Annotated in this window: 112 protein-coding genes, 16 tRNA genes, 1 rRNA gene and 1 pseudogene (2 of these 130 only partly in view); 37 read left to right on the top strand and 93 right to left on the bottom strand. The window is 55.1% G+C overall.

All coding sequences use genetic code 11. From position 1 onward, the window contains the following. The 3 genes from tsaE to ABIE48_RS01285 all read right to left on the bottom strand — a co-directional run. Window positions 1-74, bottom strand: the start of a protein-coding gene (gene tsaE, locus ABIE48_RS01295; RefSeq protein WP_374954603.1) for a tRNA (adenosine(37)-N6)-threonylcarbamoyltransferase complex ATPase subunit type 1 TsaE. 421 nt of this gene lie to the left of the window's left edge; 74 of the gene's 495 nt are visible here — the first part of the coding sequence; its start codon is at window positions 72-74; its stop codon lies off the left edge, out of view. A 114-nt stretch (window positions 75-188) separates the two neighbouring features. Beyond that, a complete protein-coding gene (locus ABIE48_RS01290) occupies window positions 189-740 on the bottom strand; it encodes a nucleotidyltransferase family protein (RefSeq protein WP_145026054.1) in 552 nt (183 codons plus the stop codon). A gap of 191 nt (window positions 741-931) precedes the next feature. Next, a complete protein-coding gene (locus tag ABIE48_RS01285; RefSeq protein WP_260869440.1) occupies window positions 932-1,420 on the bottom strand; it encodes a DUF2269 family protein in 489 nt (162 codons plus the stop codon). Window positions 1,421-1,775: 355 nt separating this feature from the next. Here ABIE48_RS01285 and ABIE48_RS01280 point away from each other — a divergent pair, with 355 nt between their 5' ends. After that, a complete protein-coding gene (locus ABIE48_RS01280) occupies window positions 1,776-2,513 on the top strand; it encodes an alpha/beta fold hydrolase (RefSeq protein WP_192716612.1) in 738 nt (245 codons plus the stop codon). Between the two features lie 64 nt (window positions 2,514-2,577). Here the strand turns inward: ABIE48_RS01280 and ABIE48_RS01275 are convergent, their stop codons facing one another. From ABIE48_RS01275 to ABIE48_RS01180, 20 genes are all read right to left on the bottom strand, one after another. Continuing rightward, complete coding sequence (locus ABIE48_RS01275; protein ID WP_354518146.1) at window positions 2,578-2,973, bottom strand: DUF1801 domain-containing protein; 396 nt, start codon at window positions 2,971-2,973, stop codon at window positions 2,578-2,580. 180 nt (window positions 2,974-3,153) lie between these two features. Then, window positions 3,154-4,236 (bottom strand): LLM class flavin-dependent oxidoreductase, encoded by a 1,083-nt coding sequence (locus tag ABIE48_RS01270; protein WP_192716262.1) that lies wholly within the window; start codon window positions 4,234-4,236, stop codon window positions 3,154-3,156. Between the two features lie 29 nt (window positions 4,237-4,265). Further along, on the bottom strand, window positions 4,266-5,765 hold the full coding sequence (locus tag ABIE48_RS01265; protein ID WP_354518143.1) for a DHA2 family efflux MFS transporter permease subunit: 1,500 nt from the start codon (window positions 5,763-5,765) through the stop codon (window positions 4,266-4,268). Between the two features lie 34 nt (window positions 5,766-5,799). Then, complete coding sequence (locus ABIE48_RS01260; protein ID WP_192716261.1) at window positions 5,800-7,989, bottom strand: ABC transporter ATP-binding protein; 2,190 nt, start codon at window positions 7,987-7,989, stop codon at window positions 5,800-5,802. A gap of 15 nt (window positions 7,990-8,004) precedes the next feature. Then, the gene (locus tag ABIE48_RS01255; protein WP_089549939.1) at window positions 8,005-8,901 is read right to left on the bottom strand and encodes an ABC transporter permease; all 897 of its coding nucleotides are present in this window, start codon (window positions 8,899-8,901) and stop codon (window positions 8,005-8,007) included. Window positions 8,902-8,920: 19 nt separating this feature from the next. Further along, window positions 8,921-9,847, bottom strand: a complete 927-nt coding sequence (locus ABIE48_RS01250) for an ABC transporter permease (RefSeq protein WP_076174964.1) — start codon at window positions 9,845-9,847, stop codon at window positions 8,921-8,923. 19 nt (window positions 9,848-9,866) lie between these two features. Further along, complete coding sequence (locus tag ABIE48_RS01245) at window positions 9,867-11,522, bottom strand: ABC transporter substrate-binding protein (protein ID WP_192716260.1); 1,656 nt, start codon at window positions 11,520-11,522, stop codon at window positions 9,867-9,869. A gap of 83 nt (window positions 11,523-11,605) precedes the next feature. Then, complete coding sequence (locus ABIE48_RS01240; RefSeq protein WP_145026070.1) at window positions 11,606-12,934, bottom strand: LLM class flavin-dependent oxidoreductase; 1,329 nt, start codon at window positions 12,932-12,934, stop codon at window positions 11,606-11,608. Between the two features lie 316 nt (window positions 12,935-13,250). Further along, on the bottom strand, window positions 13,251-13,817 hold the full coding sequence (gene ssuE / locus ABIE48_RS01235) for an NADPH-dependent FMN reductase (RefSeq protein WP_076174972.1): 567 nt from the start codon (window positions 13,815-13,817) through the stop codon (window positions 13,251-13,253). 2 nt (window positions 13,818-13,819) lie between these two features. After that, entirely contained in the window at window positions 13,820-15,058 is a 1,239-nt protein-coding gene (locus ABIE48_RS01230; protein ID WP_192716259.1) for a M20 metallopeptidase family protein, read from the bottom strand. 11 nt (window positions 15,059-15,069) lie between these two features. After that, the gene (locus tag ABIE48_RS01225; protein ID WP_145026076.1) at window positions 15,070-16,407 is read right to left on the bottom strand and encodes an LLM class flavin-dependent oxidoreductase; all 1,338 of its coding nucleotides are present in this window, start codon (window positions 16,405-16,407) and stop codon (window positions 15,070-15,072) included. Window positions 16,408-16,479: 72 nt separating this feature from the next. Then, window positions 16,480-16,947, bottom strand: a complete 468-nt coding sequence (locus ABIE48_RS01220; protein WP_192716258.1) for a DinB family protein — start codon at window positions 16,945-16,947, stop codon at window positions 16,480-16,482. A 21-nt stretch (window positions 16,948-16,968) separates the two neighbouring features. Continuing rightward, window positions 16,969-18,135: an N-methyl-L-tryptophan oxidase gene (gene solA, locus ABIE48_RS01215; protein ID WP_192716257.1), complete on the bottom strand. Its 1,167-nt coding sequence runs from the start codon at window positions 18,133-18,135 to the stop codon at window positions 16,969-16,971. A gap of 2 nt (window positions 18,136-18,137) precedes the next feature. Then, window positions 18,138-19,316, bottom strand: a complete 1,179-nt coding sequence (locus ABIE48_RS01210; RefSeq protein WP_192716256.1) for a M20 peptidase aminoacylase family protein — start codon at window positions 19,314-19,316, stop codon at window positions 18,138-18,140. A 74-nt stretch (window positions 19,317-19,390) separates the two neighbouring features. Beyond that, a complete protein-coding gene (locus ABIE48_RS01205; protein WP_192716255.1) occupies window positions 19,391-20,407 on the bottom strand; it encodes an LLM class flavin-dependent oxidoreductase in 1,017 nt (338 codons plus the stop codon). Between the two features lie 12 nt (window positions 20,408-20,419). Continuing rightward, window positions 20,420-21,172 carry an amino acid ABC transporter ATP-binding protein gene (locus tag ABIE48_RS01200; RefSeq protein ID WP_116231873.1) on the bottom strand — a complete coding sequence of 251 codons (753 nt, stop codon included), beginning with the start codon at window positions 21,170-21,172 and terminating at the stop codon, window positions 20,420-20,422. Next, window positions 21,169-21,879 (bottom strand): amino acid ABC transporter permease, encoded by a 711-nt coding sequence (locus ABIE48_RS01195; RefSeq protein WP_192716254.1) that lies wholly within the window; start codon window positions 21,877-21,879, stop codon window positions 21,169-21,171. The genes ABIE48_RS01200 and ABIE48_RS01195 overlap by 4 nt, the downstream gene beginning before the upstream one ends. Then, window positions 21,876-22,661, bottom strand: a complete 786-nt coding sequence (locus ABIE48_RS01190) for an amino acid ABC transporter permease (protein WP_163882444.1) — start codon at window positions 22,659-22,661, stop codon at window positions 21,876-21,878. Before ABIE48_RS01190 ends, ABIE48_RS01195 begins: the two co-directional genes overlap by 4 nt. A gap of 34 nt (window positions 22,662-22,695) precedes the next feature. Further along, a complete protein-coding gene (locus tag ABIE48_RS01185) occupies window positions 22,696-23,547 on the bottom strand; it encodes a transporter substrate-binding domain-containing protein (protein WP_483312640.1) in 852 nt (283 codons plus the stop codon). Window positions 23,548-23,650: 103 nt separating this feature from the next. Next, a complete protein-coding gene (locus ABIE48_RS01180; RefSeq protein ID WP_192716252.1) occupies window positions 23,651-24,550 on the bottom strand; it encodes a LysR family transcriptional regulator in 900 nt (299 codons plus the stop codon). Between the two features lie 352 nt (window positions 24,551-24,902). Here ABIE48_RS01180 and ABIE48_RS01175 point away from each other — a divergent pair, with 352 nt between their 5' ends. Further along, window positions 24,903-25,442: a GNAT family N-acetyltransferase gene (locus ABIE48_RS01175; protein WP_105442066.1), complete on the top strand. Its 540-nt coding sequence runs from the start codon at window positions 24,903-24,905 to the stop codon at window positions 25,440-25,442. A gap of 99 nt (window positions 25,443-25,541) precedes the next feature. On the opposite strand, the gene ABIE48_RS01170 is transcribed toward ABIE48_RS01175, so the two are convergent. From ABIE48_RS01170 to ABIE48_RS01160, 3 genes are all read right to left on the bottom strand, one after another. After that, complete coding sequence (locus tag ABIE48_RS01170; protein WP_192716251.1) at window positions 25,542-26,561, bottom strand: phosphotransferase family protein; 1,020 nt, start codon at window positions 26,559-26,561, stop codon at window positions 25,542-25,544. A 38-nt stretch (window positions 26,562-26,599) separates the two neighbouring features. Continuing rightward, entirely contained in the window at window positions 26,600-26,779 is a 180-nt protein-coding gene (locus tag ABIE48_RS01165) for an H-type small acid-soluble spore protein (protein WP_192716250.1), read from the bottom strand. A gap of 143 nt (window positions 26,780-26,922) precedes the next feature. Beyond that, window positions 26,923-27,246: a hypothetical protein gene (locus tag ABIE48_RS01160; RefSeq protein ID WP_354518136.1), complete on the bottom strand. Its 324-nt coding sequence runs from the start codon at window positions 27,244-27,246 to the stop codon at window positions 26,923-26,925. A 163-nt stretch (window positions 27,247-27,409) separates the two neighbouring features. Between ABIE48_RS01160 and ku the strand changes: the two are divergent. The 3 genes and pseudogenes from ku (at window position 27,410) to ligD (ending at window position 30,284) form a co-directional block, all read left to right on the top strand. After that, a pseudogene (gene ku / locus ABIE48_RS01155) lies at window positions 27,410-28,319 on the top strand (non-homologous end joining protein Ku). 22 nt (window positions 28,320-28,341) lie between these two features. Beyond that, window positions 28,342-29,283, top strand: a complete 942-nt coding sequence (locus ABIE48_RS01150) for an ATP-dependent DNA ligase (protein WP_192716248.1) — start codon at window positions 28,342-28,344, stop codon at window positions 29,281-29,283. A 98-nt stretch (window positions 29,284-29,381) separates the two neighbouring features. Next, window positions 29,382-30,284 carry a non-homologous end-joining DNA ligase gene (ligD, locus tag ABIE48_RS01145; protein WP_192716247.1) on the top strand — a complete coding sequence of 301 codons (903 nt, stop codon included), beginning with the start codon at window positions 29,382-29,384 and terminating at the stop codon, window positions 30,282-30,284. 50 nt (window positions 30,285-30,334) lie between these two features. Here ligD and ABIE48_RS01140 read toward each other — a convergent pair whose 3' ends face one another. Continuing rightward, on the bottom strand, window positions 30,335-31,159 hold the full coding sequence (locus ABIE48_RS01140) for a YitT family protein (RefSeq protein ID WP_234489791.1): 825 nt from the start codon (window positions 31,157-31,159) through the stop codon (window positions 30,335-30,337). A gap of 257 nt (window positions 31,160-31,416) precedes the next feature. Between ABIE48_RS01140 and ABIE48_RS01135 the strand changes: the two genes are divergently transcribed. After that, the gene (locus ABIE48_RS01135; RefSeq protein WP_145026107.1) at window positions 31,417-31,740 is read left to right on the top strand and encodes a YnfA family protein; all 324 of its coding nucleotides are present in this window, start codon (window positions 31,417-31,419) and stop codon (window positions 31,738-31,740) included. Window positions 31,741-31,771: 31 nt separating this feature from the next. Here ABIE48_RS01135 and cls read toward each other — a convergent pair whose 3' ends face one another. Continuing rightward, on the bottom strand, window positions 31,772-33,208 hold the full coding sequence (cls, locus tag ABIE48_RS01130; RefSeq protein ID WP_192716246.1) for a cardiolipin synthase: 1,437 nt from the start codon (window positions 33,206-33,208) through the stop codon (window positions 31,772-31,774). Window positions 33,209-33,406: 198 nt separating this feature from the next. Here cls and ABIE48_RS01125 point away from each other — a divergent pair, with 198 nt between their 5' ends. Next, window positions 33,407-34,402 carry a M23 family metallopeptidase gene (locus ABIE48_RS01125; protein WP_145026113.1) on the top strand — a complete coding sequence of 332 codons (996 nt, stop codon included), beginning with the start codon at window positions 33,407-33,409 and terminating at the stop codon, window positions 34,400-34,402. 149 nt (window positions 34,403-34,551) lie between these two features. Further along, entirely contained in the window at window positions 34,552-34,971 is a 420-nt protein-coding gene (locus ABIE48_RS01120; RefSeq protein WP_089549924.1) for a bactofilin family protein, read from the top strand. 106 nt (window positions 34,972-35,077) lie between these two features. Here ABIE48_RS01120 and ABIE48_RS01115 read toward each other — a convergent pair whose 3' ends face one another. The 5 genes from ABIE48_RS01115 to ABIE48_RS01095 form a co-directional block, all read right to left on the bottom strand. Beyond that, window positions 35,078-35,857 (bottom strand): ABC transporter permease, encoded by a 780-nt coding sequence (locus ABIE48_RS01115; protein WP_192716609.1) that lies wholly within the window; start codon window positions 35,855-35,857, stop codon window positions 35,078-35,080. Next, the gene (locus tag ABIE48_RS01110) at window positions 35,850-36,761 is read right to left on the bottom strand and encodes an ABC transporter ATP-binding protein (protein WP_145160849.1); all 912 of its coding nucleotides are present in this window, start codon (window positions 36,759-36,761) and stop codon (window positions 35,850-35,852) included. Before ABIE48_RS01110 ends, ABIE48_RS01115 begins: the two co-directional genes overlap by 8 nt. 477 nt (window positions 36,762-37,238) lie before the next feature. After that, window positions 37,239-38,195 (bottom strand): LCP family glycopolymer transferase, encoded by a 957-nt coding sequence (locus ABIE48_RS01105; RefSeq protein ID WP_192716245.1) that lies wholly within the window; start codon window positions 38,193-38,195, stop codon window positions 37,239-37,241. Window positions 38,196-38,256: 61 nt separating this feature from the next. Further along, window positions 38,257-38,928 carry a sugar transferase gene (locus tag ABIE48_RS01100; protein WP_192716608.1) on the bottom strand — a complete coding sequence of 224 codons (672 nt, stop codon included), beginning with the start codon at window positions 38,926-38,928 and terminating at the stop codon, window positions 38,257-38,259. Between the two features lie 223 nt (window positions 38,929-39,151). Further along, window positions 39,152-39,583 (bottom strand): hypothetical protein, encoded by a 432-nt coding sequence (locus ABIE48_RS01095; protein ID WP_076175032.1) that lies wholly within the window; start codon window positions 39,581-39,583, stop codon window positions 39,152-39,154. A 224-nt stretch (window positions 39,584-39,807) separates the two neighbouring features. Between ABIE48_RS01095 and ABIE48_RS01090 the strand changes: the two genes are divergently transcribed. After that, window positions 39,808-40,176, top strand: a complete 369-nt coding sequence (locus tag ABIE48_RS01090; RefSeq protein ID WP_076175034.1) for a helix-turn-helix domain-containing protein — start codon at window positions 39,808-39,810, stop codon at window positions 40,174-40,176. 168 nt (window positions 40,177-40,344) lie between these two features. On the opposite strand, the gene ABIE48_RS01085 is transcribed toward ABIE48_RS01090, so the two are convergent. From ABIE48_RS01085 to thpR, 6 genes are all read right to left on the bottom strand, one after another. Continuing rightward, window positions 40,345-40,539, bottom strand: a complete 195-nt coding sequence (locus ABIE48_RS01085) for a hypothetical protein (RefSeq protein ID WP_354518131.1) — start codon at window positions 40,537-40,539, stop codon at window positions 40,345-40,347. A gap of 337 nt (window positions 40,540-40,876) precedes the next feature. Further along, window positions 40,877-45,475 carry a glutamate synthase large subunit gene (gene gltB, locus ABIE48_RS01080; RefSeq protein ID WP_145026128.1) on the bottom strand — a complete coding sequence of 1,533 codons (4,599 nt, stop codon included), beginning with the start codon at window positions 45,473-45,475 and terminating at the stop codon, window positions 40,877-40,879. Window positions 45,476-45,861: 386 nt separating this feature from the next. Next, window positions 45,862-46,347 carry a ferritin-like domain-containing protein gene (locus ABIE48_RS01075; RefSeq protein WP_145026131.1) on the bottom strand — a complete coding sequence of 162 codons (486 nt, stop codon included), beginning with the start codon at window positions 46,345-46,347 and terminating at the stop codon, window positions 45,862-45,864. Window positions 46,348-46,442: 95 nt separating this feature from the next. Next, window positions 46,443-47,126 carry a metal-dependent hydrolase gene (locus tag ABIE48_RS01070; protein WP_076175040.1) on the bottom strand — a complete coding sequence of 228 codons (684 nt, stop codon included), beginning with the start codon at window positions 47,124-47,126 and terminating at the stop codon, window positions 46,443-46,445. A 55-nt stretch (window positions 47,127-47,181) separates the two neighbouring features. Further along, entirely contained in the window at window positions 47,182-48,039 is an 858-nt protein-coding gene (locus ABIE48_RS01065; protein ID WP_145026137.1) for a cell wall hydrolase, read from the bottom strand. A 256-nt stretch (window positions 48,040-48,295) separates the two neighbouring features. Next, a complete protein-coding gene (gene thpR / locus ABIE48_RS01060) occupies window positions 48,296-48,913 on the bottom strand; it encodes an RNA 2',3'-cyclic phosphodiesterase (RefSeq protein ID WP_354518127.1) in 618 nt (205 codons plus the stop codon). A 394-nt stretch (window positions 48,914-49,307) separates the two neighbouring features. On the opposite strand from thpR, the gene ABIE48_RS01055 reads away from it, so the two are divergent. After that, complete coding sequence (locus ABIE48_RS01055; protein WP_192716243.1) at window positions 49,308-50,279, top strand: D-2-hydroxyacid dehydrogenase; 972 nt, start codon at window positions 49,308-49,310, stop codon at window positions 50,277-50,279. Window positions 50,280-50,623: 344 nt separating this feature from the next. Here ABIE48_RS01055 and ABIE48_RS01050 read toward each other — a convergent pair whose 3' ends face one another. From ABIE48_RS01050 to glpK, 5 genes are all read right to left on the bottom strand, one after another. After that, a complete protein-coding gene (locus tag ABIE48_RS01050; RefSeq protein WP_192716242.1) occupies window positions 50,624-51,574 on the bottom strand; it encodes a TRM11 family SAM-dependent methyltransferase in 951 nt (316 codons plus the stop codon). A 142-nt stretch (window positions 51,575-51,716) separates the two neighbouring features. Next, window positions 51,717-52,655: an LLM class flavin-dependent oxidoreductase gene (locus ABIE48_RS01045; RefSeq protein WP_192716241.1), complete on the bottom strand. Its 939-nt coding sequence runs from the start codon at window positions 52,653-52,655 to the stop codon at window positions 51,717-51,719. Window positions 52,656-52,683: 28 nt separating this feature from the next. Then, a complete protein-coding gene (locus ABIE48_RS01040; protein WP_089549916.1) occupies window positions 52,684-54,093 on the bottom strand; it encodes a deoxyguanosinetriphosphate triphosphohydrolase family protein in 1,410 nt (469 codons plus the stop codon). Window positions 54,094-54,402: 309 nt separating this feature from the next. Continuing rightward, a complete protein-coding gene (locus ABIE48_RS01035; protein ID WP_145026152.1) occupies window positions 54,403-56,067 on the bottom strand; it encodes a glycerol-3-phosphate dehydrogenase/oxidase in 1,665 nt (554 codons plus the stop codon). Between the two features lie 56 nt (window positions 56,068-56,123). Further along, a complete protein-coding gene (glpK, locus tag ABIE48_RS01030) occupies window positions 56,124-57,614 on the bottom strand; it encodes a glycerol kinase GlpK (RefSeq protein WP_145026155.1) in 1,491 nt (496 codons plus the stop codon). A gap of 614 nt (window positions 57,615-58,228) precedes the next feature. Here glpK and ABIE48_RS01025 point away from each other — a divergent pair. Together ABIE48_RS01025 and ABIE48_RS01020 are read left to right on the top strand one after the other, a co-directional pair. Next, window positions 58,229-58,594, top strand: coding sequence for a hypothetical protein (locus ABIE48_RS01025; protein WP_076175060.1), 366 nt, complete (start codon window positions 58,229-58,231; stop codon window positions 58,592-58,594). A 14-nt stretch (window positions 58,595-58,608) separates the two neighbouring features. Beyond that, window positions 58,609-58,785: a hypothetical protein gene (locus tag ABIE48_RS01020; RefSeq protein ID WP_163882478.1), complete on the top strand. Its 177-nt coding sequence runs from the start codon at window positions 58,609-58,611 to the stop codon at window positions 58,783-58,785. On the opposite strand, the gene ABIE48_RS01015 is transcribed toward ABIE48_RS01020, so the two are convergent. The 6 genes from ABIE48_RS01015 to ABIE48_RS00990 form a co-directional block, all read right to left on the bottom strand. Continuing rightward, window positions 58,769-59,086, bottom strand: coding sequence for a hypothetical protein (locus tag ABIE48_RS01015; RefSeq protein ID WP_192716240.1), 318 nt, complete (start codon window positions 59,084-59,086; stop codon window positions 58,769-58,771). The genes ABIE48_RS01020 and ABIE48_RS01015 overlap by 17 nt on opposite strands. A gap of 89 nt (window positions 59,087-59,175) precedes the next feature. Then, a complete protein-coding gene (locus ABIE48_RS01010; RefSeq protein WP_192716239.1) occupies window positions 59,176-59,919 on the bottom strand; it encodes a glycoside hydrolase family 73 protein in 744 nt (247 codons plus the stop codon). Further along, a complete protein-coding gene (locus tag ABIE48_RS01005) occupies window positions 59,906-60,337 on the bottom strand; it encodes a phage holin family protein (RefSeq protein ID WP_192716238.1) in 432 nt (143 codons plus the stop codon). The genes ABIE48_RS01010 and ABIE48_RS01005 overlap by 14 nt, the downstream gene beginning before the upstream one ends. A 179-nt stretch (window positions 60,338-60,516) precedes the next feature. Then, a complete protein-coding gene (locus ABIE48_RS01000) occupies window positions 60,517-60,942 on the bottom strand; it encodes a hypothetical protein (protein WP_192716237.1) in 426 nt (141 codons plus the stop codon). Between the two features lie 113 nt (window positions 60,943-61,055). Beyond that, entirely contained in the window at window positions 61,056-62,159 is a 1,104-nt protein-coding gene (locus tag ABIE48_RS00995) for a C39 family peptidase (protein ID WP_192716236.1), read from the bottom strand. 447 nt (window positions 62,160-62,606) lie between these two features. Then, window positions 62,607-63,083: an ArpU family phage packaging/lysis transcriptional regulator gene (locus ABIE48_RS00990; protein ID WP_192716235.1), complete on the bottom strand. Its 477-nt coding sequence runs from the start codon at window positions 63,081-63,083 to the stop codon at window positions 62,607-62,609. Window positions 63,084-63,345: 262 nt separating this feature from the next. Here ABIE48_RS00990 and ABIE48_RS00985 point away from each other — a divergent pair, with 262 nt between their 5' ends. The 3 genes from ABIE48_RS00985 to ABIE48_RS00975 all read left to right on the top strand — a co-directional run bounded on the left by ABIE48_RS00985 (window position 63,346) and on the right by ABIE48_RS00975 (window position 66,192). Then, window positions 63,346-63,804: a helix-turn-helix domain-containing protein gene (locus ABIE48_RS00985; protein WP_192716234.1), complete on the top strand. Its 459-nt coding sequence runs from the start codon at window positions 63,346-63,348 to the stop codon at window positions 63,802-63,804. Between the two features lie 39 nt (window positions 63,805-63,843). Continuing rightward, the gene (locus ABIE48_RS00980) at window positions 63,844-64,257 is read left to right on the top strand and encodes an ImmA/IrrE family metallo-endopeptidase (RefSeq protein WP_192716233.1); all 414 of its coding nucleotides are present in this window, start codon (window positions 63,844-63,846) and stop codon (window positions 64,255-64,257) included. Between the two features lie 102 nt (window positions 64,258-64,359). Continuing rightward, on the top strand, window positions 64,360-66,192 hold the full coding sequence (locus tag ABIE48_RS00975; RefSeq protein ID WP_192716232.1) for a 5'-nucleotidase C-terminal domain-containing protein: 1,833 nt from the start codon (window positions 64,360-64,362) through the stop codon (window positions 66,190-66,192). Window positions 66,193-66,345: 153 nt separating this feature from the next. On the opposite strand, the gene ABIE48_RS00970 is transcribed toward ABIE48_RS00975, so the two are convergent. Together ABIE48_RS00970 and ABIE48_RS00965 are read right to left on the bottom strand one after the other, a co-directional pair. Further along, complete coding sequence (locus ABIE48_RS00970) at window positions 66,346-67,497, bottom strand: transglutaminase domain-containing protein (protein ID WP_089549894.1); 1,152 nt, start codon at window positions 67,495-67,497, stop codon at window positions 66,346-66,348. A 39-nt stretch (window positions 67,498-67,536) separates the two neighbouring features. Continuing rightward, window positions 67,537-67,992, bottom strand: a complete 456-nt coding sequence (locus tag ABIE48_RS00965) for a hypothetical protein (RefSeq protein WP_076175110.1) — start codon at window positions 67,990-67,992, stop codon at window positions 67,537-67,539. 326 nt (window positions 67,993-68,318) lie between these two features. Between ABIE48_RS00965 and ABIE48_RS00960 the strand changes: the two genes are divergently transcribed. The 3 genes from ABIE48_RS00960 to ABIE48_RS00950 all read left to right on the top strand — a co-directional run bounded on the left by ABIE48_RS00960 (window position 68,319) and on the right by ABIE48_RS00950 (window position 70,289). Further along, a complete protein-coding gene (locus ABIE48_RS00960; protein ID WP_354518121.1) occupies window positions 68,319-69,503 on the top strand; it encodes an MFS transporter in 1,185 nt (394 codons plus the stop codon). Window positions 69,504-69,584: 81 nt separating this feature from the next. Further along, window positions 69,585-69,755, top strand: a complete 171-nt coding sequence (locus ABIE48_RS00955) for a hypothetical protein (RefSeq protein ID WP_163882325.1) — start codon at window positions 69,585-69,587, stop codon at window positions 69,753-69,755. Between the two features lie 174 nt (window positions 69,756-69,929). Continuing rightward, window positions 69,930-70,289: a toprim domain-containing protein gene (locus ABIE48_RS00950; protein WP_076175114.1), complete on the top strand. Its 360-nt coding sequence runs from the start codon at window positions 69,930-69,932 to the stop codon at window positions 70,287-70,289. A 179-nt stretch (window positions 70,290-70,468) separates the two neighbouring features. Here the strand turns inward: ABIE48_RS00950 and ABIE48_RS00945 are convergent, their stop codons facing one another. Together ABIE48_RS00945 and cyoE are read right to left on the bottom strand one after the other, a co-directional pair. Then, entirely contained in the window at window positions 70,469-71,080 is a 612-nt protein-coding gene (locus ABIE48_RS00945) for an SCO family protein (protein ID WP_076175116.1), read from the bottom strand. Between the two features lie 226 nt (window positions 71,081-71,306). Further along, the gene (cyoE, locus tag ABIE48_RS00940) at window positions 71,307-72,242 is read right to left on the bottom strand and encodes a heme o synthase (RefSeq protein ID WP_116231830.1); all 936 of its coding nucleotides are present in this window, start codon (window positions 72,240-72,242) and stop codon (window positions 71,307-71,309) included. Window positions 72,243-72,522: 280 nt separating this feature from the next. On the opposite strand from cyoE, the gene ABIE48_RS00935 reads away from it, so the two are divergent. After that, window positions 72,523-73,506, top strand: a complete 984-nt coding sequence (locus tag ABIE48_RS00935) for a metal-dependent hydrolase (protein WP_192716231.1) — start codon at window positions 72,523-72,525, stop codon at window positions 73,504-73,506. A 231-nt stretch (window positions 73,507-73,737) separates the two neighbouring features. On the opposite strand, the gene ABIE48_RS00930 is transcribed toward ABIE48_RS00935, so the two are convergent. Then, on the bottom strand, window positions 73,738-73,953 hold the full coding sequence (locus tag ABIE48_RS00930; protein ID WP_076175122.1) for an alpha/beta-type small acid-soluble spore protein: 216 nt from the start codon (window positions 73,951-73,953) through the stop codon (window positions 73,738-73,740). Between the two features lie 119 nt (window positions 73,954-74,072). Between ABIE48_RS00930 and ABIE48_RS00925 the strand changes: the two genes are divergently transcribed. Continuing rightward, window positions 74,073-74,258 (top strand): hypothetical protein, encoded by a 186-nt coding sequence (locus ABIE48_RS00925; RefSeq protein WP_089549890.1) that lies wholly within the window; start codon window positions 74,073-74,075, stop codon window positions 74,256-74,258. Window positions 74,259-74,287: 29 nt separating this feature from the next. On the opposite strand, the gene trpS is transcribed toward ABIE48_RS00925, so the two are convergent. After that, window positions 74,288-75,277, bottom strand: coding sequence for a tryptophan--tRNA ligase (trpS, locus tag ABIE48_RS00920; protein WP_145026224.1), 990 nt, complete (start codon window positions 75,275-75,277; stop codon window positions 74,288-74,290). 454 nt (window positions 75,278-75,731) lie between these two features. Between trpS and ABIE48_RS00915 the strand changes: the two genes are divergently transcribed. After that, a complete protein-coding gene (locus ABIE48_RS00915) occupies window positions 75,732-76,712 on the top strand; it encodes an aldose 1-epimerase (RefSeq protein ID WP_192716230.1) in 981 nt (326 codons plus the stop codon). 199 nt (window positions 76,713-76,911) lie between these two features. Next, window positions 76,912-77,151, top strand: a complete 240-nt coding sequence (locus tag ABIE48_RS00910; RefSeq protein ID WP_076175232.1) for an alpha/beta-type small acid-soluble spore protein — start codon at window positions 76,912-76,914, stop codon at window positions 77,149-77,151. Between the two features lie 270 nt (window positions 77,152-77,421). Here the strand turns inward: ABIE48_RS00910 and ABIE48_RS00905 are convergent, their stop codons facing one another. From ABIE48_RS00905 to ABIE48_RS00895, 3 genes are all read right to left on the bottom strand, one after another. After that, window positions 77,422-77,829, bottom strand: a complete 408-nt coding sequence (locus tag ABIE48_RS00905) for an O-methyltransferase (RefSeq protein WP_076175130.1) — start codon at window positions 77,827-77,829, stop codon at window positions 77,422-77,424. Window positions 77,830-78,195: 366 nt separating this feature from the next. Next, entirely contained in the window at window positions 78,196-79,134 is a 939-nt protein-coding gene (locus ABIE48_RS00900) for an anti-sigma factor (protein ID WP_192716229.1), read from the bottom strand. After that, the gene (locus tag ABIE48_RS00895) at window positions 79,100-79,720 is read right to left on the bottom strand and encodes an RNA polymerase sigma factor (protein ID WP_192716228.1); all 621 of its coding nucleotides are present in this window, start codon (window positions 79,718-79,720) and stop codon (window positions 79,100-79,102) included. Before ABIE48_RS00895 ends, ABIE48_RS00900 begins: the two co-directional genes overlap by 35 nt. Before the next feature lie 258 nt (window positions 79,721-79,978). Between ABIE48_RS00895 and ABIE48_RS00890 the strand changes: the two genes are divergently transcribed. From ABIE48_RS00890 to ABIE48_RS00880, 3 genes are read left to right on the top strand one after another with little or no spacing between them, the layout of a single operon-like run. Further along, on the top strand, window positions 79,979-81,142 hold the full coding sequence (locus ABIE48_RS00890; RefSeq protein WP_192716227.1) for a COG1470 family protein: 1,164 nt from the start codon (window positions 79,979-79,981) through the stop codon (window positions 81,140-81,142). A gap of 2 nt (window positions 81,143-81,144) precedes the next feature. Then, window positions 81,145-82,155: an ABC transporter ATP-binding protein gene (locus ABIE48_RS00885; protein ID WP_192716226.1), complete on the top strand. Its 1,011-nt coding sequence runs from the start codon at window positions 81,145-81,147 to the stop codon at window positions 82,153-82,155. After that, entirely contained in the window at window positions 82,121-83,206 is a 1,086-nt protein-coding gene (locus tag ABIE48_RS00880; protein ID WP_483312639.1) for an ABC transporter permease, read from the top strand. Before ABIE48_RS00885 ends, ABIE48_RS00880 begins: the two co-directional genes overlap by 35 nt. Window positions 83,207-83,447: 241 nt before the next feature. Here the strand turns inward: ABIE48_RS00880 and ABIE48_RS00875 are convergent, their stop codons facing one another. Continuing rightward, complete coding sequence (locus tag ABIE48_RS00875; protein WP_192716224.1) at window positions 83,448-85,247, bottom strand: M3 family oligoendopeptidase; 1,800 nt, start codon at window positions 85,245-85,247, stop codon at window positions 83,448-83,450. Window positions 85,248-85,383: 136 nt separating this feature from the next. Here ABIE48_RS00875 and ABIE48_RS00870 point away from each other — a divergent pair, with 136 nt between their 5' ends. Together ABIE48_RS00870 and ABIE48_RS00865 are read left to right on the top strand one after the other, a co-directional pair. Then, a complete protein-coding gene (locus ABIE48_RS00870) occupies window positions 85,384-85,554 on the top strand; it encodes a YycC family protein (protein WP_076175142.1) in 171 nt (56 codons plus the stop codon). Further along, window positions 85,551-85,781, top strand: a complete 231-nt coding sequence (locus tag ABIE48_RS00865) for a hypothetical protein (protein WP_076175144.1) — start codon at window positions 85,551-85,553, stop codon at window positions 85,779-85,781. Before ABIE48_RS00870 ends, ABIE48_RS00865 begins: the two co-directional genes overlap by 4 nt. Window positions 85,782-85,863: 82 nt before the next feature. On the opposite strand, the gene ABIE48_RS00860 is transcribed toward ABIE48_RS00865, so the two are convergent. Then, window positions 85,864-86,565, bottom strand: coding sequence for a DUF2225 domain-containing protein (locus ABIE48_RS00860; protein ID WP_192716607.1), 702 nt, complete (start codon window positions 86,563-86,565; stop codon window positions 85,864-85,866). Between the two features lie 564 nt (window positions 86,566-87,129). On the opposite strand from ABIE48_RS00860, the gene ylbJ reads away from it, so the two are divergent. Then, window positions 87,130-88,362, top strand: a complete 1,233-nt coding sequence (gene ylbJ / locus ABIE48_RS00855) for a sporulation integral membrane protein YlbJ (RefSeq protein WP_192716223.1) — start codon at window positions 87,130-87,132, stop codon at window positions 88,360-88,362. An 83-nt stretch (window positions 88,363-88,445) separates the two neighbouring features. Next, a complete protein-coding gene (locus ABIE48_RS00850) occupies window positions 88,446-89,249 on the top strand; it encodes an NAD kinase (RefSeq protein WP_076175238.1) in 804 nt (267 codons plus the stop codon). A gap of 164 nt (window positions 89,250-89,413) precedes the next feature. Here the strand turns inward: ABIE48_RS00850 and ABIE48_RS00845 are convergent, their stop codons facing one another. Together ABIE48_RS00845 and lipA are read right to left on the bottom strand one after the other, a co-directional pair. Further along, a complete protein-coding gene (locus tag ABIE48_RS00845; protein WP_076175150.1) occupies window positions 89,414-89,725 on the bottom strand; it encodes a YutD family protein in 312 nt (103 codons plus the stop codon). A 45-nt stretch (window positions 89,726-89,770) separates the two neighbouring features. Then, window positions 89,771-90,652, bottom strand: coding sequence for a lipoyl synthase (gene lipA, locus ABIE48_RS00840; protein WP_234489770.1), 882 nt, complete (start codon window positions 90,650-90,652; stop codon window positions 89,771-89,773). A 187-nt stretch (window positions 90,653-90,839) separates the two neighbouring features. Between lipA and ABIE48_RS00835 the strand changes: the two genes are divergently transcribed. Further along, window positions 90,840-91,931 (top strand): M23 family metallopeptidase, encoded by a 1,092-nt coding sequence (locus ABIE48_RS00835; RefSeq protein WP_192716222.1) that lies wholly within the window; start codon window positions 90,840-90,842, stop codon window positions 91,929-91,931. A 48-nt stretch (window positions 91,932-91,979) separates the two neighbouring features. On the opposite strand, the gene yunB is transcribed toward ABIE48_RS00835, so the two are convergent. Next, a complete protein-coding gene (yunB, locus tag ABIE48_RS00830) occupies window positions 91,980-92,819 on the bottom strand; it encodes a sporulation protein YunB (RefSeq protein WP_192716221.1) in 840 nt (279 codons plus the stop codon). A gap of 247 nt (window positions 92,820-93,066) precedes the next feature. On the opposite strand from yunB, the gene ABIE48_RS00825 reads away from it, so the two are divergent. The 5 genes from ABIE48_RS00825 (at window position 93,067) to ABIE48_RS00805 (ending at window position 97,449) form a co-directional block, all read left to right on the top strand. Further along, on the top strand, window positions 93,067-93,762 hold the full coding sequence (locus tag ABIE48_RS00825; protein ID WP_192716220.1) for a sigma-70 family RNA polymerase sigma factor: 696 nt from the start codon (window positions 93,067-93,069) through the stop codon (window positions 93,760-93,762). A 30-nt stretch (window positions 93,763-93,792) separates the two neighbouring features. After that, window positions 93,793-94,386, top strand: coding sequence for an ATP-dependent Clp endopeptidase proteolytic subunit ClpP (gene clpP / locus ABIE48_RS00820; protein ID WP_260845656.1), 594 nt, complete (start codon window positions 93,793-93,795; stop codon window positions 94,384-94,386). A 328-nt stretch (window positions 94,387-94,714) separates the two neighbouring features. Then, the gene (locus tag ABIE48_RS00815) at window positions 94,715-95,389 is read left to right on the top strand and encodes a GntR family transcriptional regulator (protein WP_116231811.1); all 675 of its coding nucleotides are present in this window, start codon (window positions 94,715-94,717) and stop codon (window positions 95,387-95,389) included. A 121-nt stretch (window positions 95,390-95,510) separates the two neighbouring features. After that, a complete protein-coding gene (gene uxuA / locus ABIE48_RS00810) occupies window positions 95,511-96,611 on the top strand; it encodes a mannonate dehydratase (RefSeq protein WP_192716606.1) in 1,101 nt (366 codons plus the stop codon). Beyond that, window positions 96,595-97,449 (top strand): SDR family oxidoreductase, encoded by an 855-nt coding sequence (locus tag ABIE48_RS00805; RefSeq protein ID WP_089549876.1) that lies wholly within the window; start codon window positions 96,595-96,597, stop codon window positions 97,447-97,449. Before uxuA ends, ABIE48_RS00805 begins: the two co-directional genes overlap by 17 nt. A gap of 78 nt (window positions 97,450-97,527) precedes the next feature. Here ABIE48_RS00805 and ABIE48_RS00800 read toward each other — a convergent pair whose 3' ends face one another. Together ABIE48_RS00800 and ABIE48_RS00795 are read right to left on the bottom strand one after the other, a co-directional pair. Further along, window positions 97,528-98,325, bottom strand: a complete 798-nt coding sequence (locus tag ABIE48_RS00800; protein WP_192716219.1) for a TrmH family RNA methyltransferase — start codon at window positions 98,323-98,325, stop codon at window positions 97,528-97,530. A gap of 80 nt (window positions 98,326-98,405) precedes the next feature. Further along, a complete protein-coding gene (locus ABIE48_RS00795; RefSeq protein ID WP_145026270.1) occupies window positions 98,406-99,068 on the bottom strand; it encodes a potassium channel family protein in 663 nt (220 codons plus the stop codon). A gap of 217 nt (window positions 99,069-99,285) precedes the next feature. On the opposite strand from ABIE48_RS00795, the gene ABIE48_RS00790 reads away from it, so the two are divergent. Beyond that, on the top strand, window positions 99,286-99,519 hold the full coding sequence (locus ABIE48_RS00790; RefSeq protein ID WP_076175171.1) for a small acid-soluble spore protein SspI: 234 nt from the start codon (window positions 99,286-99,288) through the stop codon (window positions 99,517-99,519). A gap of 94 nt (window positions 99,520-99,613) precedes the next feature. Here ABIE48_RS00790 and ABIE48_RS00785 read toward each other — a convergent pair whose 3' ends face one another. The 3 genes from ABIE48_RS00785 to ABIE48_RS00775 all read right to left on the bottom strand — a co-directional run bounded on the left by ABIE48_RS00785 (window position 99,614) and on the right by ABIE48_RS00775 (window position 103,828). After that, window positions 99,614-101,197, bottom strand: coding sequence for a peptide chain release factor 3 (locus ABIE48_RS00785; protein WP_145026272.1), 1,584 nt, complete (start codon window positions 101,195-101,197; stop codon window positions 99,614-99,616). Between the two features lie 147 nt (window positions 101,198-101,344). After that, on the bottom strand, window positions 101,345-102,895 hold the full coding sequence (gene zwf, locus ABIE48_RS00780) for a glucose-6-phosphate dehydrogenase (protein WP_076175175.1): 1,551 nt from the start codon (window positions 102,893-102,895) through the stop codon (window positions 101,345-101,347). Between the two features lie 168 nt (window positions 102,896-103,063). Next, window positions 103,064-103,828 (bottom strand): YwmB family TATA-box binding protein, encoded by a 765-nt coding sequence (locus tag ABIE48_RS00775; protein WP_354518112.1) that lies wholly within the window; start codon window positions 103,826-103,828, stop codon window positions 103,064-103,066. Between the two features lie 175 nt (window positions 103,829-104,003). Here ABIE48_RS00775 and ABIE48_RS00770 point away from each other — a divergent pair, with 175 nt between their 5' ends. Continuing rightward, window positions 104,004-104,336: a hypothetical protein gene (locus tag ABIE48_RS00770; RefSeq protein ID WP_192716217.1), complete on the top strand. Its 333-nt coding sequence runs from the start codon at window positions 104,004-104,006 to the stop codon at window positions 104,334-104,336. Between the two features lie 106 nt (window positions 104,337-104,442). Here the strand turns inward: ABIE48_RS00770 and ABIE48_RS00765 are convergent, their stop codons facing one another. From ABIE48_RS00765 to ABIE48_RS00650, 24 genes are all read right to left on the bottom strand, one after another. Then, window positions 104,443-105,090, bottom strand: coding sequence for a response regulator transcription factor (locus tag ABIE48_RS00765; RefSeq protein WP_076175243.1), 648 nt, complete (start codon window positions 105,088-105,090; stop codon window positions 104,443-104,445). Further along, window positions 105,071-106,153, bottom strand: a complete 1,083-nt coding sequence (locus ABIE48_RS00760; protein WP_145026280.1) for a sensor histidine kinase — start codon at window positions 106,151-106,153, stop codon at window positions 105,071-105,073. Before ABIE48_RS00760 ends, ABIE48_RS00765 begins: the two co-directional genes overlap by 20 nt. Before the next feature lie 15 nt (window positions 106,154-106,168). Further along, window positions 106,169-106,816, bottom strand: coding sequence for a cell wall-active antibiotics response protein LiaF (gene liaF, locus ABIE48_RS00755; RefSeq protein ID WP_076175183.1), 648 nt, complete (start codon window positions 106,814-106,816; stop codon window positions 106,169-106,171). Window positions 106,817-106,990: 174 nt separating this feature from the next. After that, window positions 106,991-107,695, bottom strand: a complete 705-nt coding sequence (locus tag ABIE48_RS00750) for a PspA/IM30 family protein (RefSeq protein ID WP_192716216.1) — start codon at window positions 107,693-107,695, stop codon at window positions 106,991-106,993. Window positions 107,696-107,698: 3 nt separating this feature from the next. Beyond that, window positions 107,699-108,187, bottom strand: a complete 489-nt coding sequence (locus ABIE48_RS00745) for a PspC domain-containing protein (protein WP_089549872.1) — start codon at window positions 108,185-108,187, stop codon at window positions 107,699-107,701. 4 nt (window positions 108,188-108,191) lie between these two features. Beyond that, window positions 108,192-108,866: a PspA/IM30 family protein gene (locus tag ABIE48_RS00740; protein WP_076175189.1), complete on the bottom strand. Its 675-nt coding sequence runs from the start codon at window positions 108,864-108,866 to the stop codon at window positions 108,192-108,194. Between the two features lie 78 nt (window positions 108,867-108,944). Next, window positions 108,945-109,250: a LiaF transmembrane domain-containing protein gene (locus ABIE48_RS00735; protein ID WP_076175192.1), complete on the bottom strand. Its 306-nt coding sequence runs from the start codon at window positions 109,248-109,250 to the stop codon at window positions 108,945-108,947. A gap of 736 nt (window positions 109,251-109,986) precedes the next feature. Further along, window positions 109,987-110,066: transfer RNA gene (locus ABIE48_RS00730), tRNA-Leu, on the bottom strand. An 18-nt stretch (window positions 110,067-110,084) separates the two neighbouring features. Continuing rightward, a tRNA-Arg gene (locus ABIE48_RS00725) sits at window positions 110,085-110,161 on the bottom strand. Between the two features lie 12 nt (window positions 110,162-110,173). Then, window positions 110,174-110,247, bottom strand: a tRNA-Cys gene (locus tag ABIE48_RS00720). 9 nt (window positions 110,248-110,256) lie between these two features. Next, window positions 110,257-110,331 (bottom strand) — tRNA-Gly (locus tag ABIE48_RS00715). Between the two features lie 6 nt (window positions 110,332-110,337). Continuing rightward, a tRNA-Gln gene (locus ABIE48_RS00710) sits at window positions 110,338-110,412 on the bottom strand. A 22-nt stretch (window positions 110,413-110,434) separates the two neighbouring features. Next, a tRNA-His gene (locus tag ABIE48_RS00705) sits at window positions 110,435-110,510 on the bottom strand. 31 nt (window positions 110,511-110,541) lie between these two features. Next, window positions 110,542-110,615 (bottom strand) — tRNA-Trp (locus ABIE48_RS00700). Window positions 110,616-110,625: 10 nt separating this feature from the next. Then, window positions 110,626-110,711 (bottom strand) — tRNA-Tyr (locus ABIE48_RS00695). A gap of 3 nt (window positions 110,712-110,714) precedes the next feature. After that, window positions 110,715-110,790 (bottom strand) — tRNA-Thr (locus ABIE48_RS00690). 23 nt (window positions 110,791-110,813) lie between these two features. Next, a tRNA-Phe gene (locus ABIE48_RS00685) sits at window positions 110,814-110,889 on the bottom strand. A 57-nt stretch (window positions 110,890-110,946) separates the two neighbouring features. Beyond that, window positions 110,947-111,023: transfer RNA gene (locus ABIE48_RS00680), tRNA-Asp, on the bottom strand. 37 nt (window positions 111,024-111,060) lie between these two features. After that, window positions 111,061-111,134: transfer RNA gene (locus tag ABIE48_RS00675), tRNA-Met, on the bottom strand. A gap of 35 nt (window positions 111,135-111,169) precedes the next feature. Beyond that, window positions 111,170-111,245 (bottom strand) — tRNA-Val (locus tag ABIE48_RS00670). 205 nt (window positions 111,246-111,450) lie between these two features. After that, a tRNA-Glu gene (locus tag ABIE48_RS00665) sits at window positions 111,451-111,522 on the bottom strand. 9 nt (window positions 111,523-111,531) lie between these two features. Continuing rightward, a tRNA-Ser gene (locus ABIE48_RS00660) sits at window positions 111,532-111,623 on the bottom strand. 4 nt (window positions 111,624-111,627) lie between these two features. Then, window positions 111,628-111,703 (bottom strand) — tRNA-Asn (locus ABIE48_RS00655). A gap of 67 nt (window positions 111,704-111,770) precedes the next feature. After that, window positions 111,771-112,406, bottom strand: a 23S ribosomal RNA gene (locus tag ABIE48_RS00650) (it continues 2,293 nt past the right edge of the window).

Here is a 112,406-nt window from a genome sequence, read left to right as displayed (position 1 = left end):
GCGGCCAGCGCCTCCGTATCCTCGGGGCTGCGGGAGGAATAGATGAACGGTTTCCCGTTATGATTGCTTTCCACGATGGGATTCCACCTTCTCCTTCCAAATCCTTGAATGCAACTTGCCCTTAATTATATCGGTCAACCCTGACACCCGCAAGGACTGGGGGCCGTGTGTTCCGTTCAGCCTTGTCCCTAATCCTCAAGGATGGTCAGCTGCGGCCACTGCCGCTTCCAGTTTTTCGAACGTACCCGGCTGATATAGTAGGCTCTATCCTCAAACCGGGGACTTCTGCGTACCACGAGGCCGAACAGATCGTCCAGCCCGTAAGGGGCCAAGATCTCCAGCCTGTTCCCGGAATTCAGGCGTGCGCCGACTGCGGTCGCCGTCTCCGGCCACCAGCTGACTGCGTCCTCCGAGGAACGGTAAGGCGGATTGCCGTTGCGGATATGCATGCGCGCCTGATTTTTAACAGACCATTTATCAATCCCGGTTTGTTCGATCAGCCTTTGTTCCAGCAGCCATTCGCGTTCCTCCGACAGATCTCCCGGATCATAGAAAATAACGTCAATATCGGTATGGGCCGCCTGGTTCGTAAATCCGTGCAGCCGGTCCCATACCGTCCCCCTGACGTACCCGGCCGCGATGTAGCACTGCGGAAGCCCCAACTCCCGTACCCGTTCCAGATCTTTCATTAAAAGATCATTTTCCAGGATATACTGCCGTAAACGTTCTTCGTAGGACATACGCATCCTCCAATTCCTTTGGCGGCTCATCCGCTGTGTTCCTTCATTATATCACGGAATCACAGAAGTACCGTTGGGGGAGAACAGCGACCTGCGGACTCCCGCGGCTTCCTGCCAACGAGCAAAGCCCCTGTGCCGGAAGGGACAGGGGTTATGTTTCGCGCGTAAGGCGTGAATGATCGTATCGAAAACTATTTTCGTTTCTTTTTCCACGGCTTGATGACCGAAATGATGAATATAACCAGCGTCAGAATGATCTGGATGAAGACGAACGCATTTCTGAGACCATGGTTGCGGAGAAATCCAGGGTCTTCAAGCACCGCCGGCCCCATCGTCTCCAGCAGATAGAGATTGGCAAGCATCAGCTTATCCACGACGAAAATGCCGATGAACGTCTGCAGCAGAAACAAAATCCATTTCACGGTCAGCCAGCGTTGCCTGAAGAAGCCCCATGGCGTAAAAAAGCCGTACACAAAGGCGACCGCCAGCGTCCCCACGGCCCCCGTCCGGATCACACCGTCGCTGATGAGCACGATGACTTTATAAGATTTCAGCGTATCTTCATAGCTGCCTAACCCCAGTGCAAAGTTGACGGTCACCGAGCTCAGAATGCCGCCAAAAAACAAGGACACCAATACGATATGCACGATCTTCAGCCATTTCATGGCGGGTGCGCTCATTTTCTTCACATTTGTCTTCCTCCCTTCCCCCTGGCCCGCAGTTCCTCCAACTTTCGGATCCGGGCCATAAGTCCTATCCTACCGGCCGGAGATTGCAAACCTGTGACAACGATGTACGCAATCCGTGAAATTTGGCGGCAAGCCCCAGCAACCGCGGAACATGGCGAAACAGGGAAGCCGAGGAATCGACAGTAACTTTAGAAAAACGGCCATTCGACAAATCTCCACTGACCGGAGTTGTCAGTGAAGTGGGGGTATGATGGGGTTGAAGGGTAGACAGCCCGCAAATTTGCCAATGCGCTGACAGCATCGTCTGCCAGCTTTACATTAAAAAATCAACATGGAGGAGATTCAAATGGAAAAAGCGCTCAAGGATCGCAAGCAGATCGGATATGTATTTATTCCCGGGGCGGGACTGGACGCCCAAATATGGGACAGGGTGGCCGGGGAGCTGCAAGCGCCTTGTCTGACGGTAGACTATCCGGGCAGAGGAACGAATAACGGAGGAACCAGCAAGCTGTCCTTAAAGGATTATTGTGCACATGTAAAGGAGCAGATCCGCAGCTGGGATGTGGAAAAATTCATTCTGGTCACTCATTCCCTCGGTGGTGTGCTCGGTCTGAGCATCGCCGACGAAATGGCGGACCGGGTCGCCGGTTTTGCCGCCATCGGAGCGGTGATCCCGGCAAGCGGGGGATCGTTCACGTCCGCCTTCCCTTCAGGGCAGCGGCTCCTGCTGCCCCTGATGATGCGCTTGTTCGGGACCAAGCCTCCGGAACAAGCCATCCGCCGCGGGCTCTGCAGCGATCTCACCGAGGAGCAGGCCGACGAAATCGTCCGCCGGTTTACCCCCGAATCGATCCGGGTCTACACGGACCGGGTAGAGGCTGCTTCCCGGCTTCGGGTCCCTTCCCTGTACATCAAGCTTGGTCAGGATCAGGAGCTGAAGCCAGGCCTGCAGGACAAGATGGCCGGAAATTTGGGCGCCCGCGTCGAACGACTTGAGTCCGGCCATCTGCCCATGCTGAGCCACCCGGATGAGCTGCGTCAGCTGCTCCAAAAGTTTGGTGCCTCGGTGTCCGCGGCAGGGTAACGGGCAGCCGCCCGGGCACCCCTGTCTGCATTATTGGAGGAGCGCCCTCTTCCTCTTTTACTTGTTACCCTGAGGCCTCCAGCCATTTGCGGATGACGGCCTGCAGCATATCCCGCTTGGACTCGACGTCATCCATACCGGTAAATCGGATCGTTGCCCGGTCAGGCGCAGACCATTCCAACAGCTCCTGCGCATGTTCGAAAAACGGCCTAAGGTCGACAGGATCTTTTGACTTCGCCCCGCGATGCAGCACCAGCCTGAAAAATCCCTTTCCATGAAGATTAAAGGTCACCCTATCGTCATTTTGGAAGAGAAAGCTTGGGGCGTTCCACTTGATATGCTCGGAGAGCCCTTCATCCGTGTTCAATATGATTTTCCGAACTTCCTCCATTTCAGGCTTAAGCGGATGATTCAGCTGTTTCAGAAAGTCCTCCACATGCTGGCTGGACGGCTTTGGCACGGTTATCACTCCTGACTTCCGATGATTTTCGTGCACTACATTCGCTGCGTCATACCGTATGTCCTGCCTCCGTCCGATCTTTGTGATAACCAACTGTATAGAAAAATAAAAAAGTGCGTAACCACCTTACGCACTTTTTCTACCTCTTTTCAAGGGTCTAGGGACTGCCTATCAACCCGCTCAAGATTCGGACAAAACTGCTGTCTCTTCCCCGGCCAGCACCGGTCCGCTCTCCCATACCCGACTAGGAATTTCGCGCCTAAGTACCGGCAGCACTTCCTCCGCGAACCGATGCAGCTGCTCTTGCTGCTCCGACTCGGTCAGCCCATCCACGCCGATGCTCAGCACCGTATGTCCAAACGCCTCATGGTAATTCAATATTTTCTCGATGACCTTTTCAGGGCTGCCGATCAGTGCCGGGCCGTTCTCGATCTGATCCTCCAGGCTGTGAAAAGGCGATTGGTTATGCTTTGCCGATTCCGTTGCGCTGAAGGCCGTATAATAAGGCCGGTACCGCCGGATCGCCTCCTCGGTCGTATTTCCCAAGTACAGGCTCCCGGAGCCCGCGCCGACGACCGCTTTGGCGGGATCATGGCCGTAATAGGCAAGACGCTCGCGGTAATGATCGATCAGCGCTTTATACTTGGCCTGCGGATGGAAGGCGTTGGAGGAAAAAATCGGCTCCCCGAACTTGGCCGCCAGCTCGGTCGAGCGCGTACTTGAGGCGCTGCCGTGCCAAACCGGAATGGAGGCCTGATATGGTCGGGGGAACGTCGTCACCTCCTGCAGCGGCGGCCGGTACTTTCCTTCCCAGGTGACGTTTTCCTCAGTCCACAACCGTTTCAGCAGCCTGTACCGCTCCTCCATCGAATCCCACTGCTCTTCCTCCGTAATGCCGAACAGCGGATAATGCCGGGGGTCGTTTCCTTTGCCGATGATCATCTCCAGCCGGCCGCCGGACAAATGGTCCAGTGTGGCATAATCCTCGGCCACCCGCACCGGATCCAGCACGCTCAGCACGGTCACGGTCGTGAGCAGGCGGATGCGGGACGTGCGGGACGCGATGGCGGTCAGCACTACGGGCGGCGCCGAGGACAAGAAGGGAGCTCCGTGCCGTTCTCCCACACCGTAAGCATCGAAGCCAAGCTTCTCGGCGAGGACCGCCTGCGAGATGACGTTGTGGAACTTTTGCTGCGCGGTCAAGGACTCCCCTGTTACTGCATTGGGAAGATTCATCATAAGGCTAAATACAGCCACTTTCATTTGGGATCTGGCCTCCTATCCATTCAAAATCAGTTGAGTTCGGTCGGCTGCTCCAGGCGTGGTCCGGCACCTGCAGCTCCCTTCCGTTTGCGCAGAAGGAGCGCCAGCGGAATGGCCAGCGCCACCAGCGCGCTCGCGAACAAAAACGCATCGTCGATGCTCCGCGTATAGGCCTCGCGGCGTATCCACTCCGTGCCCTGCGCCGCATATTTAGCGTGCAGACGGGACTCGTGCACGCTCATCCGCGCATAAAACACCGATGTGAACATGCCGAGCGCTCCCGCGCTGAATAGCTGCCGCAGCCAGTTGATCAGGGCCGACGCATGGCCCGATTCGGACTGCGGAACCGCCGCCATCGCCGCGCTGGTCGCCGGCGTCAGCGACAACCCCGTACCGACGTTGCGGATCGCCAGCCAGATCATGACGGAGACGAGCGTCGTTTCCGTGCCGAGCCGGCTGAAGCGAAAAGTCGTCACCAGCAGGATCAGGCTGCCCAGGGCAATCAGCGCTGCCGGCCCAAAGGTGCGGTAGCCTTTCCCCGACAGGAACGTGGCCAGGGTCAGACACGCGGCCGCGGGGAGAAAGAGCAGCCCGACCTGAAAAGACGACAGCCCTTGAACTTCTTCCAGGAACAGCGGGACAAAGTATACGCCTGAGTAGAGGGCAAAGGACAGGATCAGCGATACACCGAGGCTCGCGGCAAACGTGAAATTGCCGAACAGCCTGAGGTTCAGCAGCGGTTCCTTCACGCGCAGCTCGAGCCGAATGAAAAGAGCGGAGCATGCGCCGCCGATCAGGAGGCAGCCCCACGTCCAGACCGACCGCATGCCCCAGGCGTGCAGATTGCCGAACAGCAGCAGGATGGCAAGGCTGCCCGCGGTCGCCAGCAGGAGTCCGGCCGCATCCAGACGCTTTTGCGGACCCCGGATATCCTTCGGGAGCAGGATACGGCCAGCCAACCAGGCCAGAATGCCGGCCGGCAGCGTCACGAGAAAAATCAGGTGCCAGTCGTGCTGTTGAAGCCACCCGCTGACCGAGGGGCCCACCGCCGTGCCAAGCACCGTCGAAAACGACCAGACGCTGACCGCTAGAGGCTGTCTTCCTCGCGGCAGCGTCTGATAAATCATAGCAAGGGACACGGGCTGAATCAGTCCGCACCATAAGCCCTGCAAAATGCGGAAAAAAATCAGTGCATGAATATTCCAGGACAGGGAGCACATCACGGAACTCACGGTGATTCCGGCCAGCGACAGCAGAAACATCCGCCTGCCGCCGAAACGGCTGGAGAGATAGCCGCTGACGGGAGCAATCATGCCGAAGGCCAGCGTAAAGCCCGTAATGATCCACTGCACGGTCCCGAGGCCGGTGTGAAAGATGCCGATAAAGCCGGGCAGCGAAACGTTTAAGGAAACCATGGGATACATGCCGACAAAGGAACCGCAGAACAGGGTAAACAGAACCGGCCAAAACGGCAGACTGCCCTGCCCCTCTTCGGCCTTTGCCGCGGCAGCATTCATCGTGACTGACAATTCATAACCTCCCGTTCAGGTGGCGGCCATCCCGTCACAGCGCATAATGGCAGGCCGCATGGTGACCGCTGTCCAATTGGCGCAGCCCCGGCTCCTCCTGCCGGCAGCGGTCTGTGGCAAACGGACACCGGGTATGGAACCGGCAGCCCGATGGCGGATTGGCCGGCGAGGGAATCTCCCCCTCCAGGCTTCCGGCCGGCTGGCCTTGGCGGGGCGTGGTCTGCGGTATGGCCTCGATCAGAGCCTGGGTATACGGGTGGGCCGGGGCGAGAAACAGCGACTCGCTCGGTGCGATCTCCACGAGCTTCCCGAGGTACATCACGCCGATCCGGTCCGACAGATGCCGGACAACCTGCAGGCCATGGGCGATGAACAGGTAGGTCAGCCCCAGCTTTTGCTGCAGGTCCTGCAGCAAATTGATGATCTGGGCCTGAACCGATACGTCCAGCGCGGATACGGCTTCGTCGGCGAGAATGAACCGCGGGTTCAGGGCGATCGCGCGGGCGATGCCGATCCGCTGCCGCTGCCCGCCGGAGAACTCGTGCGGATACCGCTGCGCCCATGACTTGTCGAGCCCCACCAGCTCCAGCAGCTCACTGACGCGGCGGCTGATGTCGGCCGGGGAGCGCTGCCCCTGACCGTGTACCTTAAGCGGCTCGGCGATGCTGTCGCCGATCTTCCAGCGCGGATCCAGCGATCCGTACGGATCCTGGAAGATCGTCTGCATATGCCGGCGGGCGGCGCGCAGTTCACGTCCTCCCAGGTTCGTCAGGTCCTTGCCGTCAAAAAGAACCGTCCCTGCCGTGGCACGCTCCATCTGGAGGAGCACCCGGCCCAGCGTCGACTTTCCGCTGCCGGACTCGCCGACCAGGCCGAAGGTTTCGCGCTTGCGGATCGTAAAGCTGACGTCGTCCACAGCGCGGATCAGCTTCTTCGCTTTGCCGATGCCTCCGCCATGCACCGGGTAATACTTTTTCAGGTGATCTACGGTAAACAAAGCATCCGCTTCTTCCGCTGCCCCGGCTGAGCCGGCTTCGCCGCGTACTTCATTGTTCTCTTCTGCGCCACCTTCCCGTGTAACGCGTAAAGCAGCCGTCTCGGTGGAAGCCGTCGGGTCGCCAGAACCTGCAGCTGCACCGGAAGCAGCCATCGCATTGGATGCCGCCGCCGCACCGAAACCTGCAGCTGTACCCGAACCCTCAACTGCACCGGAGCCCGCCGGCACGGCAGGGGCCATCCAGCCCTCCGACTGAACCAGCTCCTCCGCATGCCAGCAGGCGCTCCGGCGCTCGCCGGATCCGGTTAAGACCGGCGCTTCCTGCGTGCAGCGCTCCGTGGCAAAGGGGCAGCGCGGGTGAAAGCGGCAGCCCTGCGGAAGTGCAGCCAGGCTCGGGATCGACCCTTCGATGGAATGCAGCTTCGTGCCGCGGACCGTGTCGAGCGTCGCGACGGAACGAAGCAGGCCCCGCGTATACGGGTGGCGCGGAAGGCGGAACAGCTCGGAAGCCGGCGCCTCCTCGACGATTTCGCCGGCATACATGACGACCACCCGGTCGGCAATTTCGGCGGCGATTCCGAGATCATGGGTGATCAGCAGGATCGACATGCCGAGCTCGGACTGCAGTTCTTTCAGCAGGCGCAAAATTTGCGCCTGGATCGTGACGTCCAGCGCGGTGGTCGGCTCATCCGCGATGAGCAGGTCCGGCCCGCAGGACAGCGCCATGGCGATCATGGCCCGCTGCAGCATCCCGCCGGACAGCTCGCCCGGATACTGCTTCAGCCGCAGCTCCGGCTCCGGAATGCCGACCCGCTTCAGCAGCCGGACGGCGCGCTCCCGGGCCTCCCGCTTGGAAACTTTCTCATGCTGCAAGATGGTCTCCTGAATTTGCTGCCCGATCGTAAAGACCGGATCGAAGGCCGCCATCGGCTCCTGGAACACCATCGCCATCCGTTTGCCGCGAATCCGGCGCAGTTCGGCCTCCGGCAGGCCTGCCAGGTCCGTCCCGTCCAGAAGAAGGCTTCCTCCGCTGATGCGCCCGTTCTCATGGTCGATCAGACGCATGATCGCTTTGGAGGCCACCGTCTTGCCGCTTCCCGACTCCCCGACGAGGCAGACGGTTTCCCCGGCTTCGATAGACAGCGTCACGTCCCGGATCGCCTGCAGCGTCCCTTTTCGGGTCGTAAAATCGACGGACAGCTCCCGGATATCAAGCAATGTGCTCATTGATGCTTCCCTCCTTTAGCGCTGGGTGACTTTCTTCGGATCGAAATGGTCCCGGAGCCGATCGCCAATAATGTTGACAGACAACACGAAGGCGGTGATGGCCAATCCCGGGAAGGTGCAGATCCACCAAGCCGCGGTCAAATAGCCTCTGCCTTGGGAGAGCAGCGTCCCCCAGTCCGGAACCTCGCGCAGAACCCCGAGGCCCAGAAAGCTCAGGCCCGATCCCGTCAGAATGGACGTCCCGATACCGATAGCTGCCATGACCAGCAGCGGAGACAGACTGTTCGGCAGCACATGCTTCCAGAACACGCGCAGCGGCGAAGCGCCGATGGATACCGACGCTTTGACGAACGTCCGGCTCTTGATGCTCAGCACCTGCGCCCGCATCACCCGGGCATAACCCGGCACGGAGGATACGGCTACCGCCAGCACGATGTTAAACAGGCTCGGGCCGAGCGCGCCGGCGATGGCCAGCGCCAGCAGGATGCCCGGGATCGTCATCAGCACGTCATTGAGACGCATGATCGCCGTGTCAATCCAGCCGCCCGCATAACCGGACAGCGCCCCGATCGTTCCTCCAAGCAGGCCGCCGACGAGGACGGATGCAAAGCCGATAAAGAGCGAATCCCGGCTCCCGTACACGACCACGCTGAAAATATCCCGGCCGAAATAGTCCGTGCCGAACAGATGCGCGCCGCTTGGCGCCTGCATGATGCTGTCCGTCCGCATCTCCGTCGGGGCGTAAGGCGCAATCCACTGCGGCACGATGGCACAGGCCGCCACAAACAGAATGATTAATCCGGCCGCCACCAGGAACAGGTCGCTTGCCGTGAACTTACGGATTTTCGGTGCGGCCGCGGCCGCAAGCTTCCGCTCGCGCCAGACCGTCTTGGCGGATACTGCCTCCCTCATATCTGCTCCCTCCCAAGGTTTAAGTTGAACGTCTCACGCGCGGATCGATCAGCGTATAGGACAGATCCACCAGCAGGTTAACCAGCGTATAGATGATGGCTGAGAACAAAATGACGCCCTGGACCACCGGGAGATCCTTGGCCATGATCGCGTCCGAAATGATCCGGCCGATGCCCTGGCGGGAAAACACCGTCTCGACGACAACCGTGCCGGCCAGCATGTCACCGATCAGCATGCCCGTCATGGTGACGGCCGGTATCAGCGCATTGCGCAGCGCGTGACGGTACATGACCGCCCGCTCCGCCAAGCCCTTGGAACGAAGCGTCACGATGAACTGTTCGCTGATGACCTCCAGCATGCTGTTGCGGACCATCCGGATAATAAAGCCGCTCCCGACCGTGCCAAGCGCCAGTGCGGGCAGAACCAGCGTCCGCCACCCGTCCGATCCCATCGCCGGAAACCAGCCCAGCGTAATGGAGAAAATCAGGATGAGCAGGATGCCCGACCAGAAGGTTGGCATGGAGATGCCGAACAGCCCGATGACGCGGGCGATGATGTCAATCGCCCCGTTCCGGTGAATGGCAGACAGTACGCCCAGCAGCAGACCCACGGTTACGGACACCAGCACGCTGGCTCCGGTCAGGGCCAGGGTGGCGGGGAAGCTCTCGGCGATTTTGGGCAGCACCGGATCGGAGTTCAGCAGGGATTTGCCGAAATCCCCCTGCAGGATGCTCCCGAAATAATGGAGCAGCTGGATGTGAAACGGCTGATCCACACCCAGCTGATGCCTTAAGTTCGCGATGACCTCCGGCGTCGCCATCGAGGGATCGACCATGTTGTCGGTCGGATCCCCGGGAAGAACGTAGAGGATCGTGAACACCAAAACGAGCGAGCCGATAATGACGAGGAGCGACGTTAAAAGGCGCCGGGTTACCATCCACAGCATGCCGCCTCAAGCCTCCTTTCTATTTTTGCAAAGATACGTCGTTGAACAGCGGATACCCGAGGGAATCAAAGGTAAGTCCCTGTACCGATTTGGAAGCGGCCACCGTATACGGGAAGACGTAAATCGGCAGAATGACCGCATTGTCGATGATATAATGCTGAATTTTTTGGTACAGCTCCTCGCGCTTGGCATCGTCCTTCTCGACCCGTCCCTCTTCCAGCCACTTGTCGACTTCCGGACTGGCGAGTCTCGGCAGTGTCGGCCGGCTCTTTGGATCATAGGAATGGTAGAAGGAGTACAGCGCGTTCGGATCGGAGTTAACCTGGCTGTTGCCGTACAAATCATAGTTTCCGTTGGTGTAGACCACAGTGCGGACATCCTTCGTGATCTCGACCTCAACGTCCACGCCGATTTGCTTCAGCTGCTGCTGCACCATGACCGCGATGTCGTTGCGTTTCTCCCGGTTTGGCGTGCCGTCAACGTAGTGCAAGGTCAGTTTCTTCCCGTCCTTGGCCCGGACGCCGTCCGCTCCCTTGACCCATCCCAACTCGTCAAGCAGCTGATTGGCTTTGGCGATATCCGGTTTGACCGAGTTTTCCAGCGACGGGTCATAACCGAAGGTGCCCGGGGTCAGCGGGGACCAGGCCCGCTCGTACGTGCCCAGGTACAGCGTTTTGACGATGGCGTCCACGTCCACGGCCAGCTGCACCGCCTGCCTTGCCTTCAGCTCGTTCCACGGCGCGCGCTCCTGGTTGAAGAACAGTGTGTACGGCAGGCCGAGCGTATTTGCCTGCAGCAGCTGAAAATTCGGATCCTTTTTCAAGGTCAGGATGTTCTGAGGCGGCACCGTCTCGGCGGCCAGCACCTGATTGCTCTGCACGCTGCCGATCCGGGTGGCCTCTTCGGGTACGATTTTAAAATCGATGCCGTCCAGGTAAGGCGCCCCCGTATTGGTCACGATCTCCGGCGCCCAAGCGTAGTCCGGATTGCGCTCGACCTTGATGTCGGCATTCTCATCCCACTTGACGAATTTGAACGGCCCCGTGCCTACCGGATGCTGCCCCAGCTGATCCCCGTATTGCTTGGCTGCAGTCGGTGACACAATGCCAAGCAGCGCCTGGCTCAGGTTGCCCAGAAAAGCACGTGAGGGCGTCGACAAATTCAGCTTGATCGTGTACTCGTCGATGACCTCGGAGGACTTGTAGGGCTGAAGCAGGGCGGCCGCATTCGCCGCCTTGGTGGCGGGGTCCAGAATCCGGTCGAAGTTAAACTTGACCGCCTCGGCGTTAAACGGCGTTCCGTCCTGGAACTTGACGTCCTTCCGCAGCTTAAACGTGTAGCTAAGCCCATCGTCTGAAATGGTCCATTCCGTCGCCAGCCACGGCTTGATCGTATTGTCCGGCAGCTGAACGACCAGACTATCGTAGATGGTGCGGATGACGCGGACCGCGACGGCCAGGCCGCTGCGGTGCGGGTCCAGCGTATCCGGCGACGTCGCCAGAGCGTAGGTGAGCTCCCCTCCCTTGGCGGATGCTCCCTGTACGGCTGGTGCCGCCCCGCTATCCGTCTGCCCTTGGGAGGCCGTCTGCTTGCCTCCGCAAGCGGACAGCAGCATAACCATGACCAGCAGAGCGGCTGCTGCCGATTTACGCCTGTTTTTCGAATAAAACTTCATCTCTCTCAGACTCCCTTCAGATCCAAATATCGTTTGCATGCAGGGTGCAGGGACTCCGCAGATTGGCAGAGACCCCGTCCCGTTTAGGACAGCGCCTTTTGCTTCGAATAGCGGTTCTCCGGCACCGGCAGGCCCAGATTTCCCCGCAGCGTATCTCCCTCGTATTCCGTGCGGAACAGCCCCCGCTCGCGCAGAATCGGCACCACCAGCTCGACAAAATCGTCCAATCCGCCCGGCACGCCCGATCCGATAATAAAGCCGTCGGCGGCCTCTTCCTCAAACCACTGCTGCACCACATCCGCCACCTTCTCCGGCGTCCCGATAAACACCGTCCGCGGCGTCGCTTCCTGCAGCGCTATTTCACGCAGCGTCAAGTTCTCCTCTTTGGCGCGTCTCTTGATACGGTCGGTCGTGCTGCGGAAGCTGTTCGAGCCAAAGTCACCCAGGTCGGGAAACGGCTCATCCAGCGGGTATTGGGAAAAGTCGTGATGCTCGAAGTAGCGTCCAAGGTATTCCAAAGCCTTCTCAATCGTCACCAGCCCGGCGATTTCCTGGTATTTGCGCTCGGCTTCTTCCTCTGTGCGGCCCACGATCGGCCCGATGCCCGGAAAGATCAGAATTTCCTCCGGAGCGCGCCCGAGTGCGGCTGCCCGCTGCTTCACGTCCCGGTAAAAAGCCTTGGCTTCCTCGATCGTCTCCGGGCCGGTGAACACGGCGTCCGCCGTTTTCGCCGCCAGGCTGCGGCCGCTGTCCGAGGAGCCCGCCTGGAACACGACCGGCTGCCCCTGCCGGGAGCGCGCAATGTTCAGCGGCCCCTGCACAGAGAAGAACTCCCCTTCATGGTTCAGCCGGTGCAATTTGTCCGGGTCGAAGAACACCCCGCTCTCCTTATCCCGCACAAAGGCATCATCTTCCCAAGAGTCCCACAGCCCTTTGACCACCTCAAGATACTCTTCCGCGATCCGGTACCGCTCGGAATGGGCCGGATGCGGCCGGCCGCCGAAATTCAGCGCGGTGCCCTCCAGTGGTGAAGTTACCACGTTCCATCCCGCGCGCCCGCCGCTGATGTGGTCGATGGAGGCGAACTGCCTGGCGACCGTAAACGGCTCACTGTAAGAGGTCGACAGCGTGCCGACAAGCCCGATCCGGGAAGTGGCTGCGCCGAGCGCGGACAAGATCGTAATCGGCTCAAACCGGTTCAAAAAGTGCGGAATCGACTTTTCGTTGATATACAGGCCGTCGGCAATGAAAACAAAATCGAACTTGCCCTCTTCCGCCTTCTGTGCCTGCTGTGTATAGAACGAGATGTTTACGCTCGCATCCGAAGGAATTTGCGGATGTCTCCAGGCGGTGTGGCTGCTGCCCACCCCGTGTATGGTGGCCCCCAGTCGAAGCTGTCTGTTTTTGCCCATAGTTCACTCACTCCATCTTTTTTAATTTGGGTTGATGCTTGAAATGACTCCAAAGATGACCCTCGACGGTTTCAATATTATTTTTCCAATGAGTATAGTCGGGATTATTGCTGATACTGTACCATCTATGCCTTTCGGGCTACAATATCGTATTAAAATCTTCTATTCAGGCTTTTCCATTCTCTATAAGGCTTTACACTGCTGGCTTTTCCGGGTATGTGAAAAACCCCGATCCGTGCTTGGCGGACCGCGGTTCTCAGGGTTGTTTCGGGCAGCTCTGTATTATATGTGGAGTACAGGGGGTATGAAATAGAGGTCAGACTGCCTGCTCTTCAGCCGGCGTTAATACTGCGTAACGGGTAAGCTCGCTGCGAAGCTCGGTTAAAGCGGATTCCAGGCGATCTCTCAGTTCTTCCTTGATCTCGAAACCGCCGTTCTCCAGACGCGTGATCCATCCGTCTACGGCGAATACACCGCCAAGAATATGCGTGCCTCCCAGTGCGGCTACCACCGGCTTCAGGGCATAATCCACGGCCAGAAGATGGGCGATCGTGCCCCCGATAAACAGCGGCAGCACCAGTTTGCCCTGCAGGCCTTTTTGCGGAATGACGTCCAGAATCGTCTTCAGCGCCCCCGAGTAGGAAGCTTTATATACCGGGCTCGCGATAATGACTGCGTCCGCTTCTTCCACGGCCGCAATCACCTGCCGGATCACCGGACTGTTGAAATCTGCGCGGAGCAAATCCTCTGCCGGCAAATCCGCCGCCGAGATGAAATCGATCCCGTATCCGGCCAGCGCCAGCCGATCCTCGAAAAACTGGGTCAAAGCGAACAGGCGGGACCCATGCGTCGGGCTCCCCACAATAAATGCTATTTTCGTCATCATCATTCCTCCTCATGGGATGGGGTTGAGACTGCCAATTTCACAAATATCCGGACCCCGTGCACCAGGACGTTCTCGTCGAGGTCAAACCGGGGCTGGTGGATCGCATGCACGATTCCCGCTTCCTTGTTCCCGCAGCCGATAAAGGCAAAAGCACCGGGAACGCGGTCCAGGTACCAGCCGAAATCTTCGCCGGCCAGGCTGGGCGGATCGAGGTAGCTCACATGCTCCTCGCCGAGCACCTGCCGCGCCGCAGCCATGATCCGCCGGACGGCGGCCTCGTCATTCACGACGGCGATGCCCTCGCGCAGCTCCATGGCGTAACTTCCGCCGGACGCTTCCGCGATGGTGGCGGCCAGACGCCGAAGCCCTTCCGTGATCGCCGCAACGGTTTCCTTCCGGAAGGCCCGGAAGGTCCCTCGCAGCTCGCTGTCGGCTGCAATGACGTTCACGGCCGACCCGGCATGCAGCGTGCCGAAGGCGAGAACGGCCGCTTCCGCGGGATTGACCCGGTTCGCCATCAGGCCGTTCACCTCGGTGACGAACCGCGCCGCCATCTGCAGCGCGTCCACCGCTTGGTGCGGGGCGCTGTGATGGCCGGACGCGCCCTGAAACCGGACGGTAAAATGGCTGGAAGCCGCCATCGCCTCGCGCGGATGCACGCCCAGTGTGCCGACGGGCAGCTCCGGCATGACATGCAGCGCGAAGCATTGGTTGACGCCGTCCAGCACACCGTCCTCGATCATGTCGCGTCCGCCCGACAGCAGCCGCCCGTCCAGCGGGCTTCGCAGCGCGCCTTCCTCCGCCGGCTGAAACACGAACCGGATCGTGCCCCGGATCCGGTGCCGGTGCGCTGCCAGCGTTCGTGCCGCGCCGAGCAGCATCGCCGTGTGGGCGTCATGGCCGCAGGCATGCATAACGCCTTCATGGATCGAGCGGTACTCGGCGTCATTCTCCTCTTGGATCGGAAGGGCATCCATGTCGGCGCGAAGCAACAGGGTTGGGCCGCTGCCGCCGGTACCGTGCAGCGTTCCGACGACCCCCATGCCAAAGTGCTTGCCGACGCCGCGCCTGACCTCGATCCCCCAGGATTCCAGCAGGCCGGCCACAATGCCCGAGGTGCGGGCCACATCGTACAGCAGCTCAGGATGGCGGTGCAGGTCCCGGCGAATCCGGACGAGCTCCTCGCGGAGCCCTCCGGCAAATTCCATCAGTTCATCCGCCTGTGTCAGCCCGATCATCGTCCGCTCCTTTAAGAACGTCCGGCCGCGGCCTTGGCTCCGGCATACCGGTTCTCCGGCACCGCCAGCCCGAGATTGCCGCGCAGCGTGTCGCTCTCGTATTCGGTCCGGTAAATACCGCGTTCCTGCAGAATCGGCACCACCTGGTCCACGAATTCCTCCAGCCCTTTCGGCACGGCGGCCGTAATCATGAAGCCGTCGGCCCCTCCTTCCTCGTACCACTCCTGAATTCGGTCCGCAACCTGCTCCGCGGTTCCGATAAAATTGCCGCGAGGTGTGGCCGACTGCAACGCCACCTGCCGGAGCGTCAGGCCTTTTTCCTTGGCATCCTTTTTGATTTTGTCCGTACCGCTCTGGAAGCTGTTCTTGCCGAGATCACCGAGATCCGGGAACGGCTCGTCAAGCGGATACTGGGAAAAGTCGTGATGCTCGAAAAACCGGCCGAGGTAGTTCAGCGCATTTTCGATCGTCACCAGGCTGGCAACCTCCTGATATTTCCGCTCGGCTTCCTCCGGCGTGCTGCCGATAATTGGGCTGATGCCCGGGAAGATCAGCACGTCGTCCGGATTGCGTCCAAAAGAGGCGGCTCGGGTTTTGACATCCTGATAAAAGGCTTTTGCATCCGCCAGCTTTTCGTGCCCCGTAAAGACGGCGTCCGCTTCCTTCGAAGCGTAGTTTTTGCCGACCTCGGACGAGCCCGCCTGAAAGATAACCGGCTGCCCCTGCTTGGAGCGGGCGATGTTCAGCGGTCCTTTGACCGAGAAAAACTCGCCTTCATGGTTCAAGGTGTGCATTTTCTCCGGATCGAAAAATACCCCGGTTTCCTTGTTCCGCACAAACGCGTCGTCCTCCCACGAATCCCACAGCCCCCGGGCCACTTCCAGAAATTCGGTCGCGATCCGGTAACGCTTATCGTGTTCGGGATGCTCCTTCTTGCTGTAGTTCAGTGCCGACCCTTCCAGCGGAGACGTCACGATGTTCCAGCCGGCGCGCCCGCCGCTGATCATATCGAGCGAAGCGAACTGGCGGGATACGGTAAAGGGCTCGCTGTAGGAGGTGGATAACGTGCCGACAAGCCCGATGTTCTTGCTGACGGACGCGAGCGCGCTTAGAATCGTGATCGGCTCAAAACGGTTCAGAAAATGCGGGATCGATTTTTCGTTAATATACAAGCCGTCCGCGATAAAGATGAGGTCCATCTTCCCTTCCTCGGCTTTTTGGACCCACCGTTTGTAAATCTCAAAATTGACGCTTGCGTCGGGCTGGGCATCCGGATGGCGCCACATGGAGGTTCCTCCTCCGACACCGTGCAGTAGCGCGCCGAGTTTCAACTGTCTTTTCTTGGCCATCTCTTCCATCCTCCTTATTTAAAAAGCGACTCTATTATGGATAAAAATTCAGTCCTCCCACCTGAAAAGGGCTTAGACCAATGCTGCCGCCTGCTTAATGCGCTCGATTTGCCCAAGGTGGTTCTCCACGTGCCGGATAAATCCGTTGACCAGATCGGCGACGCTGACGGTTTGACCTCTAGGATTCACGCCGGTTTTCGCCAGGTCTTCGGGCGTAAGCCGCTGGAGCAGCAGCGTGTTATACGTGAGCAGCGCATGGAAAGCATCGAGGATTTCCGGCGTGCCGCCTTGATTGGCATGCTGGCCGCTGACCCAGGCGTCCTGTTCGAACGCCGGCAGCTGCGCTGCCGTGCCCGCAAGAATGTCGCGGATGCGAAACGAGGTCACGATGCTGTGATCGGTCAGGTGCGAGAGGACCTCCTGCACGCTCCATACTTCCGGCGCCCGCTTCCAGGTCAGCTGCTCCTCGCTCAGACCTTCGATGGCTGCGAGCAGTTGACGGTGTGTGCCGCTGAATTTGTCAATTTGAACCTCGCTCATATGAACGCTCCTTCCAACTGATTAGGATACGGGTGATGTTGGCGTGTCGGCGGGCGATGGATGAAACCGGGACAGGGAGAACGGCGCGATATTGTGCGGACTGCGGCCGTCCAAGATCAGGTCCGCCAGCAGGCTGCCGACCGCGCTCGAAAATTTAAAGCCATGCCCCGAAAATCCGCCCGCTGCCCACACTTGCGGGTGCTCTGGATGCCGGTCGATGATAAAGCCCTCGTCGGGCGACATTTCGTATTTACATACCACTCCCCGCTTCAACCGGCCCGAAGCTCCCGGCATGTAGGCATCCAAGGCGCGCCTCAAGTCGCCTTCGTCCTCGGGGAGCGAGCCAAAGGGTGCCAGCTCCTCGCCCGGCTGCCAGGCATGCCCGGTGTCGTGCCGGCCGATTTTGAGTCCGGCCCCGCCGATGCTCGGAAAGCCGTAATAAGAGCCCTCCGGCGCATTCAGCGTAAACCCGGGGAACCGTCCGTTATCGAAAGCAGGGGTGTTCGTCTCGAACCAGCCCACCGTTTTGCGGACGGCTCGAACCGGAAGGTTCACGAACGGGGACAGCGTGCCGAACCAGGCGCCGGCGCTCAGAACCGCAAACGAGGCATGGTAAGTGCCTTCCTTTGTCGACACAGTGACCCCGTCCTGATGCGCTTCGATGCCCCGGACCTTCGCGTAAGTCAGCAGCTCCGCCCCTTTGGAGAGAGCCAGCTTGCGGTAAGCTCCGACGCAGCGCTCGCTGTGCAGATATCCGGCGGCCGGCTCATACATCGCCTCGAACGAATCCGGTACGCTCAGCTCGGGCCAGCGTCTGCGGATCTCCGCCGCGTCCAGCCACTCGGGATGAATCCCGTGCCGCTTGGCCAGCTCGATCCGCTCCCTGTAGGAATACAGGCCGCTGTCGGCGAGGTTCAGCACGCCGGACTGGACGAGCAGCTTCGTCTCGGTCAGGTCCTCGACTTCGTTCCAGAGTCGGTGTGCGCGGATCGCCATCTCCGTATAAACCGGATCGCCGCTGTAAGCGTGCCGGATCAGGCGCGGTTCCCCGTGGTGGCTCCCCTCCTGATGCGGCGGGTCAAACGCATCGATCAGCAGCGTCTTCACTCCGCGGCGGGCCAGGTAATACCCAGCGCTCATGCCGACCGAGCCCGCCCCTACGACAATGACGTCATACCATTTTCCCATGGCTATTTCGACGCACCCCCGTGGCCGAAATGCGCCAGGGCGTCTTCGGCTAACTGCGTAAAAAAGGCGACGCTGACCGGGAGCGCATTCTCATCCAGGTCAAAGGCGGGGTGATGCCATTCCTGCTTGCCGTTCGTCCCCATGAAGACGAACAACCCGGGAACGGCTTGCTGGTAGACGGCAAAATCTTCCCCGGCAGGCGAAGGAACCGGCACGATCGCCCGATATCCCGCCGCCTCGGCTGCGGCTGTGCCAAGCTCGGCCAGAGCAGGGTCGTTGTCCACCGGCGGCGGCCCTTCGATCCAGCGGACCGCGGCCGTGGTGCCGAAGGCTTCCGCCACGCCCCGGACGACCTGCTCGAACCGCGCCAGCACCTGCTCGCGCACCTGCTGGTCAAACGTGCGGATCGTGCCTTCCAGGAGCGCCTGCTCCGGAATGACGTTCCACGCCGTTCCGCTGTGCAGCTTCGTGACGCTGATCACCGCGCTGCTCAGGGAGCTAATGTTTCGGCTCACCACCGACTGCAGCGCGGTAATGATATGCGAAGCCGTCACGATCGGGTCCAGCCCGGCCTCCGGAACGGCCGCATGCGAGCCCTTCCCGGCGACTTCGACGACGAAGCCGTCGGCCGCCGCCATCAGCGGTCCTTCCTTGATGCCGATCGTCCCTACAGGAAGATCGGGCTTGTTGTGCATGCCGAAGATGGCCTGCACTCCTTCCAGCGCGCCGCTCCCGATGACCTGCTTCGCGCCTTTCGCCTTCTCTTCGGCCGGCTGGAAGATCAGCCGGATCGTGCCGCGAAGCCTGTCTTCACGGGCTTTCAGCGCGTACGCCGTCCCGATTAGGGCGGCGGTATGAAAATCATGCCCGCAGGCATGCATTCTGCCTTCAATCTCGGACGCGAACGGCAGTCCCGTCTCTTCCTGAATCGGAAGCGCGTCGATGTCCGCGCGCAGCGCGATGACCGGCCCGGGCTGCAGGCCGCCGACCTCGGCCACCACGCCGGTGGCCAGCGGAAGGTCCAGGACCCGGATGCCTGCTTCGCTCAGCCAGCCCCGGACCCGGCGCGTCGTTTGATGCTCCTCGCCGGACAGCTCCGGGAAGCGGTGCAGCTCCCGGCGGATTTCGATCAAGCGGTCCACCCCCGCGGCGGAGGGGATCCGTACAGCATCGCTTGGCATGTCGCCATCCTCCTTTTACTTGTGTCTATGGGTACTTAGGCGGATTCAACTCGCACCCTTCCCCGCTCATGGCCTCAAGCCTCCGCCGGCACCTCGGCCAGCGCTTCCGCCAACAGTTCAAACGAACGGAGCCGCTTGTCGAAAGGCTGGATGTTAGTCGTGACGACGAACTCATCGATCCCCGACGCCTGTTGAAGCTCAAGCAGCTTCTCTCGGACGGTTTCCTTCGTGCCCTTCAGCACCGAAGGCTCCTGCTCCTCGACCGTATACGGCTCATTGGCCTGGCGGCCGAATTCCTCGGCCTGCTCCAGCGTACCGACCGTCAGCGTACGGCCGCTGGCGAGGTGAATCTTCACCAGCTTGTGGGATCCGGCCAGCTCGGCAGCTTCTTCCACGCTGTCGGCCACGACGACGGACAACGCTACGATGACCTGTGGCCGGGTTCCGTGCGAATCGTCAAATGCGTCCCGGTAGGCGCGGATGGCCGCCAGCGCGGTCGCTTCATCCCCGTTGATGAACAGGGAAAATACATAAGGCAGCCCCAGGCCGGCTGCAATCTCTGCGCTGCCTACGCTGGCGCCCAGCACGTACAGCTCGGGAGCCGTTTCCGGCAGCGGCGTGGCGTGCAGCCCGTGCAGCGGATGGTCCGCTTCCAGCCGGTTGTGGAGGTACTTGCCCAGCTCCACGATTTTATCTGTCAGGGAAGCGGAATCCCCGGCTCCGCGCTGCAGCGCCTGTGTGCTCCGCGGCAGCCCTCCGGGCGCGCGGCCGATGCCGAGGTCGACTCGGCCCGGCGCCAGCGACGCCAGCACGTTGAAGTTCTCCGCCACCTTATACGGGCTGTAATGCTGCAGCATCACGCCGCCCGATCCGATGCGGATCGTTTGGGTTTTGGCCAGCAGGTAAGAAATCAGCACCTCCGGCGAAGAGCCGGCCACATGATCGGAATCGTGATGCTCCGACACCCAGAACCGCCGGAACCCGAGCGCCTCGGATTTCTGGGCCAGCCGTATCGTATGCTCGAACGCCTCCGCTGAAGTCTCTCCGGGATAAACCGGGCTTTGATCCAGAACGCTAATCGTAATGCTCATATGGCTCTCCTCCTAAATGCTGTAGTTCAGTTCCGGCGTAATCCGCTTCAGAAACTGCTTGGTCCGTTCCTCGCGGGGATGGTTGAACAGCTGGGCCGGCGGCCCTTCCTCCACGATGACTCCCCCGTCCATGAACACGACGTGGTTCGCCACATCCCGGGCGAAGCCCATTTCATGCGTCACGACGATCATGGTGATGCCTTCCTTGGCAATTTTGCGGATGACCTCCAGCACTTCGCCGACGAGCTCGGGATCCAGCGCCGATGTCGGCTCGTCGAACAGGATGACCTCCGGTTCCAACGCCAGCGCCCGGGCGATGCCGACGCGCTGCTGCTGCCCGCCCGACAGCTGGCTCGGATAGGCGTCCAGCTTGCCCGCCAGCCCCACCTTCTCCAGGAGCGCCGCGCTGCGCTTGCGCGCTTCGTCCTTCGGTATTTTTTTGACGATGACGAGGCCCTCCATTACGTTCTCGATCGCCGTCTTATGCTTGAACAGATTGTACTGCTGGAATACCATCGCAGTTTTTTGCCGGAGCGCGTGGATGTCCTTCTTTGCCGCATGCTCCGCGTTCATCCGGAAGTCGCCGATGGCGATCTCGCCGCCGCTCGGCTTCTCCAGATAGTTCACGCACCGCAGCAGCGTCGTTTTGCCGGAGCCGCTCGGCCCCAGAATGACGACGACTTCCCCTTTGTTCACGGTCAAATCAATCGATTTCAGCACCGGGTTCCGGCCAAAAGACTTGGATATATTCGTAAGCTTGATCATGCCACTCCCCCCCGATTGTACAGATTGATGCGTTTCTCCAGCAGCGCCGTCAGCCTCTCGATCAGAAGCGTCAGCCCCCAGAAAATAGCCGCAGCCGCCAGGTACGCCTCAAAGAACTTCCAATTGGTCGACGCCACAATTTGCGCTTTGGCGTTAATGTCCACGACGGATACGGTAAAAGCGAGCGTCGAGCCATGCAGCATTCCGATCACCGAATTCGACAGGTTCGGCAGGCTGACGGCCAGCGCTTGAGGCAGCACGATGCGGCGCAGCGCCTGCGGCGTCGTCATGCCGATGGAATAGGCGGCCTCCAGCTGGCCGCGGTTCACGGCGAGCAGGCCGGAGCGAATCACCTCGGACATATAGGCCCCCGCCGTGATGGAGAAAGAGATGAAGGCAAAGCCGATCATTGGAATGGATGAGGATTTGAAGCCTAGGCCAAGAGCGGCGGATACCGCGTCAACGATGACCGGCAGCCCGAAATAGATGAGCAGCAGGTGCGTGAGCATCGGCGTACCGCGGATGAAGGTCACATAAGCGGTGGCGATCTGGCCGAGCACCGGGACTTTGTAGATGCGCACCACGGCTCCGATCAGCCCGATGATAAAACCGACCGTCACAGAGACGGCGGTAATGAGAAGGGTGGTTGGTATGGCGGACAGCAGGTGGACAAAGGCGGTCCAAATAAACGCAACGTCGATTTTCACAGTTCAGCGCCTCCTTTTTCCGTTCCGATCCCTGCGACTACGCGCCGGTAGGACCCTTTCTTTTGGATCCGGAAGCCGGTACGTGCCGGTGTATCCGGAAGCTCATGCCGCAAAAGGCGGACCTCCGCGGCTTTGAGCACCTTTTCCAGCGTAAAGCTCACAACCAGGTAGATGAGCGCCAAAGCGATGTAGGACTCGATAAAATGCTGGGTGACCGAACCGAGTGTCTGCGCTTTTCCCGTCATCTCCATCACGCCGAGCGTGAAGGCCAGCGACGTATCCTTCAGTAGGGCGATCACCAGGTTCGAGAATACCGGGACGGCGATCGCCAGCGCCTGGGGCAGAACGATCCGGGTAAACGCCTGACGGCCTGTCATCCCCACGGCATAAGCCGCCTCAAGCTGCCCTCGGTCCACCGCCATGACCGACGCCCGGATCATCTCCGACATGAAGGCTCCGGTGTGAAGACCGTACGTCAGGATGACAAACACGAGCACAGGCGCTTTTGACATGTCGATTCCGATGAGCTTCAGGATCTCCGGCAGTCCGTAGTAGAACAGGAACAGCTGGATCAGAATCGGTGTACCCCGAAAGAACGAGACGTACACCTGGGAGAACGTGCGCAGCGCCGGTATCCGGTACAGCCGGGGAAGGGCGATCAGAAAACCGACCAGCATCCCCACCACCAGCGAGCCTGCGACGATCAGCAAGGTGATGCCCAGCGTCGATGCCAGCTTCGGAAAAAAGCTGAACACAAATGAGAAATCGAACGGTGCACCCATATTACAACCTGCCCCCTTCCTGGTTTAATCCGGACTATTTATCCGCCGTAAAGTCGCTGCCGAGCCATTCCTTGCTCAGCTTGCCAAGCGTTCCGTCCTGCTTCAGCTCCTTGATCGCCCCGTCGACCGCATCGGCCAGCTTCTGCTCTTCCGGATCGTCCTTGCGGAAGACGAACAGAATGTCATGCTCGGACAGATCGTCGCCAGTGACTTTGAGCTTGCCCTGCGGGTCGATCAGCGGCAGCGAGAAGTCCGCTCCGATTGTCGCGTCCACCCGTCCGGTCGTAATTTGATTCACGGTATCGTTGGCGGCGCCGTTTTGATAGACAATTTGGATTGCATTATCATGTTCCTTGTTGTAGTTCTCGAGAATTTGGGCTTCCGCGCTTGTAGCGCCGGTTAACACTTTTTTGCCCTTCAAGTCGTCCAGCGAGTGGATCGAATCGTTGTCCTTGGCGACGATGATCTTGTTTCTCCAGTGCGCATACGGCTCTTTGTTAAAAAGATATTTTTCCGTCCGCTCCGGGTTTTTCTCCATTTCATGCGCCACAAAATCGATCTTCCTCGTCTCCAGGCTGAGCAGCAGATTGGAAAATTCCTGCGTCTGGATATCGAACTCGTAGTCCGGCAGGCGCTTGTCGATCTCGCGCACCAGTTCTACGTCGAAGCCGGTCAGCTTTCCGTTCTCATCGATAAAGCAAATTTTCGGAAAGGCCGTGCCTGTGCCTACGACGATTTTTTTGACGGCTCCTCCTGCGGCGTTCGCCGCCGTATCCGCGGACGTTTCCCCGCCCTTCGATCCGGATCCGCACCCGGCAATCACCCCTGCCAGCATGATCCCTGCAACGACTGCTAATGTTTTTCTCACGACCTCATCCCCTTTCATATGGCTCCCATTTTTCCTTGATTGATAATTCCTATAGATTTAGTAAGGATTATGTTGTCACTAACTTTACCGCGATTTGCACAACGCGTCTAATAGAGTTTTTCTATCCGATCATGTAATTCATTAATGGGATGGACGATTGCTTCAAATCCAGCAGAAATTCAAGGATATCCGTGTTCTCGCCGGTGAGCGAAATCAGGTTGGTCTGCAGGGAGACGCCCGCCGTTTCGGTGATGTCCACGGGAACGAGGCTGCCCATCTCCTCCTCCTGCCTTGCGCAGAGGCCGGGAAGAAAGCAGATGCCCGCCCGCTCCAGAACGAGCTTCTTCGCCGTCTCGGAGTTGTCGACCTGATAGACGATGTTTGGCGGCTGATCCAGGCTTTCGAACACCCGGTGAATCCGCAGCCAGTCCAGGGAACCGCACTCGAAAAACACCAGCGTTTCGTGACGGATTTCCCGGATCGACGCCCGGCCGGCCGAGGCGAGACGGTGATCGGGGTAGACATACAGGCGAATGGGGTCTTCGTAAAAAGGATAGGACTGGAACGCCGGATTCATCATTTTGCGAACGAAGGCCAGGTCGAGCTCCCCCGCGGACAGCTTGGCGGCCAGCTCGTCGGTCGGCGCCGTGGTCAGCTTGAATTTGATTTCGGGAAAACGCCGGGTCAGTCCCATCAGCAAATGGGGCATCAAATAATTGGATACTGAGACGGTGCTGCCGATCCGCAGTTCGTTGGGCATGGCCCGTTTGGATTGGAGGTGATGCTTGCCCTTCTGGTAGGTCTGGAGAATTTGCTGGGCATAGGGGAGAAACTGCTTGCCTTTTTCCGTCAGATGGATCTGTTTGCCCAGACGGTCGAACAGCCGGCAATCGAGCTCGCGTTCAAGCGATTGAATGCGAGCGGTGACTGTGGGCTGCGACAGGAACAGTACATCCGCCGCCTTGTTGAAGCTGCCGTAATGGTTGATGTACACAAAAGCCTCAATGTTTTCGATGTTCAAGGTAACACCCCCGAAGTTTTATCACTCATTATTCCAATGAATTTAGGTGGTTTTAAACCTGAAACAGGGTATAAATTATCCTTATCTTAGGCAGTTGGCAAATTATTGTCAATCGTTTATTTTCGTAACAGGCTGTTCCTCCAGGGTGGGAAAAGGCCGAAGTGACGCCTATTTTCGGGCCCGAAGGGATGTACTCGGGTCTGCCCTCGCGGCCATGGCGAAGCCTGAAAGCTTATAGATTTTTTTGATATCTGAATTAATTATTTTATTTTCCGATGCGAATAGTAGGTATTACCTGCTATACTTAGCTCACACCAAATTACCTGAATCCCTTCCAAAAGGAGTGAAAGCGATGAATCCAGAAGAATTGATCCTCCGGGACGCCAAGGATTCCGAACGCGAATTGATTGCCGAAGTGATGCTGGAATCCTATCAGCAGTATGCCTTTGATATGCCCCAGGAACGGTGGGAGCAGTACCGGGACTCCATCCGGAATTCAGTGTATGGAAATGCTCCCTATGCCCGAATCGTTGCCGAAATCGACGGCCGGATCGTCGGAAGCGTCCAGATGTTCCTCTCCTCGGAAGCCGCTTACGGCAATCCGGAGATGGGGATTCACTCGCCGATCATCCGCCTCCTGGCCGTTCATCCTTCCGCGAGAGGACGCGGGGTGGCCACCGCGCTCATCCGGGAAGCGGCACGCCGTGCGCTGGAGCTTGGAGCCACGACGCTGAATCTCCACACTTCCGACATGATGGCCTCTGCGGTGAAGCTGTATGAGAAGCTCGGGTTCCAGCGGCACTACGAGACCGATACGACCAATGGGGAGACGCTGGTCAAAGGATACCGGATCGACGTTCCCGGTTCCCTGCTGCTTCAGAACGCGGTGTAGCCCTCATCGCTTCCATACTGCCATAGAAAATACGAAAAGGCGGTCCGGCTGAAGCCGGAACCGCCCTTGCTGCTATATGCCACTTTTGTCCAACTGAATTTATGTCACAGATCCGTCCAATGCCTCGCGCACCAAAGCGAGCAGATTGGCCTTCTCGGCTTCGGGAATCCATTCCGTCAGCCGGGCCGCCGCCACCGGCAGCCGCCAGGCATCCACATCCGCTTGGCTGAGGCTCCCGCTTTCGATGTACTGCCGGGTATACTCCTTGACGAGCTCCTCCCTCATCCGGTCGAACTGTTTCACAGCTTCATTCGGCGTGCCGTCGGGCATGGTGCCCATTTGGAGCAGCACCAAGGTTCGGGCGACGTCTCCGGCCGGATTGCCGCGCATGCCGGTCATCCAGTCAATGACCCATTCCTTCTCTCCGAGAATGATGTTGTCCGGATGAAAATCCCCATGACACAGCTTCGATCCTTCCGGAAGCTGCATCAAATAGTCAACAATCCGCTCCTTCTCCTCTTCCGCCAAGGAAGGTGCATGCTGAATGCGGTTTTTCAGAACCGTCTTCTGCTCCGGCAGATCGTGAATGTCCCGGGCATGCAGCTCCAGATGAAGCCTGGCCATCCGGGCTGCTTCTTCGTGCAGGATGTCCGGATTAACGGAAATGGCCTGGAGCATCGTTATGCCGGACGCCTGCTCGTAGACCACCCCAAAACGGGAGCCTTGCTCCGCAAGCCGAACCGGCCGGGGTGTCGTCACTCCTGTGTTATACACCTTCAAGCTGATTTGATATTCCTCTTCCGCCATACCGCGCGGCATGCCTTCCCGGTACAGCTTCAGCACCTGGCCTGGCTGATAGGACAGAACCTCCGCCGTTCTGCCGGCAGCGACCACCGGACTTCCTCCCATATGTACACAGCTCCTCTCTGCCGCCCTGCTCCCTTTCCCAAAACCGATGAACATGGGCCGCTTGCAGGTCCATTGTACCTTATCCCCTGCAGAGATTGATACGGGGATTTTGCGCTGCGCCGTATTCGTGCTCCCGTCAGCAGCAGACGCCAAAAAGCCGCCAGGGCGGCAGTATGCTCTCCGCAGCCCGAGCGGCTTCCTTACATCCATCTTCTCCTTCATCCCATATGGATGACGGGAAATCAGGTTTATCCTTCCATTAGACGTTCCACATTCACCGTTTGGGTGTTGGTCGGCCGGGATCCGACCTGAACCGTGGCCACCCCGTTGTCCACATCCACCTTTTCTATCCATACCGGTACCCCTTCCAGATTTACGGGAATGGTGTCCTTAGCCTGATAAATATCCAGCGCGCGCTGAGCATCCATGTTGGTTTCAGCCTCCTGTGTAATAGAATCATAAGCTATCATTGTGCGCAGAACCTAGCATTCTTCGCTAGAGACCTGCCGCTCTTCTGCATCTTATACTTTGAAAATCTTTATTGCTTGTACATTTCAGCATGCCCGGGCCATCAGCCTTCCTCGGGATCTCCCTCTTGCGCGGGACCGATCATGCCCGGCTCAACGACGATCGTGTCGGTCGTGCTCGCCCCGATGTAGCCGTTGTCTGCCGTAATGTTGCCACCGCCCAATCCCTCGTTCACCATCCGGTCGATATCGAGCATATGGGTATCCAGCGATATATCCTCATCCGGCGAGGTTACGTTATGCCAGTTGACGTTGTCCGCATCGATATAATCCGAAGATTCGATCGCGTCTCTGGCCGCCTCGTAATTTTCGAGCGCTTCCACCGTCAGCTCCTTGTCGTCGTCCGGGTCCTGTCTTCTGTCCTTCAACCTTGCTCCCTCCTCGCTACAGCATGCATGTGGTCATGGGTTCAATATGCCCTGCAGGCAGCTAAACCATTCATTTTTTCCCTGGCCAAATCGGCGGCGGGCCTTATAGAAACGGGATATTTTCCCCATACTAGTAGGAAAAAGCGTTAAAGGAGCGATAACTATGCATACCGTCTGGAAGGGAGCGATCAGCTTCGGCCTGGTTCACGTCCCGGTGAAAATGTTCTCCGCTACGGAGGACAAAGATATTTCCATGAGGTACGTCCATAAAGAGTGCGGCAGCCCCCTCTCCTACGTCCGCAAATGCCCGGTCTGTGACGAGGAAGTAGGCTGGGAGGAAATCGCAAAGGGTTATGAATACGAGAAGGGAAAGTTCGTTTTGTTTGAAAAAGAGGAGCTCGAGCAGATTACCGAGCAGGCCAACAAGGCGATTGCCATCCTCGACTTTGTCGATCTGTCCGAAATTGATCCGATCTACTTCCAGAAGACGTATTACCTCGCTCCGGATCAGGCCGGGGGTAACGCATACCAGCTGCTGAAAGAGGCAATGCAGCAGAGCGGCAAGATCGGGATCGCCAAAATCTCCATCCGCTCCAAGAGCAGCCTCGCGGCGATCCGCGTGCTGGATGAGTGCCTTGCTATCGAAACGATGTTTTACCCCGGACGAAATCCGCCCGGTCTCCCAGGTGCCGAACCTTCCGGAAAATATCCAGGTCAACGATAAGGAGCTTGGCATGGCGCAAATGCTGATCGAGCAGCTCTCCACGCCGTTTGAGCCGAAAAAATACGGGGACGACTACCGCGAGCGGCTGCTCGATCTGATCGAGCACAAGGTGGCCGGCGAAGAGATCAAAATCGCTCCGGCGAAGCAGGAGACGAATGTGATCGACTTGATGGCCGCCCTGCAGGCCAGCATCGAAGCGGCCAAGCCGGTGGCGACCGACCCGGGTCCGGCCAAGAAGACCGCCAGGGGCAAAGCCAACGCCAAGCCGGCGGAACCTGCCGCCGCTGCCGGCGAAGGGCCCAAGCCAAAACGCCGCAAGACAGCCAAGAAAAACGAAACCGTCTCGTAACGGTTAGATCGGAGGATCATCGATGCCGCTTACCCCGATCGTCCCTTTCGAACCCGTCATGACGGACTTCCTCCCTTCCGGAGAGCAGTGGATCGCACAGATTAAATGGGACGGTGTCCGGATGATCACCTATTACGACGGCGGGGAGGTCCAGCTCGTCAACCGCAAGGGGAACAACCGGACGCGCCAGTATCCAGAGCTGCTGGATATCGCTTCTTATTGCCGTGCCGATTCGGTCATTCTGGACGGCGAAATCATCGCTCTGGTAGACGGGGTGCCTTCCTTTCATCAGGTCATGAAACGGGACAGCCTCCGCGTAGAGCAGCAAATCAAAGCCCGCGTCCAGCAGGTGCCGATCGTCTATATGATCTTCGACATCCTGTATTATAACGGCGAATGGGTAACCGGACGGCCGCTGCGCGAGCGACAGAAGCTCCTGACGGAAACCGTGATCCCGAGCGGGCACGTCCAGCTCGTGCCGAGCTATACGGACATCCCTCTGCTGTATGACGTGTCGGTCCAGCACCGGCTTGAAGGCATCGTCGTCAAAGACGTTAACAGCGTCTATGCCCTGGGCGGCAAGGACAAGCGGTGGCAGAAGCGGAAGAACATCCAGGACGTGAACGCCGTGGTCGGCGGGGTGACGTTCCGGGACGGCATCGTGAATGCGCTGCTGCTCGGCCTGTACGCCGAAGACGGGAGCCTGGTCTATATCGGCCATGCCGGAACGGGCAAGCTGAAGGTGGCCGACTGGCGCAGCATCACCGAGCGGGTCGCGGACATGGCGGTGAAGGACCGTCCCTTCGTCAACCAGCCGGAGCGGCAGAAAGGGGCGGTCTGGATCCGTCCCGAGTGGGTGGTCAAGGTGAATTTCCTGGAATGGACGCCCGGCGGCACCCTGCGCCAGCCCAGTATTCAGGCGTTTGTCGATGTTTCTCCCGCGGACTGCCGGCTGGATCCGTAGCTTCCAAAGGATCACGGCGAGTTCTTATGCCCGTGACGTTCCATCATACAGCTCAGAAATGGCATCCCGCCTAAAATGATTGGAGGTAAGGTATCCGTATGCCGCGAACCGTGAAAGGCACGATTTCGATCGAGGGACAAGACATTCCCATCACCAATCCCGACAAGCCGCTCTGGCCGGAAATGGGCATTACCAAGGCCATTTATTTGCAAAAGCTAGCGGCGCTCGCTCCTTATTTGCTGAAGTACTGCCGGAACCGGCTGCTCACGACGATCCGCTATCCGCATGGGGTGCCTGGCGAATTTTTTTATCAAAAAAATGCGCCGGAGCCGCTCCCTCCCTATGTCCATACGGCCGACAAGGACGGGATCAATTACATCCTGCTGAACGGCCTGCCCGAGCTGCTGTGGCTGGGCAACCTGGCCGCGCTGGAGTTTCACCCGTCCCTCCATTACGCAGGGAGCACGCTGCCCTGCGAATGGATGATTGACCTCGACCCGTCGCGGGAGGTCGAACCGCGGATCATGGAAGCCGCGTCCATCGTCGGCAAGGTGCTGCGCTCGCTCGGACTGCAGTCGGTGCCGAAGACGTCCGGGGCGACGGGTATTCAGATCATCGTGCCGATCAATGAAGGGATCACGTTCGACGAGCTGCGCACCGTCGGACATTTCGTCGGCATGTTCGTGACGGAGAAGCACCCGGAGCTATTCACCCTGGAGCGGCTCAAGAAAAACCGCGGCGATAAAATCTACTTCGATTACCTCCAGCACTATCAGGGAAAAACACTCGCCGCTCCTTACACCCCCCGGGCACGTCCAGGCGCGACGGTGTCAACCCCGCTGCACTGGGAGGAAGTGGACAGCAACGTTGCCCCGACCGATTTTCACCTGCTTAACATCGAGGAGCGGCTTGCCCGCCACGGCGACCTGATCGCCGCGCTCCCCCCGCAGCCGATCGAGCAGGTGATCCGCCATTTAAGCACAGCGAAGCCCGGAAGGTAACCTTCCGGGCTTTGAGGCATTTCACGGGTCAGTCCAGCTTCGCTGCCCCGCTAATGGATATCTTTTTTCTTGAAACGGCCGCCCTTAACGTCATGGATATTACCAACCGCAAGGAAGGCATCCGGATCCCAATCGCCGACGATGGTCTTCAGCTTAGCCTCTTCCAGACGGGTGATGACCACGAAGATCACTTTCTTGCTGTCTCCGGAGTAGGCTCCTTCCCCTTCCAAATACGTGACGCCGCGTCCCAGGCGCTGGGTGAGGGCATCGCCGATGTCCTTGTATTTCTCACTGATGATCCATACCGATTTGGACTGGTCGATCCCTTCGTTGGTGATATCAATCACTTTAAAGGCGATAAAGTAGGCGATCAGCGAATACATCGCGTTATTCCAACCGAATACGAAGCCCGCACTCGTCAGGATAAAGAAGTTGATGAACATGATGATTTCCCCGACAGAGAACGGCGTCTTTTTGTTGATGAGAATCGCGACGATTTCGCTGCCGTCCGTGGAACCCCCTGCCCGGATCACCAGGCCGACGCCCGCACCGAGGATCACGCCTCCGAAGATGGCCGCCAGCAGCGGATCGAACGTAATCGGTTTAACGGGTTCCAGCAGCGCGGTGCCAATCGACATCACCAGGACGGCTGCCAGCGTGGAGAAGGCAAACGTCTTGCCGATTTGCTTGTAACCCAGAAACAAGAAAGGAATGTTGAGAACCGTAAGAAAAATACCGAGCGGCAGATGAAAAAGGTGGGACAGCATAATGGAAATGCCGGTAATCCCGCCGTCAATGATGTTATTGTTTACGAGGAATACTTCCAGTGCAACAGAGACCAATCCGGCTCCGATCAGCATGACCAGGATGCGCATGAACACTCTGGCTTTCGAGGTCGGCGCCTTGAGCGGCTGCAAATCCTGCGGCAGGTTTGGCCTATCCGTGGATTGCGGGTTTGAAGGTACAGCCATCGAATCCCCCCGATTCTATAGATTGTTGTAGCATAAAGGGACATGAAACGCCCGGGTAGCATTGTGTACAGCCTAAGAAATCTGGACTTCCGTGATTATTCCCTTACTTTATTATATCATAGTTTTTAGCTGTATATTATCAGGATGGGAGTTTTTCTGTCATGAAATCCTTATTATTATTTATTGCGGCCGGGCTGGCCGAGATCGGCGGCGGTTACCTGGTATGGCTGTGGATCAAGGACGCGAAGCCCTGGTGGTTCGGCGCGGCGGGCAGCCTGCTTCTGATCGTGTACGGGATTATTCCCACCCTGCAGAATTATCCTTCCTTCGGCCGGGTTTATGCCGCATACGGGGGCATCTTTATCGTCCTAGCCCTGCTGTGGGGCTGGTGGATCGACAAAAACACGCCCGACGTCTACGACTGGATCGGAGCGGCTCTGTGCATGGCCGGCGTATCCGTCATTCTTTGGGCTCCACGGCACTAGGCTTGGCAGCAGCAGATTCAGGACCGCGCAATCATAGCAGCGGTGACAGCATCCGGCACAGCACTTCCGCCAGCTTATGCAGAAACGACCGGGCCTGAAACTCCTCGGTTACGATTTGATGGCTCTGGCTCATATCTTCCTTGAAATCTTTCACCAGCCGGTCGATCGAGGACTGCTCGAACAGCGCTGCCGTCAGCTCAAAGTTGCAGAAAAAGCTCCGCATATCCATATTAGCGGTACCTACCGAGGCCATCAGGTCGTCGACGATCATGACCTTGGCATGAATAAAGCCTTTCTGATATTCATAGAACTTCACTCCGGCCAGCAGCAGGTCTTCAATATAGGAGAGCGAAGCGAGATGCACCAGCCTGGAATCGGCTTTCAACGGAATGATGATCCGCACGTCCACTCCGCTGACCGCAGCGGTTTTGAGTCCTTCATAGATGCCCTGATCGGGAATAAAGTAAGGCGAGGTGATCCAAATCCTTTTTTTCGCGACCGTAATCGCGCCAAAGCACATCTCCTGGATGGCATTCCAATCCTGATCGGGTCCGCTGCTGACGATTTGAACCTGTTCATCGGCTTCGCATTGATGCTTGGGAAACAGCGCAGGGTCCGACAGCCGCTCGCCTGAAGCGAGCTTCCAGTCGCTCAAAAACACATTTTGCAAAAAATAAACGGCATCTCCCTCGATCTCCAGGTGCGTGTCGCGCCAATACCCCATTTTCTGATATTTCCCCAAATAGTCATCGCCGACATTCAACCCGCCGACAAAGCCTTTGGTTCCATCGACGACAATAATTTTGCGGTGGTTGCGGTAGTTGATCCTGCGGTCGATCATTGCCAGAAGCGGCGGCAGGAAGAAGTGGAACTCCACGCCCGCTTCCTTCAGCTCCTGGATGAACCCGCGCCTGCGGCCAAGCCTGTAGCTTCCGAAGCCGTCGCAGAGCAGCCTCACCTTGACCCCGGCTTTCGCCTTCCGGACCATGATGTCCTTGAACCGGTTCCCGATATCGTCGTCCCGGAAAATATAAAATTGAATATGTAAGTGATCTTCTGCTTTATCCATGGCGGCGAGCATCGCGCCAAAGGTATCCTCCCCGTCGGTCAGCACCCTGCTCTTGTTGCAGCCGGTAATCGGGCTCTCGGACAGATGGGACAGCAAATTAAACAAGCGCTCCTGATGCTGAAAATCCTTGCTGTGCATATCCCCTGCACGCTTTACCAAGGACGCCTGACTCCATATCAAGGGACGGATCTCTTGAAACAGGCGCGAACCCTGCGTACGGACCTTCTTCCTCGCTTTATAGTCCTGGGCTACAAAATAATAGACCACAAAGCCGATCAACGGGCAGCAAAACAAAATAAACAGCCAGGCGACCGTCTTGTAAGGATTGCGGAATTCCAGAAGCAGAATCGTTGCCGTTTGAAAAATAAAAACGAGTAGTGCGATAAGCAGCCACAGCATACGTCAGCCTCCTTGCGGGTCAAAAGCAATCTGTATGTTCAGGATTGACCACTTTCAACCTGCTTTATTCAGTATTTACCCGGATCGGCCTGATGCAGACGCAGCCGCGGCAAAGATCACATTTTTGACATGTTTTAAGAGATCAGAGAATACATAGAAGATAAGACAAGTACAATCAAGCCGAGGAAAGGAGCCGCCATGAAAAATGCCAAAGGCAATGGGCGGGTGACGCTCCTGGTCATGCGGGACGCCCAGCATTCCGTCAAACAGCTGCATCTCTCCAAGCCCTTGATGATGGCCGTCCCCGCCGTGGCCGTTCTGTCGCTGTCCGGACTCGTTCTTGCGCTGCAGGCCCACTCGTCCCAGGTGATCTCCCAGCTGGAGCAGAAGGTCACCGCCGAAAGCCTGAAGAACGTCCAGATGCAGCGGACGGTGAACAGCCGGGAGCAGTCCATCGAGCGCCTGCAGAACGAAATCGTCAACCTGTCGAGCCAAGCCAAAGATATGAAGCAGAGGATGGACCGCGTGGATGAACTGGAGAACCAGCTGCAGCAGTTCATTGACAAGCACGGAACCACCAGTATGGCCGAGCCTGCTTCCGGGGCCAAAGCGTCTTCCCTGTCCTGGGATGCCTCGCAGCATGTCGGTGGCGAATATATCGCTGTGCATGAGAACGATATGCTGGACCTGGCCCAGGAGACGAAAGATGACTTTCAGGAAATGCAGACACTGCTGCGGTCCATGGAGAACCAAATCCCTTCGACCTTGAAAAAAGCGGAGGAAACGCAGGATCGGATCTCCGGGCAGCCCGACCTGTGGCCGACCGAGTCCCGGGTGACGACCTCAAGCTTCGGCTACCGGACGGACCCTTTTACCGGAAGGGCGTCCTTCCATGCGGGGATCGATATTGCCGGGGATAACGGAAGCCCCGTATATGCGGCGGGAGCGGGTACGATCGTGACGGCTGAGAACAGCGGCGGTGCGCGGGGACGGTATATCGTCATTGAGCATCCGAACGGCCTGCAAACCTGGTATATGCACCTCAGCAAAATCCAGGCCAATGTCGGCCAAACCGTCGACAAAGGCGAACAGATCGCCGAGCTCGGCTCGACCGGGCGAAGCACCGGCCCCCATCTTCATTTTCAGGTCGTGAAGAAGGATAAGCCCGTTAACCCGCTGCCTTATATTCAGTAGTAGGGTTTGATCGTAAAAAAAACGTCTATCGACGTACCTTCAAAGAAGACAGACCGCGTTTAGCTGAAGTTTTTCTTGCGATTATAGAATGGTTCAGCTTCGCTGAATTTTATAAATTCTATAATCTTAAAAAAGGAGGGATTTCAAACATGAGCAGATCCAAAGCGAGCCGGCACCAGAGCGCAACGGACACTTTGATCGGCAAAGGGACAGAAATCGAAGGGACGCTGGCCTGTGAGGCCAACCTGCGCATCGAAGGCAAATTTAACGGCGTCATTGAGAGCAAAGGCAGCGTCATTGTCGGGGAGCATGCGGTGGCCAGATCGCACATTCATGCCAAAGAGGTCATCATTGCCGGAAAAGTGTACGGCGATGTGACGACGCTCGGCCGGCTGACCATCACGGCGACCGGGCAGATGTTCGGTGACGTGCTGGGAGCAACGTCGCTGGTCATTACCGAGGGCGGCATCCTCCACGGATCCAGCAAAATGGAGCTGAAGGACGCCCCGGAGGAAATGGCGCAGGAGACCGCCTCCACCCCGCGGTATTTGGAATCGGAAGCCGGCTGATGCGGCCCGAAGCTTCTGCTTTCTTATCTCTGCAAAAAACGCAGTCGCAAGTGAACGGATCACGTCCACATGCACTGCGTTTTTTGGCTTTTAATATCGTGACAGGTCAGGCCGCGACGTCCCGTTTGGCGAACACGGTCCAGGCGATGACCAGAAACAAGACGTAGTAGATGGCCAGGATCAAAATCGAGAAGCCGAGCGTCACGCCTCCAGGTCCCACCGAAGAGGCCAGATACTGCGACAGATCCATGTGCATAAACGGCAAAAACTTCGCCCAACTGTAGCGCTCAGGGTTGAACAGCATATTAAAGATGCCCTTCGCGAACATGATGAACAGCGACAGCCCGATGGCGAGCCCGCTTGCCCGGAATACGGCCGAGAGCATGAAGGCCAGCGCCACGGTCATGAACAGGTCTACATAATCGCAAAGCATAATCAGAAAGTAATGACGCGGCCCGATGCGCTCGCCCATAAGGGACCCGCCCGCTCCTCCCGAGAAGAAGATCGCGGAGACTCCGTATGACACGACGATCAACAGCACCGTGCACAGCAGGCTGAACAGCACAACGGCAATATATTTGGAGAGCAGAATCTTCGATCGGCTCCATGGGCGGATCAGCAGCAGCTTGATGGTCCCCCAGGAGAATTCACCTGCAACGGAGTCCGACGCGACCACAACCGAAAATATGGTGCACAGAAAAAACGTAAACGCCCCGGCCTGAAGCACGCTTTCCCATAAGCTGATATTGCCCCCGCCATCCGCCAAATGAAACAGGAGCGGCATCAGAATGTTGACGATGGCCAGGATCGACAGCATGATCCACGTCCGGGCTCTCCGGTATATCTTCATGTTCTCGTTCTGCACGAGATGGATAAAGCTACCCAATCTGATCACTTCCCGTCATTTCCAAGAATTGGTCCTCCAGCGACCGGGTTATCTTCTGAATCCCGTACACCTTGAATCCGCTCTGGACGAGCCGGGCATTCGTGTCGGCAATGCCATTTCGGTCGAGCCGGACGATCAGCAGTCCATCGCGTACCGTACCGCCCCCAAGCAGCTCCTGGGCCTGCTCCGGACGGTCCAGCGCAAATGCCGTTTCCACGGTCGTCTCCTGCGCTCCCTCAACACCGGCCAGTGTGCGTACGTCAATCAACCGTCCGTTCTGGATGATCGCCACGGCGTCGCACATCAGCTCCATCTCGGACAGCAGGTGGCTGGAGACGAATACCGTCGTCCCCTCTTCCCTGCACAGCCGGCGCAGGTAGTCCCTCAGCTCGCGGATTCCCTGCGGGTCCAGCCCGTTGGTAGGCTCGTCCAGGATCAGCAGCTTCGGACGGTGCAAAATCGCCTGAGCTACGCCCAGGCGCTGCCGCATGCCCAGCGAATACGTCCGCACCGGGTCCTGAATCCGGTTGCTCAGCCCTACGAGCTGAACCACTTCCTGAATGCGCTCCTCGGTAATCCCTGACATCATCCGGGCAAAGTGCCGGAGGTTTTCATACCCCGTCAAAAACTTATACATCTCCGGGTTTTCCACGATCGCCCCCACGTGGACGATCGCCTGCTCAAAATGATCCTTGATGCTGTAACCGCAAATTTTAATATCTCCCTTGGTGATCTTGGTCAGCCCGACCATCATGCGGATAGTCGTCGTTTTTCCGGCCCCGTTCGGACCGAGAAAACCAAAGACCTGCCCGGGAGGGATGTCCAGCGTAACATCCTCAACCAATGTTTTGGATGAGACTTTCTTCGTGACACCTTCCAGCCGAACCACCGGTTCCTGCTGCATTTCTATCACCCCTTCTGCCCAAGTCTGGCCCCATTGTAGCATATTCGCCTTGCAGATGCCCATCATATGGGAAATCTACCTCTGATTGTGTCTGCGAATAACATAGGGTACAGCAGCCCAGGGGAATCACTGTGCGGTAAAATCCCGTCCGGAACACAAGTGCCGTGTCCGACATAGGGATGACCTGCTCACATCGCAAGCAGAATACGGATAGCTGACTGTTCAAGAGAATCGACTTCCCTTCCATGAAGTGTGTCTTTGCGCTTAAAATTATGACCAACGACTTATCATAGATACATTCTGTAACATACACACCAAGAAATCTACATGAATCTGCATCTTTTGTCAAGGAAACTGACGGTTTTCGTCGAAAAATAACCCCACAACGTGGGGCTTATGAATCAATTCGGGTTCCGAGATGCTGCAAAGAACGCCGGAAATGAAAAAGCAAGCGTGACATCTAGCCACGCCTGCCTCTTATTGTAAATGCTCTTTAATGACATTATGAATGCGCTGCCGCTCCTCTTCGCTGACCATGTAGTACCAAATTCCGTTGATTTTCTTGCCCTGGCCCTTGATCTCCACCTGCTCGATTGTCTTCAGGTCAGACCGGTAATCGGTCACGAAGGTCTTCATATTGTCGAAAGTGATGTCCGTCCTGACACTGTCGCCTACCTGGTTCAGTAGGGATTCGATTTTTACGACATTCGATATTTTGAGCGCATTATTGATCACCTGCTCCAAAATTTCCCGCTGCCGTGCATTACGCCCCAAATCTCCACGCGGATCGTCATACCGCATCCGGGAGAAGGCCAGCGCCTCGGAGCCGTCCAGCTTCAAGTCGCCCTGTTTGAAATCGTATCCTTCATATTGGAAGGCAAACGGATTATTCACTTCCACCCCGCCGAGCAAATCAATGATTTTGGCGAAGCCCTCCATATTGACCTTGATGTAATAGTTGACCGGATAACCGAGGAAGTGCTCTACCGTCGCGACCGACATGTTTACGCCGCCAAAGGCGTAAGCATGGTTGATCTTGTCCGTCGTCCCGTGGCCGACGATTTCGGTTCTCGTGTCACGCGGGATGTTGAACATCAGGATACTCTGCTTGGCCGGATTTACCGTCAGCAGGATCATCGAGTCCGAGCGGCCCGGGTCGTCCTCGCGCTGATCCACACCCATGACCAGAACGGTAAACGGCTCCCTTTCATCCAGATGAACCGCCGGCGGGTTTTCGGCGCTCTTGGACGTATCCGCCTGGCCGCCTGTCTTGCCATCCGAGCTGACGGTTACCGGTACAACCGACGGTTCCCGCTTTTCATATATTTCGTTAGCCGTCGCTTTGACCGAATTGTAAATATACAATCCGTATCCCGCGACGCCGACCACCAGCACCGATACGACGGCGATGGTCGAAACAACCCATTTTTTCATGATGCATCTGCCACCTTCCTAATGGACACAGCTGCGCCCTGCGCACTTGGTCACGCAGCGATTAGTACGCATTATCCGCGCCGAACAGCACCTTGACCGTTTTACAAATGATGATCATATCCATCCATATCGACTGTTCGTTTATGTATTTGAGGTCCAGCTCGACCATTTCCTGAAATCCCACATGGTTCCTTCCGCTGACCTGCCACAAACCTGTACACCCCGGGACAACGAGCAGCCTCTGCATATCGTAGGAAGTATAGTCGCTTACCTCCCGCGGCAAAGGCGGTCTTGGCCCGACCAGGCTCATATTTCCTTTCAGCACATTCACAAGCTGGGGCAGCTCATCAATGCTCGTTTTGCGGATGAACCGGCCGACCCGGGTGACCCGCGGATCGTTTTTCATTTTGAACATCGCTCCGGTCACATCGCTTTGCTGGATCAAATTGCCGAGCATCAGCTCGGCTCCGCTGACCATCGACCGGAATTTGTACATCCTAAATGGTGTGCCCCCACGGCCGACGCGGACCTGGGAGAAAAACACCGAGCCTTTTGGATCCTCCAGCTTGATAAGCAAGGCAACGGCTAGGAATACCGGACATAAAAAAATCAGCCCTATAAGCGATAAGCTAATATCCAGGGTTCGCTTGGCCCAAAGGTACAACATCCTGTCTTTCCGGGGAGTGATCGGAAGGGGCTTGCCGACGTCCACCGTTTTGTTCAGCGGATTCATGCTGCTCATAAATGAACATCCTCGTCCCTTTGAAGCATCTGCATCAGGAAATCCAAGGTCAACGTACGTCCCATGACTGATCCATCCCCCGCTCTCAATATAAGTCCAACCGGACGATCACATGACAGGCTTATACTTCAGCCTTTTTAAAGCAAAGCACTATGCAGCCCTTTGATAAATAGTGTAAAATGTCTGTATCCCATTACGAAAAAACGTAAGATTTTTATGCTTTGATATCAAAATGGTGTCCTGGGCCGGGGAAAGAATCGTGGTCACAGGGACTTTCATACGGTGTGGAGGCCGCTCGGCCGCCTCGTTGCGGGCGGTTGTGGTGTTTTGTCATGCGCTCCGGCTCCTGCTGCGGGGATTCAATACGAATGCCGTATTGGTGGGCCTTAAAGGAGATGCTGCTTTCTTTCCAAGCCACGGTGCCGTACACCTGACGGGCAGGGGCATTTGGAACGTGGATAATGAACCCCAGCCTGAGCTCGGGCACGACGGGGAGATCCAAGTCGCTGATGATTACCATTCGGCTTGGCTCGTATTCCCATAAGATGACAGGACGGGTCCGATGCAGAAAAACCGTCTGGTTCCCGACCTGATGGATATACATATACGTTTGAAGATGTATGCCATGTGCTGTTAACATATTCATCGGATTATTCCTGCCTCATGGTATGAAAATCGGGATAACGCCTTATACTGGCTAAGGGATACGATCCGTCTCAACAATTGATACAAATGGTATCATTTCCAATTTTCACTTTACGATACATTTTGTAACTAGTCAATACTTATTTCCTATATGAATCTATTTTTGCGACAATTTGTTTCTAATTTTTTTATGTATTTTTTCAGGTATTCGGAGGAGGTTAATTCATGAATCATGGTAATCGCATCGCAGAATTGCGGGACCAACGCGGCTGGACCCAGGAGGAATTGGCCCAATCCATAGGCATTACGCGAGCCGCACTATCCCACTATGAAAAGAACCGCCGTAAACCTGATTTTGAGATTCTGACCAAACTGGCTGACAAATTTGACGTTTCCATCGATTATCTGATCGGCCGTACGAACCAGCCGAAGATTGTCATGGATCCGGAGGTCCGGGATTTTGTCGATCAACTGGAGCTTTCTGACGAGGACTTGCTGGAAAAGTTCAATTTGACGATTGATGGCCGCCGCTTGTCTGAGGAAGAAGCCAAACGTTTTATCGCTTTTGTGCGGATGGAACGGTCCATGAAATAATGAAAAACCTCAGCTTTCCTTGAAATTAGGAGGGCTGAGGTTTTTATAGGTTCGGTTACCGTAATTCGACGGGGTCCCCTTTTGGAGCATATGGAAGACATCTGCTGCAGGGTGGCCTCCCTGTCTAAAATCGGAATGATAAAACGTTTTCTGTCCCTCCTTGTCGTTTTATGTGAACCCCCCGGACACGATCTGCGAAATTTCCGCTAATCCGTCCCCTTCTCCATCTGTTTGAACAAAGCGCTTCCAGTTGTCAGGATGAATCCCGCATTGCTCCAACACTTTCATGATGTCCAATTGGGTTTGCTCCGGAAGTTCTTGGTTGGACCGGGCCTCGGCACCGAACTTTCTCTCATCTCTCATCGAAGATACCCTCGCTCCACTCAACATATTATCCAAAATGATTACCACGGCTACTCTTTTGTTGACAAATACAACGTCTGTTCCAAGTATGAATGTCAAGAATCAGCCAAGTGACTAGGTCTTTTTTATTATATCCCAAGCCTCTTCTGGATGTTGTCGTCTAATGGGACAATTGCTTTTTGAAGCAGGTTCTATTTTTGTCGAAAAAAATGGGCATACGATTTATGTCTCCAATTGAAAACATTTCGTATGCCCTTTCCAGCAATTATTGCGCAAATATGAAAATTTCAACCTTGTTGATAGGAATTCTTTCTTTATAACATCCGGTTTGGAAGAATTAGTTGTTTCCCGCTCTCGCGAGCTCGCGCATGTTGGCTTCGAAGGCGGCCAGCAAGGCAGCTTCGCCGCTCAGTCCATTCTCCTGAACCTTGCGGATTTGCTGTGTCATCCGCTTGTAATCCTTCGGAATGACGCGGACAAACTGGCCTAGGCTGTTCTCCCAGTCTTCCAGCACACGCTCGCCGACAGCACTCTCCGTGTAGTTGACATGCTTCTCGATCATGCTCTTCAGTTCCTGGACTTCCTCTGCATCTTCAACGCGCTCCAGAAGAATCATCTCCAGGTTGCAGCGGTCGATAAACGAACCCTGCGGATCATAGACGTAGGCGATGCCGCCCGACATACCGGCGCCAAAGTTACGTCCCGTTTCCCCAAGGATGACGACGCGGCCGCCTGTCATATATTCGCATCCGTGATCGCCAACGCCTTCAACGACGACATTCACGCCGGAGTTGCGGACCGCAAAGCGTTCGCCGGCGATACCGCGGATGTACGCCTCGCCGCTTGTCGCGCCATAGAAAGCCGTGTTGCCGATAATGATGTTCTCTTCGGCCTTGAACGTTGATTTCGGCGACGGCTTCACGATCAGCTTCCCGCCGGACAACCCTTTGCCGGTGTAGTCATTCGCGTCGCCAACCACGGTCAGCGTGATGCCCTTCGGAACGAAGGCGCCCAAGCTCTGGCCGGCCGTTCCCGTAAAGGTCAGCGAAATCGTGTCTTCCGGCAGGCCGGCTGCTCCGTACTTCCGCGTGACTTCGCTGCCGAGAATCGTGCCTACGGCGCGGTCTACGTTCGTAATCGAAAGCTCGCCGGTAACCGGCGTTCCGTCTTCCAGCGCCGGTGCCGCCAGCTTCAGCAGCTCGCGCATATCCAGCGTCTCTTCGAGACCGTGGTTCTGGGTCTTCGTGCGGTAGCGCGTGCTCCCTTCCGGAAGCTCCGGTGTGTGGAGCAGAACGGACAGATCGATGCCTTGCTTCTTCCAATGTCCGTTCGCCGCTTCGGCATCCAGGCAGTCCGTGCGTCCGATCATCTCTTGGATCGTACGGAAGCCGAGCTCCGCCATAATTTCACGCATATCTTCAGCCACGAATCTCATGAAGTTAACGACATGCGCCGGATCGCCCATGAAGTTCTTGCGCAGTTCCGGATTCTGGGTAGCTACCCCCACCGGACAGGTGTCCATCTGGCAGACGCGCATCATGATACAGCCAAGTGCCACGAGCGGAGCCGTAGAGAAGCCATACTCTTCGGCACCCAGCAGCGCTGCGACGGCCAGATCGCGTCCGTTCAGCATTTTGCCGTCCGTTTCCAGGACGACGCGGTCGCGCAGGTTATTCAGGATGAGCGTCTGGTGCGTTTCCGCAACCCCAAGCTCCCAAGGAAGACCCGCATGGCGGATGGAGCCCTGCGGCGATGCGCCGGTACCGCCGTCATATCCGCTGACGAGGATAATGTCGGCACGGCCTTTGGCCACCCCGGCCGCGATCGTTCCGACGCCAACCTCGGACACGAGCTTCACGTTGATGTTCGCGCGCGGATTGGAGTTCTTCAGATCATAAATCAGCTCCGCCAAATCCTCGATCGAGTAAATGTCATGATGCGGCGGCGGAGAAATCAAGCCCACGCCAGGCGTAGAACCGCGCACTTCGGCAACCCAAGGATATACTTTACGGCCCGGAAGCTGTCCGCCTTCACCCGGCTTCGCTCCCTGCGCCATCTTGATTTGAATTTCGTCCGCGTTCACCAGGTAGTTCGACGTTACGCCGAACCGGCCGGAAGCCACCTGCTTGATCGCGCTGCGGCGGGAATCGCCGTTCGCATCCGGAATATAGCGCGCCGGATCCTCGCCGCCCTCACCGGTGTTGCTTTTGCCGCCGATGCGGTTCATCGCAATCGCGAGGCTTTCATGCGCTTCCTTACTGATGGAGCCGAAGGACATGGCACCGGTCTTGAAGCGTCTCATAATGGACTCGATCGGCTCGACTTCCTCGATCGGAACCGGAGCTCCTACCGGTTTCAGCTTCAGCAGCGAGCGGATTGTCAGATGCTTCTCGTTTTCACCCTGAACAAGCTTCGCGTACTTTTTGTACACCTGGTAATCGCCGGTGCGTACGGCCTGCTGAAGCAGGTGGATCGTCTGCGGGTTGAACAGATGCTCCTCCCCGTCCTTGCGCCATTGATAGTCACCGCCGGAATCGAGCACCTTGTCGCTTCCGTCCTTGTCGGTAAAGGCGCGGTTGTGGTGGGCCAGCGCTTCGGCCGCCACTTCTTCCAGGCCGATGCCGCCGATGCGGGACGGCGTACGGGTAAAGTACTTCTCGACAAAATCCTCTTTCAGGCCGACGGCTTCAAAGATTTGTGCGCCGCGGTAGGATTGGATTGTCGAGATGCCCATTTTGGACAAAATTTTCACCACGCTCTTCGTGGCGGCCTTGATATAGTTTTTAACGGCTTTCTCGTGCGTCACGCCGCGCAGCAGCCCCTGCTGGATCATGTCGTCCAGCGTTTCGAACGCCAGGTAAGGGTTGACGGCACTCACGCCGTAACCGAGCAGCAGCGCGTAATGATGCACTTCACGAGGTTCGCCGGATTCGAGCAGAATGCTGACTTTCGTCCGCGTTCCTTGGCGGATCAAATGATGATGCAGGCAGGATACGGCAAGAAGCGCCGGAATCGCCGCATTTTCTTTGTCCACGCCGCGGTCGGACAGGATCAGGATGTTGTGGCCTTTCTTGATCACTCGGTCGGCCGCTTCACACAATCCGTCAAGCGCCTTACGCAGGCCTTCCGCCCCCTCCTCAGCAGGGAAGAAGATCGGAATCGTCATCGACTTGAAGCCGGGACGGTGCACGTGGCGGATCTTCGCGAAGTCTTCATTCGAGAGAACCGGTGTGTCCAGACGGATCTGGCGGCAGCTCTCAGGCTCCGGATGCAGCAGGTTGCGCTCGGGTCCGATCGTCGTTCCGGTCGCGGTGATAATCTCTTCGCGGATCGCGTCGATCGGCGGGTTGGTCACCTGCGCGAACATTTGTTTAAAGTAGTTGTACAGGCGCTGCGGCTTGTCGGACAGCACCGCCAGCGGCGCGTCGTAGCCCATCGAGGCTACCGCTTCCTGGCCGGTCGAAGCCATCGGCTCCAGCACCTTGCGCAGATCTTCGAACGTATAGCCGAAGGAGAGCTGCAGCTGCTGCACGTTGTCATGCTTCGGATTCGGCAGCTCCGGCGCGTCCGGAAGCTCATCCAGATTGACCAGATGCTCGTCGAGCCACTCGCGGTACGGCTGCTCGGCAGCGATCTGGGCTTTCACTTCCTCGTCGGAAATGATCCGTCCTTCCTTCGTATCTACGAGCAGCATTCTGCCCGGACGGAGACGGTCCTTGTACAGGACATCCTCAGCTGGAATGTCGAGCACGCCGGCTTCCGAAGAAAGAATAATCAGGTCGTCCTTCGTCACGTAATAACGGGACGGACGGAGTCCGTTCCGGTCAAGGATGGCGCCGATCTGCACGCCGTCGGTGAACGCCATGGCCGCAGGTCCGTCCCACGGTTCCATCAGCGTGCTGTGGTATTCGTAGAACGCTTTTTTCGTTTCGTCCATACTTTCATGGTTGTTCCAAGGCTCCGGCACCATCATCATGGCGACGTGTGGCAGGGAACGTCCACTCAGGTACAGGAACTCAAACGTGTTATCGAACATGGCGGTATCCGAACCGTCCGGATTGATGACCGGCTTGACCTTCTCCAGGTCATCGCCAAAAATATCGCTCTTAAACAGCGACTGGCGCGCATGCATCCAGTTCACGTTGCCGCGGAGCGTGTTGATCTCCCCGTTGTGAATCATGAAGCGGTACGGGTGCGCCCGTTCCCAGCTCGGGAAGGTGTTCGTGCTGAAACGCGAGTGAACGAGGGCGATCGCCGTCTCCACCAGCTCGTTTCTCAGGTCCAGATAGAACTGCCCCACCTGATTGGTAGTCAGCATCCCTTTGTATACAATTTTCCGGCACGAAAGGCTGGAAATATAGAAGGAGTCCGCCTGCGGAGCGTCGCCATAACGGATGGCCAGCTCGGCGCGTCTGCGGATGATGTACAGCTTACGCTCGAAGTCCATTTCGTCCTTCACATCGATGCTGCGTCCGATGAAAATCTGCCGTACGTACGGCTTGGCTTCCTTCGCGGATTTGCCCAGCATCTCGTCATAGGTCGGAACGTCGCGGAAGCCCAGGAACTGCTGCCCTTCTTCCCGGATGATTTCGACGAGCCGGCTCTCATGAGCCTCCCGAACGGCTTCGTCGTGGGAAAGGAACAGCATGCCTACGCCGTATTGCCCCGGTTCAGGCAGCTCAAAGCCGATCCGGGCCGCTTCTTCCGCAAAGAAGCGGTGAGGAATTTGCAGCATGATCCCGGCGCCGTCACCGGAATTGGGCTCGCTGCCCTGTCCGCCGCGGTGCTCCATATTCTCGAGCATCGTCAGAGCCTGGCCTACGATCTCATGGGAGGCCCGGCCTTTGATATGAGCAACGAAGCCCATGCCGCAGGCGTCTTTTTCAAACTGCGGATCATAAAGTCCCTGCTTAGGGGGAAATACCGTATGTCTCATGGAAAGCAACCTTTCTATCTTCAGAATAAATAAATGCTAGTAAATCCAGATACATCAAAATAAACCAGTACGAAGACGACATTGGCTACAAGAATAATACTTCATGCTCACTAGGGGAATGGGGTATGCGACAACGGCGGAAATCCTCGTTGCATGGGGGAATGGTTTTCTTTTTGTTATAAAACGTCGATAATTATTCAAAATGAATTGGTTATATTATTTTAACACCCACTAAACCTCTGCGCAATTTAAACTTTTTATGAATGTGATAAGAAATGTTTTGCAGTGAAGCATTAAAGCGGCATGTTGTAATTAACCTGAAAAACGTATGATTATTCATTTCAACTTGGTTTTTTCCAATATACAGAAAAACAGCCTCCCCCAACTCAAGAGGGAAGCTGTTTGTCGGCGATGCCAATGGTGCCCTTGTGCTTCATGTCGCCGTCTTCGTGGAAATAATTGCTGTACAAAAACTGCAGCCGGCTGACCCAGCGCATTTCGCTGTTCATCGCGCGCAGCATCAGCTTCTGGACCTTCGGGTCCGTCGCCGTCAGCATCAGGTCCGAATAATTCCACGCGGCTTCGAGTGCGTCATCGACGGTCGCTTTCAGTCCGGTTACATACGCCCTGGGCGTTTCAACCTTGCTGAAGACCGGATAGCAGCCGGTATGCTCATAAAAGAGACGGGTCAGCTCGGCAAGACGGCCCTGCCGCTCCTCTTCGACCACGCGGCTGAAATAAATCCGGTGGTCCGGGGGAGCCAGCTCCTGAAGCCTTCGTCCTTTACGGATCGCTTCGTACTCGCCCTGTACGGCTTTCTGCAGCTCGCCGGCCGGCAAATACCCGTTATGTTCACTAGTTCGGTAAAACAATCAACCCCCGCCTTTCCGATAGGCTAATGTTACGATACTGTATGCCCGGATACGGCGGGGGGTGCCATTTGTCAATGCCACCGCTTCATCAGCGGTCAGATCTCAATGCTCTCTCCCGGCTTGAGCGCGTGTCCTTCAATGCCTTCCTGATGAAGACGGTCGCAGAAGAGCGTACTGTTCTGGTTAATGGCAGGGAAAGTGTTGTAGTGCACCGGAATGACGCGGTCCGCCCGCAGCCATTTGGCCGCCAGCAGTGCATCGTCCGGTCCCATCGTCAGCACGTCGCCGATCGGCAGCGCGGCAGCGTCGATCTGATTCATTTCACCGATAAGCCGCATGTCGCCGAACAGCGCCGTATCTCCCGCATGGAAGAACGTTTTGCCGCCCATGGTCAGCAGGATGCCCGCCGGTTCTCCGGCATAGATCAGCGCGTCGCCGTCCTGTACCGCAGAGCTGTGGAAAGCCAGCGTGTATTTGACCTTGAATCCGTCAAACTGCTGCTGCCCCCCGATGTTCATGGCAAAGGTTTTCGCGCCCTTCTTGCGGCAGAACTCGGCCAGCTCGAACACGGCGACAATTGGACAATCATTCGCTTTGGCAATCTCCAGCGCATCGCCAAAGTGGTCGGAGTGCCCATGGGTGAGCAGCACCGCATCAACACGGATATCCGCAGGCGCAATACCCGATGCCGGATTGCCCGAGAGAAACGGATCGATGATCACGCTCCGGCCGCCTTCCTCCACCACCACACAGGAATGACCATAATACGTAATTTTCATATGAACGCCACCTCCTCATTATCCTTTACCCATAAACATTTTAAACTTACGGGATTTATTTGTAAAAGGAGTGGTTGCCGATCGTCTTGGCCAAGGTCCGTGTATGGTGAACCGTCAGGTCATCGGCCAGCTTCAGCGACAGAAAATAATACGTATCATCCGAGACTTCCTTGCGTCCGTTAAGCGCCTCATTGACGGCATGAATCGAATCCTCGTTCGGCTTCACACGGTCAAAACGGCCGTTCGCCACAGGACTGAACTGATATCTCTGGTAAATGACTTTTCTAATCGTATCGGGAAAATTGGCTGACCGCAGCCGGTTCAAGACAACATTGGCCACAGCCACTTTGCCTTGGTACGGTTCGCCTTCGGCTTCTGCCATCACGATTCTACGGAGCAGAAGCACGTCCTCAGCGGTTACCTTGTACTGTTTGGTCGCTTCCGACTTCTGGGAAGGACTGAGCAGTTTGGTCCGGCTGAAGAATAACGTGGTGGGGGGATTCAGTTTTGGATCCAGCTTCGGCTTGGCTGCAACAGCTACAGCTTTCTTCGCCTTAGGCTTCGCTTGCACAGCTTGGGCCTTTTTGGCGGCAGCCGGTGTTTGTGCTGAAATCCCTTCAACAAAAAGGGGATGATGCTTAACGTTCCATTTTTTCAATAAATTTACATTCAAAAGCTGCACGGAGTTTTCCGCGGTTAACGGGTGTTTTGCCCCCTGTATGGATAAATGCTGCGGGCTTGAGCCTGCTTCATCGTTCTTGCTGTATGTTACGGCCCCCAGTTGATTCGTGCTGTCGTTATACTGCATTTTATGCATCTGCTCGTTTTGCAGCAGCATGCAAATTGCAGAGAAACACACCAGAAGCACACCGATCAGCAGTGCCATCCAGCGGTTTTGACGTAATGTGTACATGTTTCTCCTCCTATATTTCCGGCACATTCCCTCTTTAAGTAACCAAAAATACAGGTTTTGAATAACCTTTGGAAACATTTTCAGTCAATTGCTGTATCCGAGATCGTACAATAACTGACAAACAGGACAGTCTTTACAACACATGTTGCTTAGGAACGGCACAAATTTACTTCACAGGATACGGCAACAAAGGGAATTCGATATTCGATCATGTGCGGAAAAATATATTCGATTTCTATTGCTATTTATTTCCAATCTACGAATCTTTCATTTGAACGGCCTCTAGTATCTCATACATTGGCTTTTCGTGCAAATGCGTGGAAAAAAGTACAAATTCATCGACCTCCCAAATCAGAGGCTGATTTTTCCCTTCAGAACCGGATTTTTCCACGGTCAAAGACGGTAAATCGGAGCCTGTAAAAGGCGATTTTCCCGCGTATTTACGGGCAATCGTGACATGGGGACGGTAAGGCCTCGCCTCTTTTGCGAACCCCAGTTCCCCCATCTCGGAAGTGACCGCTTCATAGAGCTTGTCCAGGCCGCCGGATTGGTCAATTACTCCAGCCCATAACACCCGGGGAGACTCCGCTGACCCGAAGGTGCCAAACGCTCCAAATTCCAGTTGAAATGGGTTGATTTTCAAGGAAGCCCTTTTTAAGGCAGCTGCGATTTCCGGCACTCTTCCAGCATCAGCGTCCCCCAGAAACTGGACGGTAATATGGTAATCCTCCCGGTGCGTCCATTTTTTAAAACCGAGCTCTTTCTCGTTCCGGTGCCTCCATTCTTCCAGTAATGATCGGATCGATTCCGGTATCCGGACCGCGACGAATAGCCTTAAAGGCTTATCTTGTACTTGTTTCTCTTTCATTTCCATGCAAGTATTTCCCCTTTCTTCCCCTTTGCGCCGCATAAAATGATCCTGTAAAAATTGGTACCGAAGGTATAATTCGCATGAATTCCTTCATTAATATAGTTTCACCTTTCGGGCCCATTGTCATGCAGCAGAGTTACGCAAAAGCATACTCTCAGGAGGGCGTTTACTTGACAGCTGCTCCCTTTCATTCACTTGGTCTCGAGGGGTCCTGTTGTATATCGTTTCAAATCTGTTATCCTGAATATATTCATAATATATAGATTGAACTAAAGATTTGCATTAAGCTTCCTGTTATAGCAGCCCAATACGGCCTGTAACATTTCATTAGTTCATTCTATTTAGAGTAGCAGAAACATCACATCAAGGGTACATACATGAAGGAGGCTGAAACGGTATGAAGCAAATTGTTTGTCTGCATTCCCTGACTCCGGAGCAGACCCGCTTGATTGAACAAGCCGCTCCCGGCTATAAGCTGACCGTCGTCAAAAGCACCGATGCGGATCCCGCACTCGTAAACGAAGCGGAAATATTGGTTGGCTGGTCCAGACAGATTGCCGATCAGGTGCTGAATCAAGACAGCCGGCTGAAATGGCTGCAGACCTGGTCAGCCGGCGTGGACACGCTTCCGCTGGACAAGCTCGAACAGAAAGGCGTGCTGCTGACGAATTCCAGCGGCGTCCATGCAATTCCGATCTCGGAGACGATCCTTGGCATGTTGCTCTCCTTCTCGCGTCAGCTGCACGTCTCGGTCCGCAATCAGCTCAAGCACAGCTGGGAGACCAATCTGGCCGCGCCGGGACGGGACACCTTGTCCGAGCTGCACGGCCGAACGGCCGTCATCGTCGGCGTCGGCGAGATCGGCAGCGAGACAGCTCGCCTTGCCAAGGCGTTCGGGATGCGCACCGTCGGCGTCCGCCGTTCCGGTAAAGCCGATCCTCATGTGGACGAGATGTTCACCATGGACGGGCTCCACAAGGCGCTGAGCCAAGGCGATTACATCATCAGCGTGCTGCCGCTTACCGATGAGACGCATCACCTGCTGAATGCCGATGCCTGGGCGGCGGCCAAGCCGTGCGCCTGCTTCATCAATGCGGGCCGCGGGCCGACGGTGGATACGGCATCCCTGCTCGAAGCGCTCCGCAGCGGGCAGATCAGCTGCGCCGGGCTCGACGTGTTTGAGAAGGAGCCGCTCCCTGAGGACCACCCGTTTTGGGACATGGAGCAGGTCATCATTACGCCGCATGTTTCCGGAAGCACTGACCGGTATACCGAACGGGTCATCGATATTTTTGTCGAAAACCTGAAGGCCTACGTGCAGGGAAAAGAGCTTCCGCGTAATCTCGTCAATTATGAGCGTGCTTATTAATACGGACATCTCCCAGCAGCTGTCCCCCGCAAGGTGGAGTTTTGCCTCCGAAATTTTCCGCATGCTATGCGAAAGTCCTGATATATTCGGGGCATGAAAAAAAGGCTGTCCCACGTTACCGGTCGATTGCAGACCGGATCGTGAGGCAGCCTTTTTTTGGCTTGATACTCGTGATGAGCACTGAGATGATTGACTTGACTTCAATTCATAAAGGTAATCTTCTTCTATTATAATGAGAAATTTCAACTAATAAGATGAGAATCTTCTACTACTAATAAGATGAGAATCTTTCTTCTAATATATAGTAGAAAGTAATCGCATGCCGGATGGCTTATCCGCCTCCGTCACCCGCAAAGCCAGACGTTCCGGACAAAGCTGCCTTTCCATACCCGGGCGCTGTCCAGAATGGCAAAGCCCGCCTGCTGAATCGATTCCGCCGCTTCCTCCGTCGATACAATAACAGCCCGCTTCGCCATACGGCGCAGGCTCTGCAGCATAACGAGCCGCTGATCCGTGCTGAGCACCGAGCACAGGTTGTACGGCATGTCCAGGACGGCCGCATCGAAGCGTTCCGTCACCTGCGTCATATCTCCGAGCGCCACCACCTCCGGATAGCCGAAGTGCTTCAGGTTGGCCCGTGCTCCCCGGATGGCCAGCGGATTGATATCCCAGCCCCGGATGTCGATGCCCATCGACAGGGCTTCGATCAGCACGTTCCCCATGCCGCAGCAGGGATCGGCGGCCCGGACACCTGCGGGCTCCGGCACAAGGATGTTCACGAGCGAACGGGCGGTCGTGACGCTGAGCCCGGTGGAATAATTGTGCGGCTTGTCCTTGTGCAGCCGCCAAGTGCGTTCGGGATGCCGGCACCATCCGAGCATCCACTGTCCCTCGGCGGACAGAAGGCCGAACTGCACGTCCGGATGCTTCATCTCCGCCTTCCCCCGGATGCTGCTGCCGACACGGCGCTCAAGCATCCGCTGGTCCTCGTAGGAGCAGGGATCGCCGGATTTTACGTACGTTACTTTGAATGTGGCGCCCCCAAGCTCTAACTCCGAAGCCTGCCGGGCAATTTCTTCGACCGAGTCGCCCTGCATCAGCACGTCCAGACGCATCGACACATACGGACTGCGGTCCGGGTCAAGCAACCGGGAGCTGCGCAGCATTGGGCCTCTCCCTTTCAAGGGTTTCGCCTGCCCGAGCAGAGCATTCAGCTCCATTCGGCACAGCTCCGTTTCCGACTCGTGGCTGGCGTACATATAAATAATCTCCGATGGTTCGGATGTCAATTCCATAGTTCCTCCGTTCGTTCTCCCTATCTTCGGGCTCCATTGCGGTCTAACCGTTCAGCACCGTCACTATTCTACATTCCCGAATTCCCATTCCCAATCAAGAATCGAGCCTGCAGAATGGCAGGCGAACTTGCTCGGCTCCCTTTTATAAGCACACCGACGCCAGCAGCCGGTAAGATTCCAGCCGCTCGGCATAACTCATCACCGGCGTGGTGACCAGGAACTCGTCGCACCCGAAGGAATCCGCCAGCTCCAGCAGCTTCGACTTCACCTGCTTCGGCGACCCGGTGATCAGCCGGGTCGCCTGCGGCTGCGGCTCGCTGGCCTCAGGTCCCGGCCGCTCGACTTCCGGCAGGGCTGACCGGCGGGACAGCGCCAGCGCCTCCTGCTCGGTCGCGGCGCAAATGACGCCGATGGCCGCGATGCTTCTCGGCCGCTCCAGCAGCGCCGACGGCTTGAAGCCCTCCCGGTAGGCCGCCAGCACCTCGGCGCCGTCGCGGTCGCTCATGAACTGGCCGAACACGTAGCCCGTCCCGTTCTCCGCCGCGAAGCCGGCGCTTTTGTTGTTCGTCCCGAGCATCCACAGCTCCGGCTGGATCCGCGGGAGGGGCTTGGCCGCGACCGGCACGTCCTCGTACGCATAGCGGTCCTCCAGCAGCTCGATCAGTGCGCGGACGCGGGCCGGCATCTCGGCCACATGCTGCAAATAATTGCCGCTCAGCGCCATCGAGGCATGCGCCGAGCCGCCGGGCGCCCGGCCGATGCCAAGATCGACGCGGCCGGGGTAAAGCGCAGCCAGCATGCGGAAGTTCTCCGCGACCTTCAGCGGGCTGTAATGCGGCAGCAGGACCGCCCCCGACCCGATGCGGATCCGCTCGGTCCGGGCCCCGATATGCGCCAGCAGCACTTCCGGTGCGGCGCAGGACAGGTTCACCAGGTCGTGATGCTCCGCCGCCCAATACCTGGTGTAACCCCACTGTTCTGCATGGCGGGCAAGGCTGGCCGCTTCCTGCAGTGCTTCCTCAAAGGACGCCTCTCCTATTTTTGGTACAAGATCCAGCACGCTAAGTTTAAGAGCGCCCATCCGGTCTTTCCTTCCCTTCTATGGCTGCCTAATCCAGGTCGTAAATGGAACCTACCTTCAATCCGTACAGCTCATTGTAAATTTTTTCAGCAAACGCATCCGTCATGCCCGCAATATAGTCGATCACCATGTGCTCCCACGTCCAGATCGGATTCGGCCCGGCCTGATCCTTCTCGAACCGCTGCAGCCAGTCGGAGGGGATAATCGATTTGGAGGCGACCGGATCGAGAAAAGCATCCCACAGCCGCTGGATCATCCACTCGCTGCGCTTCTGCAGCCGCTGCACCCGCAGATCGCGGATCATCGTGACCCACGCGAAGCTTTTCAGCACGCTGACGGTGCGGAGCATATCCTGGTCCTCCTGGCCTTCCTTGACGAAGGTCACCTTCTTCCAGTCCCCGTCGTCAATGACGCCGAGGCTGCTGACGAACAGGCTTACCCAGTAAGCCTTGACCTCGCGGCGGGTACGGGAGTAGTCAAACTCGCAGTACGGAAGCTTCTCATTCCACACTTTTAAAAAGGACGTCAGCACTTCCTCCACCTTGTAGCGGATATGCTCTTCCGGGCAGTTATCCCAGAACGCGTCCTCCAGCGTCATGACTTTCTCGACAATCAGGCGCAAAATATGCGGATCCTTCAGAAAATGCTCGTGCACTTCGATTTTCCCGGCTTTGATGCCGTCTTCGAGGTCATGGGCCGAATAAGCGATATCGTCGCATAAATCCATCAGCTGCGCTTCGAGCGTCTTTTTACCTGCGGGAATGCCCCAGTCCTGGCGGATCTGCGAAATATAGCCCCATTCGTGCTGGTACAGCCCCTTTTTGAGCAGGGTGCCGGGATATGGATATTTATTGATGCCCAGCAGAATGGCATCGGACAGGTTCAGGCCGTCCACGTTTTCCCGCTTCTCCAAAAACATGATCAGCCGGAAGTTGTGCGCGTTGCCTTCGAAATGCTCGTATTTCTTCCGCAGCCTAGCGCGGACGTCGTTCACTTCATCCGGGGACAGATGCAGCCCCTTCACGGCTTCTTTCGTCCGATCTCGGATCAGCTGATCCAGAATGCCGTCCAGTACCTCTTCCCCTTTATGTCCAAAAGGAGGATGGCCGAAGTCATGCGCGATCGCCGCACACTCTACCACCTCCGGATCGATCACGAGCCCCGGGTTGTCCGCCTGCTCGTCGCTGACCTCGGGATGCGCCCGCAGCAGGCTGCGCGCCGCTTCCCGGGCGATTTGCGCCACCTCAAGCGAGTGGGTCAGCCGCGTCCGGTAATAGTCCCCCGTACCCGCGCCGAACACTTGGGATTTGCCCTGCAGCCTCCGGAACGTCGGCGAATGGATCAGCCGCGAATAATCCCGCTCATATGGCGCGCGGGACGCGTCGGATTTCACTTGTTCGGGGTACTGCCGATGCTCTCTTTTTTCTTTAATGTTCATGTACAGCACTCCTCTCACGACAGTATGGTTTTTTTATTATAAGCGATTTTGCCGGAGGTGTACTAACATGGGACGTGGGCGAGTGCCTATTTTCCATAAAAATGCAAAGTTTATCGCAAATATCCGAACAGTTGGTGTAAACATCACTGACAGCGGATTGACAGGTAGGCAGTTTTCTCATTGATTCACCATTGTCGAGACTGGGAGCCTGCGGGTTTTGGCGGGTATCATCCCAAGCCAAAAAGGAACCCTTCATCCTGGGGATGAAAGGTTCCTGATGGAATGCTGCATTCGACTGCCTTATAATGCTCAATCAGATTCCGCGGGCTCCACGGCCTCCAGCAGCGCGCGGTCGAGATCGGCCGCGTATGCTTCCTTCGCCGCCGGGCTCCAGTTCAGCACACTGCCCATATATTCGATGACCGGCGCCTTCCAGGTGCGTACGAGCTGAATATCGAACAGCGTCGCACCGAGCCTGCGGGTAAAAAAGTCCACCGGCGTCGCCGCCATCTCCGCTTCCAGCGCATAGGCCAGCTGGCCGAACAGCATCAGCGGCAGCCCGTGCGCTTCCGCCTCCGCCCGGTGGCTCTGGATCAGCCGGAAGACGCCGGATGCATTCGTGCCGTATTTGCCGGCGATCGCGAGGGCTTCATCCGGGGCCAGCCCCGCCTCGATTCCGGTCTGGGCGGTCTTCCGCACGAAAGGCTCATACTGTGCCGAGCCGCCGAAGTCCCCGCCCGAAATCGGCAGATGCTTGGTCTGGCATGCTTTAAACGGGCGCCCTGTTTGTTCAGTCAGCTCCCGGGACAGCACGTCCACAATCGTCTCGGCCATCTTCCGGTAGCCCGTCAGCTTGCCCCCGGCGATCGTCAGCAGTCCCGAGCCGGACTCCCAGATCTCATCCTTGCGGGATATTTCCGACGGATCCTTGCCCTGTTCAAGAATGAGCGGCCGTACCCCTGCCCAGCTGGACTCCACGTCCTCCGCCGTAATTTGCAGCTCAGGAAACATATAATTGATCGCGTTAATAATATAGTCGCGGTCTTGGTACGTCATCCGGGGATGCGCCGTATCCCGGTCGAAGAAAGTATCCGTCGTTCCCACATACGCCTTGCCGTCGCGGGGAATGGCGAACACCATTCTTTTATCCGGCGTGTCGAAGTACACCGCCTGCTCAAGCGGAAACCGGGATTGGTCGATGACCAGGTGGACGCCTTTGGTGAGGCGCAGCGTTTTACCCTCCTTCGACGCATCCTTCTCGCGGATCCGGTCGACCCACGGCCCTGCAGCGTTAATAACCTTGGCGGCGTGGACTTCATAGGTGTCCCCGGTCAGCTGGTCGTGGACCACCGCGCCGCGAACGTTATTCCGGGCGTCATACAGCAGCTCCTCGACCTTGCTGTAATTGAGCGCCGCAGCCCCGTGCGCCACGGCCGCTTTCATCACTTCGATCGTCAGGCGGGCGTCGTCGGTGCGGTATTCCACGTAGTACCCGCCGCCCTTCAGCCCTTCCTTCTTGATGAGCGGCTCCTTCGCCAGCGTCTGCTGCGGGGAGAGCATCATACGGCGCTCCGCTTTTTTGACGCCGGCCAAATAGTCGTACACCCGCAGTCCGAAAGACGTGCTGAATTTGCCGAACGTGCCGCCCTTGTGGATCGGCAGCAGCATCCACTCCGGCGTGGTGACATGCGGACCGTTCTCGTATACAACCGCCCGCTCCTTGCCGACCTCGGCGACCATTTTGACCTCAAACTGCTTCAGGTAGCGGAGCCCGCCGTGCACCAGCTTCGTCGAGCGGCTGGATGTGCCTGCGGCAAAATCCTGCATTTCCACCAGCGCCGTCTTCATCCCGCGGGTCGTCGCGTCCAGCGCGATGCCTGCCCCGGTGATACCGCCGCCGATGATCAGGACGTCAAACTTTTCCTGCTTCAAGCTCTCCTTGATTTGTTCGCGATTCGTATTGGACCATATCATCTGTGCTTATCTCCCTCCAGATCGAAAAAGAGACCCCCCAAGATATGTTTCTGTGTTTATTTAAAAGCCATGGCTGCATGTACGGCCTTCTTCCAGCCTTCGTACAGCCCGGTTCGCTCCTTCTCTTCCATCACCGGCTGGAACTCGCGCTCGATCGCCCACTGGCCGGAAATGTCCTCCTGGCTCTTCCAGTAGCCGACGGCGAGTCCTGCCAAATACGCAGCGCCCAGCGCCGTCGTCTCGTTAATGACCGGCCGTTCGACCGAGACGCCGAGCACGTCGCTCTGGAACTGCATCAAAAAATCGTTGTGCACGGCACCGCCGTCGACACGCAGCGTGGTCAGCTCGATGCCCGAGTCGGCCTCCATCGCGGACAGCACATCCTTCGTCTGGTAGGCCAGCGATTCCAGCGTCGCCCGGATAAAATGCTCCTTGGACGTGCCGCGCGTCAGGCCGAACACCGCTCCGCGCACATCGCTGTCCCAGTAAGGGGTGCCGAGTCCGACGAACGCCGGGACGACGTACACGCCATCCGTGGAAGCCACGCGCGCGGCATAAGCCTCGCTCTCCTTCGACTCCTTCAGCATCCGCAGCCCGTCGCGCAGCCACTGGATGGCCGAGCCCGCCACGAAAATGCTGCCTTCCAGCGCATATTCCACTTTGCCGTTGATGCCCCATGCGAGCGTCGTCAGCAGACCGTGCTCCGAGCGGACCGCCGTTTCACCGGTATTCATCAGCATAAAACAGCCGGTGCCGTAGGTGTTCTTGGCCATGCCCTTGCTGTAGCACGCCTGCCCGAACAGGGCCGCCTGCTGGTCGCCCGCAACGCCGGCGATCGGCACCTCTGTGCCGAAGAAGTGGTACGGTACCGTCAGGCCGTATACCTCTGAGGATGGACGCACCTGCGGCAGCATGGAGGCCGGAACCCCCAAAATCTCCAGCAGCTCGTCGTCCCATTGTAACTCGTAAATGTTATACATCAGCGTGCGCGATGCGTTTGAATAGTCGGTCACATGCGCGCGGCCGCCGGTAAATTTCCAAATGAGCCACGTATCGATCGTGCCGAACAGCAGCTTGCCCTGCTCCGCCTTCTCCCGGGCGCCTTCGACTTCGTCAAGAATCCATTTGACCTTCGTACCGGAAAAGTACGGATCGATCAGAAGCCCTGTTTTGGCGCGGATGGTGTCGTCAAGCCCTTGGGCCTTGAGCTCCTCGCAAATGCCGCTCGTCTGCCGCGACTGCCACACAATCGCATGGTACACGGGATCGCCCGTTTCCTTATCCCACACCACCGCGGTCTCCCGTTGGTTCGTGATGCCGATCGCCGCGATCTGCTCGGGCTTCACGCCCGATTCCGACAGCACGGACGCGATCACCGACAGGACCGATCCCCAAATCTCATTGGCGTTATGCTCCACCCAGCCTGGATGGGGAAAATGCTGCGTTATCTCCCGCTGGGCCGTATGTACGGCTTCTCCTTTTTCATTAAATAAGATAGCCCGGGAACTCGTCGTCCCCTGGTCCAGTGATAAAATGTATTTTTCCATAGAACCCTCCCTGCTTCCGTCAGCGAACGATGCGCTCGTTGTGGTTGTGCACATTCGGGATGTTGCTGGATGTATATCCGGTAAGGAAGACAAACCATGTCGCTTGGTGACGTTTACATGGTTTTCCTTAGAGACATCATACTATATTTGGAGCGGGTTCGGGTTAACAAAATCGAAGATTGGCGAAGGAAATGGCGGAGTACAGATGATGGGACTGATGAGGTTCTTGGGGAGAATTGAAGGGCGAGAAAAGGAGCGGATAAAGAGGAATTTAAGACAGAGTGAGGGCGTGGTGATGACGTAGTGAGGACATTGAGAGGACATTGAGAGGACATTGAGAAGACATTGTGAGGACTTGGCGATGACGATGTGGAGACATTGTGGGGACCTAACGATGACGTAGTAAGGACGAAGTGGAAACATTGTAGGACGTGGCGAAGACGTAGTGAGGACGAAGTGGAAACATTGTAGGATATGACGATGACATAGTAAGGACATTGTGAGGACCCATTACAGAGGAGTGAAAGCTATGACAAATGGATAAAATTATTATATTGTAATGCGTATCGATACACTATATAATAAACAACAAATATCCAAGGAGGGTCTTTTGCATGAACTATTCGATTAACCTGTTCGGCTATCACGTGGACTGCAAGCTGAACGTCGAAGAAGACCGGCTGCAGCTGGACATCGCCGAGGAAGATCAGAAGTCGCTGAAGCAGTATTTGATCCGGGTGCTGCCAAAATACGGCCGTGAAGCATCCCAGACTTCGACGTTGGACGAGCTGGTGAAGCTCGCGATCGATGCGGAAAAAACGATGGAAGGCCACATGTCCGAGCCGAAGCTCAAGCTGCCTTACGAATTCCAGCCGGAAATCAAAGAGAAGCTGATCGAAGCGGCGGCGCTGCAGGACATGTCCGCAACCCAGCTGCTGATCCGGATTATCGAGCGTAAATACCAGGAAGTTATGGGGTAAAGGGGGTTTTGGTTATGCCATACGGCAACAAGGTTAAATTTCATTACGATGTACCTGCCTACATTAAAAAGCAGCTTGCCGAAGCGGCCAAGAAGCTGAACATGACCGCCACGGAGCTGCTGTCCAAAACGATCGAGGAAGAATACGAGCGGGTCAAACGCGAGCAAGCTTCTGCTAACTCCGGGAAATAACGGGGATCTGGGCTGCGAACCTTTCCACGGAACGGGCCTGTTCCACGGAAAGACTCAGGTATTCATAGTCCTGACCGATCCGGTCGCATGACAGCAGATGGCACTCTGTATAGTCGTCAACCGGATCGTGTTCCAGGAGATACACGCGGATGCTCGGGTTCAAGTCCTCGATTTTGCAAAAAAACGTCGCTTCCGGGGCGGCGTCCATAATCGCCTTGATGCGTTCCCGCACGCAGCCCGGCAGCAGCGGCTCTAACAGCGAGAACGTCTGGATGGTCGGTTGGTATTCATAAATCAGCATAAGCGGATGCCTCCCTTTTAGTATGAAAAAAATTATGATTTCCCTCCTGCCTGACTTGTCTCTATCTATGATTGGTACTAGCGTTCTCGTTAGAGCACCTTCAGCCGCTGTAAAATCGTCAGCACCCTGTACAGATCGTAGCTTCCGTTCACCGGGGTGCTAATGATCTTCGCCTCAACCGCCGCATTTACCGCAGATTCCGCCCAGGCCGGTACCTCCATCTGCTGCCGCGCCTCCAACGCGGAGATCCGCTGCTCCACTTTTTGCAGAAGGACCTCAAGTTGGGTCAGGCGTTCCGCTTTTTTCTTCAAGTCATCCAGCTGTTGGGCCAGCTCAGTAATGCTAACACTCATTTCGGCGTGATCTCCTTTCCATGCATCATATTGAGGCAGTCCATACTGCTCCATAATCGCGATTAGCTTGGACGGGTATTTCGGATCGGTCGCGTAGCCGCCTTTCCAAACTGCCTCGGCCGCTTGCCGGTAATCTGCCTGCAGCACGCCATGATACCGCGTCGGCTTGTCCTTGGTGCCGTTCAGCAAAAGCTTGGAATGGTCTGCAATGGACTCCGTCCAGGAGTGATATTTGCGAAAAGATGCCGCCACCTTCACCGACTTGCCGTTGACATACTCTGTGGTGGGCATTTCTACGCTTCCCGCTGTGCCCTTGCCTTTGATGCCGAACAGGTTGTTTGCCTGCCGGGCAAGACCGCTTGTCCCCCAGTTGGATTCCAGAATTGCCTGGGCGATGGTTAAGGAAGCTGGTACGCCGGTGGCCTGCATGTCAGCGATGGCGCAGGGGGCGAGGGTGGCGATGAATTCATTTGGGTTCATGGGTGGCGGACTCCTCCTCTTCCGACTTACTTTCCAATATTTCAATGGCTCGCTGGAATACCTTAGGGACCGGAAGGCCCATACGACCTACATTCTCCAAAATGCTGAGTAACTCGTTAGCCAGATAGAAGAAGATCACTGCGTTCTGAAAATACTTCAAATTTCCCAGCACGACATCAATAAAGTGGGCAACGGTAACCATCATAAATACGGCAATCTTACGGGCAATGCCGTAAAATCCCTTCCGGCTCATCAACTGCCCGTTTACCCACGCTACGCCAAATCCGGTAAGCCAATCGACCACAACGAGAATGAGCAGTAGGTTGATCAGTACGTTCCAGCCTCCGAACAGATACCCGGCAACCGCACCAAACACTGTTGACAGCGTCTTGACCGTCAGGGTGATGCGCTCTTCCATGGGGATGACCTCCTTTAGTTGAAAAAATGACCCGTGTAAAGCAAACGAATTCCTACTATCACTTCGTTTCATAACTTCTTGAAACTCGAAAAAACCGGCCTCTTTTGGCCGGCAGGTCTCACTCTTTGTATTCTTTAAACTGCATTTCTTAGTAATTTCTCTGTCCCTTGGTTTGCTTGCTAATCAGCATTCCCATAAAGTTCCTTCATGAGTTCAGCTAGCTGTGTGTTTGGCCTTATAGGAGTATGATCAATATTGGTTGGCGTTACATTTAACTTTTCTTGTTTCTGCTCCAACAAAGTAACATGGAATAAAACGCCACTTGAGTCTTGTGGATTTATATCAGGGACGACTGTTAAATGACGAATATGTTCAATCCAATTCTTAATTTGTGTTGGATCACTAATAGTCTTTGGAATTCCGTCGCTCCCACTAACGATTTTTATTGCATCAACCTTGGTAATGTCCCCCGGATAAAAAGTTTGCAGCGCTCTTGGTGATGAATCGATCGCTTCCTTATTTGATGCATTATCTGTGTTACAGCCACTGCATAAGAGTAGTAGAATAGTTATTAGTGAAATCAACAACAATGGCTTTTTTTTCATAAATAATCCCTCCTTTTTTTTACAAACGATTATTTTACTAATAAAGTTTCATGGGTAAGCAAAAAAACAAGCAAAACGCTTGAAAATATCCAAGCGTTCGCTGATCTATACTTTCAATCCCTAACTTTCCACATATCTGTAATTGAACCGTATTGCCCCAACAGTAAATACACATCGGTTCCTGTAGTTTTCCAATTGTCATGCACAATTGCATATTGCGGGTTAGACCAGTCATCAGTCTGAGTGTAAGTCTCATAACCGACCAAGTTGACCAAGTGCCCGCCATCCGAGCCCTCCGGGATATATCCATAGTGTTCCAGTCTTAAAAACCCCGGACTTTTTGCATTTACCTCTGTCTTCATCTCCCCGAAAGTTGGCGATGTATCTCGTGTTGTACTGAAGTTAGTATATCCCTTTTCTTTAAAATAAGCGTTCAATCCTGGAGCAATATCGATACTGAAAACACCATATTTATTATTATGCTTCATAAGTACGCCTAGACGATCCGCAACATTCGTCCAAATCCCGCTGGAGGAAAGAGCTGTGTACCCTTGGCCTCGCCAGTACATGATTGTGTTAGCACCGGATGTAGGAACGCAGTCATTATCCATACTCGGGTTATCGTTTTGCTGATAATCTGGCACACCGTTAATATAACCGTATTCATAATTTATGATTGTATTAGTCCCAACTTCACCATTCTCTGCTGGCGGCGCGATCGCTGGAGATGGCTCCAGAATAGATTTGGCTTTATCTTTTTTTGACTTTATTTCGGCCAATACCTTTTTGTTAAATGACTTTTTGGTTTTTAAATCTTTGAAATCTGTGTCATTGATCTTGTTGGCATAAAAAAGCGGACCAAAATAATAAAGGTTACCCTCATTCTCACCTTGCCCAGGATATACACTACCGGTAGCAAATTCTAGAAGTAGTCCCTTTTCATTATCAATGACGAAGTATCCCGCTACTTCATTTCCCCGTTGAAGCACAACAAGAGTTTTAGTAACTTGTTCATTTTCATCTTTCATTCCAATGGTTTTGCCAATTGTAACTCCCACAAAGTCATCGTGCCCCAACTGAACCCGCTCGGCAATTTTCTTCGTTGCTATCGCTGAAATATCAAGTTTCGATGATGTTGATTCGGAAGCAAAAGCATTAGGGACGGTAAGCGTAAGCGCTAGAATTGCGGACATAGCTGCAACAGTTAATTTTTTCATTTGTAATCCTCCTAATAGTTTAGTGTGATTCATGCTAAGGTTCGAATATCATAGTTTTTTACTAAGATGACCGCAGTTCAATCAACTCGGCCCCCTCCTTTCTCTCTGATCAAAGCTTACCGGGCAATGAAGCGTCACACGTCCGCAAAAAAAACGGCCCTTCCGGCCGGCTTAACATCCACTGATTGTGTTCGGTACGTCCCTTTGCTTCATTCCCGATGATATAATCTTACACCCCGGATTCGAAAACGCTGACGGCAGTTCGGACGGTTATCGGCGGAAAATAGTACGAATATATGTTCGTATTTTTGTATCCTTTTTATTCCAAATAGTGGTTAGGATCAGCACTTCTGCGGCCGATTCATCCCCTGAAACTCCCGCTCTCCATTAGATAAAAAAAGCCGAAGACCTCTCCGGTCCCCGGCTTGTCCCGCTTATGAGCAGGCTTTATTTGGAATTGCATGCTTTGGCTTTTTGAAGCTCGGATAACGTCAGCAGCCCGCGGTCTGCAAACGCCAGCGCCATTTTATAGAAGGCTCGCGTTCGTATTTTCGTGTACGTGTCCTTACTAACCGGCGGGTCGAGTACGTAATTGTAGACTTTATAGTCGAAAACGTCATCTTCCTTCATATACCGTTCGCGGATCAGTGTCTGTTCCCGTTCGCCCAGCCGTTCCACGATCGACTCGATCATCCGGCAGTATGCCTGGCGGGCCGCAGGCGCGTCTACATTGTAGACGGCGACCTGCGCCGTCTGGTCCGAGGTCACGTTGGTCGGTCCGTGAAACCGTTCGGTATAAGAGGAGGTAACGCTCGCTTCCCTGACTTCAAACGTAATCGTTTTATAGATCCGGTATTTCTCCAAAATCGCTTCAACGGCGGCCTGGGTCTTGCGGCGGTCCAGCTGCGGCAGCATTTGATCCATATTCAAACACGCTCCTTCATGGATGTTCACCTAAAAAAACTGTGGCTTGTTCGCATTTTTGTTCGTATAATGATGTTAACATACCACTTTTTGGGTATCCCGTAAAACCCGGAAATCTCGGCTTAACCACCATTTCGCTCCGGATTCCTTTTTCTTTCATGCCATTTGGTAACTATAACATCATTTCTCTTTACCTTTTGGCAACATTGGATTATAGTAACGGATAGAAATAGATCAACGTCATAGAGGGAGTGGCTAAACCGTGGAAAAAGAATTCGGAGCCGTGCTTAAGCGGCTGCGCGAGCAGAAGGGCATGACGATCAACCAGCTTGCCGAGGCATCGGGCATCAGCAATTCGCAAATTTCCCGCATGGAGAACGGGATACGGGGCGTGCCCAAACCGCCGACCATCCGGAAGCTCGCGGACGCGCTGGAAGTTCCTTACGGCGAACTGATGAGTGCAGCAGGGTTTTGGGATGCAGACGGAGCTCCCAAAGGATTGCGGGATGAAGCGCCGGCATGGGCGACCTATAAGGACAAGCGGGATTTCAAGAAAATGCTCGAGGAAGACGGAGAGCTGATGTTCGACGGAATTCCGTTGGATGCCGAGGACAAGCAGCGCATCAAGGATGTCCTCACCGGGCTGTTCTGGGAAGCGAAGCAGATGAATAAGCGGAAGAAGAAGGAGCCAGGCTCTCCGGACAGCCCCTCTTCTTCGTGATGGGTGGGACGAACAATCCACAACTTGCAGGTGAATCCTATGGATGAAATGATTCGAAAGCTAATCCGAAAATATAAGACCAGCTGCCCTTTCGAACTTTCCCGGTCCCTTGGCATTCATATCCGCTACCTGGATCTCGGCAAATCCACCAAGGGACTCTATTACCGGAAACTGAGACGGCGGTTCATTGTGATTCACAGCGAGCTGTCCCCCGAGTGGCAGCGGTTTGTCTGCGCGCATGAGCTCGGCCATGACCGGCTCCATAAGGGGATCAACCGTTTTTTTCTGGAGGAGCATTCCTACTTTGCCCCCGGCAAGCTGGAGCGCCAGGCCAACCGGTTTGCCGTCGGCCTTCTGTCCGCGGGAAACGCGATACTGCAGGGCGAAACGGCCGAAACCTACTGCAAGCGTGTCGGCATTCCGCCGGAAATGCACACTTATATTCAACCTTAGGCCAATAAATGATTCATAAGTCTTATTTCACCATTCCGATAGTTTATTAGAATAATAGGGAAGGAAAATTTATCTAATACGATTTAGGAGGTTATGAGATTCATGATCACAAGGAAATGGTTCACCTCCCTTCTGTTCAGCGCGGTGCTGATGGCTGGTTCGGCCCAGGCGGCAGCGGCGGCAGAGGGTACGACCGGGAACACCCCGGAGCCATCCGCCCCGTCCGGCAAGCATATTACGATTCTACACACGAATGATATGCACAGCCGTGCGGTGGAAGCATCCCCTGAAATGGGATTTGCCAAGGTCACAGGAATCTTTAACCAATACCGCAGCAAAAATCTGGATACGCTCGTTCTTGATGCGGGTGATGCCGTACACGGTACGCCATTTGCCACGCTCGTTCAAGGCGAGAGCATCGTGAAGGTCATGAACGAAATGGGTTATGACGCCATGGTTCCGGGCAATCACGAATTCAATTACGGCTGGAAGCATCTCGTAGAACTCTCCAAGGAGTTGAAGTTCCCGATGCTGAGCGCGAACGTCATCCAGTCTGACGGCACTACCCTCTTCAAGCCTTACATAATCAAGGAAGTCGACGGCGTCAAGTTCGGCATTATCGGCCTCAGCACGCCGGAGACCGCATATAAGACAAACCCGACCAACGTCACCGGGCTGAAGTTCGCCAATCCATCAGCCGAAGCCAAGAAATGGGTAAACGAAATCCGCGGACAGGTCGACGTCGTTGTCGTAGTTGGCCACCTCGGTCAGGACAAATCGAGTGTCGACACCAGCCTTAAGGTCGTCAAGGAAGTGCCCGGTATTGACATTTTCATCGACGGACACAGCCATACGGTTCTGGAAAACGGCCTGATGGCCGACAACAACACGCTGATCGCCAGCGCCGGCGAATACACGAAATATGTCGGCGTCGTCGATCTGTGGGTCGACAACCATAAAGTGGTGAAGAAAGAAGCCACGCTGATCGATGAGAAGGAAGCGGCCGATATCAAGGCCGACCCGAAGGTCGCCGATCTGGTCGCTTCCATCCAGAAGGAGCAGGAACCGATTCTGAAGGAAAAAGTCGGCGAAACGCCTGTGAAGCTGGAGGGTTCCCGTGAGAAAGCGCGCACCGGCGAAACTAACCTCGGTGACCTGCTAGCCGATGCGATGCGCGATGTGAGCCAATCGGATGTGGCCATCACGAACGGCGGAGGCATCCGCGCGTCGATCGAAGCCGGCACCATCACCAAAGGCGACATCGTTACGGTTTTGCCATTCGGCAACCAAATCGTGCAGCTGAAGGTTAAAGGCTCTGATATTAAGGCGGCCCTCGAGAACGGCGTATCCGACTATCCGCAGTCCAAGGGAGGCTTCTCCCAGGTTTCCGGGGTGACGTTTAAGATTGATACGTCCAAGCCGAAAGGAAGCCGTGTACACTCCGTGAAGATCGGCGATAAAGCGCTCGATCCGGACGCCACGTATTCGCTCGCGACCAATGACTTTATGGCTGTCGGCGGTGACGAATACACGATGTTCACGAAGTATCCGCAAGCTGGCATGTACGGCGCCCTGGACGAAGCCCTGATCAACTATATCCAGCAGGGCAAGCCGATTCCGGATGGACCGGCCGGTCGGATTACCGAAGGCCCTGCCCCTGCGGCAACGACAGCGCCGACACCGTCCGAACCTGCGCCAACGCCGGCCAAACCGGAAACGTCGGCGCCTTCGAAGCCGGCAGCGCCAGCCAAGCCGCAGCCTGAAGTCAAACCGGCCCCTGCTCCAGCCGCGAAGGTCTATATCGTCAAGAAAGGCGACACGCTGTACAGCATCTCGCTGAAATACGACACGACCTGGCAGACGCTGCGCGACCTGAATCATATCAAGAACGCCAACCGGATTTATCCCGGCCAGCAAATCAAGCTGCCTGCGTAACCTTGACGGCAACCCTAAGGAAGCTGCGAAACTCGGGAATGAAGCCCAGCATCCGGCTTCAATGCACCATCTATCAAAATACAAAATCCCCTTGCCATAACGGGCAAGGGGATTTTTTCAATGATCCTATTCCATAAGATATACCAGCTTGAATTACAGCATCTGCTCCTTAATATGCGTCTCCGCAAACTTCGGAGGATTGAACCAATCGCCGCTCTGCGCCCATGTCGGATCCAGCGGCACCCACTTGTTCTTTTCAGGCAAATACACTTCATTCCAGGCATGCGGTCCATATCCGCCCTGGCCGTCATAGCCTTGGCCGGTGACCACCTTCACCTGCAAGCCCTGGGACCGGGCCATCACTGCATACAGTCTGGCATAATCGATGCAGACACCCTTCTTCGTGTTGAACGTATCCTGCGGCGTCTGTTCATGCCAGATCCCTCGCTGCTCGTAATCATCGACCTTGCCGTAATCGTACTGCACCCGGGTGCCGACCCAGTCGTACAATTTACGCGCCTTTTCCTCGTCGGTATCCGCGCCCTTGACGATCTCGGCGGCGGCCGCCTCGATATCCGAAGGAATCGCGTGGTCGATCACCTCGTATTTGCGCTGCATGATGCCGTTCAGCTCTTTTTCGACAGCTTTCGTGAATACCGGAAGCTTGTCTTTTACCAAGTGACCCGACAACGGCTCGATGACCCGCTGCGCCCCTTCTTTATAGATCGGCGACGCCTCCACGTATTGGGTAAACGAGGTGTGCGGATACAGCGATACGTACACGAACAGCAGCGCAACGACGACGATACACCGTCCTGCCCCGATCAAGAGGCCGATGCACGCACCGGCCAGACGGCTCAGCAGCGAAGCGGAGGACTTCCCGCCCGGGTTAAAGAGCGCGCTGCTCCCGCCGAAGATCAGCACCGTCAACCAACGGATCAAGAAACGGATGATGCTGTAGCTCACGATAAAGATGACGGCGAACCGCATCAGCGGAAAATCGGCCATCGCCGTAATGAACGTATAGTAAATCTGCTCCCACATTTTCAAATCCCGGTTCGGGAGCTGGCTGGCATAATCGGCGAGCCATTCCTGAACTCTGGGTGACACCCACAAGGTAAAAGGTACTGCGAGCACCAGCCCAAGCAGAATAAAGACGCTTTCCCTCAGCAGGGACAGCAGCCTTCCCGCAGAGCGGGACGCACCCCGGCTCCAGCCCTGAAGCAGGGACACCAGCAGGATCAGCAGCAGCAGGATGCTGATGATGTTAAATTCCTTAAGACTTTCTATCCATGATTGCAGCATAAGATGACCCCCTCCACGTTGGTGCATGGATTAAGTCCTTTATTTTCCATTTGAACCGCCCGCCTGGCTCTGGGATTCAGAGATAAACGATTTGACCGTGTCGTTGATCTTCCACTGCCCGAGGGGCACGCCGCGGAACGTGACATCCACTTTGTCGCTTCCCTTGGTTCCCTTCATTTCCAGGTTCGGCGTCGTGATCGTAAACGTTCCGTCCCCGTTGTCTGCATACTTGGCATCCTTGGCTTCCTTCATCATGACATCCATAGCCTCGTTCTTCAGCGTATCTACGGTCTCGTCCTTCACCGTCGTTACGACCTGATTGATCTGCTCCAGGGAAATGCCGCTGTATACGACAAGCGCCAGCACGATGATGATGACGAGCGCCCATTTGACCATCGTCTTGACCAGATTCAGGACGATAAACAGCACGACAAGGGCAATCACGATCACCAGCCAGTTTTGCTGCAGAAAATCGGACCATACCTGCATATCCATTTCAAAAACACACTCCTATCGACCTGAAGGGCTTAAGCCACCCTATCAAGTGATTTAGAAACTTCCATTCGATTATACATGATCCGGACATCGGCTGTCAGCCAGCCCTTAGACGGGGCTTTCCGTCGTTCCCGGGGCGTAGGTGCCTCCAATATCAAGAAATCCGTAACCTGCAAAGCTATCGATTTGCCCGTCCCAAAAAAGAGGGTCTAAGCCGCCAAGTAGAAACGTACACGTAGATTGATGAACGAATGGTTGTCTCATCCGCGGGTCAACCCGTTCCACCGAACGTACAGATGATGAATCTGCGAAAAGGAGCTGCTCACGTGAAAACTGCTATTTGGCTGTACATGTTTTTGTTTCTCGCCTTCTTCGACCTTCACGCCCAGTACCCCATACTCACGCCATTCGCGGTCTCCTTGGGAGCAGCGCCGGTCTTTATCGGGTGGATGATGGGCATTTACGCACTCACCCATTTGCCCGGCAATTTGATTGCAGGTACGGTCATCGACAAGCACGGCAGCCGGCGCTATATCATTTTCAGCCTCGTCTCGGCCGGCATCGTCCTCCTGCTGCAGGCGCATGTGCAGTACCCTTGGCAGCTGCTGGTCCTGCGGTCGATCAGCGGCTTTGTGCTAGCCTTCTTGTCGCCGGCCTGCCTTGCCCTGCTCGCTTCCCTGTCCAAAAACGAGGTGACCCAGGGCAAATATATGTCCGGTCATGGCGTAGTGCATACCCTGGCCTCGGTCGTGTCGCCGGCTGCGGGTGCCTTTATCGTGGCACATACCGGTTATTCGACAACGTTCCAGGGTCTCGGGTGGCTGCTGATTGCAACTGGCGTCATGGCGGTCTTCAGCGTCCCGAAACCGGTCAAGGCGATGACGGATGCCCGTGGCGGTAATGAAGAAGCTGCATTGTCGTCTCCTGCCCCCAGCGTATCCTGGCGCTATTTTATCCTCCCCTTTGTCGTTTCCTGTTCCCAAGGGATCCTGTTCTTCGAGCTGCCATTGCGCGATACCGGGGTGGAAGGCATTAAATCGACCGGCATCCTGTTTTCCGTCCTGAGCATCGGCGCCCTGGTTACGCTGAGCATGCTGTTTATCAATCGTTACTCTCCCTATAAAAGGGTCATCGCAGGCGTTCTATTGATGGCTCTTTGCTTCTTTGGCATGGCCGCGTTTCCTCATGTGCCGCTGGTCGTTATCCTGTTTATTCTCGGTTCGGCAAAAGGCATCATCTTCCCTGGACTTGCCTCCATGTTTATTCAGCTCAGCGGCGGCAGCAAGCTGGGAAGGATCTTTTCGCTCCAGTCCATCGCCATGTCCATCGGCTCCTTCATTGGTCCGATCGCCGCAGGCCAGCTGAGAGGATCCGTGTCCCCGTACTACATCGCTTTTGTCCTCCTCATGGCGGGGACTGATGATGATCCCCATCAACCGCAAGGGATCTGCGCTTCATCCCCATATGAACGAGAATCCAGTGTAGTCATAAGCCTAAAAATCAAGAGATAGGCCCCTGCACAATAATTCCTGCACTCACCCACATAAGATGGATTGTGTTAACCGACCAGGCAAGAAAGAGGGGTGATCTCGATGGGTTTGTATTCTCACTGCGGCTGTGGTCCTGTAGTAGCACCGGTGGCCGCACCTGCAACCAAGGTAGCTCCCGTAGCGGCAGCTCCGTGTGTGCCTTACAGTAACGTAGGCGTCGTACTGGTACTGTTTATCCTGCTTGTCATCATTTTGCGTGCATTCTGGTGCTAGAACGGCGATCTTCCCATATTAAACGGTCTGTCTACCCTGCTGGACAGATCGTTTTACTTTTTTTTGCATGGCTTGCCGAAAACAAGCTACACTAGAATTACCCGGACCTAAGCTTCAACATTTCCCGGGGAATTTCGAGACAAACATCCTTCTCTTAGTCCGAGGTGAGCCATCATGCCGATCTATATTATTGTCGAGGGAAAAAACGACCGCAGTAAGGTCCGCCGCCTGCTGGATCCCGAAATTCAAATTGTGTGCACGTACGGAACGTTAAACACGACAAGGCTCGAGTCTTTGCGCAAAGAAATTAAGGACAGCGAGGTTTATCTGTTTATGGACAACGACAGCTCCGGTAAAAGGATTCGCGGCGTTCTCCGGGATGCCTTCCCGGATGCAGGCCACATCTACACAAGACGGGGATACCGGGGCGTTGAGGGCACGCCGGATGAATATATCATTTCCCAGCTGGAAAAAGCAGGGCTTGAGGAATTTATCGTTTATCCCGATTCCTACACCGTATGGTCCAAAGATTAACGCAAAATAGCCCACGAAGTGGAGCTTATGCTTCGATGCCGATTCCAGATCCTTTGCGGGGAGCCCGATACAAGGAAACTACTCCGCAAACGCTAAAGTTGGTACTTTCTTATCTCTCACAAAAAAAAGGCGCCTACCCATCCGGAGCATGCCGGGGATCGTGGCGCCTTCCTGTTTGATTATTCCTTGGCCAACGCCTCAACGTCCTTGGCAAGGGATTCTGCCGTAACTTCATCCGTATTGTTGGCGTTATACAGCTTGCGTACCTGATTGTCCCGGTCGACAAGGGCGATAATGTTGGCATGGGAGAAGTTGTCCTTGTTGTCTCCCATAATGGCGATTTTGAACGACTTTTCGGCCAGATCGCGGATCTGCTGATCTTCGCCTCTCAGGAAGTACCAGCCGTTGTAATCGACATTAAACTTGTCCCCGAACTCTTTGATCTTCTCCCGGGTATCTACCTTCGGATCGAAGGAGATCGAGACGAACTCGGCGTCTTTGCCGAAGGTTCCGTCCTTGACGAGCTGCTTCTGCGTCTGCGACAGCATGAAGGTCGTTACCGGGCATACGTCCGGGCAGCTGGTGTAGAAGAAGTAGAACAATCTGACCTTGCCTTTGGTATCGTCCAGGCTTACCGTTTTGCCATCCACATTTTCAAACGAAAAATCCCCGACCTGGCTGATGACCGGAAGCTTCTCTTTGCCGAATCCCATGGCGTTATATACCAGGTACCCTGCTCCAATCACGATCACCACCAGCAAAATCCATGTCCATTTGTAGCGCTTCAACATCGAATTCGTTCCCCTCTCCCTAATCACGATTCCTGCTGTCCCTTATGCCGGCGGACATCTTGATGCCGCCCTGCCTCCCCAGGACTACAGGCAGTAGTTTGTTATGTAACACCGACGCGGACCATCCGCCCTGACGGCCGGGTGACCCGCTTGTGCCCGGGTGAACAGGCTTTCATTTCTTCCTTTTAAAAGAATCCCATGATTCCATGGGATTCTGGGTAAGAACTTAGTGAGTTGTGTTCAAAATCATGGCGATCAAGCTCAAGGTCAAGTAATTTATTGAGAAGAAGAACGTTTTCTTAGCCCATGCTTCATCGTCTTTGGCGGTAAATCCCTTCATGCCATAATACAGCCAGATCAGGGACAGCAAGAGCGAAATGATCATGAAGTAAATGCCCACATAGCCGTATGCATACATTAATACCGGTACCGGAACCAGCAATACCAGGTAAGGAATACATTGAATCTTGGTACGCTTAACGCCTTTGACGACCGGCAGCAGCGGGAATCCCGCCACTCTGTATTCTTCGACACGCCGGATGGCGAGAGCCCAGAAGTGAGGCGGCTGCCACAAGAACAGCATCGCAAACAGCAGAACAGCGCCCATATCTACCGTACCCGTTACGGCAACATAACCGATTACCGGCGGCATAGCCCCGGAAATCGCGCCGACGGAAGTACTCCAGGTGGACGTCCGTTTCAGCCACATCGTATAAACGACTCCATAGACGAACATACCGATAACTCCGAAGATGCCGGCCATAACCCCTGAAAAAATAAAAAGGTCAGCGAGTCCCAGCACACCTAGAATAAAGGCATACCAGAGTACAACTGCTGGCTTTATGCGGCCGGCCGGAAGCGTACGTTTACGCGTCCGTTCCATCTTCATATCCAGTTCACGATCATAATAATTGTTATAGACACAGGCGGAAGCCATGACCAGCATGGTTCCTAGTAGAGTCAGAATCATCTTGCCTATATGAATATCCCATTGGGATGCGACCCAGAAACCTGCAAATGCAGCAATTAAGTTCGACCGGAGAATACCGGGTTTAGTTAATGTGATAAAATCTTTCCAAGTTGCCGATGGATTGGGTGGCGTTTGATTGATGGAAAGCGCTGCGGAATCCGAAGGAGCTTGGTAAGTCAAGTGATTATCCACGCCTTAAGATCCTCCTTAGTTCTGTCATTATGGAGGAACTTGCCCTCCGCTATAAAGTTTATCATATCAAAAGGTAAAAGTGTTTGACAATCCTCTCCAAAATCATTCACCATTTTGACAATTTAGTGACACGTATTAGCGACACGTAATAGTATGGTCAAACACTAATAAATTCATCCAATATTGGGTAGTAACTATATTGAGGCATTCTGCCGGAAAGGAAATCAGCTTCCGGGTTTGTTACAATAGAATAAAGAACAACAAGAAGGAGACATGGTAAATGGATACTGCCACACATTTTGTGATTGGACTCAGCCTGGCCGGTCTCGCCTACGTCGATCCGGCGGTTGCCGCGAGTCCCACGCTTGCCGCCGCGGTGCTGCTGGGCACTGTCATCGGTTCGCAGGCCCCGGATTTCGACGGCCTGCTGCGGTTCAAGAGCAATGCCCTCTATGTTAAGAATCACCGGGGAATTACTCATTCCCTGCCGTTTCTCGTCATCTGGACCGCTCTGATCAGCGGAATCCTGTCCCTTCTGTTCAGCGGTGTCCCATCCGGGCATATCGTGCTCTGGACCGGCATCGCTGTCTGTCTGCACGTGTTCAGCGATCTGTTCAACACGTACGGAACCCAGGCCTTCAGGCCCGTGACGGAAAAGTGGATTTCGTGGAACATCATTCATATTTTTGACCCATTTATTTTCACGCTGCACGCCCTGGCCGTTCTGCTCTGGAGTACGGGAGCGGTACATCCTGCACCTCTGTTCACTGTCGTATATATCCTGACGGTGTTTTATTATATTTGGCGGACCGGCGCCCATTCGATGCGCACCCGGGAAGTGATGCGGCTGGATGAGAGCCGTAAGCCGGGAGAACGTTACTTCGTCATTCCGACCATTTCCTATAATAAGTGGCATGTCGTCAAGTCCCGTCCGGACGGCAGCTATCAGATCGGCGTACTGAACGGCCATACCCTCGAATGGAGAAAGCATGCCGTCACCGAGTCCCATCCGGCGGTCGAGCATTCGCGGAAGCATCCCGATGTGGAAGCCTTCCTGTACTTCTCCTCCTTCGCGGTGGCCGAAGTCGAGCCGCTGCCCTGGGGCTATGTGGTCCGCTGGGCAGATGTGCGCTACCGGCACCGGAGACAGTATCCGTTCGTCGCTGTGCTCGTCATGGATAAAAATTATCAGCCGATAAATACTTACGTTGGCTGGCTGAGCTCCAAAAAAATGAACAAGCGGCTCTCCATCAATTCAGGCTGAGTGCCGCGGGGATGCATAATAAAAAGGGATCTGCGGAAAAATTCCGCAGATCCCTTTTTTACCGTAACTCCTTTTATCCTTCCGTCGTAATGTTTTTCAGCCGCCCCGCCGTTCGGGAGACAGCCTGCCTCTTGACGGATGCTGCCGGATAAGAGAGAATCACGGTAGTTGCAAGACAAAGACCGAAGCACCTGTCGGCGCTCCGGACCCGAAATACTTTCCTGTATGGAACTATCTGCCTTGGCCGGAAAGTTGCTGCTCAGCCAATTGAACCAGACGTTTCGTAATGTATCCCCCGAGAGAACCGGTTTCACGGGAAGTGTAGTTGCCCATGTATCCGTCTTGCGGCATTTGAACGCCGAGCTCCTGAGCCGCTTCCATTTTCAGTTGCTGCAGTGCAGCGTTCGCTTGAGGTACCACCAGATTGTTGGAACGAGATCTAGCCATAATAAGAGTCTCCCTTCAATTCTGCGTCTTATTGAAATGCAAGCTTGCAAGCTTAGTATGGCTCGCAGCGACACAGTTATACAAGAAAGTTTCTATATATGAAATGGAGGTTTTTGCCAATGAGTAAAGGCTTGTCTTTATGGTTTGCTGCCTCGTCCATCCTGCTTCTGATGGCATGCGCCGTCTCCATCAGCTATAACGGCTGGGTAGCCGTGCTGCTCGGCATTCTCGCAATTCTCAATATCGGCTGGGGCTTTGTGGTCAAAGCCCGCAAGAACCGGCTTCAGCAGCCTGATCACCGGTAAAGCTGCTAGCATCGCTGCCGCCGGGGAAGTTATTTCTTGGCCGGGAGAAATCCCATTCTTTCTTTGACTTCGGCCACGGTGCGGGATGCCTTCTCCATGGCTTTTTCTGCGCCCTGCGCCAAAATATCATGAATTTGACCGGACTTGCGGATTTCGTCATATTTTTGCTGCAGCGGCTCGAGCGTCGCTACGATGACTTCTCCCAGGTCCTTTTTAAATCCGCCATACATTTGACCTTCGTATTTATCTTGAATTTCCTGCAGCGACATGCCGGAGCATTGCGAGTAAATACTCATCAAATTGCTGATTTCCGGTTTTTCATCCGGTGCGTAGCGGATTTCTTTTCCCGAATCGGTCGTGGCCCGGCTGATCTTTTTGCGGATGACATCCGGCGGATCCAAGAGGGCGATATAGCTTCCCGGGTTCGGATTGCTTTTGCTCATTTTTTTCGAAGCGTCGTCCAGCGACATAATCCGCGCGCCCACTTCGGGGATGTACGGTTCCGGAATGGTAAAATAGTCGCCGAAGCGGTGATTAAAACGTCCCGCCAGGTCGCGGGCCAGCTCCAAGTGCTGCTTCTGGTCTTCGCCTACGGGAACCAGATCCGCATTGTACACCAGAATGTCTGCCGCCATCAGCGCGGGATAGACAAACAATCCGGCGCCTACGGAGTCCTTGCCGGCCGATTTGTCTTTAAACTGGGTCATACGCTCGAGTTCGCCCATCGAGGTGAGCGTCGTCAGCAGCCATCCCAGCTCGGCATGCGGCGGAACATGCGATTGCATATACACATTCGCCTTGTTTGGATCAATGCCCGCTGCAATGAACAAGGCGGCTACCGCCTCGGACTGCTCCCGAAGCGCCTCGGGTTCCTGGGGTACCGTAATCGCGTGAAGATCGACGACCATAAAATTGCACTGATAGTCGTTCTGCAGTTTTACAAAATTTTTCATGGCTCCGATATAGTTGCCGAGCGTCAGTTTGCCGCTGGGTTGAATGCCGGAAAGTACGGTTTTCATCAAACAATCCCTCCAACTTTAAAAATGGTAAAAACAAAAAAGGCCCCACGCCCGCAAGGGACGTGAGACCGTGGTGCCACCCTTATTTGCTGCAAGCCGCCCATGTGGAAGCGACAACTGTCAGCCTTTCTGCTTCCGTAACGTGGAATCGCCGGCCGGTCTACGCAGGAAGTCATGGTTGCTTCCGTTCAACGCGGCACTCAAGGGTCCATTCGGCAAAATCGGCTCCACCGGTTCGCATCAACCACCGGCTTTCTGAAGGTTACGCCGTCTTTGCTTACTTGTCCCTGTCATCGTGTTTACATAATCATTGAAAGCCTTTTGCAATGCCTATGATAAAGCTCAGATCGTCGAATTGTCAAACCCCTTTTTTTACGAAACGCCATCAAATCTGTTATGATATGGGTTAGATATTTGAAGGCTAAATGAATTTAGAGGAAAAAGGAGCAACGATATGAAACAAGTGACCAAAGGGCAATGGAACGGATACGATACCTATATCCTGCATAGCCGTGAGCTTGAAGTCACACTGCTGCCATCGCTTGGAAACAATGTCATTTCCATTTTGGACCATACCCTAAATCGGCAGGTCGTTCGGAGACCTGATGACAACGATCTGGAGTTCTACCTGCAAAAACCTTACCATTTTGGCATGCCGATGCTGATTCCCCCGGGACGGATCCGCGGCGGCCATTTTGAATACGAAGGCAGATCGTATCAGTTCGACCGGAATACCGCCGGAGACAACCATATTCACGGTCTCCACCGGACGCAGTCCTGGAGAGTCAGCGATATCGAAGAAGACGAAGAAGGCTGTGCAGTGACCTCGGAGTTCCTGACCTCAGACGATCCACACTGGATGGAGCAGTTTCCCGCACCGCTGAAACTGGAAATGACGCTTCGCCTTCAAGGGTCCAAACTGACCCAACACTTAAAGGTTACCCACCTGGGGGACCATCCGATACCTTTCGGCATCGGTTTTCATACATGGTTTTTGCTTGACGGGCAGCCGGGAGAGTGGACGCTTACCCTGCCTGTAAGCGCGGAATATGCGCTGGATAAGGATTTAATTACGACCGGCGAGCTCCTTCCGCTTGGACCGCTCGATCAGCTCAATCAAGGACTCAATCTGGCCGGGACCAACTTCGACACGCCGCTCCGGATCGGGGAAGGACAGCCTGCGGAAGCCCTGCTGATGCGCAGTGACGGGTACGGACTGAAGTATTCTGCGGATCCGAAGTACTATAAGCATTGGGTCCTCTATACGAAAGGCGAAGCGGACGAGTTTTTGTGCATCGAGCCATATACCTGGCTGCCGGATGCGCCCAATCTTGCCGCGGGACCGGACCTGACGGGACTGATCCGGATCGAGCCGAAGGCATCGATCGAGATGGACCTGACGCTGGACATGGTCTATCCTTCTGAAGACCATTAAGCCGACTCCTTAGAAACAGGCATAGGAAAACGCGGATTTTCAAATTTACAAATAACAGGGCTGCATGCTGCTTGAAGCGTGCGGCCCTTTTTGCGTTATCCTCTATTTACCAATTTATATCTCCATTCTTGCTGCATGTTTTCAAATCTTTCGCACCATAATAACTCCATAAAGTTCAAAGGAGGTGACAAACATGGGTATGGGTCAAGGTCAAAACCAAGGACGCGGAAGCCGCTCGAACAACCTGGTGGTTCCACAAGCTAACGCTGCTCTTCAACAACTGAAACTTGAAGCTGCACAAGAGCTTGGCGTTCAAATGCCACAAGACGGATACATGGGCAACTACACTTCCCGTGAGACTGGTTCTTTGGGAGGTTACATCACGAAACGTCTGGTACAACTGGCAGAGCAGCAATTATCGGGTCGTTCCGGCCAATAATCTGCATTTGTATACGTTGATATCATGATGAGCCGGGCCCGGCGCGAGCCGTCCCCGCCTACAAAAGGCAGCCTCTGGATTATTCCAAGGGCTGCCTTTTTCTAATTATAGAATTAATAAAATTTTCAGCGGAGCTAACCATTCGAAAACGCAATAAAAACTTCCGCTAAGCCTGGTCTGTCTTCTGTGCTAATCAAACTATTCGGATATTCATGGATAAAGTCATACTACAAAAGCAAGAAGGGATGATAAAAATAAGTCCACGACGAACTACGACAATTCTGTTACTGTTTCAGGATATGTATGTCTCGGATACCGGATCATCAGGTTAGCCATGTTATAGTTGGATTCCAAGATGGCATCCACCGCAATGAGCCCCTGCCGGATCGTAAATTCGTAGCTGATTTCACCGTGAGTCCAGTGGCGCTTGTATTTTAAACTTTCTAAAGCCATGAGACGAAAAGACGAGTACTGTACTGGAGTCAGTCCGGAATCCTGGGAATGAATTTCCCCGTTCCGTCCTTCCAGCGGATGATGCCGGATACCAAATTTACCAATGACATTATTTCGTATTTGCACAAACACCGTGCCGGATGATAGTCCTGACAGCTCTTCTTCCAGTTCCTTAAACACTAAATCCAATTGCCTTGCCAAAGATAACTGCTCGGTTTTGATCATCTTTTTCCCCCTCTCCAAAATTCGCCAAAACTCATAGGGCTTATGACTCATTATAAGACAGCATGTGGTATCATACAACAACATCAAACATAATTGGGTAATAATTCCTATTATTTTCGTTAAAGCAATTTTATTTTCGGCAACAAATCGCTATATTTCTGGTTATTTTGACAAAATGCGATTTCCCCAGGAACACTCCAAGATTAACACGAAAAACCACGAATCAACTCCAATGAACGCTATCCCAAATCCATTTCGATGATCCCATCACCCTAAAAACATTCGGCTTAAAGAGACTATCCCGGGCTAACGCGAAACCTGAAAAGAAAAAAAGCCCGGGGGCATTTGAGCTCCCCCAAGCTGGCACTACTCCCTGTTCTCATCGACAGACACCCTTAGTGCTTCGGGTCCGGTCGGAACCCGGCTCCCGCCCTTAGGTTCCAGACTGATCACAATTTGGTCCGGGTCCATGGTCCCGTATCCGTAATAATAACCTTTACCCTCGGCCATATCCGTCATCAGCATTCCCATACTGACCGACCGCTGCTCATGCTGCAGCCATACCTGGTAGGCCTTTTCCTCCGGTGGCTGAAGGCCTTCGATCACGATCAGCATCTCACCCGAATGCCGGTCGATCCACACGCCTCCCGATCCGTGGAGCGGCGGAAGCGGCGGAATCCGGTACTGATCGTAATTGGCCGACTGCATAACAGCGATTTTGGATGTAAAGGCTTGATCGATAGAATCTGCGGACGGCATCTCCCGATGCTTGAAGGAGAACAGCCCGGCAACGACGCAGCCCGCAACAACCGCTGCCGCTGCGGCAGGTACAAGGTAACGCCGCCGGCGGACAAATCCTTTTTCCAGGGAACGGAGCCGGGCCAGAAGCCGCATTTTGCGGCCCAGACGGGCGGACGGGCTAGGAGCTGCGGAAGAGGCCGCGAGCGGGCCAGCTACGGCGCTGGAGGCCTGCCAATCCGCCTCTGATGCGGTTTTCTCTTCGGTATCCACAGCCCGTATCGGCGACTCGGGCAGCGGCGTGCTCAACGCTGCAGCGGTTGGCTGACCTTCCAAAGCCGAGGCTGGCTCGCTCATTACCGAGCCGACCAGCTCAACGGATTGCATCACCGTCTCCCACTCGGCAAGGCGCTCCCTGCAGTGGGGACAAGCGGCGGCATGCTCCTCGACGCAGAGACGCTCCTGCTCTTCCAGCTGTTTCATCGCGTAATCGACCAGTTTTTCCTCGGGCAGCTCCGCACAGCCTTCAGGATTATTGCTCCCATTTTCCCGAATGGACAACCGCATGCGGTTCACCTCCTTCGCCGGCCTGGCTAACCTGGCCCTGCTCCAGTCTGCTGCGCAAATTCCGGATGCCGTAGCGGATCAGCGACTTCACGGTTCCGACCGGCTTCTGCATCTTCTCAGCCAGCTCGCGGTGCGTCAGCTCCATCATATAGCTCCCGTAGAGCGCCATTCGCTGCATGGGCGGGATGCTGCGCAGCGCCGCCCTCACCTGCTCCTGATCCAGATGCCGGAAGGCTTCGAGCTCCGCCGATTCCAACGTCCGCTGCCAGCGCATAACGGCCGACTCTTCCTGCGTCCGCTGCAGGGCGGCCATCCGCTGCTTTTGCCGGAGGCGGTCCATGGCCCTGCTTCGGACACGAACCGCCAGCCACGCTTCCACGCTGCCCCTTTCGGGATCGTAGTGCGCCGCTTTTTCCATCACTTCGATAAAAATTTCCTGACAGACATCTTCCGCTTCCACCCGGTCCTTCATCCAGTATTCCGCAAGCCGGTAAACCATCGGAGCAAATGCATCATAGAACCGGTCGAAAGCCGGAGCCGAGCCCTCTGCAATTTCCTTCAACCACGCTTCAGGACGGTCCTGCATGATGGAGTATCCCCCCTTACTCTCTTCATTCCCTTGATCCGGCCCGCCCCCTGCACCCAAGGTCCCGAAGAGAGCGCTGGCCGCCATTTTTACAGCAACATTCTAGCAAAAGAATTTCGCGTTCGGACTCCCCTCTTCCGTGATTTTATCCCTTTTTAAGCAAATTTTTATCTTCTTTTAATCTTCCGGTAAATCCGGTGGTGCCTCTTCATTCGTATTCCAGATGATCACCAACACACTTGAGGAGGGTTCTGTTTCATGACACGTTTCTTGAGGATCATCACACATGCCGGCCTGGCGCTGATGCTCTGCATCGGCTTCCTGATCGCCAGCACGGGAAGTCCGGTTCATGCAGCCGGAGGTCTGACGCTGTACACTACCTACACTTCCATTTCCGTGCCTCCCGGAGAATCGCTGAATTACAGCGTGGAGCTGAAAAACAACTCCGGCAGCGTCATTACAGCCCCGATATCCGTTACCGGTCTGCCCGAAGGCTGGACGGCCAAAATTTCCGGCGGCGGCTGGGACCTGAACGAAATTTCGGTCATGCCGGATTCATCGCAAACGATCTCCCTGGACGTGACGGTTCCAATGCAAATCGACAAGGGAACCTATCGCTTTACGCTGTCGGCGGGCAGCCTCGCGTCTCTGCCACTTTCGGTCAACATCACGGAAAAGGGCACGTATCAAACCGAACTGACGACCGATCAGGCCAACCTGGAGGGGCACTCCGACGCGACCTTTACCTATTCGGTGAACCTGTCCAACCGCACCGCCGAAAAGCAGACGTATGCGTTAACCGCCCAGGCTGAGAAGGGATGGGACGTAACATTTACGGCAGACAGCAAACAGGTCTCTTCCGTCGAAGTGGACCCGGGGGCTGACAAATCCATTACCGTTGATGTAAAGCCGGCTGAAAACGTGACGCAGGGTACTTTTAAAATACCGATCCGCGCTTCCAACCAGACAACGAATTCCGAGCTGGAGCTCGAAGCCGTCATTACCGGCAAGTACAGCATGGAACTGACGACGCCAAGCGGATTGTTAAGCACCGACATTAAGGCAGGCGGAGATAAAACCGTAGAGCTTCTGGTCAAAAATACCGGTACCGCCGACCTGACCAACATTAACTTCACCTCCACGGCGCCAACCAACTGGGAAGTCAGCTTTAATCCCAAAACGGTCGATAAGCTCGCCGCCGGCAAGTCCACCACGGTGGAAGCCAAATTGACCGCAAGCGACAAAGCCATCGCCGGGGACTATGTGACCGATATTACCGCCCAGGCTGCGGAATCTTCATCCAACGCCTCTTTCCGGGTCGCTGTCAAAGGCTCCGTCCTGTGGGGCTGGATCGGCGTGCTGATCATCCTGGTCATTTTGGGCGGCATCTATGTACTCATTCGTAAATACGGGAGGAGATAACGTTGGCGGAGACAGTCATCGACATTCAGCAGTTGACCAAAAGCTACGGCACCCATAAAGCCGTAGACCATCTGTCCCTTCAAATCCGCCGCGGAGAAATCTTCGGCCTGCTCGGCCCAAACGGCGCAGGCAAATCGACCACCATTCTGATGCTTCTCGGCCTGAGCGAACCGGACAGCGGAAGCATCAACGTGCTGGGGCTGGATCCGACGCGGCGGCCGATTGAAGTCAAACGCCGCGTCGGTTACCTGCCGGACGACGTCGGTTTTTACGAAGACTGGACCGGCCTCGAGAACTTAAAGCTGACCGCCCGCCTTAACGGCATTTCCGACAAAGAGGCGGAGGATCGTTCGCTCTATCTGCTGAAGGAGGTAGGGCTGCAGGATGCCGTCCATAAGAAGGCCGGGAATTACTCCCGCGGTATGCGGCAGCGGCTCGGACTCGCGGACGTCCTGATCAAGCGGCCGGAAATCATCATCCTCGACGAGCCGACGCTCGGCATCGACCCTAAAGGGATCGATGAGCTCCTCAGCCTGATCCACGGCCTCAGCCGGGACCAGGGCTTGACGGTGCTCCTCTCCTCGCACCAGCTTCACCAGGTACAGCAAATCTGCGACCGCGTCGGTTTGTTCGTCAGCGGCAGGCTGCTGGCCGAAGGAAACCTGGAGACGCTGTCCCGCGTCCTGCTGACCGACACGCCGCTCTTGATCACCGCCGAGGTGGACCGGGCGGATGATGCGCTGCTGGCTGACCTTCAGAGCGTGGAAGGGGTCAGCTCCGTCCGGATCGCGAGCGGGGATCAGGACTCGATGAGGCCGGCGGAGGACCGGACGCGCCTGGAGATCGGCGTCAACGCCGACTGCAGTCCGGAGATCGCCCGGACGGTCGTCGCGTCGGGAGCGGCCCTTTACGGGCTGCAGCGCAAGGAATACGGCCTGGATGAAATCTACCGGCGATATTTTGCGGGAGGTGAGGAACTTGGAAGCAAGCGTTCTAAAAGAGCAGCTAAATAAAGCCTGGGACACGGTCAGCTCCCCATTTAAGGACGGCATCGGCCGGCTGCGGGGCACTGTTCCCTCCGACCGGGAGCGGTTCAGCCGGGCAAATGCGAACCCGGCGGCATTCCGCGTCCTGGTGCGCAAGGAGATTTCCGATCATGTCCGGAGCTGGCGCTTCCTGCTGCTCCTGGCGATCATCTTCCTGACCTGCGTCGCCTCGCTGTATACGGCGCTGAACAGCCTGCAGGACGCTATCAAATCCACGGACGGCTACAGCGATTTCGTCATCCTGAAGCTGTTCACCACCTCCGACGGCACCCTGCCGTCGTTTATCGGGTTCATCGGCTTCCTGGGCCCGCTGCTTGGCATCGGCCTCGGCTTCGACGCCGTCAACAGCGAGCGGAACAAAGGCACCCTGAGCCGCATCATGGCGCAGCCGATTCACCGTGACGATTTGCTGAACGCCAAATTTATCGCATCGCTCACCATCATCGGCTTCATGTTTCTCTCCCTCGGGCTGCTCGTGCTGGCCCTCGGTTTTCTGATCGTCGGACTGCCGCCGTCATTCGAGGAGCTGCTGAGAATCCTCAGCTTCCTGGTCGTCACGATCGTCTATATCGGATTCTGGCTGAACTTATCCATCCTGTTCTCGGTTAAGTTCCGCCAGCCTGCCACATCGGCGCTGTCCGGCATCGCCGTCTGGCTGTTCTTCAGCTTCTTTTACGATATGATCCTGAATTTGATCTCCTCGGGCCTTGCGCCTAACAGCGACACGGCTTCGATGGACGACATGGTCCACCATGTCAGCTTTATGCTCGGGCTGAGCCGGATTTCACCGTATACGCTGTTCAATGAGGCGACCTCGACGCTGCTGATGCCGACGGTGCGTACACTGGGGCCGCTCACGACGGAGCAGGCCTACGGCGCGATTGACAGCCCGCTCCCCTTCGGGCAGAGCCTGCTGCTGATCTGGCCGCAGGTCACCGGGCTGATCGCCCTGACGCTGGCCTGCTTTGCGATCTCGTACGTCATGTTCCTGCGTCAGGAAATCCGCGGGCGTTCCTAACCTATGCCCCGCTTGATGCACTTTGCGGAGGGAGGACATCTAACAAAGCGATTCCATGTTGCTTTTCCAGCCGCATAAGAGTGCATTTAGCAGTCGTCTTCTTGCGATGCGATATAACTAGTCCGTGTCTCCCAAACTAATGTATCATCAAAAAAGCAGTCCCTTTGGGGCGTAATGAACCCCAGGGGACTGCTTTTTGTGTGACGTAGTCTATTACATTTATTCAAACTCTCCGGCTGGATTACACCAGATGGTCGGTCATGGCCAGGAACTGCTTGACATCCTCTGCCGTCAGATCTGCCGCGCTCTGCCAGAAATCGCGGCCTGTCAAATCGGCGTTCAGGTGCTTCTTCGCCAGTTCCTCCACCGTCATGACGCCGGTATCGCGCAGCAGGGCGTCGTATTTATCGGCAAAGCCCGCTCCTTCCTGCAGCGCGCGTGCATAGATGCCGGTGCTGAACATGTAGCCGAAAGTATACGGGAAGTTGTAGAACGGCACGCCCGTAATATAAAAATGCAGCTTCGACGCCCAGAAATGCGGATGGTAAGACGACAGGGCGTCGCAGTACGCTTCCTTCTGCGCTTCTTCCATCAGCGTGTTCAGCTCCTGAACGCTGAGCAGACCGCTCTTCCGTTTCTCATAGAAACGGGTCTCGAACAGGAAGCGCGCATGGATGTTCATGTAAAATGCGACGCTCCGCTGGATTTTGTCTTCAAGCAGCGCCAGCTGCTCCTGCTCATCGGCAGCCGATTTTACCATCGCGTCCGATACGATCATCTCCGCGAAGGTAGAAGCCGTCTCCGCAACGTTCATTGCATACCGCTGGTTCAAAATCGGCAGCTCGTTCATCAGGTGTTGGTGATAGCCGTGTCCGAGCTCATGCGCCAGCGTCGAGACGTTCGAAGCGGTTCCGCTGAACGTCATAAAGATCCGCGTCTCCTTGCTGAGCTTCAGCGAGGTGCAGAACCCGCCAGGACGCTTGCCAGGACGGTCTTCCGCCTCGATCCAGGACTTGTCGAAGGCCATCTCGGCAAAATCAGCCATGCGCGGGCTGAACTTGCGGAACTGCTCCACGATCGTTTCCGCCGCTTCCTGGTAAGAAATCGTGCCCGAAGACTTGCTGATCGGCGCTTCCACGTCCACCCAGCTCAGACGGTCCTGGCCGAGCAGCTTGGCCTTGCGCTCCATATACTGCAGCAGCATCTGCTTATTGTCCTGGATGACATTCCACATGGCGTCCAGCGTCTCACGAGACATGCGGTTGATTTCAAGCGGCTCCTTCAGCACTTCGTCCCAGCCGCGGCGTCCGTACAGCTTCAGGCGGAATCCGCCGAGGTGATTCAGCGTATCCCCGCAGAAGTCGGCTTTGTCCGACCATGCCTGTTCCCACTTCACGAACATCGACTCGCGGGTCTCCTTGTCCGGACTGTCCAGCTTATTGGCCGCCTGCCCAGCCGACAGCGACACAGTCTCGCCGTTTTCCTCAAACGGAATTTGAATATGGCTGACGATCGTATCATACATACTGCTCCAGCCATGATAACCGTCGATAGCCAAATCGAGCGCGAGGCTCTCCATGTCCGGACTCATCATTTCGCGGGCTTGATCGCGGCTCTCGCTGAGGACGAAGGCCAACTGCCGCACCTGATCCCGGCCGATCCACTGCGCGAACGTCTCATCATCAGTCGAGCGGAGAATGTGGTCAAAGTCGGTCATGATTCCACTAATGAGCGCCCGAAGGGCCGCCAGGCGGCCGCCCAGCTGAACGGCCTTCTTATCCTGCTGGTTCTGCGCCTGCAGGCAGCTGACGAACGCGCTGGCTTCGGAGAGGCGGGCAATAGTGCCCTGCAGCGCTTCAATAAACCCGTCAAACGACTCGGTCTCTTTGAGGCTCGCCGGGGCCTTGGCTGCCTTGATTTCGCCCTGAAGGCTCTTCAGATCCTGCTCCAGGGAGTGAAGGAAGGTATCGAACTCGGCGGAAGCGGAGCCGCCCGGAAATACGGATTCAAGATTCCAAGTTAATTTCAGGTCTTTGTTCATGTTCGAATCACCTTTCTCATCATCATTTTTATTTTATTTGATTGGCCTCATGGTAAGGTGTATAACTATAAAGACGAAACCCTTATGTTTCTGCCCGGCAAAACGGGCTTATTCATACAGAGGAGGGATACTCACCATGAGACCATTGCAAATTTCACCGGAGACCGCCGTGAAACTATCCGAGAAGCTGGGGGTTCCCCTGGAACACCTGATGCACATGCCGCAGCATATCCTGCTGCAGAAGCTGGCGGAGCTCGCCAAGGAAGAGGCCGGCAAGCAGGACGGCGATGAAGGAACCAAATCATGATTCCGTTCTCCAGAACCTGGCCTTACGACAAAGTGATGGGCGATATCTATGTACATGAATGTCCGTTCTGCGGAACGAACAATGTGAGGCTGCCCCTTAAGCCGGCTGAGCTTCGCAGCATTCATGAAGGAAAGAAAAAGCTGCTCGTCTTTCCCTGCTGTAACAACAGACTCCATATCATTGACACGGACAACGATTATTTGCTGTTCGACCAGGATATTCGCTGATCAAACCGGCAGATCTGCTCCGGAAAGAAAACACGCAAAGGCATGCCGTGATGAACACGGTCTCCTTGGCGTGTTTTTACGTTCAGGCGGGATTCATCTCGCCCGGCAGCTCCATTCGCTTGTCCAGCATTTCTTGCCGCAGCACGCCCCACTGCTCGCGTGAAGCGTGGATCATGGCTGAATCCACGATATTTTTATCATTGATGACTCTGGAGAACCACTTGACCGCCTGATGGAAATCGCCTGTCCGGCGGTTCAGTTCCCCAATCAAATAAAGCAAGCGCGCGTTGTTCGCTCCTACGCCTTCCAGCTCATACACCCGGATATAAGAATCCAGGCAGTATTTCAGAAAGCGCTGCTCCTGCTCCTCGTCGCCTTTATACCGGTAGAGCCAGGCAATATGGTGCAGAAGGCTTGCGATAATCCGATCCTTCTCTCCAATCGTCTGCGCGCACAGCAAGGCGAGCTTGTAGGTCTCAAGCGCAATTTCCCAATCCCGGTGTCCGCTGTAGTCCCGCTCGATCCAGCGCTTGCCGATTTTCTCGGCAAACTGCTTCTTCTGCATATCGCTCAGCCGTTCCGTTGAATGCTCCGTAGACGCAAAACCGCACTTCGGGCATACCCTGACCACATAATAGTCGGGATTCTCGTTGTTATAATAAGCACAAAAATCCGCATCCGTACGCACGGCCTTCTTAAAGCTCGGACGCACCCGTGACGTGGAAAATTGATGCTCGCAATTACAGCATACTACATTAATGGAGTAAAGAGGTTCCAATGCCACATCCATACATTCCTTTCATGCCCAGTGTCCTCATCGCTGCTTGTCTCTTTCCGGGCCTTCCGCCGCTGCTTACTCGAATGAATCATCAAAATGCAAAGTACATATGATTTCCATTATATCAAAAACCAAAAACAAAATAACCCCACAAAGTGGGCTCTGAGCTTTAAATTAGGGTCTCAGATCCTCTGCATGAGCCTCGCAGAAGGACAAGTCCCTATGCACAAAAAAAGGCGCTAAACGTAAGTTTAGCACCTTAGGACATCTTCAGTAACTGCTCCAATCCTCTTCGCCGGGATGGACCAGTGAGGCGCGAATGACATACACGAAGGCGCAGACAAGGAGACCGGCGACAATACTCATGTTCTCATCACTCCATCCATATATTTTAAATTTGAAATGAAGTTAGTTGTTGTACTGTATATTTTACCATATCTCCACCAAAAATACAGCCTTTATTGTAAACGCTTTCCCAACTTTTTTGTACTGTTTGTCCGATGACATTCATAAAATCTAGGAACATAGGTGTGATTCTCATGTCCCATATTCGGAAGGGAGGATGCGAATTTGTCCGTAAAAAGGCTGGGTTTACCGCTCATGATTGCGTCTATGGCCGGATTGTTAGTGCTGATGCTGTGTTACCCCGGCCCTTATTTGGAATCCGCCCTGCGGGGCTTGGCCATTTGGTGGGACGTCCTGTTTCCGTCGTTATTTCCCTTCTTCATCATTTCCGAAATGATGCTGGGCTTCGGCATCGTTCACTTGTTCGGCACGCTGCTCGATCCGCTGATGAAGCCGCTGTTCCGCATTCCCGGAAGCGGGGGATTCGTAGCCGCGATGGGGTATGTGTCAGGCTATCCCATCGGGGCCAAGCTGACGGCCAAGCTGTGGGAACAGAAAATGCTCAACCGGGAGGAAGGCGAGCGGCTGGTGGCCTTTACAACCTCTTCGGACCCGATATTTTTGATCGGCGCCGTATCGGTCGGTTTTTTTCATTATCCCAAAATCGCGACCATTCTGGCACTTTCCCATTACGGCGGCGGTTTTCTGATCGGCCTCCTCATGCGTTTCCATGGCAAACGGGGCTCGGTGACCGAAATTCCGGCTTCCGGAGCCCCGGTTCGCGGCAGCCGGCTGCGGCGGGCGTTCAACGCTATGCATGAAGCCAGAATGAACGACGGCCGAAGCGTGGGCGAGCTGCTCCAGCAGGCGGTCGAATCTTCGCTGAAGCTTATTATTGTCGTGGGCGGACTGGTTGTATTCTTCTCGGTATTTTTAGAGATACTTACCGAAGCGGGGGTAATGGCGTTCTTCTATCATCTGCTGGAAAATGGCCTGACGGCGCTCCAATTCCCTTCATCCCTCTCGGAAGCGCTCGTTGGAGGCTTATTTGAGGTTACTCTGGGCGCCCGTTCGGCGGGTGAAGCCGCCTCCTCCGTTCCGCTGCCCTTTAAGGCAGCTGCAGCGGCCTTTATCCTGTCCTGGGGAGGGCTCTCCGTGCATGCCCAGATCGCGAGCATTCTGCACGCCACCAATCTGCGCTATTTGCCGTTCATGATGGCGCGCTTGATCCACGGTTTTGTGGCTGCGTTCCTCGTTTTGTTTTTATGGGAACCGGTGATGGGACGTTATACCGATGCGCCTGCTTTCGCAAGCCAAAACTTCGGCTTTCTGGCCTCGGCCCAAGGCATCCGGGACTGCCTCGTCCTGTTGTGCATCCTGCTGGCCGGGATGACGGTGCTCTCCCTTCTGATCAGCTGGATTCAAGTCTTGTGGCGCGGCGTTCGCCGGACCTCCTGATCACGGAACATGAAATGGACGTTGTGTTATCCTCCGATATTGTTTATGATTCTTATAAACCCATTACAAAGGAGCTTACACCCTTGAGATACTATGTTCTGGATCGCGGGGATCAGTTATCCGTGGATTTAAGCGAGCAGTTCCATAAGCTTGCGGCGCAACGGGGATTTCAGCTGGATGCCGAATCACCGGAGATTGTCATTTCCATCGGCGGGGACGGCACCATGCTTCATGCCTTTCATACGTTTATTGACCATATTCCTGACATTGCCTTCGTAGGGGTTCACACCGGACATCTGGGATTCTATGCGGACTGGAAAGCGGACGAGCTGCCACAGCTGATCGAACTGATGAGCTCTGCGGCTAATTCGGGCTCCATTCGTCCGCGAATCGTCAAATATCCGCTGCTTGAACTTGAAATTCATAGAAAATCGGGCAACGCTTCCTATATCGCCTTGAACGAGTTCACTCTAAAAGGCGTCGACGGAACGGTAGTGGCCCAGGTGGACATCAACGACCAAACCTTTGAAATGTTCCGCGGCGACGGGATCTGCGTCTCTACGCCATCCGGAAGTACGGCATATAATAAAAGTCTTGGAGGCGCCATGGTGCACCCGACCATCGAAGCGCTGCAGATCGCGGAGATCGCCTCGATCAACAACCGCGTCTTCCGGACGATGGGATCGCCACTTCTGCTGCCCAAGCACCATCACTGCGACATTTTCTCCCGCAAAGAGCAACGGCTCTTACTCTACATCGATCATGTCAATCTGCAGGTGGACGACCTCATCTCGGTTCGCTGCCAGGTCGCCAAGGAGAAGGTCAGCTTTGCGAGATACCGCCCGTTCCCGTTCTGGAACCGTGTGCGGGAAGCATTTCTGGGATAGATCAGCATCAAGATCTTTATGTGCATGACAAGTTGCATAAGAAAAACGTCTATCGACGTACCTTCAAAGAAGACAGACCGCTTCTAGAGGAGGTTTTTCTTGCGAGATCAGGAAGCAGAAGCTCCGAAACTTATACTTTCTGATCTCATAACAAAAAGCGGCTCCTATACGGAACCGCTTTTTGTTTTCTCTTTGGGCTGCGACTCCCGGCTCTTCTGCAGTACAAAGTACGCGCAGCCGAAGTTGCAGTATTCGTTAATGTAATCCATCATGCCGGAAATGGCTGTGTCTTTGGTTGCTTTGGGATGCTTATCCCGGTAAAACCCTTTAAGCCGGAGCTGACTGTAGCCCCAATCGCCGACAATATAGTCGTAGCGGTCCAGCACTTCACTGTATCGTTCACGAAAGGCTTCAAGGTTCCAACCGTCTTTATGATCTTTAAGCACCTCATAATTTTTTCCGCCGATCAGAATCAATGAACTACCCCTGCCTTTCTGCCTGAGGTTATCGTATAATGGCGCCTATTTATGCTGTGCAGCGGATTGTACCTGCTCATGGGCATGGTAGGAGCTGCGCACAAGCGGTCCGGATTCCACGTGGCTGAATCCCCGCTTCATGCCTTCTTCCTTCAGAGCGGCAAACTCATCGGGATGATAATATTTAACCACATTTAAATGCTGCGGAGAAGGCTGCAAATATTGCCCGATTGTCATAATGTTGCAATCCACGGCGCGAAGGTCGTCCATCGCCTGCAAAATTTCATCCCATTCTTCCCCGACTCCCAGCATGATGCTGGACTTCGTCGGAATGTTCGGCTGCATTTCCTTCGCTCTGCGCAGCAGCTCCAGGGAGCGGTCATACTTCGCTTTGGCACGCACCCGATTCGACATGCGTTCCACCGTTTCAATGTTATGGTTCAAAATATCCGGCTTCGCGTCCATTACGGTCTTCAGGGCGTCCCAATTACCCATAAAGTCCGGAATCAGCACCTCCACGCTGCACAGCGGCAGACGCTTGCGGACAGCCTTGATCGACTCGGCGAAAATAGACGCACCGCCGTCAGACAGATCGTCCCGGGCCACACTGGTGATGACGCAGTGGCGCAGACCCATGTTCTCCGCCGCTTCAGCGACACGTTCCGGTTCCTGGAGATCCAACTCCGTCGGTTTTCCTGTATTTACTGCACAAAAACGGCAGGCCCGCGTACAAATATCGCCGAGAATCATAAACGTGGCGGTACGATTGGCCCAGCACTCATATATGTTAGGGCAACGTGCTTCTTCACATACCGTGTGAAGGGTCTTAGAGCGCATCATGCTCTTGATTTCCTGGTAATTGTCACCGGTTGTCAGTTTGATGCGAATCCAATCCGGCTTTGGCTCCTTGATGGTATTCGTAGGCAATGTTCTGACCTTCTTTCGCTATCATGGTTAGCTGCTGCATGTTCCATATTATATCATGAAATCAGCCAAAATACTTCCATTTCCAAGCACGGATAAATTCGAGGTTCTTGATTCACTCTAAGGCTATGTCGGTCCAGTCCGAATATTGAGCGAGGACTGCATCAAACTGGCAGGAGGTAGAGAACCGATGAAATACATTGTTCCGCACACACGGTGGCTCAAACGTTCGCTGACAGGTGTACTCGCATCGGCGCTGCTGCTGGGCTGCTTTCACCTTCCAGGCAAGGTGGACGCGGAGCCGGCGGCTCCGGAGCCTAACCAAGCCGCCAAATCGCTGGACCAGCTGAGCCGGACAGAAATCCTGGAGTCCAGAAAGGCACTCTATGCGAAGATCAGCAAGGCCACCAACATCCCTTGGTACAGAATTGCCGCGATCGACCAGTACGAACGGACCTTGACCAAAGCCCATCCAAAGGATCGCAAGCACCCGGAGCGCCTCACCGGCATCCTTATTACGGAACCGGCCTGGTCGGGAGTGTTCAATCCGGAATTGAACGATCATAACCCGCGGTCCATTTCCATCTTCAACGGGTACGGCCGCGACGGCTCCGGCGACGGGCGGGCAGATCCCGACAACGACCTTGATGTGCTGTACAGCATGGCGGATTATTTGCAGCGGTACGGCAAATCACAGGAAGATTTCAACATCGCGATGTGGGAATATTACCATAACAGCCGCTCGGTTCAACGGATCGAACAATTCTCCAAGCTGTATGAAAAATTCGGCACGCTGGATTTATCCGGGCATGCCTTCCCTCTCCCCATCAGCAGCAGCTATTCGTACCGGAGCACCTGGGGAAGCGGGCGGAGCTGGGGAGGTTACCGGATCCATGAAGGCACGGACATCTTTGCGAACTACGGCGTTCCCGTACGAAGCACCTGCTATGGCGTAGTTGAGCTCAAGGGGTGGAACCCGTTCGGCGGCTGGCGCATCGGCATCCGGGATTTGGACAACCATTACCATTACTACGCTCATCTGCAGGGGTTTGAAAAGTCCATCAAACAGGGGGATATCGTCACACCAGGACAAACGATCGGCTGGGTCGGCAGCTCCGGCTACGGGAAACCCGGCACGCAAGGTAAATTCCCTCCGCATCTGCACTACGGCATCTACCGTGACAGCGGCCTGGTCGAATGGTCGTTCGACCCTTATCCATCCCTCCGGCGCTGGGAAATGGAAGAGCGCAAAGCGCTGAAACAGAAAAAGGGATCCTCCTGAACCGCGTGTTCGGGAGGTCCCTTTTTCATATCGCTATACCAGGGCCGTTTAGTGCTTCCCTGCCTCCCCCGTTACCCCGCTCGTCGAATCCGTTGTTCCGGGGTTTTCCCCTCCCGGATGGATGCTGGGCGGGGTAACGGCCGCCGGGCTTCCGCCTTGCTGGCTTTGCGCTCCGGCTCCGGGCAGCGCGATGCTTGGCGCCGCGGCCCCGTTCTCCCCGACCGGCGTGCCCTTGCTGTCGTAATAATACATCGGTACGTTGCCGACGACCATCAGGTAGGAGACCGGGATTTCCGTATCGACGATTTCCGGCTCCATGTCGAACGGCACGACGACTCCCACTTCGACCGTTACATGAATGTAAATCTCCACGAGCACCATATTAATCCCCGCATCTTTTTCTCTCGTTTTCAGATCTACCTTGACCGCACCTTGAGGCTCGACCCGAATCGGAATATTGGGGCCGAAGGATGCAATGATCGGGCTGCCGAGCGCCTGGCCCAGCGGAATGCTCTCGGCCAGTTTATGTTTGTCCTCCAGCGTGGACTGAACCACCTTAAAGGTGCTTGAGGTAATTTTCATATGCTCTGCGTAATTCAGCATAAAGCCGGACACTTTGCCGGACGTATCCATTTTCCAATCGATCAGGTCATCCGCGTTCTCGCCTTCAGCCACCTGCGCAGCCACCGCTTCGTTAATGGCGTCGGTCGCAATCTGCTTCATGCGGATTTTGGCCAGGTACATGATGGGCGGCTTCAGATGATTTTCGACATAGGCGAAGCCCTGGAGCATAAGAATGAGAAAAACCAATGCACCGATCAGCCATACTCTCCGCCGGCTCCGGGGCCTGCTCGCCCCTCTGCTGCGCCATCTGGCCCTTCTTTTCATGCCGGAACCCCTCCTTCGAAGCCGTAGGTTACCTTATCAGCATATGCCCGGGCTTGGCAAAAAAGAAGAGCAAGCCCCACTCCTGCCAGGGAGCAGCCACTTTCGTATTTTGTTATACTGGTATCAACATTAGAGGAAGATCGTTATCCCCTTTTAACATAATATTTTTAAAAAATGAGCATCCCGTATCCTTTTCCCCCTGTTCAAACGTTATCTCTATAGAGGCCTCTACAGGAGTGTGATTAACATGTTAATCCGTCAATTCCATGGCACCGGATATCATCGCGAGGATATTTCGGAGCTGTACCCAAGTTTGAAAAAATTCTGCCTGAGCGTCACCCGCAACCGCTGGGATGCCGAAGATCTGGCACATGACACCATCGATAAAACGCTGCGCTTCTGCCTGAAAGACCCGTCATCTCCGCGCCAGCCCAGCCTGCCGCTGATGATGACCATTGCCCGCAACCATTGGATCGATCTCGTCCGTAAAAGGTCGCGTGAGTCGGCCGAACCGATGGTTGAGCCGCAATCAACCGATCACCCGATCGATACGCTTCTGTCCGGGCTCGACACCTTGATGGAGAAGCTGACGCCAAAGCAGCTGCTGGTGTTCTTGCTGAAGGACGTGTTTGAGAGCCGGGTGTCGGATATCGCCAGCATGCTGGAACTGAATGAAACGACAGTCAAATCACTGCTGCACAGGGCGCGCCGCAACATCAGCGGAGACACCGGCGAAGCAATTTCCCCGGACCCGCACTGGAAGGACGTCGAGCAGGAGGAGTTTCGCCATATCCTGCTAACCGCCATCCGGCAGGAGAAGCCTGAGCTGCTCCAGCGGCTAATGGAAGCTCTGCAGCCGGCAACGGACCGGGCCCCAGTGGTCGGTTTCGGCCGGACACGGATGTCCTCCGGATCGGGTATGTCCCTGCGCTGTGCGGCGTAGATCCTTGTGCCTTCCCATATAAAGGAGGCCATGAACATGAACACGATTCCTTACGTTGTGGAACAAAGCCGGCTTGGCGAGCGTTCCTATGATATTTATTCGCGCCTTTTGAAGGACCGGATTATTTTTCTCGGTTCTGAAGTGAACGACGTGGTGGCCAACAGCATCATCGCACAGCTGCTGTTCCTGGCCGCCGACGATCCGGAGAAGGATATATCCCTGTATATCAACAGCCCGGGGGGCTCTACCTCGGCAGGCTATGCCATTTTGGACACAATGGACTACATCAAGCCGAAGGTCACCACGATCTGCATGGGCCTTGCCGCATCCATGGGTGCGGTGCTCTTCCTTGCCGGGGAAAAGGGCATGCGTTATGCCCTCCCCAACAGCGAATTCATGCTGCATCAGCCGCTAGGCGGAGCCCAAGGCCCCGCTGCCGATATCGATATCACGGCGCGCCGGATTTTGAAGCTGCGAAGCAAGATCAACGATTTTATCGCGGAGAAAACCGGACAGCCGCTGGAACGCATTGAGAAGGATACCAATCGCGACTTCTTCCTCACCGCCCAGGAAGCACTGGAATACGGCATCGTGGACCGGATCATTACGCAGCCGGTAAAATAACCGAACGCTGTAAGCCCGGAAAAACTGCGGCTAGCCGAACTACCACCATGTACACAGAAGATTTATGCCCGCACGATCGTATGCAGCGCTCTGCCAGATTAAAAAGCCGACGGACTTGTCCGCCGGCTTTTTTCTGTCCTGTACCCGGCTCTCAAACCTGTACGACCTTTTCCATGACGGGTTTTCAGAGCTTGTAGAACCTTCCGAATCCTATTGGCCTGCATTATATTGGCTTTTCATTCAAATATCCAGGTCGGTCAGGCGCAAATTTTCATTTCGTCTGCCATACTTGTATGGTAGTATGGAAGTGTCAGGAGGTATCCATGAAATGGATGAAACTATGCTCCAATCCGGTTCAGCCGGAAATCTCGTGTACCAACAGCTCAAGCAGCAAATTGTCAGTCTGGAGCTTCCCCCGGGTACGGCCCTGTCCGAGAAAGAAACATCCCTGACCTTCCACGTCAGCCGGACGCCGGTTCGGGAGAGCTTCGTACGCCTGGCCCAGGAAGGCCTGCTGCTGGTGCTGCCTCAAAGGGGAACCCGTGTCTCGCTGATCGATCCGGACATGGTGGAGGAAGCCCGGTTCATGCGTGAGCAGCTGGAGAAGGCCGTCATCCGTCTCGCCTGCGAGTCCTTTCCCGCAGACAAGCTGCAGGAGATGGAGAACAATCTCGTAATGCAGCAGGAGAGCATGAAGCGGCTTGACGGCAAGCGAATGTTTGAGCTCGACGAGGCTTTTCACCGAATCCTGTTTGAGGGCGTCCGGAAAATGGGCACATGGAACGTCATTCAGCAGATGAACGCGCATCTGAACCGCACCCGCGTGTTATGGCTGTCGTTGGATCCGCACTGGGGGAACCTGTTTGAGCAGCACCGGGAAATGATCCAAGCCATCCGCAGCCGGAATGCGGACCTTGCCGAACGGATCATGAAGGAGCATCTAACCCTCAGCATTTCGAACCTCCCGGTCCTGAAACAGCGCTACCCGGAATATTTCAAGTAAGTCATGCTGGCCTGTGTAGCAAGGCCGCCGGAGCATGCCATACCGGTACCGGCAATAGTGCCGATAAAATGGCAGCAGCTTCTTTCTGCAAAACAACATAATGACAAGGCGGTGTATGGGATTGCGTATGGTATTCCGTTGGTTCGGCGAAGGCAATGACACGGTTTCGCTGGATCATATCAAACAAATTCCCGGTGTCGAAGGGATCGTGTGGGCGCTTCATGACGTCCCGGCCGGAGACGAATGGCCGATGGAGAAGATCATCGCTGTTCGGGATCAAGCTGCAGCACATAACCTTCATATTGACGTGGTGGAAAGCGTTAACGTCCACGAGGATATTAAGCTGGGCCTGCCGACCCGGGACAAGTATATTGACAATTACGTCAAAACGATCGAAAAGCTGGCGCAGGTCGGCGTGAAAGTGATTTGTTACAACTTTATGCCGGTGTTCGACTGGGCCCGGACGGAACTCTACAAGCGGCTGGAGGACGGCTCAACGGCACTCTTTTTTGAAAAATCCAAAATCCACGGCATTGACCCGTTCGACCTTGTGCAGACGATCAACCAGAACAGCTCCCTGACGATGCCCGGCTGGGAACCCGAACGTCTTGCGCATCTGACCTCCCTGTTTGAGGCCTATCGGAATGTGACTTCAGAAGACCTATGGGACCATCTCGCCTATTTCCTGGAGGCAGTCATTCCAACCGCGGAGCGCTGCGGCATTACGATGGCCATCCACCCGGACGATCCGCCATGGCCGATTTTCGGGCTGCCGCGCATTATTACCGGCCAGGACAGCCTGCGGCGTCTGCTCTCCCTTGTGGACAGCCCGTCCAATGGCATTACGCTGTGCAGCGGCTCCCTTGGGGCCAATCCGGAAAACGACATCATCGCCATGATCCATGAGTTTGCGGACCGGATACCTTTTGCCCATATCCGCAATGTACGCGTGTATGAGAACGGCGACTTTATCGAGACTTCGCACCGGACGCAGGACGGCACCGTCGATATCGCGGGCATCGTCAAGGCATATCACGACACCGGCTTTACCGGTTATGCCCGCCCGGACCACGGCAGACATTTATGGGGCGAGCAGTGCCGGCCGGGATACGGCCTGTATGACCGCGCCATGGGTATTATGTATCTCTGGGGGCTGTGGGACGCCTACCAGAAGCTTCAACCTACCGCAGAAAAGAGGGATACGCATGAAAGCATTGCCTAACCACCCTGCCCTGCATGGAAAAACAGCCGTTGTTACCGGCGGGTCCGGGGTTCTCTGCAGCGCGATGGCGCTGGAGCTGGGACGCCAAGGGGTAAAGGTTGCGATTTTGAACCGGACTGCGGAAAAAGGCGAAGCCGTTGCCCGTCAAATCCGCGAGGCGGGCGGTCAGGCGCTTGCCGTGGCCTGCGACGTGATGGAGCCCGGCAGCGTGCAGGCGGCGGAGCGCCAGGTCCGCGAGGCCTTCGGCCCGTGCGACATCCTGATTAACGGAGCGGGCGGAAATCATCCCAGTGCTAACACGACGGAAGAGATCTATAAGCCGGAGCACCTTGGACAGCCAGGGATCACGACGTTTTTTGATCTCAGCATCCAGGGATTCCAGAACGTGCTCGGCCTCAATATGATCGGCACCCTCATTCCGACCCAGGTCTTTGCCGGGCAGATGATTGGCCGTCCCGGCGCGGTTGTGCTGAACATATCCTCCATGAGCGCACCGAGTCCTATGACCAAGGTGCCCGCGTACAGCGCAGCCAAAGCCGCGATTAACAACTTTACTCAGTGGCTGGCGGTTCACCTTGCCGAATCGGGCATCCGGGTCAACGCCATTGCCCCCGGCTTTTTCCTGACGGAACAGAACCGGAAACTGCTGACGAACGAGGACGGGTCCCTGACCGAACGTTCCCATAAAATCATCAGCCACACGCCGATGCGCCGGTTCGGCGTTCCGGAAGATCTGCTGGGTACCCTGCTCTGGCTGGTGGACGACACCACCTCGGGCTTTGTCACCGGCACGGTGGTGCCCGTTGACGGCGGATTTATGGCCTATTCGGGCGTGTAACGAAACGCAAAAAAGGCAGCTCCGCATCGCACACCGATCGGAATTGCCTTTTATTTTTATATTCACAAACAGGCAGGTTCAAGCAAAATGCCGCTGCCGCATCGCCTCGAATAGCATCAGCGTCGAAGCCATCGCCACGTTGAGCGACTCGGCCTCCCCCCGCATCGGAATGATGAGCGCGTCATCCACCAGCTGCTGCGCCTGCTCCGACACCCCTTTGGCTTCGTTGCCGACGAGCAGCCAGCAGGAGCCCTGCCGGAAATCGTAGCTGTAGCACGTGTCCTGCGCCTGCAGGCTGGTGCTGATCACCCGCGCGCCGCTCCGCTTCGCCTCCGGCAGGATCTCCATCAAATCACCCTCCACCACGGGTAAATGGAACAGCGACCCCATGGTCGAGCGGATCGTCTTCGGATTGTACAGGTCAGCCGACCCGCGCCCCAGAATGACCCCGTCCGCTCCAGCCGCATCGGCACTGCGGATGATTGTCCCGACATTGCCGGGGTCCTGCACGCCGTCCAGGACGATGACCAGGCTGCCCTCCCGGCTCATCAGGGCGTCAAGCCCTGCCGCGGACTTGGGCTTCCGGGCAACGGCAAAGACCGGCTGCGGCGTTTTGGTATCCGTACACTTCGCGATTACCGCAGGCGATACGCCGATCCACTCCGCAGATTCCCCGCCGGCCAGGTGGGCAAGCTCGGACGGAATCCCCTGCTCCAGGTCAAACGCGACGCATTCCAGGTCTGCCCCGGCCGTCAGCGCCTCCTGCACGAGATGAATGCCCTCGATGATATATTTATGCTGCTTGTCCCGGTGCTTCTTCTCGAGCAGCTGCGCCCATTCCTTGACCCGGGGATTTTGCGGTGAAATGATGTCCATCCTTAACCGTCCTTCTCATGATTCATCTGTCAAACTGCTCCTCTGCCCCAGCATGAGGTTCTCCCGCGCTGAGGATCGGATCACTTCGGATAAGCCAGCTCCAGCTTGGTCAAATCGCTTTTCTCGCCGACGATAACGAGTACGTCGTCTTCGCTCAGCGGGGCATCGGCATACGGCGAAATATCCATCTTTGTACCGTGCTTGATCGCCATGACGTTGCAGCCGAAGCGGGCGCGAATGTCGAGCTCCCTCAAGTTTTTGCCGACCATGTCCTGCGAAGCCTTTAATTCCAAAATGCTGTAGTCTTCGGAAATCTCGATGTAATCCAAAATATTCGGCGAAGTGAGATGGTGGGCGACGCGCATGCCCATATCCCGCTCCGGAAAAATCACTTTATCGGCGCCGATCTTTTGCAAAACCTTGCCGTGCAGTTCATTTTGCGCCTTGACGATAATCGTTCCGACCCCAAGATCCTTCAGGATGAGCGTCGTCAAAATACTGGATTGGATGTCTTCGCCGATGGCGACAACCACCACGTCAAAATTGCGGATGCCCAGGGCACGAAGCGCCTCTTCATCCGTTGAATCCGCTGATACGGCATGCGTTACGATATTGGATACCGCCTGGGTGCGCTGTTCATCCGAATCGATGGCAAGCACGTCAAACCCCATCTCGCTCAGTGTGTTTGCAACACTGGAGCCAAAGCGCCCCATACCGATGACGGCGTACTGCTTTTTCGCCATATGTTAACCTCCACGACTATAAGAAGTCTATCCTGATTATTATATCACAGCAGGCGAAAAACTTGAATTTTGCCACCCGCCTCGGGGCACATTACTAAAGAATATCATTACAATTCAGACTGAGCCCTGGGAAGCAGAACTGCGTCCGCACGTTATATGGAAGCAGGCAGCTCTGATGTGAAGGGTTCAAACTTTTTAGCCTGGAGGGAAAACGATCATGTCAATTCTTCTCGACCTTCGCCAAGCTATTGTCCATAAGGTCCATGATTCCAATGAAGCCGAGCTTCGTGAAATGATTGAAGGATCCGTCGACGGTCCGGAGCAGGCGCTCCCCGGCTTGGGAGCGATCTTTGAGATGATGTGGAAAAATATCGACACGAAGCAGCAGAACGAGCTCGTCCATGTAGCTCATGAGCACCTCAAGACGATTAAGCCCGGTCCATTGACTTAACAAAGACGCCGGTGCTTTTACCGCAATGACAAATACCCCTCCGCTAGGAAACAGCTGAGGGGTATTTCCTATATTACAAAAAGCTTCAGCAGACTTAAGGAGCCGTCTCCAAAAACTTCGCGGTCGGATTTTTTTCCATCGCGGTCCGCATCGCATATTCATTTTCGAACAGCACGACATAGTTGCCCTTCTTATCCTTCACCAGCGTCGAGTTGATACGGAATTTGCTCGGATCGATCTGGTCGTCCACGATCCAGCGGGCGAACTGGTACGGCATCCGCTGCAGCTGCACATCCACGCCGTACTCGCCTTTCATCCGGTATTCGAATACTTCGAACTGCAGCTGGCCGACAACGCCGAGAATCGTATCGTCGAAGCTGACCGTATGGAACACCTGAATGGTCCCTTCCTCCGTCAGCTGGTCGATGCCCTTCTGGTACTGCTTGTGCTTCAGGGCGTTCTTGACCGTTACCTTGGAGAAAATCTCCGGCGAGAACGTCGGCAGCTCGTCAAAGACGATTTCGCTGCCTTGGCTCAGCGAGTCGCCGATCCGGAAAATGCCCGGGTCAAACAGCCCGATGATATCGCCAGGATACGCCTCATCAACGATGTCGCGGTCCTGTGCCAGGAACTGCTGCGGCTGCGACAGCTTGATGTCCTTGCCGACCCGCACATGCTTGACGGTCATGCCGCGCTGGAACTTGCCGGACACGATCCGCATGAAGGCGATGCGGTCCCGGTGCGCCGGGTTCATGTTCGCCTGGATTTTGAAAATGTATCCCGAGAACTTCTCGTTCGTCGGCTCGATCAACCCAGCCGTGCTGCGGCGCGGCTCCGGCGGCGGGGCCAGCTGCAGGAAGTTCTCCAGGAACGTCTGCACCCCGAAGTTGTTGATCGCACTGCCGAAGAACAGCGGCGTCAGTTCACCCTTTTGTACCTTTTCCAGGTCAAATTGGTCCCCCGCTACGTCCAGCAGCTCCAGGTCCTGGCACAGCTGATCGTGCAGGTAATCCCCCGCCATCTCACGGATAACCGGGTCGTTATAGTCCTCCACCTTCTGTACCTGAATGGTCGAGTGGTCGTTCCCCTGGAACAGCTCGACCTGATTCTTCATGCGGTCGTAGACACCGCACAGCTCGCGTCCGGTCCCGATCGGCCAGTTCATCGGCACAGAGCGGATGCCCAGCACCTGCTCCAGCTCCTCCATCAGGTCGAACGGACTCCGGCCTTCCCGGTCGAGCTTGTTAATAAACGTAAAAATCGGAATGCCCCGCTTCGCGCAAACCTGGAACAGCTTGATCGTCTGGGCCTCGACCCCTTTGGCCACGTCGATCAGCATGACGGCGCTGTCGGCAGCGGTCAGCGTACGGTACGTATCTTCACTGAAGTCCTGGTGACCCGGGGTGTCCAGAATGTTGACCCGGTGTCCGTTATAGTCGAACTGCATCACCGACGAAGTAACCGAGATCCCCCGCTGCTTCTCGATTTCCATCCAGTCACTGGTCGCGTGCTTGCTCGCTTTGCGCGCTTTGACCGTACCAGCCAGCCGGATCGCGCCGCCGAACAGGAGCAGCTTTTCCGTTAATGTCGTTTTACCTGCGTCCGGGTGGGAGATAATCGCGAACGTCCGGCGCTTCTCCACTTCCTGCTGCAGCGTATCATCTATCGCTTTGCTCATTTCACTATTCCCTTCATCACTAAAGTCATGTCTATTATTGTATCACATTCTCTACGCAAATCACCCCCATGCAGAGGCTGCATGAGGATGATTTCATTTCAGGCTATGTCTTTAGTGAAACATAAGGCAAGCACCGGCACAACGGTTTTATTTGCCAATCTGCCACACGACGTTGTCCTCTTCCTGGCCGTTCACCGGCCACCAGTGGAAGCCGTCCGCTTTCAGCAGTTCGTCCGTCTCCTTCGGTCCCCAGGACCCGGCAGGATAATAAGAGATATCGCCCTGATTTTGCGCCCAGGCTTCGGCGATTTTATCGACGAAGGACCAGGCCGACGCCACTTCATCCCAGCGGGTGAAATACGTCGATTCGCCGCGGGCTGCATCATGCAGCAGGCGCTCATACGCTTCAGGCGAGTTGATGCCGACCATGCAGCTTTGGCAGAAGTCCATCGCGAGCGGCTCGATTTCATTTTCGGAGCCCGGCTTCTTCGCGTTGATCTTTACATAGATGCCTTCCATCGGGTTCACACGGATGACCAGCAGGTTCGGTTCGAGCTTGTATTTTTTACCCAAATACACGTTGTTCGGCATGCTCTTGAATTCCACGACGATCTCCGTCGTTTTGACCGGGAGGCGTTTGCCTGTCCGGATATAGAACGGTACGCCCGCCCAGCGGAAATTATCCACGAACAGCCGTGCCGCAAAATACGTTTCCGTATTGGAATTCGGGTCGACCTTGTCCTCCTCACGATAGGCTGGCAGGTCCTTACCACGGGCAGAGCCCTTGATGTATTGGCCGCGAATGACGTTCTTCTTCACTTCTTCCGCTGTCTCGTAAGGCCGGAGCGAACGGAGCACCTTCACCTTCTCGTCGCGGATGTCCTCCGGCAGGAGGCGGCTTGGCGGCTCCATCGCGATCATCGTCAGCATCTGCAGCATATGGTTTTGTCCCATATCGCGGAGTGCGCCGGCATGGTCGTAGTACCCTCCGCGCTCTTCAACGCCGACGGTTTCGCTCAGCGTAATCTGCACGTTGGCAATATGCTTGTTGTTCCACAGCGGCTCGAAGAACGCGTTGGCGAACCGGATGACTTCGATATTCTGCACCATTTCCTTGCCCAGGTAGTGGTCGATCCGGTAAATCTCTTCTTCTTTAAAAACCTGGCGAATCTGTTCGTTCAGCTCTTCAGCCGATTTCAGATCGTAGCCGAACGGCTTCTCGATAACGAGGCGGTTCCAGCCTTCGGCATCCAGCATGCCGCCCTTTTGCAGGTTAAACGATACGCTGCCGAACAGCTCCGGCGCCAGGGCCAGGTAGAACAGGCGGTTGCCCGGAATGCCGAACTGCTTCTCCAGCTTCACCGTCTGTTCGTTTAGTTCACGGAATCCGTCGACGTTGTTGATATCGAGGGACTTATATTCAAAATGCTGCGCAAACGTCTTCCAATTGTCGTTGTCCTCTGCCTTGTAACGGCAAAATTCCTGAATCGACTGGAAGATGTCCTCACGGAACTCCTCCTGGGTACGCGGACGCCGCGCGACGCCGATGACCGCAAAATCCTCGGCTAATTTACCTTCACGGTACAAACTATAAATGGCAGGAAACAGTTTGCGTTTGGCCAAATCCCCGGTTGCCCCGAAAATAAAAAATACAGCACCAGGTGTTTTGAGTGCTTCAAGATTTTGATTTTCAGTCATGGCTCCTCATTCTTTCTATGTCGTATTTTGGTCTCTTCAAAATCCCGATTTTACACCATAATTTGGTGGCATAAAATGATTGATGTCATTTTAGCACATTCATCAGCATGATGCTATCCGTTTAACTTGGTGGTAAATCAAAAATTTCTTTCTGCGTGCCAGGCAGGTCTAATACTCAATCGTAATGACCGGAAGCCCGATCGTCACCCGGCTGCTGCCGGTCGATTGATCCTCATGAACCGCCACCTGCATGTTCAGAACCTTCCCTCCGCTTTGGATGCCGGACCGCAATGAAGGCACCTGGTAAGCGTTGCTGACCGTAGTCGCATCCTCGTAGGATTCCGCTTTTGTCGCAGCCATATTTCTGAAAATGCCATCTTCTACCGCTTTCATGGTCGACCCGGCAGGATGCTCCCCTTTAACCGTTCCCTGCAAAGAAGCATTCCATTCAGCATCGATGCCGTTTTCGCGCAAAGCCTGTCCGTATTCCGACTGGAGTTCGGTCAAGGCGCTCAGCTGCTCATCACCAGCCGCCTCCAGTTGAATAATAATATAACTGCGATCCTCTGAAATCTCCTGCCAGTTAAACCGCACGTTAACGCCATTTTTCGTATCCACGACCCGGTACGTCAAGTGACCGCCTTCCGTCAATTGCTGTACTCCCGGCAGATTCAGCGATTGGGACAGCCCCTCGGCCGCCTCGTACGCATCCTGATTACCGCTCGCTTCCCAGTCTCCCTGCCACTTCACAACCAGACGCTGCGGCACGTCTACCACTTCATTTCCCAGCTTCAAGAGGGTGCGCAATTCTTCCGGATCCTGATGGGACGGCGCCGACGTCTGATTCGCGCTGTACCACAAATATCCCATCCATACCAAAGCCGCTATGCATACCGCCAAACCTAAACCTGCCCATCTCCGGACTGCCATCATCCCTCATACATCCCTTCACCAGGAAATCTATCAATCTACTAAAAGGATGTCCGTTTCCAGGGCGATTATACCTAAAACCGTACGATAGGCGAAATTGGGTGTATGACCATAGCCGCGTCCATAGGCGGTGAATACACTGGTTAATAAAAATGATAAGGGAGGTTCGCACACTTCCATGATCCCTATTTACCCATTAACAGAGGAAAATATTCGGCGGCACTGCGGCAAAATGGTCGCCGCCTGTATGTATGACGGCAGAGTATATACCGGAAAGCTGACCGAGTGCAAAGACGGCCATATTATTCTGAACGGGCCGGAAGGCACCCAGCTGCACGGCGCCAAAGTAAAGGGCGGCCATAAAAAACGCGCAAAGGGGCCTGTAGCCAAAGCTCCGGAAAAAGCCACCGTCCGCGCCTTCTATCCTTATTATCCGTATGGCTATGGGTTTGGATATGGGGCTGGCCTGGCGCTAAGTCTGGCTACCCTCGGGCTGCTGTTTTTGATTTAGCGGTCTTCAAAACTTGCACATCATTATCTAAAAAAGCCCCTGGAAGCAATCCGCTCCTCGGGGCTTTTCATCTGCTATGGATTAATTTGTTTTGGATTCAACCCAACTATTCCGCCAGGCCGTTCTTATAAGCATAGATCGCGGCCTGCGTGCGGTCGTCTACGCCCAGTTTCGCCAGGATGTTCGTCACATGGAACTTGACCGTTTTGATTCCAATGATGAGGTCATCGGCGATTTCCTGGTTGGACTTGCCCTGCGCCAATAGGCGGAGCACATCCATTTCGCGGTCGGTCAACTCCTTGTGCGCTGGGGCCTCCACCTCCGGATGGCGGAACCGGTTCATCATCTTGGAGGCGACCTGCGATTCCAAGACCGATTGGCCGCGCGCCGCGGCGCGGATGGCATCGGCGATTTCGCTTGCGCGCGACGTCTTCAGCAGGTAGCTGAATGCGCCGGCCTCGATAACCGGGTACATTTTCTCGTCGTCCAAATAGCTTGTCAGCACGATTACCTTGCAGTCCGGGTACAGCTTCAGCAGCTGCCGCGTCGCCTCAATCCCGTCCATGCCCTCCATCACCAGGTCCATCAGGACGACGTCGGGTTTGTATTCCCGGGCAAGGCGGATGCCTTCCTCCCCGCTGCCTGCCTCGCCGACGACTTCGATGCCGTCCTCAGTCCCCAGCACGGCTGCCAGACCGATCCGCACCATCTCGTGGTCATCGACGAGCAGCACTTTAATCATGGGTGTTTCCATTTCCAAGATCCTCACTCCCTGCTTTATCTTCAGATACAATCGGTACGGTAATTTCGATTCGCGTACCCTTGCCGGGCGCCGTAATGATCTGGATCGATCCGCCGATTTCGTTGACGCGTTCCTGCATATTGGAAAGGCCGTAAGAGGCCTGTTTTGTCTCGTTTAGTTCAAAGCCCTGGCCGTCGTCACGCAGCATGACCCAGACCATGTCTTTCTTTTGGTGAATCCGGATTTCCATCTTATCCGCTTTGGCATGCCGGAGCGTGTTAGACATCGCCTCCTGGATGATGCGGAACAGATGGTTTTCGATTCCTTTTACCAGGTGGATGCCTTGGTCCATTTCAAACACGATTTCCATTGGGACCTTCACTTTGAGCTCTTTGATCAGCTCACCGAGGCCTTGCTCCAGCGGCTTGCCTTCCAGATAGACCGGCCGGAGATGCAGCAGCAGTGCTCTCATTTCCGATTGGGCCACGGCGGCCATTTCTTCGATGAGCGCCACCTGGCGCTGGGCCTTGTCAAAATCCTTCTCAAGCGTCCTCCCCACGGCCGTCGCCGTCATCGATATCGCAAACAGCTGCTGGGATACCGCATCATGCAGCTCCCGCGCCAGACGCTGGCGCTCCTCTACGATTGCCGATATCCGCGCCTGCTCGGCCAGCTGGGCATTGTTCGTGGACAAGCGCTGAAGGGAGTTGACCTGCTCCTCCCACTTTTTGCTGATGCGCCCAAGCTGCTCGCCAAGGCGCCCGACCTCGTCGCTGCCAAGCTCCGGCACGGAGCGGGCGACGTTCCCTTTTTCCCAGGAGAGCAGCGTTTCCCGCAGCCGTTCCAGCTTCATTTTTACCCGGTAGCTCTGATAGAACCCGAAGATAGCTCCCAGACCGATCGGAACCAGGATCAGCGTAGCACCGGCCTGCAGCGTTTTTTGCCAAGAATCAAACGGGGCCAAATAACCATATGTATAAAGTACGTAAAAAATGATCAGGAGCATAACAAAAGAAAGAAGGGCCCCCTCGCCCATGCTCCGGGAGACCATATTAGCCGGTTTTCTGGTTTTCATCAGGGAACCCTCCTTCTATGACAGATCAATATCAACATCTCCTACCAGGTAGGAAATATGGAATTTAACTTTATATTCGCTGGTCTCATAATTGGGTGACTTCCAGTTCAAACGGTTCATCAAACCGTTATCCCGGTGCCCTCTGAAATCGATCGCGCCAAACAGGACGAACACTTCAAGCTCCACCCCGTAATACTCCGGAATTTTGATGTCCGTATCCCCCATGATGCCTTGAAACATCATAACCGTACGGTGTTCCTCGGGGATCGCAAGCGACAAATCCAGATCGGCTTCGTTGATGACATGCCAGACGCTCTGGCTTCTCATAGCCCAAGGGACCTGGTCCCAATTGTAATGCCCCGAAAAGCCCTGCTTCTGCAGATACCCGTCCCGGTTTTGTACCTTCCTTGCCTTTACAAAAAACCATCCCAGGGAGATCAGCGCAATCCCCAGCACGATCAGCAAATGATCAATCAGCAGCAGGATGGCTCCGACCGCCACAAGACGGTAGCCTCTCTTCACTTTTCCGCCGCGAATCGTATAAATTCCCATAAGAATGAATAAGAGGGCGACGATGGTAAAAAAGCCGACCCACCTGCCGAAGAGCATGAGGAGGCCGATCCCGATGAGAATCAGCGCAATGAAGCGATTTCTTTTTTCCATGCCGCACCTCCTTATGATGTCTTGGTATATCGGAAAAGTAAGACCGGAAAAGCCATAGGGTTGTGACGGGCACACTCCTTATGGCTTCACCGGGATCCAGGAAGATGTGAATGAAGGTCTCGCGCCCTTATTCCATTCTTCCTAGCATATCATATTGTCCGCAGAATTGAATACTTATTCTTTATTCGATTTGGAAGGAGCGGCAGCCGGCGGGTTCAGCTTGCTTTTCAGCGCGCTGAGCTGTTCTTCCACCTTCAGCTGCTTCTCCGCATCGACCGGGCTGGTGAAAGCGGATGTTTCCGGACGGTAAGGGGCACGCATCACATCGGCTTCAGCTTCCAATTGCATGATCTTTTCTTCCATGCGGTGGAATCCGAGGGACGCGCTGCCGCTTTCGATCGTATGCAGGCTGCTGATTTGAGACATTTGCTTTTTGGCTTTCGCCATTTGCGCACGGGCTACGAGCTCATTGCGCTTGTTGCGCATTTTGTAGAACTCGTCTTTCATGTCATGGAGCTGCTGTACCAGTTCTTTAGCTTGCGCCTCGGATTGAGCATGCAGTTCTTGGTACTCGGACAGTTTTTGGTCAAAATAAATCTTTTCCTCGAGCAGCTTGCGCGCTACTTCTTCCTGGCCGTTACGCAGTGCCAGTTCAGCTTGAGCCTCACGTTGGCCGGCCATCTTCACGGCTTCTTCCACGCGCTGCTTCATGCGGCGTTCATTGGCCATTTGCTTCGCTACTGTAACTTCCGCGTCATGGATTTCTGCCTCCATATCGCGCAGATACTGGTTCAGCATAATTACCGGGTCTTCAACTTTATCCAATACCTCGTTCACCGATGCTTTCGTCATATCCTTAATTCTTTTAAATACTCCCATGTTTTACACTTCTCCCTTCTCGTACTTAGATAATTTTTTTTTCAATTCCTCAAGCTCTTTCTTCATGGCTTTCTTCTCGATATCTTCCATCATGGCGTCCAGGTCGGATGCGGACGAGCTGTATCCGCCCGGTCTGCCTCCGCCGTAAGGCGAACCGTTGTATTTGGCTCTAGGGTCAAAAGATTGGGCACCATAAGCGCCGTTGCCTTGCTGACCGTTGCCGTAGTAGCTGCCGGAGCCCATACTATTGCCGTAGTATCCGCCCCCAGCTGCCCCCGGCCCCGGTCCATATGGATTAAAAGGTGTCGTTGGTTCTTTTGGGATGACCAAAGCCGCGATAAAGTAGATGAACAGCGTGGTCCCGCCGGTAAATGGGATACTGATCAAGAACAGGATCCGTAGCAGCGTAGAATCGATGCCAAAGGTATCGGACAGACCGCCGCATAAACCGGTGACCATTTTATCGCGGGTTGATCGGTATAGCTTGCTCATGACGTTACTCCTTTCCGCTGTTGTTCAGCTTTTCCTTCAGACGGGCCAGCTCCCTTTCCAACACGCTGGATACCGTTCCGCTGGCTTGCTCGAAAAGTTCCTGACCGCCGCGGCGCAGGTCGCGCAGACTACGTGCTTCAAACTCCCAATCGGAAATGCGGTCTTCCAGACGGTTGAACATCTTGGGAACATCCTGTCCGCCAAAACCTTCCATACGCTGATTCATCCGCTGCTGAAGTCTGAGGGTTTCCATCCGTGCCGCGTAGTATTGACGTTTGCTATACACGGTTTGGTACTCCAATTTCAGGTCGTTCAGCTGATTTTCCAGCTCGGTGAGCGACTGGCGGGTTGTATCCAGCAGTCCTCCGTATTGCTCGAGCTTTTCTTCATAGATGATTTTTTCCTGCAGCGCGAGCTTGGCTAAATGATCCTCGCCGGCCTTGAGAGCCAGCAGCGCCTGCTCCTCACGCTTTTCCTTCATATTGGATGCCTGATCCACTTGCTGCTTCAGCTGTCTTACATGAGCTGAGTACTGCTGAACGAGCTTCTCGGCTTCCATAATATCGTCACGCGTTGATGCCAAAAACTGATCGATCAACCGTACCGGGTCCTGACTTTGTTCCAAACGTTCATTTAATGTCGCTACGGTGATATCCCGTACCCTGCGAAATACGCTCATCTGTTTTTGCTCCCTCCTTATAAGCTGTGATCGCCTATTCGTTTGATTGTATTTATTGAAGGTAATTCTTTGTTACCGTTACATCCACTTCGACGACTTCTTACCTTTCAGCAGCATAATCCCGAACACTACCAGGGCAATTCCCAGCAGCGGTCCGATGATCCAGGACAGCTTCGCCAGAAGTCCCATGACACCGAATGCGAGGATAATCGTACCGATGACCACCTTACCTCTGCGAATTCCATAATAGCCGAGCACGATCATCAGGATCGGGAAGATCAATCCGATCAGCCTGCCGAATAATGGAGCGAATACTCCCAGGAGCATCAGTGCTCCGATTGCGATCAATACGATCGCCCAACCAGAAGTTTTATTTGTTCTCATGCATTGTCACCGCCTTTCGTTTGTATCAACCTTATGACTCTATTTTAGGTTCAATCCGGGTTTTCCAAAACGGACCCCAGACGGTTTTTAATCCTAGACCTAAGTCGGGGGAAGGCTCGGACCTTAGACGAAGCAAGCTTTTTTTGCATGTAATTCGGCAGCCACATCCTCCACTGACAGCTCCATTAGCCCGTTTATAGGGCATGATCGACACGCTATGGGAACTTCAATGAGCAGTTTACTTATACAATGCTTAGATAGGGAATCGTTGGAGGCTTTGAGCAAGGGATTTAGCACTTAGCTAAAGAAACATAGAGCCTGTTTAACCCGGGTAAAGCAAGCTGGAATGGTTTATCAACTTTAAACAAGGATGGGGAAAACGTTCAAAGGGAGTAATGGTAGAACGAACGGATTGATCAGAGGATCTTTTTCAAGCCTGTTGTACACCCTGTTACTCCCATCTTACGAGGACACGTCATATAAAGAGAACTTCGATGCGGATAGGACCTACATAAAACAACATGATACGAATTAAATGCCATACAGTCATACAAATAAACGCAATATGAATTAAAATGGCTGCCTTTCTGCGGGATATCATCAGGTGGCTGATTGGAAGGAGAAGTGCAATATAGCGGGATGAGAGATTAACGAACGACAAACGATGGCTCGGTGTACAATGTTAGTCTATACAAGAAAAAGCCTTGGAAAGATATCCAAGACTTTTTCTCTATGATGCCGGTGAAGGGACTCGAACCCCCACGGTTTCCCTCACGATTTTGAGTCGCGCGCGTCTGCCAATTCCGCCACACCGGCATATTCAGTTAAAAAAAATGGCGCGCCCTAAGAGATTCGAACTCCTGACCTTTTGATTCGTAGTCAAACGCTCTATCCAGCTGAGCTAAGGGCGCATATGAAGTTAATGGAGGCGCCACCCAGATTCGAACTGGGGATAAAGCTTTTGCAGAGCTGTGCCTTACCACTTGGCTATGGCGCCGAAATCAAATGGAGCGGACGACGGGAATCGAACCCGCGACCCTCGCCTTGGCAAGGCGATGCTCTACCGCTGAGCCACGTCCGCTTAAACTGGCTGGGGATATAGGATTCGAACCTATGCATGACGGAGTCAAAGTCCGTTGCCTTACCGCTTGGCTAATCCCCAACAAGATTGTCATTATAAGTTATGGGGCGATCGATGGGACTTGAACCCACGAATGCCGGAGCCACAATCCGGTGCGTTAACCCCTTCGCCACGACCGCCATAATAAAAGATATGAAGCTGTATTTCGAATGGCAGGGGCAGCAGGAATTGAACCCACACTAACGGTTTTGGAGACCGCTGTTCTACCTTTAAACTATGCCCCTATAATAAAACTGGTGGAGGCTGATGGATTCGAACCACCGAACTCGTACGAGAACAGATTTACAGTCTGCTGCGTTTGGCCACTTCGCTAAGCCTCCATATGGTGCCGGCGAGAGGACTTGAACCCCCAACCTACTGATTACAAGTCAGTTGCTCTACCAATTGAGCTACACCGGCTTTTATGCTTGTTATTAAATTCATGGTGGCTCGGGACGGAATCGAACCGCCGACACGAGGATTTTCAGTCCTCTGCTCTACCGACTGAGCTACCGAGCCTAATTTTGTTTCTATTAAGAGCATTATTGCAACAAACTAAACTCTCAAGAAAATAAATGGCGGAACCGACGGGATTCGAACCCGCGATCTCCTGCGTGACAGGCAGGCATGTTAGGCCTCTACACCACGGTTCCACGGCCAATTATGTATCTCCATATGTAAGGAGATAAATTGCGGGGGCAGGATTTGAACCTGCGACCTTCGGGTTATGAGCCCGACGAGCTACCGGACTGCTCCACCCCGCGTCATTAAAAAATATTTATTTTCTTTAAAGTATACATGGTGGAGGCTGAGGGGATCGAACCCCCGACCCTCTGCTTGTAAGGCAGATGCTCTCCCAGCTGAGCTAAGCCTCCATAAGAAACACTTTTAATATCTTAGCAGATAAACCACTAAAAAGGCAAGTATTTTTTCTTTGGGATTCTCATCCCTGATGCTATTAAAGAAAGTGACCCGTATGGGATACTCTCACTTCGTTCGAGACTGCGATGCAGATGCTAACGAAGTAATGCTCCGACGAACCCTTTTTTGGATTCTCATCCCTGATGCTATTAAAGAAAGTGACCCGTATGGGATTCGAACCCATGTTACCTCCGTGAAAGGGAGGTGTCTTAACCCCTTGACCAACGGGCCAAACTATAATGGCGGAGAGAGAGGGATTCGAACCCTCGAGACGCTTTTGGCGCCTACACGATTTCCAATCGTGCTCCTTCGGCCAACTCGGACACCTCTCCATAATGGCTCCCCGAACAGGACTCGAACCTGTGACAACTCGATTAACAGTCGAGTGCTCTACCAACTGAGCTATCAGGGAACAATATTTAATTCAAGTGTTTGATCACCTGAAAACTAGATACGAAACGAATCTGCGAATTAATATTTTGGATAAGCCCTCGACCGATTAGTATTGGTCAGCTCCATGCATTGCTGCACTTCCACCTCCAACCTATCTACCTCGTCGTCTACAAGGGGTCTTACGAATTGGGAAATCTCATCTTGAGGGGGGCTTCACGCTTAGATGCTTTCAGCGCTTATCCCGTCCGTACGTAGCTACCCAGCCATGCTCCTGGCGGAACAACTGGTGCACCAGCGGTACGTCCATCCCGGTCCTCTCGTACTAAGGACAGCTCCTCTCAAATTTCCTACGCCCACGACAGATAGGGACCGAACTGTCTCACGACGTTCTGAACCCAGCTCGCGTACCGCTTTAATGGGCGAACAGCCCAACCCTTGGGACCTACTTCAGCCCCAGGATGCGATGAGCCGACATCGAGGTGCCAAACCTCCCCGTCGATGTGGACTCTTGGGGGAGATAAGCCTGTTATCCCCAGGGTAGCTTTTATCCGTTGAGCGATGGCCCTTCCATGCGGTACCACCGGATCACTAAGCCCGACTTTCGTCCCTGCTCGACTTGTAGGTCTCGCAGTCAAGCTCCCTTCTGCCTTTGCACTCTTCGAATGATTTCCAACCATTCTGAGGGAACCTTGGGGCGCCTCCGTTACTCTTTAGGAGGCGAC

It is taken from the genome of Paenibacillus sp. OAE614, assembly GCF_040546645.1.
In the GTDB taxonomy this organism is placed as follows: domain Bacteria; phylum Bacillota; class Bacilli; order Paenibacillales; family Paenibacillaceae; genus Paenibacillus_AQ; species Paenibacillus_AQ favisporus.
This window is presented reverse-complemented; position numbering and strand designations above follow the sequence as displayed.

What these genes read in the sequence shown, in the direction of transcription:
- ABIE48_RS01015 (WP_192716240.1), bottom strand. Translation starts at nt 59,086, where the DNA reads ATGCTGATTTATGAATACCAACCGACCATCCAGACGTTCTCGCTGTTA.
- ABIE48_RS01210 (WP_192716256.1), bottom strand. Translation starts at nt 19,316, where the DNA reads ATGCCAAGCGATGCTGTACGGATCCCCTCCGCCGCGGGGGTGGACCGC.
- zwf (WP_076175175.1), bottom strand. Translation starts at nt 102,895, where the DNA reads ATGACTGAAAATCAAAATCTTGAAGCACTCAAAACACCTGGTGCTGTA.
- ABIE48_RS00965 (WP_076175110.1), bottom strand. Translation starts at nt 67,992, where the DNA reads ATGGATATGCAGGTATGGTCCGATTTTCTGCAGCAAAACTGGCTGGTG.
- ABIE48_RS00750 (WP_192716216.1), bottom strand. Translation starts at nt 107,695, where the DNA reads ATGGGAGTATTTAAAAGAATTAAGGATATGACGAAAGCATCGGTGAAC.
- ABIE48_RS00895 (WP_192716228.1), bottom strand. Translation starts at nt 79,720, where the DNA reads ATGCAGGACCGTCCTGAAGCGTGGTTGAAGGAAATTGCAGAGGGCTCG.
- ABIE48_RS00785 (WP_145026272.1), bottom strand. Translation starts at nt 101,197, where the DNA reads ATGAGCAAAGCGATAGATGATACGCTGCAGCAGGAAGTGGAGAAGCGC.
- ABIE48_RS00925 (WP_089549890.1), top strand. Translation starts at nt 74,073, where the DNA reads ATGAGTAAAGGCTTGTCTTTATGGTTTGCTGCCTCGTCCATCCTGCTT.
- ABIE48_RS00890 (WP_192716227.1), top strand. Translation starts at nt 79,979, where the DNA reads ATGACACGTTTCTTGAGGATCATCACACATGCCGGCCTGGCGCTGATG.
- ABIE48_RS00815 (WP_116231811.1), top strand. Translation starts at nt 94,715, where the DNA reads ATGGATGAAACTATGCTCCAATCCGGTTCAGCCGGAAATCTCGTGTAC.
- ABIE48_RS01055 (WP_192716243.1), top strand. Translation starts at nt 49,308, where the DNA reads ATGAAGCAAATTGTTTGTCTGCATTCCCTGACTCCGGAGCAGACCCGC.
- ABIE48_RS01025 (WP_076175060.1), top strand. Translation starts at nt 58,229, where the DNA reads ATGAACTATTCGATTAACCTGTTCGGCTATCACGTGGACTGCAAGCTG.
- ABIE48_RS00915 (WP_192716230.1), top strand. Translation starts at nt 75,732, where the DNA reads ATGAAACAAGTGACCAAAGGGCAATGGAACGGATACGATACCTATATC.
- ABIE48_RS00735 (WP_076175192.1), bottom strand. Translation starts at nt 109,250, where the DNA reads ATGAGAACAAATAAAACTTCTGGTTGGGCGATCGTATTGATCGCAATC.
- ssuE (WP_076174972.1), bottom strand. Translation starts at nt 13,817, where the DNA reads ATGACGAAAATAGCATTTATTGTGGGGAGCCCGACGCATGGGTCCCGC.
- ABIE48_RS01140 (WP_234489791.1), bottom strand. Translation starts at nt 31,159, where the DNA reads ATGCGCATCCTGGTCATGCTGATCGGAGCCGGATTGGTCTCTGTTGCA.
- ABIE48_RS00770 (WP_192716217.1), top strand. Translation starts at nt 104,004, where the DNA reads ATGATCCCTATTTACCCATTAACAGAGGAAAATATTCGGCGGCACTGC.
- liaF (WP_076175183.1), bottom strand. Translation starts at nt 106,816, where the DNA reads ATGGAAAAAAGAAATCGCTTCATTGCGCTGATTCTCATCGGGATCGGC.
- yunB (WP_192716221.1), bottom strand. Translation starts at nt 92,819, where the DNA reads ATGAAAAGAAGGGCCAGATGGCGCAGCAGAGGGGCGAGCAGGCCCCGG.
- ABIE48_RS01040 (WP_089549916.1), bottom strand. Translation starts at nt 54,093, where the DNA reads ATGAACATTAAAGAAAAAAGAGAGCATCGGCAGTACCCCGAACAAGTG.
- ABIE48_RS01005 (WP_192716238.1), bottom strand. Translation starts at nt 60,337, where the DNA reads ATGGAAGAGCGCATCACCCTGACGGTCAAGACGCTGTCAACAGTGTTT.
- ABIE48_RS00980 (WP_192716233.1), top strand. Translation starts at nt 63,844, where the DNA reads ATGGATGAAATGATTCGAAAGCTAATCCGAAAATATAAGACCAGCTGC.
- ABIE48_RS00825 (WP_192716220.1), top strand. Translation starts at nt 93,067, where the DNA reads ATGTTAATCCGTCAATTCCATGGCACCGGATATCATCGCGAGGATATT.
- ABIE48_RS01135 (WP_145026107.1), top strand. Translation starts at nt 31,417, where the DNA reads ATGAAATCCTTATTATTATTTATTGCGGCCGGGCTGGCCGAGATCGGC.
- ABIE48_RS00900 (WP_192716229.1), bottom strand. Translation starts at nt 79,134, where the DNA reads ATGCGGTTGTCCATTCGGGAAAATGGGAGCAATAATCCTGAAGGCTGT.
- ABIE48_RS01250 (WP_076174964.1), bottom strand. Translation starts at nt 9,847, where the DNA reads ATGCTGTGGATGGTAACCCGGCGCCTTTTAACGTCGCTCCTCGTCATT.
- ABIE48_RS01190 (WP_163882444.1), bottom strand. Translation starts at nt 22,661, where the DNA reads ATGGGTGCACCGTTCGATTTCTCATTTGTGTTCAGCTTTTTTCCGAAG.
- ABIE48_RS01165 (WP_192716250.1), bottom strand. Translation starts at nt 26,779, where the DNA reads ATGGATGCTCAGCGCGCGCTGGATATTTATCAGGCTAAGGACACCATT.
- ABIE48_RS00995 (WP_192716236.1), bottom strand. Translation starts at nt 62,159, where the DNA reads ATGAAAAAATTAACTGTTGCAGCTATGTCCGCAATTCTAGCGCTTACG.
- clpP (WP_260845656.1), top strand. Translation starts at nt 93,793, where the DNA reads ATGAACATGAACACGATTCCTTACGTTGTGGAACAAAGCCGGCTTGGC.
- ABIE48_RS00800 (WP_192716219.1), bottom strand. Translation starts at nt 98,325, where the DNA reads ATGGACATCATTTCACCGCAAAATCCCCGGGTCAAGGAATGGGCGCAG.
- trpS (WP_145026224.1), bottom strand. Translation starts at nt 75,277, where the DNA reads ATGAAAACCGTACTTTCCGGCATTCAACCCAGCGGCAAACTGACGCTC.
- ABIE48_RS01290 (WP_145026054.1), bottom strand. Translation starts at nt 740, where the DNA reads ATGTCCTACGAAGAACGTTTACGGCAGTATATCCTGGAAAATGATCTT.
- ABIE48_RS01225 (WP_145026076.1), bottom strand. Translation starts at nt 16,407, where the DNA reads ATGGCCAAGAAAAGACAGTTGAAACTCGGCGCGCTACTGCACGGTGTC.
- ABIE48_RS00745 (WP_089549872.1), bottom strand. Translation starts at nt 108,187, where the DNA reads ATGAGCAAGCTATACCGATCAACCCGCGATAAAATGGTCACCGGTTTA.
- ABIE48_RS01105 (WP_192716245.1), bottom strand. Translation starts at nt 38,195, where the DNA reads ATGAAAAAATGGGTTGTTTCGACCATCGCCGTCGTATCGGTGCTGGTG.
- ABIE48_RS01095 (WP_076175032.1), bottom strand. Translation starts at nt 39,583, where the DNA reads ATGAATATGTTAACAGCACATGGCATACATCTTCAAACGTATATGTAT.
- ABIE48_RS00955 (WP_163882325.1), top strand. Translation starts at nt 69,585, where the DNA reads ATGGGTTTGTATTCTCACTGCGGCTGTGGTCCTGTAGTAGCACCGGTG.
- ABIE48_RS01110 (WP_145160849.1), bottom strand. Translation starts at nt 36,761, where the DNA reads ATGCAGCAGGAACCGGTGGTTCGGCTGGAAGGTGTCACGAAGAAAGTC.
- glpK (WP_145026155.1), bottom strand. Translation starts at nt 57,614, where the DNA reads ATGGAAAAATACATTTTATCACTGGACCAGGGGACGACGAGTTCCCGG.
- ABIE48_RS01245 (WP_192716260.1), bottom strand. Translation starts at nt 11,522, where the DNA reads ATGAAGTTTTATTCGAAAAACAGGCGTAAATCGGCAGCAGCCGCTCTG.
- ABIE48_RS00935 (WP_192716231.1), top strand. Translation starts at nt 72,523, where the DNA reads ATGGATACTGCCACACATTTTGTGATTGGACTCAGCCTGGCCGGTCTC.
- ABIE48_RS01170 (WP_192716251.1), bottom strand. Translation starts at nt 26,561, where the DNA reads ATGGATGTAAGGAAGCCGCTCGGGCTGCGGAGAGCATACTGCCGCCCT.
- ABIE48_RS00765 (WP_076175243.1), bottom strand. Translation starts at nt 105,090, where the DNA reads ATGGAAACACCCATGATTAAAGTGCTGCTCGTCGATGACCACGAGATG.
- ABIE48_RS01185 (WP_483312640.1), bottom strand. Translation starts at nt 23,547, where the DNA reads ATGAAAGGGGATGAGGTCGTGAGAAAAACATTAGCAGTCGTTGCAGGG.
- ABIE48_RS00870 (WP_076175142.1), top strand. Translation starts at nt 85,384, where the DNA reads ATGAGACCATTGCAAATTTCACCGGAGACCGCCGTGAAACTATCCGAG.
- ABIE48_RS01020 (WP_163882478.1), top strand. Translation starts at nt 58,609, where the DNA reads ATGCCATACGGCAACAAGGTTAAATTTCATTACGATGTACCTGCCTAC.
- ABIE48_RS00805 (WP_089549876.1), top strand. Translation starts at nt 96,595, where the DNA reads ATGAAAGCATTGCCTAACCACCCTGCCCTGCATGGAAAAACAGCCGTT.
- ABIE48_RS00910 (WP_076175232.1), top strand. Translation starts at nt 76,912, where the DNA reads ATGGGTCAAGGTCAAAACCAAGGACGCGGAAGCCGCTCGAACAACCTG.
- ABIE48_RS01200 (WP_116231873.1), bottom strand. Translation starts at nt 21,172, where the DNA reads ATGATCAAGCTTACGAATATATCCAAGTCTTTTGGCCGGAACCCGGTG.
- ABIE48_RS01270 (WP_192716262.1), bottom strand. Translation starts at nt 4,236, where the DNA reads ATGAAAGTGGCTGTATTTAGCCTTATGATGAATCTTCCCAATGCAGTA.
- ABIE48_RS00760 (WP_145026280.1), bottom strand. Translation starts at nt 106,153, where the DNA reads ATGAAAACCAGAAAACCGGCTAATATGGTCTCCCGGAGCATGGGCGAG.
- ABIE48_RS01285 (WP_260869440.1), bottom strand. Translation starts at nt 1,420, where the DNA reads ATGAGCGCACCCGCCATGAAATGGCTGAAGATCGTGCATATCGTATTG.
- ABIE48_RS01000 (WP_192716237.1), bottom strand. Translation starts at nt 60,942, where the DNA reads ATGAAAAAAAAGCCATTGTTGTTGATTTCACTAATAACTATTCTACTA.
- ABIE48_RS00795 (WP_145026270.1), bottom strand. Translation starts at nt 99,068, where the DNA reads ATGGCGAAAAAGCAGTACGCCGTCATCGGTATGGGGCGCTTTGGCTCC.
- ABIE48_RS01280 (WP_192716612.1), top strand. Translation starts at nt 1,776, where the DNA reads ATGGAAAAAGCGCTCAAGGATCGCAAGCAGATCGGATATGTATTTATT.
- gltB (WP_145026128.1), bottom strand. Translation starts at nt 45,475, where the DNA reads ATGAGACATACGGTATTTCCCCCTAAGCAGGGACTTTATGATCCGCAG.
- ABIE48_RS00945 (WP_076175116.1), bottom strand. Translation starts at nt 71,080, where the DNA reads ATGTTGAAGCGCTACAAATGGACATGGATTTTGCTGGTGGTGATCGTG.
- ABIE48_RS00970 (WP_089549894.1), bottom strand. Translation starts at nt 67,497, where the DNA reads ATGCTGCAATCATGGATAGAAAGTCTTAAGGAATTTAACATCATCAGC.
- ABIE48_RS00740 (WP_076175189.1), bottom strand. Translation starts at nt 108,866, where the DNA reads ATGAGCGTATTTCGCAGGGTACGGGATATCACCGTAGCGACATTAAAT.
- ABIE48_RS00835 (WP_192716222.1), top strand. Translation starts at nt 90,840, where the DNA reads ATGAAATACATTGTTCCGCACACACGGTGGCTCAAACGTTCGCTGACA.
- ABIE48_RS01065 (WP_145026137.1), bottom strand. Translation starts at nt 48,039, where the DNA reads ATGTACACATTACGTCAAAACCGCTGGATGGCACTGCTGATCGGTGTG.
- ABIE48_RS00950 (WP_076175114.1), top strand. Translation starts at nt 69,930, where the DNA reads ATGCCGATCTATATTATTGTCGAGGGAAAAAACGACCGCAGTAAGGTC.
- ABIE48_RS01100 (WP_192716608.1), bottom strand. Translation starts at nt 38,928, where the DNA reads ATGAATCCGCTGAACAAAACGGTGGACGTCGGCAAGCCCCTTCCGATC.
- ABIE48_RS00865 (WP_076175144.1), top strand. Translation starts at nt 85,551, where the DNA reads ATGATTCCGTTCTCCAGAACCTGGCCTTACGACAAAGTGATGGGCGAT.
- ABIE48_RS01175 (WP_105442066.1), top strand. Translation starts at nt 24,903, where the DNA reads ATGAATCCAGAAGAATTGATCCTCCGGGACGCCAAGGATTCCGAACGC.
- ABIE48_RS01070 (WP_076175040.1), bottom strand. Translation starts at nt 47,126, where the DNA reads ATGAAAATTACGTATTATGGTCATTCCTGTGTGGTGGTGGAGGAAGGC.
- ABIE48_RS01240 (WP_145026070.1), bottom strand. Translation starts at nt 12,934, where the DNA reads ATGGGCAAAAACAGACAGCTTCGACTGGGGGCCACCATACACGGGGTG.
- ABIE48_RS01050 (WP_192716242.1), bottom strand. Translation starts at nt 51,574, where the DNA reads ATGGAATTGACATCCGAACCATCGGAGATTATTTATATGTACGCCAGC.
- ABIE48_RS01255 (WP_089549939.1), bottom strand. Translation starts at nt 8,901, where the DNA reads ATGAGGGAGGCAGTATCCGCCAAGACGGTCTGGCGCGAGCGGAAGCTT.
- ligD (WP_192716247.1), top strand. Translation starts at nt 29,382, where the DNA reads ATGCCGCGAACCGTGAAAGGCACGATTTCGATCGAGGGACAAGACATT.
- ABIE48_RS00775 (WP_354518112.1), bottom strand. Translation starts at nt 103,828, where the DNA reads ATGATGGCAGTCCGGAGATGGGCAGGTTTAGGTTTGGCGGTATGCATA.
- ABIE48_RS00990 (WP_192716235.1), bottom strand. Translation starts at nt 63,083, where the DNA reads ATGGATCAAATGCTGCCGCAGCTGGACCGCCGCAAGACCCAGGCCGCC.
- ABIE48_RS00930 (WP_076175122.1), bottom strand. Translation starts at nt 73,953, where the DNA reads ATGGCTAGATCTCGTTCCAACAATCTGGTGGTACCTCAAGCGAACGCT.
- ABIE48_RS01260 (WP_192716261.1), bottom strand. Translation starts at nt 7,989, where the DNA reads ATGAGCACATTGCTTGATATCCGGGAGCTGTCCGTCGATTTTACGACC.
- ABIE48_RS01010 (WP_192716239.1), bottom strand. Translation starts at nt 59,919, where the DNA reads ATGAACCCAAATGAATTCATCGCCACCCTCGCCCCCTGCGCCATCGCT.
- ABIE48_RS01035 (WP_145026152.1), bottom strand. Translation starts at nt 56,067, where the DNA reads ATGATATGGTCCAATACGAATCGCGAACAAATCAAGGAGAGCTTGAAG.
- ABIE48_RS00975 (WP_192716232.1), top strand. Translation starts at nt 64,360, where the DNA reads ATGATCACAAGGAAATGGTTCACCTCCCTTCTGTTCAGCGCGGTGCTG.
- ABIE48_RS00875 (WP_192716224.1), bottom strand. Translation starts at nt 85,247, where the DNA reads ATGAACAAAGACCTGAAATTAACTTGGAATCTTGAATCCGTATTTCCG.
- ABIE48_RS01045 (WP_192716241.1), bottom strand. Translation starts at nt 52,655, where the DNA reads ATGGGCGCTCTTAAACTTAGCGTGCTGGATCTTGTACCAAAAATAGGA.
- ABIE48_RS01085 (WP_354518131.1), bottom strand. Translation starts at nt 40,539, where the DNA reads ATGAGAGATGAGAGAAAGTTCGGTGCCGAGGCCCGGTCCAACCAAGAA.
- ABIE48_RS00905 (WP_076175130.1), bottom strand. Translation starts at nt 77,829, where the DNA reads ATGATCAAAACCGAGCAGTTATCTTTGGCAAGGCAATTGGATTTAGTG.
- ABIE48_RS01230 (WP_192716259.1), bottom strand. Translation starts at nt 15,058, where the DNA reads ATGATCGGGCTGACACAGGCGGATGAACTGATGGAATTTGCCGGAGGG.
- ABIE48_RS01090 (WP_076175034.1), top strand. Translation starts at nt 39,808, where the DNA reads ATGAATCATGGTAATCGCATCGCAGAATTGCGGGACCAACGCGGCTGG.
- cls (WP_192716246.1), bottom strand. Translation starts at nt 33,208, where the DNA reads ATGCTGTGGCTGCTTATCGCACTACTCGTTTTTATTTTTCAAACGGCA.
- solA (WP_192716257.1), bottom strand. Translation starts at nt 18,135, where the DNA reads ATGGGAAAATGGTATGACGTCATTGTCGTAGGGGCGGGCTCGGTCGGC.
- ABIE48_RS01220 (WP_192716258.1), bottom strand. Translation starts at nt 16,947, where the DNA reads ATGAGCGAGGTTCAAATTGACAAATTCAGCGGCACACACCGTCAACTG.
- ABIE48_RS01125 (WP_145026113.1), top strand. Translation starts at nt 33,407, where the DNA reads ATGAAAAATGCCAAAGGCAATGGGCGGGTGACGCTCCTGGTCATGCGG.
- ABIE48_RS00790 (WP_076175171.1), top strand. Translation starts at nt 99,286, where the DNA reads ATGTCAATTCTTCTCGACCTTCGCCAAGCTATTGTCCATAAGGTCCAT.
- ABIE48_RS01120 (WP_089549924.1), top strand. Translation starts at nt 34,552, where the DNA reads ATGAGCAGATCCAAAGCGAGCCGGCACCAGAGCGCAACGGACACTTTG.
- ABIE48_RS01150 (WP_192716248.1), top strand. Translation starts at nt 28,342, where the DNA reads ATGCCGCTTACCCCGATCGTCCCTTTCGAACCCGTCATGACGGACTTC.
- ABIE48_RS01205 (WP_192716255.1), bottom strand. Translation starts at nt 20,407, where the DNA reads ATGAGCATTACGATTAGCGTTCTGGATCAAAGCCCGGTTTATCCCGGA.
- thpR (WP_354518127.1), bottom strand. Translation starts at nt 48,913, where the DNA reads ATGGAAATGAAAGAGAAACAAGTACAAGATAAGCCTTTAAGGCTATTC.